The following is a 110,331-nucleotide window of genomic DNA, read 5'->3' as shown; positions in this document are numbered from 1 at the left end:
CCGACCTGGCCGAGATGGCCCGCGAGGTGGCCGCCGACTCGGCCGCCCTCGATCCCGCCTATCCCGTGACGGTGGAGGCCCCGATCTCCCTGGTCGCGACGGTGGACGAGGCCAGGGTCCGCCAGGTGCTCGTCAACCTGCTCGGCAACGTGCGGGCGCACACCCCCGAGGGCACGACGGCCACCGTACGGCTCGTGCGCGCCGGGGACTCGGTGACGATCGAGGTGCGCGACAGCGGCCCGGGGATGAGCCCGGAACAGGCGGAACGCGCCTTCGACCGGTTCCAGCGGGGGGAGGACCACCTGTCCGGCGGAGCGGGGCTCGGCCTGTCGATCGTGAAGGCCATCGTGGAGGCGCACGGCGGGCGGTGCCGGATCGACTCCTCTCCCGGCGGGGGAACCGCCGTACACATCGGGCTCCCTGCGGTGCAAGAGGCTACTGGCGGGTAGGTAACGGGTACAGCTCGCTTCACCGCCGAGGAGGTCGAGGATGACGACCGATTACGCCAAGGCCAGGGAGGTTGCCGAGCAGGCGCGCGAGACGGAATGGACCCGCCCGAGCTTCGGCAGGCAGCTCTTCCTCGGGAACTTCCGGTTGGACCTCGTGCATCCCGCACCCCGCCTGACCGAAGAAGAGATCAAGAAGGGGGACGACTTCCTGCGCGCCCTGCGGGGGTTCCTGCAGGAGAAGGTCGACCCCGCGCTCATCGAGCGCACCGCCGTGATCCCCGACGAAGTGATCAAGGGCCTTGCGGCGATCGGCGCGTTCGGCATGACCATCGAGGAGGAGTACGGCGGGCTGGGCCTGAGCCACCTGTACTACTGCCGCGCACTGGAACTCGTGACGTCGTGCTCCCCCGCGCTCAGCGCGCTGCTGTCGGCCCACCAGTCCATCGGGGTCCCGCAGCCGCTGCGGCTGTTCGGCACCCCCGAGCAGAAGCGCCGGTTCCTGCCCCGCTGCGCCCGTGGCGAGATCTCGGCGTTCCTGCTGACCGAGCCGGACGTCGGGTCCGACCCCGCCCGGCTGTCGACGATCGCCGTACGCGACGGCGACGCGTACGTCATCAACGGCGTCAAGCTGTGGACGACCAACGGCGTGGTGGCCGACCTGCTGGTCGTGATGGCCAGGACCGGTGCGAAAATCTCGGCCTTCGTGGTCGAGGCCGACTCTCCCGGCATCACCGTCGAGCACCGCAATCAGTTCATGGGCCTGCGCGGGATCGAGAACGGCGTCACCCGCTTCCACCAGGTGCGCGTGCCGGTGGAGAACCTGATCGGCCGCGAGGGCCAGGGCCTGAAGATCGCCTTGACCACGCTCAACACCGGGCGTCTCTCACTGCCCGCCACCTGCGTCGGCGCGGCGAAGTGGGCGACGAAGATCGCCCGTGAGTGGGGGCGCGAGCGGGTCCAGTGGGGCCGGCCGGTCGGCCAGCACGAGGCCGTGGCCCGCAAGGTCGCCTTCATCGCCGCCACCACGTACGCGCTGGAGTCGGTGGTGGACCTCGCCGGCCGGATGGCCGACGACGAGCGCAACGACATCCGCATCGAGGCCGCGCTGGCCAAGTTGTACGGCTCGGAGATGGCCTGGCGGCTGATGGACGAGCTCGTGCAGATGAGAGGCGGGCGCGGTTACGAGACCGCCGAGTCGCTGCACGCCCGCGGCGAGCGCGGCGTGCCGGTCGAGCAGATGCTGCGCGACATGCGGATCAACCGCATCTTCGAGGGCTCGACCGAGATCATGCACCTGCTCATCGCCCGCGAGGCGGTGGACGCGCATCTGTCGGTCGCGGGCGAGCTCGTCGATCCGCAGGCCGGCCTGCGGGCCAAGGGGCGGGCGGCCACCCGGGCCGGTGCCTTCTACGCCAGGTGGCTGCCGAGCCTGGTGACCGGGCCCGGCCAGGTGCCCACGTCGTACGCCGAGTTCGGCCCGCTGGCCCAGCATCTGCGGTACGTCGAGCGGACCAGCCGCAAGCTCGCCAGGTCGACGTTCTACGGCATGTCCCGCTGGCAGGCGCGGCTGGAGCACAAGCAGGGGTTCCTGTCACGGATCGTCGACATCGGCGCCGAACTGTTCGCCATCACCGCGGTCTGCGTGCGCGCCCAGGAGGAGTCGGCCGAGTTCGGGCGCAAGCCGTACGAGCTCGCGGACACCTTCTGTCACCAGGCCAGGCAGCGGGCCGAGGCGCTGTTCGACCGGCTGTGGGACAACACCGACGCCCGCGACGTGCGGCTGGCCCGCCGGGTGCTCGACGGGCGGTACACGTTCCTGGAGGAGGGCATCGTCGACCCGTCGATGGAGGGCCCGTGGATCGCCCCGCAGCGCACCGGGCCGTCGATGTTCGAGGACGTCCACCGGCACATCGGCTGACGGGAACGGCACGGCCCCGCCCCCGGCATGCGGGGGCGGGGCCGTGTCACTAGGCCGGTCAGGCTCACACGTCGAGGCAGTACATCCAGCCGTAGCCCGAGACGTAGCAGCGGTACCAGCCATCGGGCTTCTGGGCGTGCGCCGGGGCGGACAGGACGCCGAAGGTGGTGACGGCGACGGCGGTGGTGGCGAGAACGGCCGCGGCGCGCTTGAGCGACTTCACTGGTATCTCCTGTACAGGGGACGTTTGTTTGACGTGTTCGAGTACACACGAACCCACTTGGCGAGATCTGGTGGCCGACTTGGAGGCCACTTGCACGGTTTGGGGGCCCAAAAACCCTTTGTCCGGCGATGCGGGAGCTTGTTACTGTCACCCGCATGTGGATTTTCTACGGCGACCGCTGATCAGCCTCTGAGCCGCTGATCCGCTCAGCTTTCCGGCCCTGTCCAACCGACGCGGCAGCTGAGTGTCGGCACCTCGGTGCCGCGTTCCCGACGTACAAGGAGATCCCGTATGCGTACTCGCGCGTCCAGCAAGGGCGGCAAGCAGCAGAACCCGCGCACGCCGCAGCCCCAGCGTTCCTTCCCGCCGCCGCCGCGGCAGATCCCGGCCCCGCCCATGCGGCCGGTACGGCCACCGCGGCGGCTGCCGAGGGCCAAATAGTTCCGTCCGGACACGGAAAGGGCACCCGAGCGCTCGACCGGGGTGCCCTTCGCCGTGAGCGTCAGAGGCGCTCGATGATCGTGACGTTGGCCTGGCCGCCGCCCTCGCACATCGTCTGCAGGCCGTACCGCCCGCCGGTGCGCTCCAGCTCGTGCAGCAGCTTGGTCATGAGGATCGCGCCGGTGCCGCCCAGCGGGTGCCCCAGCGCGATCGCACCGCCGTTGGGGTTGGTCCGGGCCGGGTCGGCCCCGAGCTCCTTGAGCCAGGCCAGCGGAACCGGGGCGAACGCCTCGTTGATCTCGATGACGTCGATGTCCTCGATCGAGAGCCCGGCCTTGGCCAGTGCCTTCCGGGTGGCCGGGATCGGCGCCGTCAGCATGTAGACGGGATCGTCGCCGACCAGCGTCAGCGTGACGATCCGGGCGCGCGGGGTCAGGCCGTGGTCGCGCACCGCCTGCTCCGAGGCGATGAGCAGCGCGCCGGAGCCGTCGGAGATCTGCGAGGAGGTGGCCGCGGTGATCCGGCCGCCCTCACGCAGGGTCTTGAGCTCGGCCATCTTCTCGAGCGTGGTGTCGGGCCGCGGGCCCTCGTCGTCGCTCACGCCGTTGACGGGGGCGATCTGCTCCTTGAAGTGGCCGTTGGCGATCGCCTTCGCGGCCCGCTGGTGGCTCTCGTAGGCGAAGACCTCCAGGTCCTGCCGGCTGAAGCCCCACTTCTCACACATCAGCTCCGCACCGCGGAACTGGGAGATCTCCTGCTTGCCGTACCGCTCGACCCACTTGTCGCCGAACGGGAACGGCATGCCCTTCTCCAGCGCCGCCGTGATGCTCGATCCCATCGGGACGATGGACATCGACTCGACGCCGGCCGCCACGACGAGGTCCTGCGTGCCCGACAGCACTCCCTGCGCGGCGAAGTGGATCGCCTGCTGCGACGAGCCGCACTGCCGGTCGATGGTGACTCCGGCCACGGTCTCCGGGAGGCCCGCGCTGAGCCACGCGTTGCGCGCGATGTCCATGGACTGCGGGCCGAACTGCATCACGCAGCCCATGATCACGTCGTCCACGGCGGCGGGGTCGACGCCGGTGCGCTCCACGAGCGCGGAGAGAGTGTGGGCGGCCAGGTCGACCGGGTGGACCGTGGAGAGCCCGCCCTTCTTCTTGCCGACCGGCGAGCGGACCGCCCCGACGATGTACGCCTCTGCCACAGTGCCTCCATAAGAAACCGAGCAATGTTCGGTTAGTGAGAGGTTACATCAGAACTTTCGTCGGGGCAGGCGACGGTACGGGCACGGTGTGCGGGCAGGGCTCAGGCGTACCGCCCGGGGAGCACGTCGGCGGGCTCGGCCAGCTGGAATCCGCGGCTGTCGGCCGCGATCCCCCGGAGCCCGTTCGCGAGCGTCACCGCGACGGCCGCCCGCCGGACCAGATCCGCCCGTGCGTCGTCCTCACGCACCGCTTCCCCGTCCACGACGCCCTCGGCGTGAGCGTCCTCGATGGTGGCGTCCTCGATGGTGGCGTCCTCCGTGTCGGCGTCCTCGATGTCGGCGTCCGTCTTCCCCGTACGGCCGCCCGGTGAGACCCGCGCGACGGCGATCTCCGTGAGGTACGGCCAGCGCGTGCGGGCGGCGGGCGGGATGCGGTGCCCCTCCTCGACGGTGAGGACGAGCGCGTCACCCGCGTAGACGTCGGCCACCCTGCCGCGGCGGACGGGGACGTGGACGATGCCGTCGACGAGTTCGCCCTCGGGCCACCGCTCGGCGTCCACGGCCTCGACGAGGCCCAGCAGCCCGCCCAGAACCGGCAGGATCTCCTCGGGTTCCGGCACGTCCGGCAGGTAGACCAGCGGGTCTCCGCCGTCCTCCGCGGGATCGAGCGGCTCGCCCTGGCAGAGCGACCAGCCGCCCAGACGGTACGCGATGCCCTCGGCCAGGCTCTTGTCGAAGAAGTCGACGGGCAACGGCCCCTCGGCGGCGACCCGGCAGGCCCAGAGCCTGTCGGAGTCGGGCACGCCGAGCTTGGCGAGGATGTCTCCGGTCAGCTCGATGGGCGGCTGGATGCGCGATCCGCCCGCGATGATGTCGTCGCCGTCGGTCGTCGCCTCGGGGTCGGCGAGTTGCGCGACGGCCAGCAGTGTCTTCTGGTCCGGCCGAGCGGGCAGCAGCGCCGTGGGTCCCGTGCGCAGCCGGCCGGGGAGCAGGACTTTCGAGAACCAGCCCACAGGCCCTCCTCATGATCGGTCGAAGAGACCATAGCCCCGACGGCCGCCGATCACGAGTCCTTCCGGCGAGCTGCCCCGCTCAGGACTTCGACTTCGCCAGCCGCGTGCCGGTCATCGTGGCGTAGACGATGACGTTGTCGACATAGTGACCGGTCGACCGGTTGTAGCTGCCACCGCAGGTGATCAGCCTGAGCTCGGCGTTGTCGGCGTGGCCGTACACCCGGCTGGTGGGGAACGTCTGCTTGTTCGCCTGCTCGATGCCGCCCACGGTGAAGATGGCCACGGTTCCGTCGAGGCGGTACACCTCGATCTTGTCGCCGTACGCCAGCTCGTGCAGGCGGGTGAAGACGGCGCTGCGCGTGTTGGTGTCCTTGTGGCCGAGCATGACGGCCGGGCCCGCCTCACCCGCCGTCGGGCCGCCGCGATACCAGCCGACCAGGTTCGGGTTGCCGATCGGGGGCGTCTGGATCGCGCCGGCGCGGTCCAGACCGACCGACTTGATCGGCGCGTTCACGCCGAGCTTGGGGATGACCAGGCGCTTGGGCGTGGACGGCTGCATCGCCGGAACCGCCGGGATGTTCGGGACCGGCGGCGGCGCGTCGGCGACCGCCTGCGTCAGCGGTTGCCCGCCGCCCGGCCCCACAGAGGGCGCGAGCCCGTTCTGCGGGGCCGCGAGCTTCAGCGTCTGCCGGGACGGCGCGGCGTACTGGTCGGGGTTGTTCACCATGATCACGACACCCACGATCACGACGACCAGGCCCACGACGGCCGCCGTGATCAGCAACCGCCGGATGGCCTGCGCGCCGTCGCCGGGCGGCTTCTCCTCGGGCGGCGGGGGCGCCGGCTGCGCGGGCTGCATCTGGGGCAGCATGACCGGCTGGAAGACCGGCTGGCCGTAAACCGGCTGCGGGTAGCCCTGCCCGCCCGGCCCGGGAGGCATGCCGTACGGCTGGCCCGGCGGGTACTGTCCAGGAGGCGGGGTGGTCATGGACTCGTCCTAGTGCCGCACCGGTCGGCGCCGGGTCCGGAGCACGAGGCCGCCGCCCGCCGCCGCCAGCATCAGCGCGGTGCCGGTGAGGACGAAGAGACGGGCGTCGGGGCCCGCGTCGCCGCCACCGCCGGTGGCCGCGCCGCCCCCGGGCGTGTTCTCGATCTGGGCGGACTTCGTCGTCTTCCTCTTGGACGGCGTGGGCGACGCGAAGACGGTCTCGTACACCGTCCGGGTGTTGCGCGGCGACGGTGAGGCGCTCGCGGAAGGGCTGGCGCTGGGGCTCGCGCTCGGGCTCGCGCTGGGGGACGCCGAGGGGCTCGTCACCGCCATGGTCACCGCCGCGGGCATCGTATTGGCGCCCGTCGCCGCGATGACGCAGTTGTAGAGCGTGGTGGGCGTCGTGGTGGTCGAGCCCGTGCCGGCGGGCGCGATCATATTGATCTTGAAGTCCTTCGCCGTCAGAGTGACGGAGGTGGCCCCGGCCGACGGTGTGACGGTCAGCGTCGCCACCGGAAGCGGAGGCAACGAGCCCGAGGCCGTCACGGCCGGGTTCACGGCGACGGTCGGCGTGGGCGTGGACACGCCGGCGGTCGCACCCGCGGGCAGCGCCGAGGCCAGCACGCTCGGCTGCATCTGGAGGGCGCCGCCGGCGGCGATCGCCACCGGCGCGAGAAGCGGCTGATTGTTGGTGTTCAGCGGCTGGATGTTCAGGGTCGCGGTGTATTGGGTGCCGGTCCCCGTCGAGGTGAGCGCCACGGTGAAATCGTGCGTGACGGGCGTGCCCCCGCTGGTCGACGGGGTGCAGGTGTACGTCACGGTCTTCGTGTCGGCGTGCGCGCCGAGCGCGGTCAGGCCCAGGAGAAGGCCCGCGCTGACCACTCCGGCCGCGGCGACCCTCCCGGCGACACGGCCGCGCGCCTTTGACTTCAGCACTGACTTCTCTCCACTTCGATGCTCGCAGTCAACAGGCGTACCAGCATGCCAGCATACGGTCACGGTCAGGTAGAGATCTTACGGACAAAAACCCCAAGACCGCCTCCAATTGCCTAAACATTCTCTCGTTCGGACCATGTCCGCGTCAGGCGGACGCTAATGCCGGCCGTACGAGCCGGGGTTCGGGCCGAAGCGTCGCAGCAGCAGTCCTCCGGCCGCGGCGGCGGCCATCAGCGCCACACCGGTGAGCACCACGAGCCGGGCGTCCGGGCCCGCGTCGCCGCCGCCACCCGTCTGCGCGCCACCGAGCGGCGTCGTCCTGACCTGCTTGGTCGTCGTACGGGACACCGTCGCGGTGACGGTGGCCGACACGGTGGTGGTCGCCCTGACCGTCGCCGTGGTGGTGGCCGAGACGGTGGTGGTGGACGAGACCGTGGTGGTCGCCGTCGCGGCGGCCGGGGACGTCGTCGTCCCGTCGGGGGAGGGCGAGGCGTTCGTGCCGTCCTCGCCGTCGGAGGGCGTCGTGCCCGACGGATCGGATGACGAGGCGGAGACCACGAACGCGAGCGACGCGCGGGTCGCGGGGTCCGGCAGCGTGCACCTGTAGAGCGCCTCCCCCGCGCCGGTGGTGCTCCCGGCCGGCAGCAGGCTCAGTGTGAAGCCCCCGGCCGCGACTCCCACTGTGCCCTCCGCCGTCGGGGTCAGCGTGACGAGCAGGTCGGGGATCGGCGACAGCGTGGCCGACGGCGTGAGGGACGTCTGCACGGCCGTGGACGCGGACGGGCTCAGTGTGACGGCCGCAGCGTTCGGGGACGGCGTCGCGTTCGGGGACGGCGTCGCGCTCGGGGACGGCGTCGCACTCGGGGACGGCGTCGCACTCGGGGACGGCGTCGGGGACGCGGAAGGCGAGGGAGAAGGAGTGGGTGAGGCGGAGGGCGAGACGGCGGGCGAGACGGCGGGCGACGGCGTGGCCGAGGCGGACGGGCTGGGAGTCGGCGACTCGCCGGAAGCACCGGACTCGCTCACGACGGGAGCGCCGGTCGCCTCCATGACGCCCTCCGCGACCACGACGTCATTCGACGCGATGCCCGTCGCGGGCGCCACCAGCGCGCTCTGCCCGTCCGACGGGGAGGCGGGAGCGATCCGCCAGGTCACGACCGCCGCGCTGTTCACCACCGGATCGGCCGGCGCGACCAGAGCCACGCTCACGGGGTAGGTCGCGGGGGCGCCGCCCACCGTGGTGCAGGAATACAGCACGGTCGTGGGTTCGCTCGCCGCGAGCGCCGGCCAGGTCATCAGGGCCAGTGCGGCCGTCACTCCCGCCGCCGACCGGGCCGCGATGCGACGCCGGGCGCTCCTGCGCCGGGCACTGGGGTCGGGCACGACGTCTCTCCTGCCACCACAGTCGCGTACAACGTGGTCAACAGTTTCCCAGTAGTTGACCATCGGCATAACCGGGAGAGCGCGATGTCAGGAAACTCTCAGGAAATGTTCATCGCCCTCCCACACGGTGGGCGGGCCGTGAGCCCGGCGCGGACGGCCGTACGGCACCGGCCGCACGGTCCGCACGGACACGAGGCGCGGGAGGGCGAAGCGGAAGGGCGAAGAGGTGGCCGGCGTGAACCGGCCACCTCGCGGGTCACTTGCCCTTGGTCTGCGTCAGCGTCGCGTAGACGATGATGTTGTCGGTGTAGTGGTGCTGCTTGGCGTTGTAGACACCGCCGCAGGTGATCAGCCGCAGCGAGGACGTGATCGTGTTGCCGTAGACCCGCTTGGTCGGGAACGTCGACTTGCTGACCTGCTCGATCCCGTCCACTGTGAAGACCGCCATCTTGCCGTCCGCACGCATGACGGCGATCTTGTTGCCGCGCTTGAGTTCGCGCAGCCGGCTGAAGACGGCGGCGCCCTTGCGGGTGTTCACGTGCCCGAGGATGACCGCCGGGCCCTGGTCGCCGGGGGCCGGCCCGAGGCGGTACCAGCCGGTGAGGTTCGGCTTGCTGAGCGGAGGCGTCTGGATGACGCCGGCCTTGTCCACACCCACCGACCCGACGGTGGCCTTCACGCCGATCGCCGGAATGCTGATCTTGAGCGGCCTGCCGGCGGCCTTCTTGGTCGTCGTCGTCTTCGTGGCGGACGACGACGAGGACGACAGCGGCGTCGAGGACGACGAGGCGGCGCTCGTGAAGGTCAGCGGGGCGATCGGCTTGATCGCGGGAAGCGGCGGCGGCGCGGTGGGGTCCGCCGCCGTCAGCGGCACGCCCGGCCCGCCCGGGCCCACGGTCGGCGGCAGCAAGGCCACACTGCCCGCGTCCCGGACGTGCACCTGCCCCGGGATCGGTCCGGTCTCCTGCGGCTCAGAGGGGCTGAGCGCGACGAGCACGCCGGCCATCACGGCCGCGATGCCGCCGAACGACCCGGCCACGAGCAGAGTCGCGAGGACCGGCTGGGGCAGCGGCTTACGCGCTTTCCCGGCGTCGCCCGCCGTCCCGTCCGGGACGGGAGCGGAGCCGCCGTCGGGAGTTCCGTTCATCGTCATCCTCCTCAGCTCCGCTCGCCCGCGTGCGCCGCCCTGCGCCGCAGCATCGCCACGCCGCTCAGCATGCCGATCAGCAACAGCGCACCACCCGAGCCGATCAGCAGCACTCCCGAAGCGGCCATCCGCTCCGGAGCCTCACCGGTCTGCGCGCCGCCCTGCGGCGTGACCGCCACCTGGGCCACGGACGGCGTCGCGGTCAGTGTCACCGTCTTCGTCGCCGTCGGCGAGGGACTGCCCTGCGGGAGCACCGCCACGACGTAGTTCTGCGTCGCCGACAGGTTCGGGCTCCTGCTCGCGGAAGGCGACGGCGACGGAGACGGAGACTCGTTTCCGCCACCGGGCGACGGCGAGCCGGACGGGCTCGGCGAAGCGCTCGGCGAACCACTCGGCGAGACGCTCCCCGAAGGGCTGGCCGAGGTGTCCGGCGACGCGTCGGGAGACGCGTCGGGCGAGCTGTCCGGCGACGGGCTGGCCGGGTTCTCGCTACCGCCGCCGATCGTCACCTGCACCGCGACCGGGTTGCTGACGATCTCGCACTCGGCGCGGTACGGCTTCGGCGGGTTGACCAGATCCCGGGTGATCACGCGGAACGCGTCGAGCTGGCCCCACTTGCCGTCCTCGACGTTCTTGATCGTGATGGTGTGCTGGCCGTAGTTCAGGCCGCGGAACCGCCACAGGGTCTGCCCGCCCTTGTTGGCGTCGTTGACCAGCGTGCCGTCGGCGTTCCGCGAGGGGTCGACCCTCGGCGGCGTCGCCGGCTGACCGTCGATGGCGATGTCCATCGGTCCGGCACGCCGATCCCTCTGCGCGACGTACTCGATTCCGGTGCCGGTGAAGGTGTACGACGCCCAGGCGTCCTTGGCCGTGGTCCGGTGCAGGTCCAGGTGGTGGTCGTTGTCCTCGGTCGGCTGTCCTTCGAGGTTCTCCCAGCCGTCGCTGTAGGTGATCGCCGGGTCGTCGTCGTTGACCATGACCTCGGAGGCCGCCGGCCGGAAGTCGATCGACAGCTTGCCGGGCCGGATCGTGACGGTGCCCTCGCGGTCGGTGTGGCCGAAGTCCGAGATGCCCGCGGGCAGCTTGAGCGGAGTGCCCTTGTCGAACGGCCCCGCCTGGTCCACGGTTCCCTTCGGCAGGAGCTGGCCGATCCAGCCACCGCTGAGGTTGACCCGCCCGGTCACGTCGATCCGGCCGCCGTTGGGCATGTACGCGGGCGCTCCGAAGCGGGTCCCGTCCTGGTAGTTGAGGCTCCACGCGACGTTCAGCGGATCGCCGACGTTCAGCGTCGTGGGGACGGTGAGCTTCGTCCGCAGCTTGACGATCCCCGAGCCCGTGCCCGCGATGCCGCCGGTGCACTCGTAGTCCACGACAAGGTTGGCGGTATTGGCCTGTGCCGTTACCGACGGCACGACGATCGCCGCCGTACCTGCCAAGCCGAGGGCCAGAGCGGCCATGGTCCTAGGGAGACCAGCTCTCCACCGTTTCACCGCATACTCCGATCACAGGTCCGTCCGGGCGGGCCTATAGCAAACCGAAGGTAGATCTTAGGGGGTACGGAAGTGGTCAAAGGGGTCGTTATCTCAATGGTTTCGGAGTTGTGACACTCCGTACAAGTTGCAGCGGATCGACCCGGGGAGCACCAGAATCGTATTCTGGTGCCGCCAACAGACCCTGAGCCGGAAGGCGTACCCGATGCGGCGAGACCTCTTCGACGAGGAGCACGACCTCTTCCGCGAGACCGTCCGTGAGTTCATGGCCCGCGAGGTCGTCCCCCACCACGCGCAGTGGGAGAAGGACGGCATCGTCCCCCGCGAGGTGTGGAAGAAGGCGGGCGAGCTGGGCATGTTCGGCTTCTCCGTCCCCGAGGAGTACGGCGGCTCGGGGATCACCGACTTCCGCTACAACGTCGTGATCGTCGAGGAGATCATCCGCGTCGGCGCCAGCGGCCTCGGATTCGGCCTCCACAACGACATCATGGCGCCGTACCTGGTCGACCTGACCGACGACGAGCAGAAGCAGCGCTGGCTGCCCGGCTTCGCGTCCGGCGAGCTGATCACGGCCATCGGCATGACCGAGCCGGGAGCCGGCAGCGACCTGCAGGGCATCCGCACCACCGCCGTCCGCGAGGGCGACCACTACGTGGTGAACGGGCAGAAGACCTTCATCACCAACGGCATCAACTCCGACCTCGTCGTGGTCGTGACCAAGACCGATCCTTCGGCGGGCGCGCGCGGCACCTCGCTGCTGGTCGTGGAGCGCGGCATGGAGGGCTTCACCCGCGGCCGGAACCTGGAGAAGGTCGGCATGCACGCGCAGGACACCGCCGAGCTGTTCTTCGAGAACGTCCGGGTGCCGGTGGCCAACCTCCTGGGCGAGGAGGAGGGCCAGGGCTTCTTCCAGCTCATGAACAACCTGCCGCAGGAGCGGCTGTCGATCGCGGTGGCGGCCGTGGCCGCCGCGGAGACGGTGCTGGAGCAGACGATCGAGTACTGCCGCAACCGCACGGCCTTCGGCCGCAGCATCGGCAAGTTCCAGAACACCCGGTTCCTGCTGGCCGAACTCGCCACCGAGGTGGAGATCGCCCGCCACTACGTGGACAAGTGCGTGCGCGCGCTCAACGCCAAGGAGCTGACGGCGGTGGACGCGGCCAAGGCCAAGTGGTGGACGACGGAGCTGCAGAACAAGGTCGTCGACCGGTGCGTCCAGCTCCACGGCGGCTACGGCTACATGCTGGAGTATCCGGTCGCGAAGGCCTGGCTCGACAGTCGCGTGCAGACGATCTACGGCGGCACGACCGAGATCATGAAGGAGATCATCGGCCGGTCGTTCGGCTTCTGACCCCGCCTCAGCCGCGCTGCTGCCCCCAGATCAGCAGCATGGCCACCACGAACACGACCATCACTCCCCCGTAGGCCACCGGGCCCAGCCGGAAGAACCGGCGCACCTTGTTCAGCAGCCACGCGAACAGGAACGCCAGGAAGACCAGAAGGATGAGTCCGGTGTCCACACCGATCAGTATGCGTGGGTTTCCCCGCGGCCGCGTGCCCGTCGGCGCAAGCGGCATCGGAGTACGGCTCAGCGGGGATCGCCACAGCGTTCGAGGATCACCCGGGCGACCAGTTCCGGGTCGTCGCTCATCGGCAGGTGGCCGCAGCCCCGCAGCAGCAGCGCCCGCTGTCCCGCCCACCGGGCCGCCCGTACGGCCTGCCGGCGCGGCAGCAGCCGGTCGCGCTCGCCCCAGGCGATCGTGACCGGCACCTTGGGCGGCGCGGGTGGCGCGACCCACGCCAGCGAGTCCAGCGTCTCCTCGAACCCCGCGCAGTCGCGCAGCGCCTCGGCCGCCGCACGCACGGCCGCACCCGGCAACCGCCCGGGACGGGCCACGAGCAGGCCCATGGCCAGCGCCTTGCCCTCGTCCGTGCCGGCCGCGAGCGCGGGCAGCCCGTCCGCCCGCACCCCCAGCCGCAGCAGGCGCAGCACCGCCCGTGCGTACGCGTACTCGATCCGGGACCAGAACCCTGCGGGAGACAGCGCGACGGCCGTGCGGACGTCGGCGGAGGACGCCAGGTCGAGCGCGATGTAGCCGCCCAGCGAGTTGCCCGCGACGTGCGGCCGGCTCAGGCCGAGCCCGGTCCAGAACTCCCGCACCGCCCGTCCCAGCGTCTCCACGTTGTACGGCGTGCCGTACGGCAGCGGCGGGGAGTCGCCGTGACCGGGCAGGTCCACCGCGATGACGTCGTGCCGCTCGGCGAGCAGGTCGAGAACCGGCAGCCAGCCGTGCCTGTGGTGGCCGATGCCGTGGAGGAGGACCAGCGGCGGCCCGCTGCCGCGGCGGTCGTGGGCGAGCTCCATACCGACGAGTCAAGCACCACGCACGGCCGGAAAGAAGCGCAGGCGCCCGCGATGCGCATCCGGTGTCCCATCCGGGTGGACCCGGTGCGTGCTCGTCATTTTGGACTGCAATCATGTTGCGCCACAACGATCACAGGCGGGACGCACAGACACGATGACCATCACCGAGCCGGAGGAGCACACCGGCCACGCCGACCTGCCGGAGGCGGGCACGAGAGCCGGCGTCGATCCGCCGGAGCCGGACGCGAGAGCCGGCGTCGATCCGCCGGAGCCGGACACGAAAGCGGGCGTCGTCGATCTGCTGGAACGCGCCGGATCGGTCGTGGTGCCGATCGGCATCGCCCTCTACGCGCTGCTCTATCTCGGCATCCAGCAGGTCTACGGCATCTTCAACATCAGTCCCGAGCAGGCGGGCATCGACCAGGCCACGATGTTCGGTCGCCTGGTGGGGACGCTGATCCTGCTCATCATCGGCGGCGCGCTGCTCGCGGGCGTCGTCGTGGCGGCCGTATGGCTTCTCGACAAGGCCACCCTCGGTCACCTGTTCCGCCTGGCCCAGGCCGTACGCGTGCGCCCGTGGGCCGCGGCGATCGTCGGCGCGCTGTGGTGCGGGGCGAGCTACTGGGGCTTCCTCGGCTACCTCGGACTGGGCGAGGGCGCGTCGCTGGCCGGCGTCGTGATCACCTCGCTGCTGATCGGCGCCCTGGCCTTCCTCGTGCCGTTCCGGCTGCTGCGGCGACGGCCTACCGGCCGCGCGGGCATGAAGATCGTGGTGGCGGCGTTCACCGGCATCGGGCTGGGCTTCGCGCTGATGGGACAGATGGAGAGCGACGCACTCGCCGTCGCCGAGAAGGGCAGGCCCGCCAGCCTGCTCCTGTCCATGGTGGGCTTCCAGGACCAGTGGGTGGTGCTCAACGACCGCGAGAGCGGCAAGGTGCTGCGCGGCGGTGTCGAGGTGCTGCTGCTCGGCGAACGCGAGGGCACGTACGCGTTGTACGACTGCGCGCACCAGGAGACCTTCCGCATCTCCATGGAGGCGACCGTGCTGCGGCACGTGACGCTCGAACCCGAACGCCCGGACGGATACAGCTGCCTGGATCAGAAGAAGAACTGACCGTGCCGCGCCCCCCTGCGCGGGGGGTGCGGCACGACCTAACGACCGCCGATGGGGATCTCGAACCAGACGGCCTTGCCCTCGCGGGTCGGGCGGGAGCCCCAGCGTCGCGCCAGCTGGTCGACGAGGTAGAGACCGCGGCCGCCCTCGTCGTTCTCCCCCGCGCTGCGGATGCGGGGCAGGCGGAGATCCTGGTCGAAGACCTCGACCCAGACGGACTCCGCGCCCCTGCGCAGCCGCAGGGTGAACTCCTTGTCGCCCGCGATCTCCTCCTCGAAGCCCGGCACGTCCCACGACTCGTCGAACGGCAGCGGCGGCCCGTCGAGCACCAGCTCGCGGCGCGGCACGCTGGCGCTGGCGGCGTGCAGGACCACGTTGGTCACGACCTCGGAGACGAGCAGGCAGGCCAGCTCCGCGCGTTCCTCGGGCACCTGCCAACCGGCGAAGGCCTCGGACGCCATGCGCCGCGCCTCGCTCACCATGATCGGCTGAGCCGGGAACGTCCGCTCCTGGGACTGCAGCTCCGTGCCGGCCGCGCGGACGACGAGGATGGCCATGTCGTCGTCGATCTCGCCGGGGACGGCCACCGTGGCCAGGTCGGCGATGCGCTCGACGGACTCCCCCGACGCCTTGGCCAGCTTCTCGCGCAGGATGCCCAGCGCCTCGTCGTCGTCCGGGGCGCTCGATGCGGAGTCGCGCGGCGGCCTGCGGTCGACCAGGCCGTCGGTGTAGAGGAGCAGGGTCGCGCCGGGGGGCAGCTCCTTCGTCTCCTCCTTGTAGACCAGGTCGGCGTGCACGCCCTTGGCCCGCACCCCCAGGGGCTGGCCGACCTCGTTGATCTCCAGGTCCTTGACCTCGCCGTCCACCATGAGCAGCGGCGGCGCGTGCCCGGCGTTGGCGAACGACAGCTGCCTCGACCACGCGTCGTACACCATGTATTGGCAGGTGACGATCGGCGGGTTGGTGATGTCGGCGCCGAAGTCGTCGTGCTCGGGCGCGGCCACCACCCGGGTCCACTCGTCCAGGCGGGCGAGGATGTCGGCCGGCGGCTTGTCGTCCTGCGCGAAGGCCCGCAACGCGGCCCTGAGCTGGCCCATGACCGCCGCCGCCTTGGCCCCCCGGCCCTCGACGTCGCCGATCACGATGCCGACGCGACCGGCCGACAGCGGGATCACGTCGTACCAGTCGCCGCCCACCTGGGTCTGGATGCCCTGGCCGTGCGAGGCGAGCGGGGCGGCGGGGTAGTAGCGGACGGCGATCTCCAGGCCATCGAGCGTGGGCAACTGGCGCGGGAGCAGGTGTTTCTGGAACGACTCCGCGGTGTGCCGCTCCTCTTCGAACAGCAGCGCGTTGTCGACGGCGAGCGCGACGCGGGTGGCGATGGCGCCGACGAAGTCACGGTCGAAGGTGTCGTAGTGGGGCGAGCGCCGGTTCGTGAGGTTCGACATGCCGAGGTACATCAGGCCGAGCGTCTCGCCGCGCACGCACAGCGGGGCGACGATGGCCGAGGTCATCCCGATCTCGCCGCACAGCCGGGCCGCGCCCTCACTCGGAGCCGGGTAGCTCACCTGGGAGAAGTCCTCGACCAGGATCGTCTCCTGGCGGCGCAGCGCGCTCTCGGCGTAGTGCCCCAGCGGGTATCGGATCTCCGCGCCCACCGGCCGCCAGGTGTCCGGCGGCGGCGTCCAGCCGTTCACGTGGGTGGAGACCTTGCGCACCAGGCGGTCGCCCTCGACCAGCTCGATGAAGCAGTGGTCGGCGAACTGCGGGACGAGCATCTCGGCGACCCGGTCCAGCGTCTCCTCGACGTACAGGGAGCCGGCGAGCCGCTCGCCGATCCGCTCCAGCAGGCCGAAGCGGTCCTTCTCACGCTCGTTGCTGCGCATCGCCTCGCGCGCGGTTATCACGATGCCGCTCACCGAGCCGGAGGGGTGCCGCAGCGGCACGGCCTGCGCGCGCACGTAGATCATCGTGCCGTCGCCGCGGGTCACGTCGAACGTGCCCTCCCACACGTTGCCGCGCAGCACGTGCTTGGCCAGTTCGGCCGCGAGCGGATGGTCCTTCTCCGTGATCCCCAGGGTGAGCAGCGACTCCTTGCCCGGAGACGCGCCCACGCGGCCGAACAGCTGCTCGGCGAAGGGATTCCAGTACAGGACGTTGCTGAAGCGGTCGGTCACGACCACGGCCATCTCCGCGTGGTCGAGAACGGACCCGGCGGAAAGGTGGTCGTCGGCGTCCTGTGACAGATCTCCCCATCGCCTCATGCCACGACCGTCCCTTGACGAGGTGGGTTCGCTATGCCGGGCACGGGCGCTCCTGCGAAGGCTGGGTCGCGAGAAATGAAAGGACTCCCTAGGGGATTCAACCAGGCACAACTCATTCCGTCATCGTCTGGTGACAAAAACGTGTGAGGCGACGTCCCTCGGAAGATCCGCGGTCGTGGTCCCCACCTCACCATCAGCTGTCACCGTTACACCGTTGTCGCTCGCCGCGAGCGTCACCTCGCGTCCGGGTTGTATCCCAACTTGCTTGAGTTTAAGCATCAGGGCCGGGTCGCTTTGCACTTGTTCGCTGATTCGGCGCACTACAACGGGCACGGGGGCCTGTCCCGCGAGGGTCACCATGGGTGACACCATCTCATCTCCGGTCGAACCGGGCTGCGGCACCCCCAGCTCGTCGAGACCCGGAATCGGGTTGCCGTGCGGGCACACCCGGGGGTTCTGCAATAGGTGCACGAGCCGGGTCTCCACCGACTCCGACATGACGTGCTCCCACCGGCACGCCTCGATGTGGACCTCTTCCCACGGCATGCCGATCACCTGGGTCAGCAGACACTCGGCGAGGCGGTGCTTGCGCATGACCCGGATGGCCAGTGTGCGGCCCAGCTCGGTCATGCTGAGGTGCCTGTCCCCCTCAACCTTGACCAGGCCGTCGCGCTCCATGCGCGCCACCGTCTGGCTGACAGTCGGGCCGCTCTGCTGCAGGCGCTCGGCGATGCGCGCGCGGAGCGGCACGATGCCTTCCTCTTCGAGCTCGAAGATGGTCCGGAGATACATCTCCGTCGTGTCGATCAGGCCGTGTGCGGTCAAGGCTCCTCCAGTCCTTGTAAATCGATGCTACGACCTCCCCCGCGTTCGCAGCCGACCCTATTGGGGAAGCGACCCAGGATGGGAAACAGCGGAGCGCAGCGATTCCTTCCGGCGGAGATCAGCCTGCCCGCTCTCAGGGAGGCCGCGCGCCACTGCGAGGGCTGCGATCTCTACCGCGCCGCCACTCAGACGGTCTTCGGCGAGGGCGTTCCCGATGCGCGTCTCATGCTGGTCGGCGAGCAGCCGGGCGACCAGGAGGACCGTGAGGGCGCGCCGTTCGTCGGGCCCGCGGGGCGCCTGCTCGACAAGGCGCTCGAGGAGGCCGGCATCGAGCGCGAGGCGGTGTACGTGACCAACGCGGTCAAGCACTTCAAGTACGAGCCCCGCGGCAAACGCCGGATCCACCAGAAGCCCACCGTGGGAGAGATCAACGCCTGCCGGCCCTGGCTGGAGACCGAGATGCGCCTGGTGGACCCGGAGGTGACCGTGGTGCTGGGGGCCACCGCCGCCCGTGCCCTGCTGGGCCCGGACTTCCGCGTCACCAGGCACCGGGGGGAGCCGGTCCCCCGGCGCGAGGGGGCCTACTACGTGGCGACGATCCACCCCTCGGCGATCCTGCGCTCGCCCGACCGGGACGAGGCCTACTCCGGCTTCCTCACCGACCTCAAGGTCGCGACCGGGCTGCTCTGATCGGTCAAGGTGCGGCATCTCAGGGGGCGAGGCGCTCCAGCGTCCAGGACGCGCCGGTCCGCCGGTAGCGGAGCCGGTCGTGCATGCGGTCGGTCTGGCCCTGCCAGAACTCGACCTCCGCGGGCACCACCCGGAAGCCGCCCCAGAAGTCCGGCAGCGGCGGGTCCTGCGGCCAGCGGGCGGCCAGCTCCCGGAACCTGGCGTCGAGCTGCTCCCTCGACTCGACCACCGCCGACTGGCGGGAGGCCCACGCGCCGATGCGGGAGCCGTACGGGCGAGAGTGGAAGTAGGCGGCGCTGTCCTCGCGCGGGAGCCGTACGACGGAGCCCTCCACGCGGACCTGCCGCCTGATGGGATGCCACGGGAACAGCAGGCAGGCACGCGGGTTCTCACCGAGGTCGCGGCCCTTGCGAGACTCGTAGTTGGTGAAGAAGACGAAACCGCGCTCGTCGAATCCCTTGAGGAGGACGGTGCGGGCGGAGGGACGGCCACCGGCGGAACTGGTGGCGACGACCATGGCGTTCGGTTCCGGCAGGCCCGCGGCGACGGCGTCCGCGAACCACAGCGCGAACTGCGTCACCGGGTCGGCCGCCATGCCGGACTCGATCAGGGGCTCACCTTCGTAACTGTGCCGGAGCCCGGGGAGGTGCGATGCGCTGTCCACGGAAAGGTATTCTCGCGTGCTCGGCATACGTCTCGAGCGGTGGCCCCCACCAGGGACAACCCCGTTCGGTAGGGCCGGGGACGCGACAGCCGGGCGCTGCGGGTTAAATTGACCCGCCGGTATCTCGACATCAAGGCTCTGGACTTCACAAGAGAGGGAGGCGGCCGAGAATGTCCGACTTCAAACCCGGGCTCGAAGGCGTGGTGGCGTTCGAGACCGAGATCGCGGAACCGGACAAAGAAGGGGGCGCCCTGCGATACCGGGGCGTCGACATCGAAGAGCTCGTAGGCAACGTCTCCTATGGACACGTCTGGGGCCTGCTCGTCGACAACTCGTTCCAGCCGGGGCTGCCCCCGGCGGAGCCGTACCCCGTTCCCGTCCATTCCGGCGACATCCGAGTAGACGTACAGAGTGCGCTGGCAATGCTGGCGCCCACCTACGGCTTCAAGCCGCTGCTCGACATCGACGACGACCAGGCCCGCGACGATCTCGCACGCGCCTCGGTGACCGCTCTGTCGTTCGTCGCGCAGTCGGCCCGCGGCCTGGGACTGCCCATGGTCCCGCAGAAGCGCGTGGACGAGGCCGAGAGCATCGTCGAGCGGTTCATGGTCCGCTGGCGCGGTGAGCCCGATCCGAAGCACGTGAAGGCCATCGACGCGTACTGGACGTCGGCCGCGGAGCACGGCATGAACGCCTCGACGTTCACCGCCCGCGTCATCGCCTCCACGGGCGCCGACGTGGCGGCCGCCCTGTCGGGCGCGGTCGGCGCGATGTCGGGCCCGCTGCACGGCGGCGCCCCGGCGCGCGTGCTGCACATGATCGAGGGCGTCGAGAAGATGGGCGACGCCCGCAAGTACGTCCAGAGCGAGCTGGACAAGGGCCAGCGGCTCATGGGCTTCGGCCACCGGGTCTACCGGGCCGAGGACCCGCGCGCCCGCGTGCTGCGTCGCACGGCCAAGGAGCTGGGCGCGCCGCGCTACGAGGTCGCCGCCGCGCTGGAGACCGCCGCGCTGGAGGAGCTGCACGCCCGCAAGCCGGACCGGGTCCTCGCGACCAACGTGGAGTACTGGGCCGCGGTCGTGCTCGACTTCGCCGAGGTGCCGTCGAACATGTTCACCTCGATGTTCACCTGCGCCCGGACCGCCGGCTGGGCCGCCCACATCCTCGAGCAGAAGCGCACGGGCAGGCTGGTCCGCCCCAGCGCGAACTACGTGGGCCCGAAGCAGCGCTCGATCAACGAGGTGCCCGGCGCCGGCGAGGTCGTCGGCAAGGTCTGAGCCCTCGCGCGGGTCCGGCCCAGCGGCGTGCCTGAAAAGCTCCGAGAGGCCGCCGGGCCCGGCCCGCGCACCCGTCGACGGTCCGCCCCGCCCGGGGCGGGCCGTTTCCGTGCCGTCGTGCCGCCCTGTCGCCGTACCGCCCTGTCGCCGTACCGCCCTGTCGCCGTGTCGCTTTGTCGCCGGGGCGGTCGTCCGTCATCGGGGCGCCGCGTGATCCCAAAACGAGATCATGACGTCTCATCATCCGGACCATGGTCTAGAGCATCCGCGGGTCTCACTAGGCTGGAAGCCGTGGCTGACATCGTGATTCCCGCTGACATCAAGCCCGCCGACGGCCGCTTCGGCTGCGGGCCCTCGAAGGTACGCCCCGAGCAGCTCGCCGCTCTCGCCGACGCCGGGGCGAAGGTCATGGGCACCTCCCACCGGCAGAAGCCGGTGAAGAACCTCGTCGCCCGCGTCCGCGCCGGGCTCACCGACCTGTTCTCCCTCCCCGAGGGGTACGAGGTCGTGCTGGGCAACGGCGGCACCACGGCGTTCTGGGACATCGCGGCCTTCGGGCTGATCCGGGAGAAGTCGCAGCACCTGCACTTCGGGGAGTTCTCCTCGAAGTTCGCGACGGTCGCGAAGAAGGCCCCCTGGCTCGCCGATCCCTCGGTGATCAAGTCGGAGCCGGGCAGCCACCCGCTGCCGGTCGCCGAGGAGGGCGTGGACGTCTACGCGCTCACCCACAACGAGACCTCCACCGGCGTCGCCATGCCGATCAAGCGCGTCGCCGGCGACGAGTCGCTCGTCCTGGTGGACGCCACCAGCGGCGCGGGCGGCCTGCCGGTCTCCGCCGAGGAGTTCGACGTCTACTACTTCGCCCCGCAGAAGAGCTTCGCCTCCGACGGCGGCCTGTGGATCGCGCTGTTCTCGCCCAAGGCGCTGGCCCGGGTGACGGAGATCACCGAGAGCGGCCGGTTCGTCCCCGAGTTCTTCAGCCTGCCGACCGCCATCGACAACTCGGTGAAGGACCAGACGTACAACACCCCGGCTGTCGCCACGCTGTTCCTGCTGGCCGACCAGATCGACTGGATGAACGCCCAGGGCGGCCTGGCCTGGACCACCGCCCGTACGGCCGACTCCGCCTCGCGCCTGTACACCTGGGCCGACAAGACGTCGTACACCACGCCGTTCGTCGCCGACCCGGCGCAGCGCTCCAACGTCGTCGGCACCATCGACTTCGACGACGCGGTGGACGCGGCGGCGGTCGCGAAGGTGCTGCGCGCCAACGGCATCGTGGACACCGAGCCCTACCGCAAGCTCGGCCGCAACCAGCTGCGGATCGCGATGTTCCCGTCGATCGACCCCGCCGACGTCGAGGCGCTGACGGCCTGCGTCGACTACGTGGTCGAGCGTCTCTAGCGGATCTCACGGCGGCCGCCTCCCGGGCGGCCGCCGATCTCGCCGGCGGTCTCCGGACCGTCGGCTTTTTCGTTTCCTGTAACGGTGTGCGGCGCTCCGTCCAAGCAGGGATGTGTTTGTCACCGTCCGGACAGAGGCAGCGAGATCGCCCGGCTGTACGGCGTGGCCCGCGACACCATGCTGGTCACGATCCGCCCCGAATTCATCGATCCGGGGCAGATCGTCATGATCGAGATCGACGAGAACTCCGTCCGGCTCCTGAGCCGTTCGCGGGTCAGGCCGTCACGGGCTTGCGGCGGCGCAGCAGCCACGCGGCGATCACGCCGCCGATGAGCCCGAACAGGTGGCCCTGCCAGGAGACGCCCGGCTGGGTGGGCAGGGCCCCCCACAAGATCGAGTAGTACAGCACGGCGACCACGACGCCGAGCACGATGTCGAGGGCCCGGCGGTCGAAGAGCCCCCGGGCCACGACATACCCGAAGTAGCCGAAGACGAGGCCGCTCGCGCCGATCGTCAGCGTGTCCGGCGGGCTGGTGAACCACACGCCCACCCCGCTGACCAGGATGATGACCAGGCTCGCGGCGAGGAACCTGCCGATTCCCCGGATGGCGGCCAGGAACCCCAGGATCAGCAGGGGCAGCGAGTTCGCCATCAGATGGCTGAACCCGGCGTGCAGGAACGGCGCGAAGAGGATCCCGGGCAGACCGTCCGGCTCGTGGGCGACGATGCCGTACCTGTCGAGCCGTCCGTTCTGCATGTAGTCCACGATCTCGACGGCCCACATCACCGAGACGAGCACGATCATCAGGATCGCGCTGCCGAGGGCGCCGGTGAGCAGCGCGGACGTCCGCTCCCGCATCGACCGGCCCGCTCGGGGCAGGCCGGCCCCGGAATCACTCATGGCTTCACCGTACGCAGTCCCGCTCACGAACGAGCGGACTGCCCGGATCCGCGGGGTTCATGCCGACGGGTTGCCGGGAGGGGCGAACGGGCTGTATTAATAAATGAACGAGCATTTATAAAAGGGAGGGGCCGGTGGCGGGACGCCCCCGAGGAGTGGACGATTCGGTGATTCTGCGCGCGGCGGCCGAGGTGATCGGCCGGGTGGGTCCCGCGGGGCTGACCCTCGCCGCCGTCGCCGACGAGGTGGGGCTCGTCCCCGGCACTCTCGTGCAGCGGTTCGGGTCCAAGCGGGGTCTGCTGGTGGCGCTGGCGAGGCAGTCGGCGCATGAGGCCGAGGCGCACCACGAGCGGCGGCGGCAGGGGTGTCCCTCCCCTCTGGAGGCGCTGCTGGCGCTGGCCGAGGAGTCGATGGCCCTCATGAACACGCCGGAGCGCTTCGCCAACCACCTGGCGTTCCTCTGCATGGACCTCACCGATCCGCAACTGCACGAGCACGCCCTGGCCATGCACGAGGCACAGCGAAGGGCGATCCTGGCCCTGCTGGACGAGGCGGTGGCCGCGGGAGAGCTCCGCGCCGGCGCCGACACCGCCGCCTTGGCCGAGTCCGTCCAGTCGCTGATCGCCGGCACCGGTCTGACGTGGGCCCTCGACCGGCGGGGCACGCTGCCGGAGCGGCTCCGGCGTGCGGTGACCACCGTCCTTTCGCCTCACATTTCCTCGAAGGAGACGTCATGAACGACAGCCGGCCGCTCGCCGGGAAGGTCGCCCTCGTCGCGGGAGGCACGAGAGGCGGCGGGCGCGGCATCGCCGTCGAGCTTGGGGCCGCGGGCGCGACGGTCTACGTCACCGGCCGCAGCAGCGCGGCCGGCCGCTCCGACCTGGGCCGTCCCGAGACCATCGAGGAGACCGCCGCCCGCGTCACCGCCGCAGGCGGCACCGGCATCGCCGTGCGCACCGACCACGGCGACCCCGGGGAGGTCCGCGCCCTGGTCGACCGGATCGCCTCCGAACAGGACGGCCGGCTCGACGTCCTGGTCAACTCCGTGTGGGGCGGCGACGCGCTGACCGACTGGGCGCATCCGCTGTGGGAGCAGGACCTCGACACCGGCCTGCGGCTGCTTCGCCGTGCGGTGGAGACGCACATCGTCACCAGCCGGTTCGCGCTTCCGCTGATGGTCGCCCGCCGGAGCGGTCTGGTCGTCGAGGTCACCGACGGCAACACCGCCCGGTATCGCGGCTCGTTCTTCTACGACATCGCCAAGTCCACCGTGATCCGTCTGGCCGTGGCCCAGGCGGCGGAGCTCAAGCCGTACGGCGTGGCGGCCGTCGCCGTCACTCCGGGTTTCCTGCGCTCGGAGGCCATGCTGGAGCACTTCGGCGTGACCGAGGACAACTGGCGGGACGCGGTGGCGAAGGACCCGAACTTCGCCCACTCCGAGACCCCGGCCTACCTGGGACGGGCCGTCGCCGCCCTGGCCGCCGATCCCGGCGTGATGAGCAAGACCGGACGCGCCCTCGCCACCTGGGGGCTGTACGAGGAATACGGCTTCACCGACACGGACGGCACCCGGCCCGACTTCGCCGCGCACTGGGCGAACGCCCTGGAGGAGGAGTACGGCCCCCTCGGCGACCCGCTCTGACCGGGTGTCGCTCTCGTCCCACGGGCGAGAGCGCTGCTTCCGCTGAGCGCCTCCTCACCTGCGCTCAGCCGTCCTCCTGCTCCGTCAGCGCGACGGGTGGCCGGTCGGCGAGGCGGCCGGTGAGACGGCCGGTGAGACGACGACCTCGGGCACGCGGGTCACCATCAACGTGCCGTCGTAACCGACATACTCGACGTTCGCCGATCGGCAGCTGAGGATCATGGGGCCGGGAGCGCTCAGCTTCGCGGTGGCGAAGAACTCGATTCTGGGCCACCTTGCCTGGTCCTGCTCGCTGCGGACTGAGACGACTCCGGTGGGCGTGTTGAGGTCGCACAGGGCGTAGTAGCCGGACGTCCCCGGTCCACTACTCGACCAGGGATTGACGTCGACACGGGTTTGGATGATGTAGTCCCCCGCGGGCAGTTCGGCGACGCGCACTACCTCCATCCTCGCGTCGTCCTGACGATCAACGGCCTGACGGACGTAGCGGGTCCGCCCGTACGTCGCGCCGGGCTCGCCCTTCTCCCCCTTCTCGCCCTGCGGCCCCTGAGGACCGGTCTCTCCCTTGGGCCCCTGGGGTCCGGCCGGCCCGCTGAGGCCCTGGGGTCCGGCCGGTCCGGCCGGTCCGGCGGGGCCCTGAGGTCCGGCGACGTTCCAGGAGACGGTCCGGTACTCGACGGGACACGTGCCGGCGGGGACCGGCGCGGCGGCCTGCGCGCCCTCGGTACGGCCCTGGACCGACTCCTCCAGCGCCTGGGGCATCCGCATGACGCCGTCGGGGCCCACACAGGCCACGATCGACGAGGTCGCCGCCGTCGTGGCCACGGCGACTCCCCCGCCGCCCACGAGCAGCCCCGCCGCCGCACCGACCGCCATCCACGTTCCCCGTCCGGCACGTCCTGTCCGCATGGTCGTCACCTTTCTCGTGTGCTTCGTGATCAGCACGAGAAACTAGGCGCGAGGGAGCGAGCGGGGCGTCATCACCGCGGGGGATGTCCGGTCCGCCATACCGGGGAGTGCGCTGCCGCCGGTGTCCCCGCCCGGCGGAGCCGCCGGCGGCAGCGCTGTCGGGAGTCCGGGGAGATGCGCCCACCGCGGGGCGGACACGGCTCGGGGCGCCCCTGGAGGGGGCGCCCCGAGCGGGATCTGCGGCTGAGGGCTATTCGCCCTTCCAGACGGGAGCGCGCTTCTCGGCGAAGGCCGCGGCGCCCTCCATCGCGTCCTTCGACGTGAAGACCGGGCTCACGATCTCGCCCTGCTTGCGGAACATCTCGTCGAGCGACCAGTCGGCCGACTCGATGATGACCCGCTTGGTCGCGGCGAGCGCCAGCGGCGCGTTCGCGGCGATCGTGCGGGCCAGTTCGAGCGCGCCGTTGAGCGCCTCGCCGGGGTAGGTGATGCGGTTGACCAGCCCCAGCTCGTACAGCCGGGCCGCCGGGTAGTGGTCGCCGGTGAGGGCGATCTCCATGGCGATGTGGTACGGGATGCGGCGCGGCAGCCGCATGACCCCGCCCGCGCCGGCCACCAGGCCGCGCTTGGGCTCCGGCAGGCCGAACTTCGCCTCCTCGGACGCGACGATGATGTCGCAGGACAACGCCAGCTCGAAGCCGCCGGCCAGTGCGTACCCCTCGACCGCGGCGAGGATCGGCTTCTTCGGCGGCGCCTCGGTGATGCCGCCGAAGCCCCGGCCCTCGACCACCGGCATGTCGCCGGTGAGGAAGCCCTTCAGGTCCATGCCGGCCGAGAACGTGCCGCCGGCCCCGGTGAGGACGATCGCGGACACGTCGGGGCTGTCGTCCAGCTCGTCCAGGGCGGCCGCGATTCCGCGCGCCACGGCGCCGTTCACGGCGTTCCTGGCCCTGGGCCGGTTGATGGTGACGACGGCCACGCCGCCGTCGACGATCTCTACGAGTACCTCGTCCGGCTCAGCGGCCGGCCCGGAGTTGACCTCGGACACCTGACCTCACTCGGCTTACTTGGGCTGGAAGCGGATGCCACCGTCGAAACGGATGACCTCGCCGTTCATGTAGTCGTTCTCGATCAGCGCGCGGACCAGGTGGCCGAACTCGGAGGCCTTGCCGAGCCGCTTCGGGAACGCCACCGGCCCGATGAGCTTGGCCTTGAACTCCTCGGCGTTCTTGTCGCCGATCTTCCCGTAGATCGGGGTGTCGATGATGCCCGGCGCGATGGTCAGCACGCGGACGCCGATCGCCGCGAGGTCGCGGGCCGCGGGCAGGGTCATGCCGATGATGCCGCCCTTCGACGCCGAGTACGCCACCTGGCCCGTCTGGCCCTCGATGCCGGCGACCGACGCGGTGTTGATGACGACGCCGCGGGCGCCGTCCTCGTCGACCGGCTCGGTCTGGGCCATGGCCGCGGCGCCGATGCGCATGAGGTTGAAGGTGCCGATCAGGTTGACGTCGATCACCTTGCGGTAGGACGCCAGGTCGTGCGGGGAGCCGTCCCGGCCGACGGTGCGCTGCGCCCAGCCGATGCCGGCGCTGCTGATCACGGCGCGCAACGGCTTGCCGGTGGCGACCGCCGCCTCGACCGCGGCCTGCACCGACGCCTCGTCGGACACGTCGGTGTGGGCGAACACACCGCCGATCTCGTCGGCCAGCGCCTTGCCGCGCTCGGCGTTGAGGTCGGCCACGACCACCGTCGCGCCGACGCGGGCCAGCTCGCGGGCCGAGGCCTCGCCGAGGCCGCTGGCACCGCCCGAGATGATTGCTGCTGCTCCGTTCAGATCCATAGCCGGACCTTAACGCGCGAACCGAATGAAGTTCTACTCGGGGTGCTGCAAAATCGCGGTATCGACGTCGGGGTAGACCTTGATCCGCCGGTCCAGGCCGGTCGTGCGCAGGATGCGGGCCACCGGAGGCTGCGGCGAGGCGAGAGACACCGTGCCGCCCTCGCTGGTGGCCAGCCGCCATGCCTCGATGAGCACGCTCAGTCCGCTGGAGTCCATGAACGACAGCTCGCCGAGGTCGAGCACGAGGGTCGGGCCGTCGTCACGGATGGCGTCGCGGATCTCGTCGCGCAGGAACGGAGCCGTGAACAGGTCGAGCTCCCCCTCCACAGCCACCACGACGGCATTGGAGAGCGATTGGCGCGCGAGCCGCAGCTTCATCGTCGGGACCTCCTCAGCTCCGGCCCACTTTACTTATCCATCACCCCGGCTGAGCAGGGACGGCGAACCCGTAAGGGAGTTCGAGCCGGTGCGCCGTGAGCAACCGCTCGTCGGAGAGCAGGGCATTCGTCGGCCCGTCGGCCGCGATCACCCCCTCGGACATGACGAGCGAACGCTCGCACAGTTCCAGCGCGTACGGCAGGTCGTGGGTGACCATCAGCACGGTCACGTCCAGGCTCTTGAGGATCTCGGCCAGCTCATGGCGGGACGCGGGGTCGAGGTTGGACGACGGCTCGTCGAGGACGAGGATCTCCGGTTCCATCGCCAGCACGGTGGCCACGGCCACCCGGCGGCGCTGGCCGAAGGACAGGTGGTGGGGCGGCCGGTCGATCGCCTCCAGCATGCCGACCCGCTCCAGCGCGTCCCGCACACGGCGGTTGAGCTCCGCGCCGCGCAGCCCGAGGTTGGCCGGGCCGAACGCGACGTCCTCCCGCACGGTCGGCATGAACAGCTGGTCGTCCGGATCCTGGAACACCAGCCCGACCCGGCGGCGGATCTCCCGCAGGGTGTCCGCGCGGACGGGAAGCCCGGCCACCTCCACCGTCCCGTGCCCCGGCGTGAGGATGCCGTTGAGGTGCATGACGAGCGTCGTCTTGCCCGCGCCGTTCGGGCCGAGCAGGGCGACCCGCTCTCCCCGCTCGATCGTCAGGTCCACGCCGTACAACGCCTGTGTCCCGTCGGGATAGGCGTACGCGAGCCTGCTCACCGTGAGAGAAGGGCTGCCGGAGGTCACGTCGTGCTCCACGCCAGTAGGGCCGTCGCCGCGGCGAGACACGGAAGCATGCCCGCCATCGCCCAGTCTCGCCCAGTTGCCGATATATCCCTAATCGTTGGCATCTCGCCCATGTAGCCCCGGCTCAGCATGGCGAGATGGACCCGCTCCCCCCGCTCGTACGAGCGGATGAACAGGGCGCCCGCCGACTTCGCCAGCACGGGGGCCTGCCGGAGGTCCCGCGCGACGAATCCCCGTGACTCCCTGGCGATCCGCATGCGCCGCATCTGGTCGAGGATCACGTCGAGGTAGCGCAGCATGAACGTCGCGATCTGGACGAGCAGCCGGGGCAGCCGCAGCCGCTCGGCGCCGAGCAGCATCATCCGGGGCTCGGTCGTGGCCGCCAGCAGGATCGAGGCGACCACGCCCAGCGTGGCCTTGGCCAGGATGTTCCAGGCGGCCCACAGGCCCGGGGCGCTCAGCGACAGACCGAGCACCTGCACCCGCTCGCCCGTGCCGATCACCGGAATCGCCAGCGCGAACAGCACGAACGGCACCTCGATGACCATGCGCCGCGCGATCACGCCGGCCGGCACCCGGGCGGCTGCCGCGACGGCGGCCAGCAGCAGCGCGTCGACGGCGAAGGCCCAGAAACGCTCGCGCGGGGTGGCGACCACGGACACCGCAAACGCGACGACCGCCGCCAGCTTGCACTGGGGCGGCAGCCGGTGGACGGGCGTGTCGGCGGGCCGGTAGATCGGGTGATGGTGCCCGGCGCTCACTTCGCACTCACAGAGCCATCATCGCCGACCCGCGCCGCCCGCCCGCGCCCAGGGCGGGCACGGGCGCGCACGGGCGGCTCATCGGGCTCGTCGCAGTTGCCGGGCTCGGCGCTCACGCGGCGTCCTCACCCGGGCGGCGTGCGCTCACTGCGCGTTCGCGGGGGTCATCCCGTCGGTCAGGCGCCGGCGCCGGCGGATGACGTAGAACACGCCGCCCCCGGCCGCGACCGTCAGCCCGACGCCCGCCACCCCGGCCAGCCCGCCGGACAGCCGCTGGTCCTCCACGCCCTTGACGGCGTAGTCGGCCAGCGGGCCGTTCTCCACCGCGTGCGGCTTCTCCTGCGCGCTCAGGCCCTTGTCGGCCGCCACCTTCTCCAGCCCGTCGGGGTCGCCCGAGGCGTAGAACGAGAAGACACCGGCCAGCAGCACGGCCACGAGGCCACCGCCCACCAGGACGGGACGCAGGCCGACTCCGGCCGGGGGAGCCTCCGGGGCCGCCTGGCCCACCTGGACATCTCCCTCGGCGGTGCGCAGCGTCAGCGCCCTGGCCATCCCGCGCGCGCCGTACACGAGATCGGGGCGGACGGCCAGCACGCTGCTCACGGTGAGCGCGGTGATGAAGCCCTCGCCGAGCCCGATGAGCAGGTGCACGCCGCCCATCGCGGCGGCCACCGAGCCCAGCTCGATCGGCGCGGTGCCGCCGAGCCAGAACATGACCGTGAACACGAGCGCCGCCGCCGGGACGGAGACCAGCGCCGCCACGAACGACGCGGCCACCAGCGTCGCCCGCCCGCGCGGCCCGCCCCGGGTGATCAGCCGGAACACCGCCCACCCGACGACCGCGGTCACGATCGCCATCAGCGTGATGTTGACACCCAGCGCGGTCAGCCCGCCGTCGGCGAAGAAGAACGCCTGGACGAGCAGCACGACCGCGACGCACAACACGGCGGTGTACGGCCCGACGAGTATCGCCGCCAGCGCCCCGCCGAGCAGATGGCCGCTGGTGCCCGCCGCGACGGGGAAGTTGAGCATCTGCGCCGCGAAGACGAACGCGGCCACCAGACCCGCCATGGGGGCGGTGCGGTCGTCGAGCTCCCGTTTGGCGCCCCGCAGGCACACGGCCACCCCTGCGGCGGCGAAGACCCCGGCGCCGACCGACACGGGGACGTCAAAGAACCCATCGGGCACGTGCACGGCTATAACCCCTTCGAAACGGGCGAATTCCCTCCCACTTTAGAGCACCGAGTTGTAGTTGCAAATGATTCGCAATTAGCGGTGCCGCAGGGCCCTGACCATGCGTCCGGCCACGGTGAACGGCGTGGCCACGCGCACCGACACGCTGAGCCGCCGGTTGACCGCCGTGGCGTACGGCCGGACGGTCCATTGCGCGGGGATCCACCGCGACGGACTCCGCGGGTCCCGGGGCGCCGGGTCCCACGGCAGCGGGCCGCGCCACCACCGCAGCGGCCGGTCGAGCGCGTCCGCGTCGGCGACCTTGACCGGAAAGCGCACCGAAGGGCCGCCGAGGTCGAGTTCGAGATAGGCGTCCCAGGTGCCGGGCGGCAGGCCCGCCGTCTCGGCCGCGAACCGCTCCGGCCCGGACGCCTCGGCCCGCTCGCGGTGCTCCCGCCCCGTCGTCCGCTCGCGCCAGATCAGGTGCCGTACGGCCCCGGCGGCGGCCTCGTCGCCCACCCTCGACCGGCCCTCGACCCGCAGCCGCCTGCCCCGCCACCACGCCCGTGTCAGCCGTACGGCCGCGGGGACCCGCACGACGTGACCCCCGACGTCGAGGCCGAGGTGACCCTGGGACCGGGTCAGGAAGGGCACCGCGACGACCCCGCCCACCAGGTGGGCGACCGGAACCCCGGCTCCGTCGTCGCGGCGCGAGCCGAGCCGGACCAGCCTGCGCGCGCCCTCGCACTCGACGGCGACGTGGACGTCCCACACACCCGAAGGCAGTGCGGCCACGTCGACCACGGCGGTGAAGGATCCGGCGGCTCCGGTCGCGCCGCGCGTCACAAGGGGCACCTGCTCCGCACGGGTCAGGCGTTCGCGCAGCACCAGGCCGACGGTGGCGTCCTGCGAGGGGACGTCCAGGCCGGCGAGGCCGGCCCACCCGTCGATGACCAGGTCGTCGCCCCGCCACTCGACGCCGGTCAGCCGGTGCCGCAGCGGCGCGGCCTCGACGCGCGCGAGCCGTACGAGCCGGTCGGGATCGTCGAGCGCGGCGACGCGGGCGGCGTCCACGCCGTCGAGGCAGGCGCGCACACCCGGCGTCAGCCATTGCGCGCAGATGTCGGCGACCTCGACGGCGATCTTCTCCCGATGGGCCTCGCACGCGGCCAGGAACGGCGCCCCGAGCTGGGCGAGCACGTCACGGCGCAGGTGCCGCAGGAGCAGACGGTCGCGCAGCGCGCCGGGCGGCACGTGCCGCGCCATGACCTCGATGGGCGTGCGTACCACGCGCAGCCAGCCGAGCGGGTCCCGCGCGGACGCCTCACTCCCGCCCTCTGCGTGGTAGCAGTCCCGGTCCGCGACCACGGAGATCACCCGGGCATGGCAGTACGCGTGGACGGCGAAGGTCATGTCCTCGCCACGCCGGTGCGTCTCGTCGAAGCGGATGGCGTGCCGATCGAGGAAGTCCCGGCGGAAGAGCTTGAAACAGGACAGGTCCTCGTAGACGGCGGTTAAGGAGGCCTTGTCTGCGCTGTCCCGCAGCCCGTGACGCGCACCGGCGATCCTCCCCACGACGACGTCGGCGCCGGTCCGGTCGGCGGTGGCGACCAGGCGGGCCAGCGCGTCGGGGGCGAGGTGGTCCCCGGCGTCGCAGAAGAAGACGTACCGCCCGGCCGCCCGTTCGAGTCCGCGGTTGCGGGCGCGTCCGGGCGTGCCGGGCTGGGCGTCCCGCATCACGGTGATCAGCCGGGGGTGGTGCGCGGCGTAGAGGCCGAGGAGTGCCGGGGTCCCGTCCCGTGATCCGCCGTCGACCACGATGATCTCTTTGGCGATCCGCTGCACGAGCAGCGAGGTGAGGCAACGGTCGAGTGACGCCCGGCGGTTGTACGCCGGGACGACGACGCTGACGTCGATCCCCCGATCGGCGCGCTGGCCACTCCCCGTATCCATCGCGCTTCATTATGTGCCGACGACCCGCGCGAACCCCGCCTGCGCCGCGCCGGGCGCGTCACATCGCGTCCGGTCCGCCGCGGCGCGGGCGACACCCCGGAGGCCGCGGCCCGCCCGCTGGAGGGCTCGCGCCGCACCGGCCGGGGCCCGCGGCGGCCATCTGAGTGGCGATGCCGGCACGCGAGGCGGCAGACTGAGCGCTCACCGAGTCACCGGGGGTTTCGCGTAGATGCGCACCGCGTTGTTCCCAGAGGGTTTCGTCTGGGGAGTGTCCACGTCCGCGTTCCAGATCGAGGGCGGCACCGACCTCGACGGCCGGGGCCCCTCCATCTGGGACGCCTTCGCGGGCGGGGGATACGGCGACCCGGCCTGCGACCACTATCTGCGACACGCCGAGGACGTCCGGCTGATGCAGGACCTGGGCATCGCCGCCTACCGGTTCTCGGTCAGCTGGCCACGCGTGCTGCCCGAAGGGCACGGCCGCGTCAACGGCCCGGGGCTCGACTTCTACGACAGGCTCGTGGACGAGCTGCTGGAGGCGGGCATCGCGCCGTACGCCACGCTGTACCACTGGGACCTGCCGCAGGCGCTGCAGGACGCCGGGGGGTGGACCGCACGCGACACCGCCCACCACTTCGCCGAGTACGCCGGCGTCCTGTACGACAGGATCGGCGACCGGGTGGACACCTGGTTCACCCTCAACGAGCCGTGGGTGGCCGCCTTCCTCGGCCACGCCTCGGGGGTGCACGCCCCGGGCCTGCGCTCGGCGGCCGACGCCTTCGTCGGCGCCCACCACATGCTGCTCGCACACGGGCTGGGCCTGGAGGCGCTGCGCGCGCGGGGCGCCGCCAGAGCCGGCATCGTGCTGAACCTCTCCCCCGTCCTCACTCCCGCGCAGCTCGGGGACATGTCCACCGACGTCCCCGCGGAGGACGCCGAGGCGGCGGCGAGGATCGACACCCTGCACAACCGGCAGTTCCTGGAGCCGGTGCTGCGTGGCCGCTACCCCGCCGAGCTGCTGCCCCTGATCGAGAGGACCGCCGGGCTCGGCCACATCCACGACGGGGACCTCGATCTCATCGGGCGGCCCGTCGACCTGCTGGGCGTCAACTACTACACGCCCATCGCGGTGCAGGCCCAGCCCAGCGCCGCGGCCGATCCGGCCTTCCCGGGCAGCGAGGGCGTCCTGTTCAGCAGCGTGCCCACGGCCGTCACCGCGATGGGCTGGCCCATCATGCCGAACGGCCTGTCGCTGGTCCTGCGGCGCCTGACCGAGGACTACCCCGAGACCGAGCTGATGATCACCGAGAACGGCGCCGACTTCGAGGACGTCGTGACCGGCGACGGCATCCACGACGTCGACCGGATCAGCTTCGTCGAGGAGCATCTGCGGGCCCTGCGGACCTCGATCGACGAGGGCGCCCGGGTCCGCGGCTATCTGCTGTGGTCGCTGCTCGACTGCGTCGAATGGGCGGACGGCTACCGGCGCAAGTTCGGCATCGTCCACGTCGACTTCGCCACCCAGCGGCGGCTGCTCAAGGACAGCGCCCTGTGGTATCGCGACGTGATCAAGCGCAACGGGCTCGGGGCGGAGCGGCCGAAGCGGCCCACGCTGGAGACCGTCGCCGCCCGCGCGGGCGCCTCCCGGGCCACGGTCTCGCGGGTCGTGAACGGGGACGCGCGGGTCCGGCCCGACGTGCGCGCCGCGGTGCTGCGCGCCGTGCAGGAGCTGGGCTACGTGCCCAACGCCGCCGCCAGGAGCCTCGTCACCCGGCGGACCGACTCGGTCGCGCTCGTCCTGTCGGTCCCCCGGCACGGCGGCGAGGCGCTCACCTCCGCCGTCGTCCAGTACGTCACCAGCGTCCTCGAAGGAGCCGGCAAGCAGATCACCCTCATGCTCGCCGACACGGCGGAAAGCCATCGGCGCATCATCCGGCACGTCGAGGCGCGGCAGGTCGACGGGGTCGTGCTCGTCCCTCCGGACGGCCCGGACACGCTCACCGAGCGGCTCGCCCGCACCGGGGTGCCGGTCGTGCTGCTCGGCAAGCCCGTGATCGCCTCCCTCGTGCCGCACGTGGACGTGGACAACGCCGGCGGCGCGCGGACGGCCACCCGGCACCTCCTCGACCGGGGCCGCCGCCGCATCGGCATCGTCTGCGGCCCGACGGACCTCGTCGCCGTACAGGACCGCCTCAACGGGCACCTGGCCGCACTCCACGAGGACGGGCTGCGGCCGGCGATCGCGCTCGCCGGCCTGGACGGCGCGTCGGGCGCCGCCGCGGCCCGCGAGCTCCTGTCCGGCGGACAGGACCTCGACGCCGTGTTCGCCACCTCAGACGAGCTGGCGATCGGCGTCATGGAGGCGGCGCGCGAGAAGGGGCTGCGGGTGCCGGAGGATCTGGCGGTCGTCGGCTTCGGCGACATCCACGCCGCCTCCTGCACGACCCCGCCGCTGACCACGGTCCGGGTGCCCACCGCGGACCAGGCCCTGGCCCTGGCGCGGCTGCTCCTGTCCCGCCTCGACGGCCGTCACACCAGCCCCGTCGTCCTCCCCACGCGCCTGGTGGTCCGCGCCACCACCTGACCGCCGGTCACCCCGCCGCGGGCGGCCGGTCCCCGTCCGCGCGGTCACGTGCATCGGTCAGGGGGAACGCTCCGAAGGACCGAGCACACGAGGAGGGGTGTCATGGGCGAGACCATCGCCGGAGTCGACGTGCCCGATTCGAAACTCGCCACGGAGGCGACAGAACTGGTGCGGGAGGCGGCGACCGACCTGCTCTACCACCATTCACGCCGGGTGTTCCTGTTCGGCTCGTTGCGGGGCCGGCGGCTCGGCCTGCGGGCCGACCCCGAACTGCTCTATGTCGGGGCGATGTTCCACGACCTCGGGCTCACCGAGCGCTACCGGCGAACGGACCAGCGGTTCGAGATCGACGGCGCCGACGAGGCCCGCCGCTTTCTCACATCCCACGGCGTGCCCGAGGACGGCGTCCGCAAGGTGTGGGAGGGCATCGCCCTGCACACGACGCCGGAGGTCCCGTACCGGCTGGAGCCCGAGGTGGCCCTGGTGACCGCCGGTGTGGAGGCCGACGTTCTCGGCCTCGGGCACGCCGATCTGGCCCCCGAGGACATCGCGGCGGTCGTGGCCGCCCATCCTCGCCCCGACTTCAAGAGGCAGATCCTGGCGGCGTTCACGGAGGGGTTCAAGGACCGGCCCGACACCACGTTCGGCACCGTCAACGCCGACGTGCTGGAGCATTTCGTGCCCGGATTCCGGCGAATCGACTTCGTGGAGGTCATCCAGAGCTCCGCCTGGCCCGAGTGATCGGCCTGCTATCGATCTTTTCCCCGGTACGGCATAGGTTGTCCGTGTCGTCCCCGGTGTGAAGGCAGGTCGTTGTGACTCAGGAGCTCAGCCACGAGCGGTTCGAGGCCCTCAAGCGCGAATTCGACGCCATTGACGGCGACGGCGACGGCTTCATCACCGAGGCCGAGTTGTTGTCGCACTTTCCCGGCCTGCCGCCCGAGGCGATCGGCGCGCTCGGCAGGGACGCCGACGTGGACGCCGACGGCCGGTTCTCACTGGAGGAGTTCGTCCGCCTGGCCGGTGCCCGCGACTGACACGTCCGTCGCCTCACAAAAAGTGCGCCTCACGCAAATTTACGGTTCGCGCATCTTTGCGTGACACGCAAGTAGCTGTATGGTGGTCCATGTGAGCGGGGAAGACGAGCGTCCGGGGCTGCGCGAGCGCAAGAAGCAGGAGACGCGCACCGCGCTGAGCTGGGCGGCGATCCGGCTCACCGTGGAGCGCGGGCTGGAGAACGTACGCGTGGAGGACATCGCGGCGGCGGCGGGCGTCGCTCCGCGCACCTTCAACAACTACTTCTCCAGCAAGGGCGAGGCGATCGCCGCCAGGCACCTCGACCGTACGCGCCTGGTCGCACAGGAGCTGCGCCGCCGCCCGGCGTCGGAGCCCCTGTGGGAGTCCATCAAGGTCGCCGTGCTGACCCAGCTCGCCCTGGGCGAGAACTACGGCACGGGGCAGCCGGACCAGCAGTGGCAGACCGGCGTCCGGCTCATGATCAGTGAGCCCTCGCTGCAGGGCGAGATGCTCAAGGCCGACGCCATCGCCGAGGCCGAACTGGCCGCGGCGATCGCCGATCGGACCGGCACCGACGTCGCCCGCGACCTCTACCCGCGCCTGGTGGCGGGCGCCGCCGGGGCCGCGATCAGGGTGGCGATGGACCAGTGGCTGCGGGCCGATCCGCCCGTGCCGGTCGGGCCGCTCATCGAGGAGGCGCTCGGCCGGCTCGCCGCCGGACTGCCCGAGCCCTGACAGGCGGACGCCCGCTCCGAGGCGTCCGGAGACCCGTCGTGTGACGTGCCGCGCCGGCACGCCGCGCGGCCTCGCACGCCCTGACGCCGTCGCCGCGGCGGCCCGGGCGCCGGCCCTTTCCCCCGCCATGCCGAAATCCGGCCTGCCGCGAGTCCGCCATCTCAGGGATTCGGCGTGCCGTGAGTTCGCCCTGCCATCTCTCCATTCGCAAGAGCCCCCGCAGGAACCGTCAAGGAGGACCACCATGACCGAAGACGTCGTGATCGCCGGTGCCGGACCGAACGGGCTGATGCTCGCCTGCGAGCTGAGCCTGGCCGGAGTCCGGCCGACAGTGCTGGACCGCCTGCCCGGACGCACTCAGGAGAACCGGGCCAACGGACTGGTCGGCCAGGTCGTACGGGCCCTCGACCGCCGCGGCCTGTACGAACGCCTGAGCGGCAGCGCCGAGCCGCCCCGGCCGAGCCCGGCCTTCGTGTTCGGCGCCATGCCCCTCGACCTGAGCCGGCTCGGCGACAACTCGATGTACGGCCTGCCGGTGCCGCAGCGGCGGATCGAGCAGGTGCTTGAGGAGCGCGCGCTCGAACTCGGCGTGGAGATCCGCCGGGGCCACGAGCTGACCGGGCTCTCCCAGGACGAGGACGGGGTCACCGCGGAGATCGCCGGGCCCGGGGGCGGCTACCGGCTGCGGAGCCGCTACCTGGTGGGCGCGGACGGCGGGCACAGCGTCACCCGCAAGCTGTGCGGCATCGGGTTCCCGGGGGTGACCAGGGACGGCTCGACCTCGCGCGGCGGGCACGTCACCGTGCCGGCCGAGCTGATCGACCCGGTGACCGGCGGGCTGAACGTGCCCGGATACGGGCCGATCCCGCCGTTCATGCACCACCGCACCGACCACGGCCTGTTCGTCTACGCGCCGTTCCCCACCGGAACGCTCGTCCACACCACGGAGTGGAACGAGAACGGCGACGATCAGCCGATGAGCCTGGACGAGCTACGCCGGAGCATCCGCCGCGTGCTCGGCGCCGACCTGCCGATCGGCCCGCCCGAGGGCGAGGGCCCGCACCAGCTGCGCCGTCTGACCGGTGGCAACACCCGCCTGGCCGAGCGCTTCCGGGACCACAGGGTGCTGCTGCTGGGCGACGCCGCGCACGTGCACAGCGCGATCGGCGGCCCCGGCCTCAACCTGGGCCTCCAGGACGCGATCAACCTGGGCTGGAAGCTCGCCGCCGAGATTCACGGCTGGGCTCCGCCCGGCCTGCTCGACAGCTACGAGACCGAGCGGCGCCCGGCCGCGGAACGCGTCGTCATGCACACGCAGGCGCAGTCCGCGCTGATCGCTCCCGGGCCGGAGGTGACCGCGCTGCGCGCCCTGTTCGGCGAACTGCTGCGCGACGAGCGCACCGTCAAGCACATCGCGGACCTGATGTCCGGCGCCGACATCAGGTATGACCTCGAAGGCTCCCACCCTCTCACCGGGCGCCCCGCGCCCGACCTCGTGCTGGAGACCGAGACCGGCTCCGTACGGCTCGCCGAGCTGACCCGGACCGCCCGGCCGCTGCTCCTGGACCTGACACCCGGCGCCGCCCTGGCCGGGGCACTGCACGGCCGGCACGACCGCGTCGGCCTCGTCACCGCGAAGCCGGGCCGGGAGGGCCTCCCCACCGCGCTGCTGCTGCGGCCGGACTGCTACGTGGCCTGGGCGTCGGACTCCCCCAACCCGGATATGAAGGAGCTCGACACCCTGCGTGCGGCGCTGGCCTCCGCCTTCGGCACCGCTCGCTGACAGGTCAGGCCGCTGACAGGTCAGGCGAAAGCGGCGAGGATGGCCTCGGTCGTGTCGATCTGCGCGATCCGCGGCAAGATCACCCCGAGGGCGTTCTCGTGGGCCGAGGCGACCAGGTCGGTGACCGCGTCGGAGGCCACCGCGATCTCGTAGCCCCGCTCCCGGGCGCCGCGCGCGGTGGACTCCACACCGATGCTGGTGGAGATCCCCGCCAGCACGATCCCCGTGATCTTCCTGCGGCGCAGTTGCAGGTCGAGTTCGGTGCCGTGGAAGGCGTCCCAGCCCCGTTTGGTGATCAGGATGTCCGTCGGTCCGTCCGGGACGCGCTCGTCGTACTCGGCGAAGTCCGGCGCGGGTGCGATCGCGGGCCCGGGCGCGTCCGTCCGGGCCCGCACCACGTCACCGCCGTCGGCGGAGAACGCCACCCGCACGCGGACGACGGGAAGGCCCCGCTCACGGGCGGCTCCCGCCAGGCGTGCGGCGTTGGCGGCCACCCCGGCCGCCGGATGCACGGTGGGCAGGGCGGTGATCCCCTTCTGCAGGTCGATCAGGACGACGGCCGTACGGTCGTCGAGCGATGTCACGGGCATGTGAGCTCCTTCGAGATAGACAGCCAAACTGTACAGCCTTGCTGCAAGAAAATGTGCAGCGAGGCTGTACATCTCGGTTACGCTGAGCCCATGAGTGACGCCTCCGAGGTCGCCGCCGAGCTGAGACTCGTGGTCGGGCAGCTGGTCAGACGGGTGCGTGAGGACGACCCGATGCCACCGGGGGTCATCGCGGTGATCGGCCTGCTCGGCCGGCAGGGCCCGATGACCACCAGTGAGCTCGCCGCCGCCCGGCGGGTGCGCCCGCAGTCGATGGCCCGCACTGTCGGCCAGCTGATCGAACAGGGGCTCGCCGAGCGCGGCACGCACCCCGTCGACGGCCGCAAGGCCCCCGTCTCGCTGACCGCGGCAGGGTTCGCCACCCTGGAGGAGGTACGCGACCGGCGGGCCGACTGGCTGGCCGAGGCGATCGAGGACAGGCTGTCCCCCTCCGAGCGGGAGACGCTGGCGAGCGCGGTGGCCCTGGTCCACCGCCTGGTCGACTGGGAGCCGTCCGCGCCGCGCCGCGGGACCTGACGGGTCAGCCGGCGGCGCCGGACAGCTCGGGGTTCTGCTGGCGGATGGGAGTGAAGAACGCGGCGACCGCGATCAGCAGGCAGGCCACCCCCGCCAGCAGGCAGACCACCGCGACCCCGTGATGCTGCGCGCCCCAGGTCAGCACGGCCGCCCCCGCGGGGCCCAGCGAGAAGTGGATCGTCCAGAAGGCCGCGGTGACCCGGCCCAGCAGGTGGTCGGGCGTGACCTGCTGGCGCAGCGACATCGAGCAGATCCCGGCCACGCTGACGCAGGCGAGATAGACGGCGGCCGTCGCCGCGGCCGCCGGGACGTGGGCGGACAGGCCGAGTCCCGCGATGGCGAGCCCGGCGAGCGAGATCGCCCCGATCCACGACGCGCCGAACCCCAGCCTCCGGCGGACGAGACCGACGAGGAGCGAGCCGGCGACGGTGCCGAGCGCGCCGATCGCGAGCACCGCCCCCACCGCGCCGTCGGCCTGGCCGAGGTCGTGCTTGAGGTGGTAGATCAGCACGTCGGTCAGCCCGAGGGTCAGGAAGATGAAGAACGACAACAGCACGGTCAGGGCGCGCAGCACCGGTTGCCGCCACAGGAAGCGGGCCCCGGCGAGCAGTTCGCGCCAGGACCCGCGCTCCTCCTGCGGCGCGGGCGACGGCTGCCGCCCGAGCCTGATCGACAGCACGCCCAGCGCGGAGACCCCGAAGCTGGCCGCGTTGATCGCGATCGCGGCCGTGGGGCCGAACCAGCCCGCGACCACCCCGGCCAGCAGCGGCCCGCCGACCCCCGCCGCGGCGGCGGTGGCGCCCAGCCGCCCGTTGGCCTCGGTGATCCGGTCCGGGCCGACCAGACCCCGCACCGCCGTGACGTACGCGACCTGGAAGACCATGCCGATCGCCTCGCAGAGCGGCAGGACCACGTAGAGCAGCCAGATCTGCGGCCCGAAGGCCCAGGCGACCGGGACTATCCCGTACAGCGCCATCCTCGCCACGTCGCACCAGATCAGCAGGAGCCTGCGGTCGAGCCGGTCGACCAGGACCCCGGCGAAGACCCCCGCCACCACCGACGCGGCGCTCGCCACGCCGGTCAGCAGGCCCATCTGCGCGACCGACCCGGTCACGTGCAGCACGAGCAGCGGGACGGCGATCAGCGCGAACGAGTCCCCCGCGACCGACAGCGTCTGGGATCCCCAGAAGACGGTGAAGTTCCGGTCACGCCACAGCTGTGATCCTTTGCCCACCCCGCCATGCTGCCGCACCGGCATGCCCGGGACGCCCGGCTCGGGCCGTCAGCGGTCTTCCGGCGCACCTGTCGGGACCGTCAGGCGTTCGAGCACCACGACCGGGATGGCGCGGGCCGTACGGGCCCGGTAGTCGGCGTACCCGGGCGCGACGCGGACGACATGCTCGAACAGTCGCTCGCGCCGCTCGCCCTCGGCCGGCACGGCGACGGCGTCGAACACCTCCTCGCCCACTTCGACCCGTACGGCCGGGTGCGCCAGCAGGTTGTGATACCAGGCAGGGTTGCGGGGCGCTCCGCCCGCGGACGCGACGACGAGCAGTGCGTCGCCGTCGCGGACGTAGCCGAGGGGGACGGTGTGTTCCCGTCCCGACCTCGCGCCGACCGTGGTGAGCAGGAGCAGGTCGCCGCCCTCGAAGGGGCCGCCGACCTTGCCTCCGTTGGCGCGGAACTCGTCGATGACGGACTGGTTGAAAGACACGCGGAAAACTCCAGGAACGGTGAGGGCTGCGGGCCTGCGAGATGTTTCGCAAGCGGAGTGCGGTGCCGGCGCGACGCTTCCAGCCGTACGACCGGACCGGGAACGGCACCGCGACGGCACCGCGACGGCGCGATGCTCGGGGGCGCCTGGGCCGGGGTTACGATCACCCGGCGGCGCGGCGTCAGGCGGGAGGTGCGGAGTGGGTACTCACGGCGTCGGTCCCTTCTGGAAGGTGCGGCCCGGCCACCGATCGGACCATCGCCGCCTCCCTGGGACGGCGTTCACGTGATCGGCGCCACGCGGCACGCCGATCATTAGAGCCGCGCCCGTCCGCACCTGTCAATGCCGGTACACAGCCGAGGAGACGGCCACATGGCGGACCAGGACACCACGATCCGGCTCATCCGGGTGGACGACGCCGAGGTCCTCGCGGCGCATCGCGCCCGCGACAGGCGGGCGTACGCCGCCTGGGAACCGGCCCAGCCGGACGACTTCTACACGGCGGCCGGGCAGCGCCGGCGCATCGAGACCCTGCTCGGCGAGCACGACCGGGGCGAGCGCTGGCCTGCGGTCGTCCTCGCGGGCGACGAGGTCGCCGGCCAGGTGACCGTGAGCACGATCCTGCGCGGCCCCTTCCGCAAGGGCTTCCTGGGCTACTGGGTCGCCTCGGCCTTCACCGGCCGGGGGCACGCGACCCGGGCGGTGGGCCTGATACTCACCGTGATGGCCGAGGAGCTCGGGCTGCGCCGCGCCGAGGCGCACACGCGGATGGACAACCTGGCCTCCCAGCGGGTGCTGCGTGCCAACGGCTTCCACCCCTGGGGCATCGCCCATTCCCACATCTACCTGGACGGCGCATGGCATGACGAGGTGTTCTGGGAGCGCCTGCTGGACGAGGCACCCCCGTCTTGACCATCGCCTGGTACACCAGTTGAACATTCCCGGCGCGTCGCGTGCCGCTTCATGACCATGACATCGAAACTCACCCTCCGTAACCGTCTCGCGGAGGAGGAGTTCGTGGTCACAATCGACCGTCGGGGATTCGCCAAACTGGCCGGGCTGGGCGCGGTGGGATCGGTCATGAGTCCGGCCCTGGGCGCGGCCCCCGCCTCGGCGGCGCGCGCGCCGTACACGGGAGAGCGCTGGCAGGCCTGTCTTCGGGTGGCGCGCGACCACCTGCTCGTCGACAGGGACGGCAACGACCTCAAGCACCGCTACCTGAAGGTGCTCATCGACGAGGGCCTGCCCAGGACCCGTACGCCCAAGAGGGTGCTGATCGTGGGGGCGGGCATCTCCGGCCTCGTGGCCGCGACGCTGCTGAAGCGGGCCGGGCACCACGTCACCGTCATCGAGGCCAACGGCAACAGGATCGGCGGCCGGATCAAGACCTTCCGGACGGGGTTCTCGGACCGGCGGCAGTACGCCGAGGCGGGGGCGATGCGGATCCCCGACTTCCACCCGCTGACGCTGGCGCTCATCGACAAGCTCGGCATCACGCGCAGGCCCTTCTACAACGTCGACGTGACGCCCGGCGCGAAGCCCAGCGGACCGGTGCCGCCGGTCGTCTACACCTCCTACCAGGGGCGGGAGTGGCGCTCCGGCCCGCCGAAGGGGACCTTCACCGCCCCCGCGCGGATGAACCACACCCTCATCCACGTCAACGGCCTCACCCAGCCGCGGGACGAGTATGCCAAGGACCCTCGCCGGATCAACGCGTCGTTCGGCCTCAAGGACGGCCGCACCGCGGCCCAGATCCTCGACGAGGCACTCGACCCGGCGAGGGACTACTACTCGGTGCGGAGTGGCGACAAGCGCGTCGACAAGCCGCTGCCGGATCTGATCGACGGCTGGGCCCGGCTGCTGCACGACTTCGACGGCTACTCGATGTACGCCTACCTCAAGGAGCACGCGAAGCTGAGCGACGAGGCGATCGACGCCATCGGCACGCTGGAGAACCTCACCTCCCGGCTGCCGCTGTCGTTCATGCACACGTTCCTCACCCGCAGCCTCGTCAACCCGGCCGTGACCTACTGGGAGATGGCCGGCGGCAGCCGGGAGCTGCCGTACGCGCTGGAGCCGGGCCTGCGCGAGGAGATCCGGATGGACCGCAGGGCCGTGCGGATCGAGACGTCGCGGCGGGGCGTCCGCATCTCGACGGTCAGCGAGGCGGGCAGCACCGAGTCGGAGTTCACGCGGCAGTCTCCGCGGGAGACGTTCGAGGGCGACGTGGCGATCATCACGGTCCCGTTCTCCGCGCTGCGTCACGTCGAGATCGCGCCGGCCATGTCCTACTCCAAGCGCCGATCGATCATGGAGCTGCACTACGACTCCGCCACGAAGGTGCTACTGGAGTTCCGCAGGCGCTGGTGGGAGTTCACCGAGGAGGACTGGAAGCGCGAGCTCGGCTCCCGCTACCGGCCCGGGCGGGCGGCGCACGTGACGGGCGGCGGTTCGGTCTGCGACAACGCCAACAGGTTCATCTACTTCCCCTCCCACCCCGTGCCCGGCAGCGAGGGCGGCGTCGTGCTGGCCAGCTACTCGTGGGCCGACGACGCGACCCGGTGGGACTCCATGGACGACGAGGAGCGGTACGGCTACGCGCTGCGCGGGCTGCAGGAGGTGCACGGAGACCGCGTCGCGGAGTTCTACACCGGCCGGGGCCAGACCCAGAGCTGGATGCGCAACCGCTACGCCTTCGGCGAGGCGGCGGTCTTCACGCCCGGCCAGATGACCGAGATCCACCCCGCCATCGCCGTCCCCGAGGGCCCGCTGCACTTCGCCGGGGAGCACACCTCGCTCAAGCACTCCTGGATCGAGGGCGCCCTGGAATCGGCCGTACGCGTGGCCCTGGAGGTCAACGGCTGACTCGCGCTCCCGCGGGGTCCTCGTGCCCGGGGCCCCGCGGGTCTCACCGCGGCCGGTCGCCCGGCACGCAAAGCCCTACCGTTCCGGGCTCGCGGGATGCGGCTCGATCTCGGCCCTCATCGGCTGCCAGGGCGAGGCGTCGAACACCAGCGTGATCGAGACGATCTTGCCGTCGTCCAGGCGGAAGTGCTCGGCGGTGCGCTGGGTGCCGGCGGGCGTCGCGGTGTGCACGTCGTATATCAGCGTCGCCTCGGCGTCGCCGTACAACTCGCTGATGAGGTCGACCCCGGTCACGATCGACACGAACCCGGGCAACGTCGCCAGATGCCCCTCCCGATCGGTGGAGCTGAAGAAGGGACTCTGGAACCGGAAGGGCTCTCCCAGGTGTGCGGCGGCCGCGGGCACGTCCCCGCGGAAACGGGCCTCGTGATACCCGCGAACCGCGCGGTGTGTCTGTTCTCGGGTGGACATGGTCATGACGGAGATCCCATCTGACGGAGGTGGGCGGCGAGGCGCTGCTGGTTGGCGGCCAGACGCAGGCACAGATCGCGGAGCACGGCCAGCTCCTCGGGCGCGAACCCCTGGAACAGCGCCTTCATGGCCAGCTGCGACGGCTTGCGAAACGCCTCGACCCAGTCACGGCCGGCCGGGGTGATCTCGGCGAGGACCGAACGCCGGTCCCCCGGGTCGGGAACCCGGCGGGCCAGCCCGTCGCGTTCCAGCGTGTCGACCAGTCCGGTGACGTTGCGGGAGCTCACCCCGGCGGCCCGGGCGAGCTCGCCGATGCTGATCCCCCGGTCGCTCCCGGCGAGCCGGATCAGCAGGTCGAGAGCCCCCGCGCTGACCCCTCGGCCCTCTGATCCGTGGGCACGCAGGCGCTCGACGGCGTGACAGGCGGTCCGGACCGCCGCGCTCGCCTCGAAGGCGCGCAGATCTCCGTCGTCGCCGGCGAACCCCGCCATCGCCGCCCTGGCCCGAGGGTCGTAGAGGAAGCCGTCAGAATCGGGCTGATAATTATCTACGTCCTTCATAGTAAGAACGTAGATTAGTACGTACTTCCAGATTTGGCGATGTCGTGCCAGTCGCACCCTCGATGACCGAGCTGATTCCGCTCGCCGGCAAGAGCCTCCCGGCGGCGGAGCAGGCGATCGACGGCCTCTGGACGCACGCCGCCGTCGCATAAGGGGTCTCGGCGGAAGCGCGCATCCGCCCGGCGAAAGGCCCCTTCCCTGGCGCGGGAAGGGGCCTTTGCCGTCGAGAACACCCCGATGGCCGGGTCAGCCGCCGATGCCGGAGTTCTCCGCGGCGGTGACGATCGCGGTCGCGTCCTCCGGCAGGAGATATCCGGCGTTCACCGACGCCTGCGCGGCCGCCCGCACCCTGCTCACGTAGCCGGCGTGCGTCGGGTAGAGCCGGTCGAGCACCGGCTCGGCCGTACGCGGCAGGAACGGGTCGGACGGATCGCCCGCGTTGTGCCGGTCCCACGAGTCGGCGTCGCCGTTCCACGGATCGCGGGCGCCGTAGAGGCCGCAGAAGACGCCGCTGCCGCTGGTGTCGCGCTCTCCCGTGAGCGTGCGCGTCGGCACCGCCACGTCGGGGAGCCGGATGCCGCCCACGGCCAGGCCCGTGCTCGGGTCGCGCAGATCGGGGTGCAGTGCCGCCCCGCTCGGCGGCCGGGGCCCGCCCCGCGCCCAGGCGGCCAGGTGACGCAGCGCCGCGTTCATGGAGTAGTGACCGGGCCCGTCGTTGAACGGAGCCGACCCTGCGGCGCAGTCGGCCCGCGGGGCGGCGGAGCCCGCCGACTTCCGCACCGTCGGGTCGCCGAGGTCGTACGCCCACTGGTCGCCGTGCGCCGTACCGGCCAGTTCCCAGTGCACGATCCGGTCGGTGTCCGGTTGCCGGGCGGCGAACGCCGTCGGGACGTCGGTCTCGGTGAGCACGACGAACGTCGGCACCGGCAGGTCCGTACGGATCCTGCTCGGGTTCGGCATCGTCAACACGTCGAGCAGTTGGCCGCTGATCGGAGAGCCGACCGCACCGTTGCTGTGGATCAGGAAGCCGTCGTACACCTTCGACACCGGCTGGACGGCGTTGACGTACGTCGTCATGAAGCCGGCCGACTGCGACTCGCCGTCGGCGAGCAGCGTCGTGACGTGCAGGCCGCCGAGCGGGTCCGGCCCGTCCGGCGTACGCAGCGCCTGCCCGGCCTGGGAGAAGATGTCGTACGCGTAGGCGTCACCGGGGTGGACGAGGCTGCCGTACCGAGCCGGGTCCCAGCCCTTGAGACCGCGTATCTCGCCGAGGCCGCCGTTGACGCCGACCTCCTGCGCCGAGACGCCGACCCACGCGTAGCCCTTGCGCAGCAGTTCGTCGCGCTCGAACCAGTAGTCCGGGGACAGTTCGATCTGGCCGCTCACGTTGAGCCACTCGACCACGACCGTGCCGTTGAACCTCGCCGGGTCGGCAGGCCGGCGGACCAGGAGCCGGGTCTTGTACGCGGCGCGGCCGGAGGCCCGGACGTTCCACCGGCCGTCCGAGGTCCAGACGCCGGACTTGGCGTAGGAGGTGGCGGTGCCCTCGATGAAGTACTCGCTTTCGGTGAAACCGAACGAGCCGAGATCCTCCGCCGCGGCGAGGAACGGGAAGCCGTGGTCGCCGGCGGCCGGGACGCTGACGACAGGGTTCGCCGCCGCGGCCTGGGCGGCCGGTGGGGCGCCGAGGAGGACGGCGGCGAGCGCCGCCCCCAGCGCCGCGGCGGTGATCCGCCGCCGGGGGGACCGGACGGGTACGCGCACGGGTTACCTCCGTGGGACGAATGTCGGGGAGGCACAGTGTCACCCGCCCTGCCCGGCCCGGTAATCGGCGGAATCACCGGCGTTCACTACTGGACCTGAGTGGCGCCCGCCTGGGCCTGCCGACGACGGAACCCGTCAAACGGCGGGCGGCCGAAGGCGAACCGGTCGTTGACGCTCCCGTTTCCGAGAGGGACGCTCCCTGTCGGGTCGAATGAGAACTATCGTGACCAACATGGAAAACGCCCCTCAGCGCCGCGACTCCCCGACGTCTCACCTGCGCGCTTCCGACAGCAACAGGGAGCAGGTCGCCGCCTTACTCGGTGAAGCCCTGAGCACCGGTCAGCTGAGCCACGAGGAGTACTCCGAGCGCCTCGACACCCTCTACCAGGCCAAGACGGTCGGGGAGCTCGACGTCCTCACCCAGGACCTGCAGGTCGAGCGGCAGCGTCCGGCCGCGAGCCCGGTGTCCTACGCACCGGGCGCGAACACCGATCCGGACAACGTCATCGCCATCTTCGGCGGCGCCGACCGCAGGGGCCGCTGGCGGGTGCGGCGCCAGACCAAGGCGCTGGCCGTCTTCGGCGGCGTACGGTTCGACCTGACGGAAGCCGAGTTCGAGGCGAAGGAGGTCGAGATCACGATCAACGCGGTCTTCGGCGGGGCCGAGCTCATCCTGCCCGAGGGGGCCGAGGTGCGCTGCAAGGGCGTCGGCATCTTCGGCGGCTTCGACGTGGCCAACAGCCCGACCGTCGACCCGTCCGCACCGGTCATCGTGATCAAGGGCCTGGCGTTGTTCGGCGGAGTGGCCGGCAAGGTCCGGCGCCGGCGCGACCACTGAGCGCCCCGCCCCGGCGGCTTTCCGATTCGCCGGGGTTCCGCGCAGCGCGGTCTCACGCGCCCCGCGCCTGGTCTGCCGCCACCCGACGCCGGGACCGGCGGTGGCATCGGTTGAGGTCGTCGGCGCCGGTCCACCACCCGGAGCGCGGCGGCTACCTGGCAGCGAGTGGATGAGGTGACCTGTCGTGACCGAGCCGGGCTTCCTGCTCTCCACGCGAGCGTCGTACGACGCCGTGGCCGCGGCCTACGCGGGACGCTTCCACGACGAGCTGGCGGCCAAGCCCGTCGAACGAGCGATGCTCGGGGCGTTCGCGGAGCTGGTGCCGTCCGCCGAGCCGGTCGCCGACATCGGCTGCGGCACCGGGCACGTGACGGCGCGTCTGCGTGACCTGGGGCTGTCCGCGTTCGGGATCGATCTGTCGTCCCAGATGGTCGCGCTGGCGCGGCGGCAGCATCCCGGGCTGCGGTTCGACGAGGGATCCATGACGGCGCTGGACCTGCCGGACCGGACCCTCGGCGGCATCCTGGCCATGTATTCGATCATCCACATCCCGCGAGAGCACCTGCCGCAGGTGTTCGCCGAGTTTCACCGGGTCCTGGTGCCGGGCGGCCGTGCGCTGCTCGTGTTCCAGGTCGGCGACGCCCACGAACGTCGCACGGAGGCGTTCGGTCAGTCGATCTCGCTCGACTGCTACTGGCGGTCCCTGGAGCACGTCGCCGAGTCGCTGGGCCGGGCCGGCTTCGCCGAGGACGCCCGCCTGCTGCGCGAGCCCGACGAGCACGAGAAGCTCCAGCGCGGCTTTCTCCTCGTCCGGAGACCGGCGGACGTCGTCTGACCGGGATCGGCCCCTTGTGACGTCGCCGTCACCGCTCACCGTGCGGCTTGCGCCAGATCATGATCTCGGTCGCGGGAAGGCGCTCGGCGAAGCGGTCGCCGGGTGACGCCTGCCGCAGCATCGCGCGCAGGTCTTGCTCGAAGTCCCTCACCCTGTCGCCGAACAGGTGCGGGGCGGAGTCGGATCGGGAGAACACCCACGCGACGACGTCGTCCGCGGTGCGGTCGACCACGTGCCCGGCCGGCACGACGTGTCGTTCGACGTTCTCGAACCCCGCCCGCGCCAGGACGAGGTCCTCCCGGTCCGGCGTGCCGTCGGCGAGCGTTCCCTGCCCCGCTCGGCGTACCGGGCCGAGGTATGCGCGCACCAGGTCGCCGATCCGCGCGTACGGAGGAGCGGGCAGCGGCAGTGGCGCCGGTTCGGCGGGCGGCTTCTTCAGATCGCTCATGTGGACGAACGCGCCTCCCGGCTCCAGCATGTCCAGCACTGTCGCGGCGACGCGATCCCGATCCGTCCAGTGGAAGGACTGAGCGAACAGAACGGCCCGGAACGTCCCCAGACCGGCCGGCAGGTCCTCGGCGCGGGCAGCCACCCAGCGCGCGTTGGTCACCCCGCGACGCTCGGCCTGCCGCCCCGCCTCGGCCAGCATGTCCTCGTCCGGGTCGATGCCGACCACCTCGGTGAAGAACCCCGCGAGGGCGAGGATCACGGTGCCCGGTCCGCACCCGACGTCGAGGAGCCGTCCCCTGCCGTCCAAGCCGAGGACCGCGGCCAGTTTTTCCGCGAAGCCCGGAGCGTACGGAAGCCTGCCGCGCTCGTAGAAGGCCGCGCATCCCTGGAACAGGGTCCTGTCCCACTGCCACCCGTCGGGCATGTCGATCCCCCTTAAGCCGCCGGACGTCGGCGCTCGCCCTGCACGAACCGGAGTCCACCCGTCAAGGTACCCCTTACCTCTGCAGGAAGGAAAAAGAAGTCGACACCGCTTGTGGCTCTGCCGAACGGAAAGCACGCACAAGAAGAATGGCCCGCATGGCGTTCCCGGGAAACGCCGGAATGCTGGACAACTATACGTTCAATGGGGAGAAGATGGCCAAGTGTCGTAATGTTGTCGGGTTCGTTGCGATGTTCTCCGCCCTCACCGGCGCAGCCGTACCCTTGGGCACTCCCGCCATCGCCGAATCCGCCACCGGTGCCGCGCCGACCAGCCCGGACGGCGACCACCCGGCAGCCCATAAGCGTCACCGAGACAAGCAGCGGCAGTCGGAGCGCGAGCGGCAGCGCCAGAACCTGCTCCGCGACGTCACGCTCGCCGTCACGCCGGTACAGAAAGGCGACACGGATTCGCGGGCTCTGCCGTACAACTGGCAGAAGACGGACGCGGTCGCGAATTCCTACAATAATCAGGACAACCTGTCGGACATCACAAGCCGGCCCGCGCAGAACGCGGATTCGTCCTCGGCGACGCCGGATGACTCCCCCGGCGCGAAGATGCAGGAGTACCTGCGGGATCTGGCCGCGGACGACAAGTTCACCGGCTCGGTGCTGGTGATGCGGCGCGGAGAGGTGCTGGCGCGCTTCGCCGCCGGCGAGGCCGACGAGGACAAGCACATCCCCAACCGGCCGGACACGGTCTACCGGGTCATGTCGATCACCAAGCAGTTCACCTCGATGATCATGCTCAAACTGCGCGACCAGGGGAAACTCAGACGGCGCGGCCTGGACAGCCGGGTCTGCCCGTATCTCGTCCCGGCATACATCAAGGCCTGCCCGGCAGCGTGGCGGCCCATCACGATCCGCGAGTCGCTCACACACACCTCGGGCATTCCCAACGTCGAGAAACTGCCCAGCTACCTCGCCGATGTCACGCGGCCGACCACGACCCGGCAACTCATCCAGAAGTTCGTGAATCTGCCACTGGACTTCGAGCCCGGCACCAGCTGGAAGTACACCAACTCCGGCTACGTCGTGGCCGGCGCGATCATCCAGGCGGTGACGCACAAGCCGTACGGCGCCGTGCTGCAGGAGCTGATCACCGGCCCGCTGAACCTCCGGAACACCGGTTACAGCAGGGGATATCCGCCCGAGGGATACGCGAAGGGTTACTTCACGCTCGGTTCACCGGCCCCGGTGCTCAACGGCTCCGAGCTGTTCGCCGCGACCGGCATCTACTCCACCGTCGACGACATCGCCCGCTGGGACCGGGCGTTCGGCTCCTACCGGGTCGCACCACCCGCCACCGTCAAGCAGGCGTTCACGCCACAGGCGCCGTGCCCCTCCACCGGCTGCCTCGACCTGCCGTCGACCGCGTACGCCTTCGGCTGGCTCGTCGACCGGCTCCAGGGGCACCGGCTCAGGTACCACCCGGGTCTTTTCATGGGCTACACGGCGAGCAACATGTACCTGCCCGATGACGACATCCAGGTCGTCGTGCTCAGCAACGTGCAGGACACCGACACCGCCGGTATCGCCCGCCACCTCGCCACGCTGGCCCTCGACAGTTGAGCGCGGGCTGCCGTCACGCCGGCAGCCGCCGCATGGTCACGCCGTACCGGCGAGTGCGGGTGCCGCCGGGCCGAGCAGGGCCGACATACGGGCCAGAACGGCGGGCTCGACCCAGTAGTACACCCACGTGCCCCGGCGTTCGGAATCGATGAGCCCGGCCTGCTTGAGCACCTTGAGATGGTGGCTGATGGTCGGCGGGGTCAGGTCGAAAGCCGTCGTCAGGTCGCACACGCAGGTCTCACCGCCCTCATGACAGGCGATCAGGGACAGCAGACGCAGTCGTACCGGGTCGGCGATCGCCTTGAACAGCGGCGCCAGTTCGGCGGCATCGCTCTCCGACAGGGGCTCGCACGCCAGCGGTGCACAGCACGCCGCGTCGACGATCGGCAGCACTTGCTTCGACATGCTTCTAATTTGACACAGATCTAGACACGGACACAAACTACGGCTACACGTTGATTAGAAGTTCATCGAAGCAGTGGGTACGGCCACGGCCACCCCGCCGCTTCCGGCCCAAGGAGTGCCCATGTCCCGTGTCCAGCTCGCCCTGCGCGTCGCCGACCTGGAAGGTTCGATCGCCTTCTACTCCAAGCTGTTCGGTGTCGAGCCGGCCAAGCGGCGGCCCGGCTACGCCAACTTCGCCATCGCCGAGCCCCCGCTCAAGCTCGTCCTCCTCGAGGGCGAGGAGGGCGAGCCGACCCGGATGGATCACCTCGGCGTCGAGGTCGACGACAGCGCCCAGGTCACCGCCGCGACCGAACGCCTGAAGGAGGCCGGCCTCGCGACCTTCGAGGAGAACGACACCACCTGCTGCTACGCGCTGCAGGACAAGGTGTGGGTGCACGGCCCCGGCGGCGAGCCCTGGGAGGTGTACGTGGTGAAGGCGGACGCCGACACCCTCACCAAGCAGAACGACTCCGTCTGCTGCACCACGGACGACGAGGCGGAAGAGACGGCGAGCGCGAGCAAGTCCTGCTGCTAGACGGGAAGGCGCCCGGCGGCCGTCCCCCGCGTGATCGCCGGGCGCCTCCCGTGTGAGCAGTCAAAAGGCCGCAACCGACGGCGCTCGGCATCGCCGAAAGGCCGCCGCTGTCGCGGGCCCTTCCGCGAGAGCCCTCCCGACAGTTGAGGGGCTCTGACCTCAGCGCCTTCTCCTCCTCGACGGTCCATCCTCGGTCGAGGCCGCGGAGCAGCTCGCGAATCAGCCCACGCGCCTGCGTGTCGTGCGCCGCGATGACGCGCATAGGGTCGGCTGCCTGTCCTACCTGCCGCATGATCGCGGGGATGACCTCGACCCGATGCCCGTTCTGATCCGTGTACGTCTCGAAGCCCGGTTCGGGTGGGAAGCACCCCCACCAATCCAACAGGAAGGGCGGTTTCCCCAATGAGCAGCTCGTACAGCTCGCAGGGAAGGTCGGCATTCCGGTCGCGGAGTTCACCGCGTGTCTCGCGAGTGATTGCAGCGAGACCTTAGTGATCTCTGCGCACGTGCACCCACCGGTTCGCGAGAGGCTTCGACCGACCTCAATCGAGTACGCGCGTCATCCAGATCGTGTTGCCGTGTTCGGCGTCCTCGGTGATGCGATCGCTTCGGTGGAAATCGAGCTTCTCGAGGACGCGGAACGAGGGTGCGTTCCACTCCCGTACGGTCGCCCAGAGACGTCGGCGTCCTGTTCGCCTGGCGGCTTCGAGGACCGTACGGGCGGCTTCTGTCGCGTAACCATGGCCGTGGAACCGTTGCGCCAGCTCGTACGCGATCTCGGGTTCGTCGAAAGACGCCTGGCCGACAGTCAGTCCGCAGTACCCGATGAACTCACCGGTGTCTCGCAGCTCGATCGGCAGCAACCCGAGCCCCTGATGCGCCATCAACGGATTGTCGAGGAGCCGGCGGCGCAGGTCTTCGGTCGTCGGGCGTCCCTCGGCGTCGATGCGCCGTGCCGGCGGCACTCGTGGATCCCGCTCCAGCCATAACCCGCGGTACTCCCCGGCATCCGACGGTGCCCACCGCCGCAACCGCAGCCGCTCGGTCACCAACTCCGCCGGTAGATCCTCATAGGTCGCCACCCGACCAACCTAACCCGGTGGCGCCCAAGACCCGCTGGGCGTTCGCCCTTGGGTCACGATGCGCATCCTGCGGTTTCCGAGACTCGGGAACAGCCCACCGGGCCGTTGCCAAGCCGGTTCGACCGGTCGCTCATCGTGTAGCGAGATCTTCCAAACCCAGCTTCAGCCAGCTCTGCCCCACGACGACATGAAGCTCACTGCCTCGGCCCAGCACAGTCGCCGTCCTGGGCACCGGACGCCCGTTGGGCATCACCAGCCGTGCGGGACGATCCACCGAAAAGGCCTCTCCTTGAATGCTCCCGGCGACCAGCCGACGCCGGTCCTCGCCATAGCCGCCGACGAGAACGACTCGGTCATCGGCGACTACAAGCGCATGAGCGCCGCGCACCTCCGTGGACCAGCCGGTGACCGCGGCCGCTCGGATCCGCACGATGGGGAAGTCGGTGTAGTAGTAGGCCCAGGCATCCTCCCCCGCCACATTCAAGGCGTAGCAGTCCGAGATCGCGCCGAAGTCGCCGTCATACGGATAACGCCACGCGATCTCCAGGTCAGATCGAAAGCGGATCAGTCCGGGGGAGCCGATAGGTTCAGGGCTGTCCGCCTCTCCCCATCCGAAGTTGCCGTACACGCCTTCGTCGAAGTAGCTCACCCATATCTCGCCGGAAGGCGTCGTCTGCACGTCGGCGATTCCGTCTCCCAGCACACCCTCTCGCTGGAGCTCCCCGTCGGCATCGTAGACGGCGGCGTTGGACTCGGCAGCCCCGTTACGCCAACGGCACCGCGCGCCCACCAGGAGCACACCCCCGTCCGGCAGCGGCTGGACATGGCTGTGCGCGAGTGACCGCCCGACGATGGGCACCATCGTCACCAGGTGGGGACTGTACGTTGCGACATGCACCGAGACGGACGCGGCCGTACGTGAATCGGGAAAAGAGACCCCATCCGATTCGACAGTACGTGCGGTCAGCGCATCGGCGTTCTCCCGCGACGCCCACACGACGACTAGCTCTCCCTCGGGACCCGTCGCCGCACTCACCAGTTCCGCACCCTGGAATGGTGCGACCAAGTCCGCATGGTGGCGCAGCCTCGCAACGCCCGCCTTGCGACTTCTCCCGATTCGGCCTCGCATGGGACACATTATTGATCTCTGGTTCGATCGTGACTGAAATACCTGGTAGTGCTTCTGTGAGCCGTCACCTTTGAGCCGGCAACAAGAGCACCCGTCCCTGATCACCTCGTACGCCGTCGCCCCACCGCAAAGCGTCAGCGGGCCGGGCGGAGGGGCAAGGCCTGATGCTCGGCGGATGTGTCGTGTGGGAGGACGCCACCGAAGAGGGCTGGCAATGTCTCGGCTGCGGCCATTACTTCCAGGCAACAGACCGCGCCCTCTGGCTGAGCACCATCGAGAGCATCGTCTCCAGCACAGCAGTTCGTGATCGTCCATCCGGGTGGCTCCCAAGTGGCTCCCCAGACAGCTCCGGAATTCCCTGCTTGCGAATCGGTCTGATCACCGAGGGCTACGGCTTCCACGTGGGCGACAGGCAGTCCGCCAGTGATCGTGACTGACCCTGGTCAACCGCGCCTGATGGCACGCTGATGGCACAGCCGCGTTGGAGCCATGCCCGCTTGACTCTCGGGTAGCCCGAGACTGGATGCTGTCTGGGTGAGCAGCGACGATCTCTTGAGCATCGGTGTTTTCGCCTTGGTCAGCGGCCTGTCGATCCATGCTTTACGGCACTACGACGAACTCGGCTTGCTGCGGCCGGCGGTTGTCGATCCGGTCACTGGTTATCGTCGCTACCGCCCTGAGCAGGTCCGGCAAGCCAGGCTGATCTGTGCGCTGCGGCGCGTCGATGTGCCAATCGACGCCGTACGCGTCGTGATGGACGACCAAGACGGTGAGGCACTGCGCACCGTGCTGCATTCACATCGAGAGCGACTGGTGGATCGTGTCCAGGTTCTTTCCCGCATGGTCCACATTGTGAATCACTACATCGAACATGGAGTGGCTATGCCTGATCTGAAGACCCCCCGCATCGTCCAGGTGACCATCAACGTCGCAGACCTCGCCGGGTCGATCTCGTTCTATCGGGCTGCGTTTGACGCCGTGTTCAATGAGGAAATCTCATCGTTTCAGTTCGGTGCCTGGCCGAGTGAGGACTTCTTCCTGCTGACTGTCGCACACGAACTCAACGAGCATGGCAAGCACGATGGTCCAACCGGAGTGTCCCAATTCGGTCTGCTCGTGGATGACGTGGACGCCGCGCACCGCCGAGCTGTTGATGCCGGGGCCATCGAGGTCTGCCCACCAGCGGATAAGCCGTGGAAGCCGCGTTCCTCATGCGTGGCAGATCCAAGCGGGAACCGCATCAATCTTTATCAAGCCTGACGGAAGACCCGTCGATGCATGGCCCTCGATGGCTCCGGCTCTGTCACCAGCCACGCTCCCCCGTGAGCCAGGGTGAGGAACGAACCCTGGATCGTCGATGCCGTGAAGCGGCTCAAGAACCGGGACGCGAACGCCGAGACCAGGACGAAGATCGTGATCAGCGAGGTCACGACTCCGAAGTCACGCCGGACGCTGGCGCTGACCTCCGAACTGGTCGACGCGCTCAAGGCGCACCGGGCCAAGCACAACGCCGCACGGTTGAAGGCCGGCGACGCATGGCTGGAACACGGCCTGATCTTCCCTACCTCGTCGGGGCGTCCGTCCGATCCGGACAACTTCTCTCACGTCTTCTCGCGCCTGACCAAGAGCGCAGGCCCGGGTCACTGGCACCCGCACGAGCTCCGCCACTCCGGGGCCTCGATCATGCTCGCCCAGGGGACCCCGTTGCACGTGGTCTCCGAAGTCCTCGGGCACGCCAGCGTCGCGATCACCAAAGACTTCTACGGCCACCTTATGGAAGGCGACCGGCGGGCGGCGACGGAATCCATTTCCGGCGCTCTGCTGGGGCAACGGAAGCGGGTGGCTCCCAGGGTGGCTCCCAACGACGCGGAAGAGACCGGATGAGCCGCGAAAGCACAAGGCCCCTGACCGCGAGAGCGCTGATCAGGGGCCTGTCGTACAAGAGCCGCCTTGGGGAATCGAACCCCAGACCTTCTGTTTACAAGACAGATGCTCTGCCGATTGAGCTAAGGCGGCCTGCTACCCAGACAAGTTTAATGGGCCGAGGGCCCTACCGTCACGGTGAAATCACCGGCGGCGATGGCGGGCGACCTCGTAGAGGGCGATCCCCGCGGCCACACCGGCGTTCAGCGACTCGGCGGCGGCGTTCATGGGGATGCGCGCGATCTGGTCACACGCCTCCCTGACCAGGCGGGACAGGCCCTTGCCCTCCGAACCGACGACCACGACGAGCGGCTCGGTCGCGAGCTCGACGTCCGCGATGTCGACCGTGGCGGAGCCGTCGAGGCCGACTACGAACAGGCCCTCCTCCCGGTACGCCTGAAGGGTCTGCGTGAGGTTCGACGCGCGGGCGACGGGGAGGGTCGCGAGGGTGCCGGCCGAGGTCTTCCAGGCGCCGGCGGTGACGCCCGCCGAGCGGCGGGACGGCACGAGCAGCCCGTGCGCGCCGAAGGCGGTCGCCGAGCGCGCGATGGCGCCGAGGTTGCGCGGGTCGGTCACGCCGTCCAGGGCGACGATCAGCGGCACCTCGGCCGCGTCCCTGGCCCGCTCGACGAGCTGCTCCGGGTGCGCGTAGTCGTACGCCGGGATCTGCAGGCCGATGCCCTGGTGGACCGTGCTCTCGGTCAGCCGGTCGAGCTTGTCCCGGCTGACCTCGAGCAGCGCGATGCCACGGTCAGCCGCGATCTTGATGGCCTCGCGGACCCGGTCGTCGTTGTCGACCCGCTGCGCCACGTACAGGGCGCTGGCGGGGACGCCGGCACGCAGCGCCTCGACCACGGGGTTGCGGCCGCCGATGACCTCGGGGGCGTCCTCCCGGCGCGTACGGCTCGGCGCGCGGGAGGCCGAACTCCCACCGCCCCGCGACTCGCGCTCGATCCGCTCGGCGCGCGCCTTGTCCTTGTACCAGTGCCGCATGTGCGCGGGCGGCGTCGCTCCCTTGCCTTCCAGGGAGCGCCTGACCTTGCCGCCCGTGCCCTTGGTCGGCCCCTGCTTCTTCGACGGCTTCCCTGAAGCCCTTCCCGCCATGGTCTCTAGCGTAGAGCCACGCCTACTGTGCCAGCTCCCACCGCGGGCCCTGCGGGGTGTCCTCGACCACGATTCCGGCCGCCGCGAGCTGGTCGCGGATCGCGTCGGCCGCCGCGTAGTCCTTGCGGGCACGCGCGGCCTGCCGCTGCTCCAGCGCCACGGCCACCAGCGCGTCCACGACCTCCCGCAGCCCCGAGTCGCCGGTCGACCGCCACTGCTCCGACCGGGGATCGAGTCCGAGCACGTCGAGCATGTTCTGCGTCTCGGCGAGCAGCCGGGCGACCTGCTCCTTGTTGCCCTGGGCCAGCGCGACGTTGCCCTCGCGGACGACCTCGTGGATCACGGCGAGCGCCTGCGAGACGTTCAGGTCGTCGTCCATGGCGTCCACGAACGCCTGGGGCAGCGGCGCGGCCGCGTCCACGTCGTGGATCACCTCGGCGGCCCGTGTGACGAACCCCTCGATCCGGCGGTATCCGGCCGCCGCCTCCTGGAGCGCCTCGTCGGAGTAGTCGATCGCCGAACGGTAGTGCGCCGCGACCAGGTAGTAGCGGAGCTCGACCGCGCGCACCTTGCGGAGCATGTCGGGGATCAGCAGCGAGTTGCCGAGCGACTTGCTCATCTTCTCGCCGCCGAGCTTGAGCATGCCGTTGTGCAGCCAGTAGCGCGCGAAGCCGTCGCCCGCCGCCTGCGACTGGGCGATCTCGTTCTCATGGTGCGGGAAGATCAGGTCGACGCCGCCGCCGTGGATGTCGAAGGTGCCGCCGAGGTACTTGGTCGCCATGGCCGAGCACTCCAGGTGCCAGCCCGGACGGCCCTTGCCCCACGGCGTCGGCCACGTGGGCTCGCCGGGCTTGGCGCCCTTCCACAGCGCGAAGTCGCGCGGGTCGCGCTTGAGCGAGTCGGTGTCGGTGTCCGCGGCCGCCCGCATGTTCTCCAGCTTCTGGTTGGAGAGCTTGCCGTACCGGTCGGCGTAGGAGACCACGTCGAAGTAGACGTCGCCGCCCGACGCGTACGCGTGCCCCTTGTCGATCAGCCGCCGCATCAGCTCGACCATCTCGGGCACATGTCCCATGGCACGGGGCTCGACGGTCGGCGGCAGGCAGCCGAGCTGGTCGTACGCCCAGGTGAAGGCGCGCTGGTTGCGCTCGGACACGACGAACCAGGGCACGCCTTCCTCGGCGGCCACCCTGATGATCTTGTCGTCGAGGTCCGTGACGTTGCGGCAGAAGGTCACGTCGTAGCCCTGCCGCAGCAGCCATCGGCGGAGAACGTCGAAGTTGACTCCGGACCTGATGTGCCCGATGTGCGGCGGAGCCTGAACGGTCGCACCACACAGATACATCGAGACCCGGCCGGGCTCGACCGGTACGAATTCACGGACCGTACGCGTGCTGGTGTCGTAGAGGTGCAGGCTCACGAAGGCAAGGCTAACGCCTGACGGCATGGCACAGGGCTACTTGGGCGCCTGTGAACGGCATGGTGTGGGCGATCATGGAAACTTCTTGCACATAAGTCCCGATATAACCGGAAACAAAATCCGTAACGATCCCGTACGGCCGTCGGTGTGACCGTCGCACGTCCGGCACGGGTCCTGGCCGACACGCACCGTCACCGGACCGCACGCCGCAGCCCCGGGGCGCCCGGCGGGAGACGCCGAGTGTGTCACACGGATGCCACGGCGCGTTCCGGGCGGGGCCCCCGCGAGGCCCGCACGCCCGGCGATGCCGGGCCGGAGGAGTCCACCCCAGTCCCCCGATCCCGACACGAAACGGGTGATCACGCAGGTGCGATCAATCGTCACTCCGATTCTGTAGGCTCGAAACGCCATGGACGTGACTCCCCCCGGCGCGGCAGGCACGGCCTCCCGCCCGTCCCGAACCACCCCCTCCGGAATCCCGCTGATGCTGCGGCGTCTGGCCATCGGCCTCGCGGGCGCCGCTCTCGCGGTGCTCGCCGGGGTGGCCTGCGCGCTGTCCTTCGACGACCTGCGGGCTCTGGCCGTCTCCGGGCGGGCCGAGCCCCGGCTCGCCTACCTATATCCCGCGGCGTTCGACGTCCTGCTGGTCGTCGCCCTGGTCAGCGTGCCGTTGCTGCGGGCCGCGCGGTTCCTGGTCCGGCTGCAGGCGGGATTCGTCCTGATCCTGCTCCTGGTGTCGGCCGCCGCCGCGAACGCCGCGACCGCAGTCGGCGCCTCCTTCGATCCCGACGTCACCGCTCTCGTCGTCGCGCTGCTGCCCTGGGTGATGCTCGCCGTCGGGTTGTGGCTGCTGCTGCTCCTGCTGAAGCACGTGCGCACCAACCGGATCGACCTGGACGGCGACACCGACGACGACACCGACGACGACCTGGTGCCCTTCGACGGCGAGCGGGAGCCCCGTGCCGCCGCCACCGCCCCCTATCCGGTGGCCGTGCGGGAGCGGCCGGCCCCCGAGCACGCCGTCGCCCAGGGGCACGCCGTCGTCCAGGAGCACGCCGTCGCCCAGGAGCACACCCTCACGCAGGAGCACGCGGCGGCGCCCCTGCAGCCGGTCCCCGAGGCCGTGGCGCCTCCCGACTACGTCCCCCCGCTGCCGGTCAGCCCGGTTTCGGAGACCGTCGCGCCTCCCGAGTACGCCCCGCCGTTGCCCGTCACCCCTCCGCAGGCCGAGGACGAGACCACGGCCCCCGGCCCCGACGAGGACGGCGTACGGCCGCCGCACGAGGTGACCGGCGAGACCGCCCCCGCGGCCGAACGGGAGACGACGGACCAGGCGCCGGACGAGGCCGAGGCCCTGCCGGTCGTACCTCCGACGGCGGCGCCCGGCACCCCGCCCGTGACCGAGCAGGCCCCGCGGCCCGAGCCGGAGGCAGACGCCGAGACCGTGGCCGAACCGACGGCCGAGACGGCGGCAGACGAGACGGCGGCAGACGAGCGCGCTCGCGACGCGGAGCCCGCCGAGACGCCCGCCGCACCCATGCCGGACACCGGAACGGTCGCCGGAACGGATGACCGCCCGGCGCCGCAGCCCCGCCGCAACCGCCCGGTGCGCTGGGGCGACCTCGTACGGCCGCACACCGGCGACGTCCTCGTGCACCCCCGGCCGCAGCCGGAAAAGCCCGCCGGCAGCGAGCCGGATCGGCCCGAGGACGAGTCGGGCGTCGACACCCAGCCGCTCCGCCAGATCCGGGACGTGCCCGATCCCGCCCATGCCCAGGACAGCGCCGACCCGGACGAGGTGAGCGGGAAACGCGAGCCGCAGACCGCGGAGTGCGGCGAACCGGACGCCGCGGAGGAAGCCGCTGACGGCGGCGTTCCGCTCGCGCCTCCCTCCGGCCGGATGCGCAGCACGCCACGCCCGCCCGGCTGAACGGCCCCGCACACACCGACTGACAGACACCCGAAGTTCCGTCCGCTGGACGTGCGGTCCTTCGGGGTATCCCCCACGCGATCGCAGGCGGCGTCCGCGAGTGCGCCCTCGCCGCTCGCGCCATGGGCAGGAGCCGGGGGCCGCAAGCAGGGAGCCGCGGTGGATACATGGTCGTCCGAGGGGACGGGTCCGCCGGAGCCGGGCCCCGTACAGCGCGAAGGCCCGCCCGGCTGGGGAGCCGGACGGGCCTGCGCGCGCTACGGGGTGAGGGCGGGGGCCGCCCTACCGAGCGGGTGCCTTACACTCGCGTCCCTCGCTTGAGGCCGGCGACGATGCCGACACCCACGACGGCCAGTACGACCTGCATGACCAGTTCGATCCAGTCGATGCCATCCGTCGTGGCCACACCCATGACCTGGGCGATCGCCGTACCGATGAGCGCCGCGACGATACCGACGACGATCGTGAGCAGCCAGCCGATCGGCTGCCGGCCCGGCAGGAACAGGCGGCCCAGAGCGCCGATGACCGCACCGATGACGATGGCGCCGAGAATGGACTCGATTGTCATATCGACCTCCCGATGAGGGTGACCCTTTCATCCTCGGACTGTGGGATACCCCATGGAAGGGAAATATGCGTCCCAAGAAAGAAAAAAGAGGGCGGCGGCTCGATTCCGCGCCTTGGTTCGAGCCGCCGCCCACGTGTTAGTGAGACGCTCCTGGTCTCATTCAGGTTGGCATGTCCGCTTGGAACGGGACATTCACGCCGGGAGTATCAGAGCGGTCGCGATGGCCGCCACGCCCTCGCCGCGCCCCGTGAGCCCGAGGCCGTCGGTCGTGGTCGCGCTGACGCTCACCGGCGCCCCTGCGGCGGCTCCGAGGGCCTTCTCCGCCTCCGCACGGCGGGGCGCGACCTTCGGGCGGTTCCCGATGATCTGGACGGCCAGGTTGCCGATCTCGAATCCGGCCGCCCGCACCTGGCGGGCAGCCTCCTCCAGGAGGGTCACGCCCGCGGCGCCCGCCCAGCGCGGGTCGGAGGTGCCGAAGAGCGCCCCCACGTCTCCGAGGCCGGCGGCCGACAGCAGCGCGTCGCAGCAGGCGTGCGCCGCCGCGTCACCGTCGGAATGCCCGGCCAGCCCGGTCTCGCCCGGCCAGAACAGTCCGGCGAGGTGGAGCTCCCTACCGGACGCGAAAGGGTGGACATCGACCCCGATGCCCACCCTTGGCGATGTGATGTTCAGGAGTTCAGCACCTCGTCGAGCAGGGCCTCCGCCTTGTCCTCGTTGGTCTTCTCCGCGAGCGCGAGCTCGCTGACGAGGATCTGGCGGGCCTTGGCGAGCATGCGCTTCTCACCGGCGGACAGGCCGCGCTCCTTGTCGCGCCGCCACAGGTCGCGCACCACCTCGGCCACCTTGTTGACGTCCCCCGACGCCAGCTTCTCAAGGTTGGCCTTGTAGCGGCGGGACCAGTTGGTGGGCTCCTCCGTGTGCGGCATGCGCAGGACGTCGAACACCCGCTCGAGTCCTTCCTGGCCGACGACGTCGCGCACACCGACGAGCTCGGCATTTTCCGCTGGTACCTGTACGGTCAGGTCGCCCTTGTCGACCTTCAGCACCAGGTAGGTCTTTTCCTCACCCTTGATGGTTCGGGTCGTGATGGCCTCGATCCGAGCAGCCCCATGGTGGGGGTAGACGACAGTGTCGCCGACCTGGAAAGTCATGTGACGAGTACCCCTTCCGCTGTACTCCAGGGTACCACGCGGTTACCGCCTCCCGGAACAGTGAAAGAAACATAACTGCAGGTCAAAGCCTCGTTTTGGGGCTTGACAAGCCATCCACTCTGTGAATCGGCATATAGGACATACCGGATGACCTGCACTGCTGCGACGTATGGACCGGGAGCCGACGCCGGACCGGTGACCGGCGCGGATAAGGTGATTGCTGCCCATACACGTGCGTACCAAGGAGACCTCGAACCGTGACCAGCAGCAGCCGTCGCAGGGCGATCGCCATTGCCGCGCTCCTCGCCGCCGCCATCCCTGCACTGGCCGCGTGTGGCGCCGGTTTCGACGCCAACACCAACGTGCCGTACGCCCCGAACGAGGCAGGCGTCCTCTATGACGGCGACGGCGCCGGCAAGGCCTACGGCAAGAACGGCGTCATGATCCCGCAGGCGTTCATCCTGGGGCCGGACTCCGGCCAGCAGCTCGCCGCCGGGGGGTCGGCGCCGCTCTACCTGACTCTCCTGAACAGCACGGGGACCGCCGACCAGCTCACCAGCATCGTCCCCGAGGAGCAGAAGGCGACCTCGGTCAAGGTGCAGAGCCCGATCGACCTCCAGCCGGGCACGCTCGCCAAGACCCCCGGGGTCACGGTCGAGGGTCTGAAGACGGCGCTGCGCGGCGGGGAGAGCATCAAGCTCACGCTCCAGTTCAAGAACGCAGGCGACGTCGCGCTCGACGTGCCGGTCGTCGCCCGCAGCCGCGAGTTCGCGACGCTGCCGCCCGCGCCGACGGCCGCGCCCACGGCGGCACCCACCGCCTCGCCCCTCGCCACGGGCAGCCCGGCGCCGTCGGACACCGCGCTCCCGGAGTCCACCGAGTCGCCCGCCCCGGGCGCCGAGTAGCGGTCCCTCAAGACGCACAGGAGCCCCTGTCCCGGACGGACAGGGGCTCCTGAGACGTGAAGAGGGCCCGTACGGGACTCACTCGTCGGCGGGGTCGAACTTGTAGCCCAGGCCGCGCACGGTGAGGATGCAGCGGGGGTTGGACGGGTCGGCCTCGACCTTGGCCCGCAGCCGCTTCACGTGCACGTCCAGCGTCTTGGTGTCGCCCACGTAGTCGGCGCCCCAGACCCGGTCGATGAGCTGCCCTCGGGTCAGCACCCGGCCGGCGTTGCGCAGCAGCACCTCGAGCAGCTCGAACTCCTTCAGCGGGAGCTGCACCTGCCGGCCGCGCACGGCCACGATGTGCCGGTCGACGTCCATGCGCACCGGTCCCCCGGTCAGGACGGCCGACTCCACCTCTTCCACGTCGCCCTGCCTGCGCAGCACCGCGCGGATGCGCGCCACCAGCTCGCGGGACGAGAACGGCTTGGTCACGTAGTCGTCCGCGCCCAGCTCAAGGCCGACGACCTTGTCGATCTCGCTGTCCTTCGCGGTCAGCATGATCACGGGCACCTTGGAACGCTGCCGCAGCGAGCGGCACACCTCCGTTCCGGGCAGGCCCGGGAGCATCAGGTCGAGCAGGACGAGGTCGGCGCCGTTGCGGTCGAACGCGTCCAGGGCCTCGGGGCCGCTGGTCGCGACCGCGACCTCGTACCCCTCTTTCCTGAGCATGTACGACAAGGCGTCCGAGAACGACTCCTCGTCCTCGACGACGAGTACCCGAGTCACTTAGCGGCCTCCTGGGGGATGGTCGTGCTTGGTACGGGGACCGCCTGACCGCCGAACGCGGGAAGGCGAAGAGTGAAGGTCGAGCCGGAGCCTTCCTTGCTCCACACCGTGACCTCGCCGCCGTGCGCGACCGCCACGTGCTTGACTATCGCGAGGCCGAGGCCGGTGCCGCCGGTGGCCCGCGACCGGGCGGCGTCCACACGGAAGAACCGCTCGAAGATGCGCTCCTGCGCGCTCTCCGGGATGCCGATGCCCTGGTCGCTCACGCTCACCTCGACGGCGTTCCCGGCCGGCCTGGCGCTGATGACGACGCGGGTGTGCTCGGGGCTGTAGGCGACGGCGTTGTCGATGAGGTTGCGCAGCGCGGTGACGAGCAGTTCCTCGTCGCCCCAGACCTTGAGGCCCTCGGTGCCGCCCGCGACGAGCGTGATGTCCTTGGCCGAGGCCTTCGTGTTGCACCGGTCGATGGCCTCGTGGACGGTCTCGTCCACGGGCACCTGTTCGGGCGCGGGTATGGGCTCGCCGCCCTGGATCCGCGACAGCGTGATCAGGTCCTGCACCAGGTAGGTCAGGCGGGCCGCCTCGTGCTGCATGCGGCCGGCGAACCGCTTCACGGCCTCGGGGTCGTCGGCCGCGTCCTGCACGGTCTCGGCGAGCAGGCTCAGCGCGCCGACCGGCGTCTTGAGCTCGTGGCTGACGTTCGCGACGAAGTCCCTGCGCACCGCTTCGACACGCTGCCGCTCGGTCTGGTCCTCGGCGAGCACGAGCACCTGCCCGTGCGAGCCCAGCGGGGCCACCCGCACCGCGAACGACGTGGACTCCTGCCCGAACTTGCGGCCAGCCGTCTCTATCTCGCTCTCGCGGATCTCGCCGTCCCTGCGGACCTTCCTGGCCAGCGCGAGCAGTTCGGCGGCCATGAGGGACTCCCCGCGTACGAGGCCGAAGGCGCGGGCGGCCGAACTGGCGCGCAGGACCCGGTCCTCGCGGTCGAGCACGACCGCCGAGGAGGGCAGCACGGCGAGCACCGACGCCACCCCCGGAGGCAGGCCGTCGTCCACCGGCTCCTGGACGCGCGGCTTGTCCGTCTGCCGCCGGATCGCGAGCATGACGAAAGAGCCGGCGACGAATCCGCCCATCGCCGCCAAGCTCGCCAGCAACTCGTTCACATTCAGCAGCCTAGGCGGCATTTCCGGTTGGTCCACCTGCCCGACCTGGCCGGACTCCCTGTTTCCGGAAAAGTTCATCCGGCGGTCGGAATTCGTTCATCGGCCCGCGCGTAGCGTGGCGGCCATGCGCGACGCCTATCACGAAGATCTTGCGGCCCTGACCGACCGCCTGGTGGAGATGACCCGCCTGGTGCGCTCGGCCATGTCGAGGGGGACGACCGCCCTGCTCGACGCCGACCTGCAGCTGGCGGAGAGCGTCATCTCCCAGGACAACGAGGTCGACCGGCTGCACCAGGAGCTCGAGGCCTCGATCTTCGAGCTGATGGCCACGCAGCAGCCGGTGGCGGTCGACCTGCGTACCGTCATCACCGCGCTGCGGATGGCCGCCGACCTGGAGCGCATGGGCGACCTCGCCGAGCACATCGCCAAGCTCGCCCGGATGCGTCACCCCGAGTCCGCCATCCCCGCCGAGCTGCGCGACACGTTCGTCGAGATGGGCGCCATCGCCGAGAACCTGATCACCAAGGCGGGCAGCTGCATCGCCTCCCGCGACATCGACCTCGCCAAGGAGCTGGAGGAGGACGACGACGCGATGGACCGCCGCCACCGGCGGCTGTTCCGCGTCCTGCTCTCCAAGGACTGGGAGCACGGCATCGAGGCCGCCATCGACATCACGCTGGCGGGCCGCTACTACGAGCGGTACGCCGACCACGCCGTACGCGTCGCGCGCGACGTCGTGTACCTCGTCACCGGTACGCGCGACGCGGACGCCCTCGCCGGCTGACGCGGCGGCGACGGGGGGCGCGAAAGCCCCGGTCCTCGGGGGGCCGGGGCTTTCGCGTGCCCGCCCATCGCCGGACTGCGGGTCGTCTGTCGCACGTGCCGCGTAGGCTTCGCTCTCGTGCCGAAACGATCACGGGTGCTCTGGGCGGCGGCGGCGCTGACCGCGGTGGCTCCCGCCCTCTATTCCCGGGTCGTGTCGCTCCTGTCCGGCGACGACGGCAGCCGGAGCTACGTGACGATGTCCTCGGGCTCCTGCCTCGGGTGGGACATCTACGACCAGATTTCCCCCTGGGCATATCTCATCAAGGCCCTTCCCCTCTTCTCGTACGGCGGTGCACCGCTGATCGTCCTCGGTTTCGCGGGCTGGTGTCTGAGCCTGCGAAGCGGGCGAGCCGGACTGGGCGGAATCATCGGCCGTTGGGTGGCCCTCGTCCTGCTCGTCCTCAACCTCCCCGACTTCCTGCTCCCCGCGCTGGATGCGGCGCTCGGCCCCGCGTGCACGGAGATCTGGGGGCCGCCCGAGCTGCTGTCCCGGCAGTTCGCGTGGAGGCTCTACGACTTCCTTCCGCCGATCCTCGTCCTGCTCGCCGTACGCGCTCCCCGGCGCCCGTACGTGCGGCGCGGCCCGCTCGCCCGTACGACCGCCGCCGTTCTGGTGGTGACCGCGGTCGTCCTCGTCCCCGCGGCGTCGGCCTCGCCCGGCAGGGTGAGCACCAAGCGGGAGCTCGACTGCGCCGGATTCGGCGACGGCACGGTCAAAGGGTTGAGCGAGACGGACAAACGCTTCCTCTGCGCGGTCCGCGGCTACGACCGCCCGTACGAATCCGGTGTGGAGGGGTGGGACGAGGTCTCCGACCAGGACGTCCTGGCCCAGGGGCGCCACCTGTGCGCGCTGGCGACCCGGCACGGAGGAGACATCCACGCTCGGGCGGTCCAGGAGGCGCCCCAGGCGTCCCTGGCGAACATGCTCGCGGGCCTGTGCCCGGCCGTGACCCGCGCGCAGCAGGCGGAGGCCGGCCGTCAGCAGGCGGAAGAGGACGCGTACGTCGCGCAGAAGGAGCGGGCCTGCGCGGCGCATCCCCGGCACCGGCCGAAGATCCGGCCGGTACGACAGCGCCGGGCCACGCTGTGGACGGAGTTCTGGACCATCGACGGCTGGGAGGAGGGCTACGAGGGCGACCCCCCGGACCTGGTCGAGGAGCTGGTGGGAAGCGGCCGGGGCACGCTGGCCATCTGGGCGGCCGACGAGGCCGGCCACGCGTGTGTGACCGTCGAGTCCTACACGCGGCGCCCGCCGCTGGAGACCAGGGGCTGGGAGGAGGTGGTCGAGGTGGGCTACGAGAGCCCGACCGGTTCCCTGGAGCTGGTGGACGGCGACGGAACGAGGCTGAAGGGGCTCACCACGCGCGGCCCGGGGTCGTACCGGGTCCGGGTCCACCTGCGCGGCCGCGAGCTCGTGACCCAGGTGATCGACGCCCCGGACGGCGCGGTGGAGCTCCTGGTCCAGGTGTTCCCCGGCACGGCGAAGAAGCCGGTCGTCCACAAGTAAGGCCGCGCTCCCCCGTGCACGTCCGCCGCGCCTGCGGCGCGGCGCTCGGGGCGCTCACAGCCCGTGGGGTCGTGCCGGAGGCGCGCGATGGGCGCTTCCCTCGTCGCGCTTGGTCGCTTCGCTCCCGCGCGCTCCTCAGTCAAGACGCGGCCGCGCCCCTCGCGAGGAGCGCGGCCTTCGTGACAGACGTGAGGGTTACTTCTTGCCCTGGTTGGCGACGGCCTCGATGGCGGCCTTGGCGGCCTCCGGGTCGAGGTACTCGCCCTTGCCGACCGGGCGGAAGTCGGCGTCCAGCTCGTAGCGCAGCGGGATGCCGGTGGGGATGTTCAGGCCCGCGATGTCCTCGTCGCTGATGCCCTCCAGGTGCTTGACCAGCGCGCGCAGCGAGTTGCCGTGCGCCACCACCAGCACCGTGCGGCCCGCGGCCAGGTCCGGGACGATCTCGTCGTACCAGTACGGCAGCATGCGCCCGACGACGTCCTTGAGGCACTCGGTGCGCGGCACCAGCTCGGAGGGCAGCAGGGAGTAGCGGCCGTCGCCGACCTGGGAGTACTCGTCGTCGTCGGCGATCGGCGGCGGCGGCACGTCGTACGACCGGCGCCACAGCATGAACTGCTCGTCGCCGAACTCGGCGCGGGTCTGCGCCTTGTCCTTGCCCTGGAGCGCGCCGTAGTGGCGCTCGTTCAGCCGCCAGGAGCGCTTGACCGGGAGCCACAGCAGGTCGGCCGCCTCAAGCGCGATGTTCGCGGTCCTGATGGCCCGGGTGAGCACCGAGGTGTGCACCACGTCGGGCCGGATCCCGGCCTCCAGGAGCAGCTCCCCGCCGCGCCGCGCCTCCTCCTCGCCGGTCGGCGAGAGGGTGACGTCCACCCAGCCGGTGAACAGGCCTTTGACATTCCATTCGCTCTCGCCGTGCCGCAGCAGCACCAAAGTCGCCATACCGCCAATCCTATCGGCGTACGGCGGACGTCCCGTTGGTCAGGACTCGACCACCCGTGCGAACGCCCGGAGGTTGGCCAGCGACTCGCCGCGCTTGACCCGCCACTTCCACTCGCGCCTGATGGACGTCGCGAAGCCCAGTTCGAGTGCGCGGTCGAACGACTCGTCCGAGTAGGTGAGCACGCAGCCGAGGACCCGGTCGATCTCCTCCTCGGTGACGGCGTCCAGCGGCAGCCGGCCCACCAGGTGCACGTCGCCCGTCGCGTCGACGGCGAAGTGGACGCCGTACATCGAGCCGTTCTTGTGCAGCAGCCAGCGGTAGAACTCGGCGTGGTTCTCGTCGGGCTGCCGGCAGAAGAACGCCTCGATGTTGAGCGCCTGGTCGCCGACGACGAGCCAGGTCAGGGTGGCGAGCTTGTGCTGGCCCGGCAGCTTGACCAGGAACGCGCCCGGCTTCGGCCGCTCGTAGGACAGCTCCGCGGACTCCAGCGCCGACGCGATGACGGCTTCCAGATCCGGTCTCATACCGACCACCCTACGAGTTGACCGCGATGGGGGTCTGGTGGAGCTGGGCCATGGCGCCCGCGTACACCTCGGCCAGCCGGGCGGCGGTCGCCGACCAGCCGAAGGCCGTCGCGTGCCCCACGGCGCCCGCGGCGAGCCCGGCGAGCCGCTCGGGCCGCCCGGCGAGCAGGGCGAGCTCGCGGGCCCAGTCGTGCGGGTCGTGCCCCTCCACCAGCACGCCGGACACGCCGTCCTTGACGGCCGTGCGCAGGCCGCCGACCGCGGCCGCGACGACCGGCGTGCCGCACGCCTGCGACTCCAGCGCGACCAGGCCGAACGACTCGTTGTACGACGGCACCACGGTCACGTCGGCGGCCCGGTACCAGTCGGCCAGCTCCCGCTGCGGCGCGGGCGGCGCGAGCCGTACGACGTCGGCGATGCCCAACTCGGCGGCGAGGTCGTTGAGCAGGGAGGGACGCGCGAGGCCGTTGCCGCTGGGCCCGCCCACGCAGGCCACGACGAGCCGCGACCGCAGCGAGGGATTCTCCACGAGCATCCGGGCGGCGGCCTTGAGCAGCACGTCGGGGGCCTTGAGCGGCTGGATGCGGCCGACGAACAGCAGCACGTGGGCGTCCTGCGGCAGTCCGAGGCGACGGCGGGCGGCGCCCTTGGACGCCGGCTGGAAGACGGCGAGGTTCACACCGGGGTTGACGACCGCCACCCGTTCGCGCGGCGCCCCGTAGAGGCTGATCAGCTCCTCGGCCTCGGCCTCGGTGTTGGCGACGAGGCGGTCGGCGACCTCCACGACCTGCTCCTCGCCGAGCACGCGCATCGCCGGCTCGGGCTTGTCGCCCTCGGCGAGCAGGAGGTTCTTCACCTTGGCCATGGTGTGCATGGTGTGCACGAGCGGCACTCCCCAGCGTTCCTTGGCCAGCCAGCCCACCTGGCCCGACAGCCAGTAGTGCGAGTGGATCACGTCGTACCGGCCGGGGTCGTACATCGCCTCGGTGCGCAGCACGCCGGACAGGAAGCCGCACAGCTGCCCCGGCAGGTCGGCGCGGTCGAGCTCCTCGTACGGCCCGGCCGTGACGTGGCGCACGAGCACCCCCGGGCTCAGCTCGGCGACCGGAGGCAGGTCACGGGCGGTGCGCCGGGTGAAGATCTCCACCTCGATGCCCAGCGCCGCGAGACGTTTGGCGACCTCGAGGATGTAGACGTTCATGCCGCCCGCGTCCCCGGTACCCGGCTGGTCCAACGGGGACGTGTGCACGCTGATGGTCGCGACGCGGTTGACCCGACGCCGTAACACCGACACCCGAACCACCTCCGAAAGGGTTATAACCATCAAAATCATCACTGGATTCCCCGACATAGGTGAGCACCGGGGGTCCTGAGAGGATGTCGGCTGCCCATCGGAGCAGCGTGGAAGGACGGAAGCGTGACGATGACCAATCCCGCGGCGACCAATCCCGCGGCGGCCGAACCCGCGGTCAGGACCGCGGTCGTGACCGGGGCCAGCAGCGGCATCGGCGAGGCGACGGCCCGCCGGCTCGCCGCGGAGGGATACCGGGTCGTGGCGGCGGCGCGGCGGCGGGACCGGCTCGACAAGCTGGCGGCCGACGTGCCCGGTGTGCGCCCGGTGACGCTGGACGTGACCGACCAGGCGTCGGTGGACGCGCTGGCCGCCTCGCTGGAGCGCTGTGACGTCCTGGTGAACAACGCGGGCGGCGCGTTCGGCCTCGAACCGGTGGCCGGCGGCCGGGTGGACGACTGGCAGCGGATGTACGAGGTGAACGTGCTCGGCTCCCTGCGGATGACCAGGGCCCTGCTGCCGAAGCTCGTCGAGTCGGGGGACGGCGTGCTGGTGATGCTCACCTCGACGGCCGGGCTGGTGTCGTACGAGGGGGGCGGGGGCTACTGCGCGGCCAAGCACGCGCAGACCTCGATGACCGAGACCCTCCGCCTGGAGCTGTGCGGCGACCCGGTGCGGGTCGTCGAGATCGCGCCGGGCATGGTGATGACCGAGGAGTTCGCCCTGACCCGCTTCCGGGGCGACGCCGAGCGTGCCGCCAAGGTCTACGAGGGCGTCCCCGATCCCCTGAGCGCGGACGACGTCGCCGACGTGATCGCCTTCGCGGTGACCCGCCCGTCGCACGTGAACATCGACAGGCTGGTCGTCCGGCCGCGCGCGCAGGCCGCCCAGCACAAGGTCCACAGGGTCGCTTCGGGGACATGAGCGCGGGGACATGAGACCGGTCCGGCCCGTCGGGACGGTCACGCGGGGCACCACCGGGCACAACCGGCTGCGCCGCTGCGACCGCTGGATCGCCGCCGTGTACGGCCCGCTGCTGCGCTCGGCCCGCGCGGGGACGGCGCCGCTGGTGGTGGACCTCGGCTACGGCGCGTCCCACACCACGACGACCGAGCTGTTCACACGGCTGCGCCGGGTCTGCCCCACCGTCGAGGTGGTGGGCGTGGAGATCGCCGCCGAGCGGGTCGCGGCGGCCAAGCCGTACGAGCGGGAGGGGCTGACGTTCGTCAGGGGCGGGTTCGAGCTGCCGGTGCCCCGCCCGCCGATGATCGTGCGCGCCTTCAACGTGCTGCGACAGTACGGCGAGGCCGAGGCGTGGGAGCACTGGGATCTGCTGCGGGCCGGTCTGCATCCCTCGGGCGTGCTCGTCGAGGGCACCTGCTCGGAGGTCGGCCACCGGGCGACCTGGGTGGCGCTCGGCGCCGAGGGACCGCGCACGCTCACCTTCGCGGCCCGCTTCACCGGCTTCGAACGCCCCTCCGACCTGGCCGAGCGCCTGCCCAAGACGCTGATCCACCGCAACGTGCCCGGCGAGCGGATCCACGCGTTCCTGACGGACTGGGACCGCGCCTGGGCCACCTGCGCCTCCTTCGGCGCGTACGGCACCCGGCAGCGCTGGATGAGGACGGCCGAGCTGCTGGCGCGGGACTGGCCGGTGGAGGCGACGCCGCCGACCGGCGGCCCCGGCCGCTGGAGGCTCGGTGAGCTCACCCTGCCCTGGAGCAGCCTCTCCCCCCGCGGCTGACGACGGGCGGGTTGATAACGTCCCGGCCATGCGCTTCGTCCTCGACCCGGAGATGACCCCCGAGCTCTTCGAGGAGCTCCTGAGCTGCTGGGCGGAGGTGACCAACGCGGACGGCGCGGTGGGCTTCGTGCCTCCCGTGACGCCGGACGACATCAGGCCGACCGCGGAGAAGGCGTTCGCCCGCACCCGCTCCGCCGGCGGGCCGCAGGCCCCCGACAGCCTCCTCGCCGGATTCGACGACGACGGCGTGGGCGCCTGGCTCATCCTGGGCGACAACGGCTCGGGCCTGCGGGCGCACTGGCGCTGGCTGCTGCGGGTCATGGTCCACCCCAAGCACCAGGGCAGGGGGTACGGCAGGGCGCTGCTGCTCGCCGCCGACGACGCCGCCAGGTCGCTCGGCCTGGAGGCGTTGCAGCTCACCTGCCGCGGCGGCACCGGGGTCGACCGCTTCTACGCGAGCGTGGGTTACCGGGAGGTCGGCCGGGTGCCCCGCTCGATCCGGGTGGCCCCCGGCGACGACCGCGACGAGATCTACATGCTCAAGTGGCTGTGAAAGTTTTGGCCCAATGCTTATCCGATGTCCTGTAGGGCCGTCTCGAACACCGCATAGGCTGCGGTACTGAACAGCACGAAGCGCACCTCTTCCACCACGGCGGGGGCTGCCTGCCGCACCGCGGTGATCGCGATGCGGGCGGCGTCCTCGACCGGCCACCGGTAGATCCCCGTGGAGATCGCGGGGAACGCCACCGTGCCGGCGCCCAGCGTGTCGGCGACGACGAGCGACTCCCGATAGCAGGAGGCGAGCAGATGGGATCGGTCCTCGCTCCGCGAGTGGACGGGCCCGACCGTGTGGATCACCCACCGCGCGGGCAGGCGGCCGGCGGTGGTCGCGACGGCCTGACCGGTCGGCAGTCCCCTGCCGTACCGGGACGCGCGCAGCGCCCGGCACTCCTCCAGAATCTCGGGGCCGCCGCGCCGGTGGATGGCGCCGTCCACCCCTCCGCCGCCCATCAGGGACGAGTTGGCGGCGTTGACGATCGCGTCCACCCGCTGCTCGGTGATGTCTCCCTCGACCAGAACGATTTTCATGCCTCTCCCCTCTCTACGGGACGTAGTACTACCCCGAGTAGGCTTAAAGACGTGAAGGGACTGGGAGAGCTCGAACGCAGCATCATGGACATCCTCTGGGCGGAGAACGCCCCGCTCACCGCACGCGAGGTGGGACGCCTCATCGAGGACCGCGACCTCGCGCCGACGACCGTGATGACCGTGCTCGACCGGCTGGCCCGCAAGGGCTTCCTCACCCGCACCCGCGACGGCCGCGCGTGGCGCTACCAGCCCGCCGCGAGCCGTGACGCGTACGTCGCCGAGCTGATGCTCGAAGCCCTCGACATGACCGGCGACCGTGACGCGGCGCTGACCCGCTTCGCCCGCGCCGTCTCCGGATCGGAAGCCGAGATCCTGCTGAAAGCCCTCACGGAGCTGGAGGAAGAGTGATCGCGGCGGCGGTCTTAGCGGCGCTCGCCATGATCTGCGCGGTCGCCGCGTGGCGGCTGACCTTCGCGCGCTGGACCTGGCGCGCCCCGCGCACGGCGATCCTGTTGTGGCAGTCACTGGGGCTGACCTGGGGGCTCGCCTCCACCGGCGCCCTGCTCGCCTTCGCGCTCGACCCCTACCGCAAGGGCGTCGTCCACGGGCTCGGGGAGTTCCTGCTGAGCGTGGAGTTCGGCGTGCGGACGCCGCACGACTACCTCCGGCTGGCCGCGCTGGTCGCCGGCCTGTCGCTGCTCGCCGTGCTGATCGCCCTGCCGCTCGCGGCCGGGGCGCAGACGCTGCGGGCCCGCCGCCGCCACCGGTTGCTGCTCGCGCTGGTCGCCCGGGACGAGCCGGCCGTGCCCGGGGTGCGGGTGGTCGACTTCCCCGGCGCCGCCGCCTACTGCCTGCCCGGGCTGAAGTCGCAGGTCGTCATCAGCGACGGCACGCTGCACCTGCTGTCGTCCGCGGAGCTGGAGGCCGTGCTGGCGCACGAGGCCGCCCACGTGCGTGAACGCCACGACCTGGTGCTGCTGCCGTTCGCCGCGCTGCGCCGCGCGCTGCCCTGGTCGAAGCTGGTCGGCGACGCGCAGGAGTCGGTCGAGCTGCTGGTCGAGATGGCCGCCGACGACCGCGCCCGGCAGCGGTGCTGCCCGCGCAGGCTGGCCACCGCCCTGCTGCGCTTCGGCACCTCGGCCGCGCTGCCCACGCCGCAGGGCGCGCTCGGCGCGTCCGCGCCGTCGAGCGTGATGGCCCGGGTCGACCGGCTCGTACGGCCCGAGGTGGCACTCCCGATCACCCACCGCTTCCTGATCCTGGCGGGATCGGTGGTGCTCGCCACCAGCGCCCCGCTGCTCTGGCTGCTTCCCGGCTGAAGCGTTTCCTTGCCGAACCATGGGCGCTAGCTGGCGTTAGCCGCTCAGTTTGCAATTGCAAGCAGTGCGAGGCAGACTGGGGGCATGGAACTGCCCAAGGTCACCTCGCTCGGTGAGTACATCCGCCAGCAGCGGCAGCAGGCGAAGATCTCGCTTCGCCAGCTCGCCGCGCAGGCCGGTGTGTCCAACCCTTACCTGAGCCAGGTGGAACGGGGCCTGCGCAAGCCGAGCGCGGAGATTCTCAACCAGATCGCGAAGGGTCTGCAGATCTCCGCCCAGGCGCTCTACGTACAGGCCGGCCTCATCGAGGACCGCGAGCCGCACAGTGACGTGCTGGCCGCGATCCGGGCCGACGTCACACTCACCGGGCGGCAACGCCAGGTGCTGATCGATATCTATGAATCGTTCCGCAAGGAGAACCGGGCCGACACCGCCCAGCCGCCGCAATCGGCTGAGCATCTCGGGGACGACCCGGTTCCCCCGCGCGACGGCATTGCACCGGATTCGAGGGAAGGATAGCCCATGACCATCACGACCCAGGCCAAGAAGATCACGGAGTCCAAGCCGTTCTACGCGCTCACCGGCGCCGGGGACTTCGCCGTGGAGAAGGCCCGCGCCTACGCCAGCACCGTGCAGGACAGGGCCGAGGCCGTCGCCAAGGACCTCCCGGAGAAGGCCAAGGGGTACGCCGACGCCGCCGCCGCCCGCGTCACCCGGCTGTACGACGACCTGGCCACCCGTGGCCGCAAGGTCGTCAGCCGCGTGAGCGGCGAGGCCGCGCTGGAGCTGACGGAGGTCTCGGAGACCGCCGAGCCGGCGATCGCCGCCGAGACCACCGCCAAGCGGCCCTCGACCGGCCGCACCCGCACCACCACCGCGGCCCAGAGCTGATCCGCGGCCCGCGCGTGTGACACCGCGGCGGCCCGCCTTCCCGCACGGGGAGGCGGGCCGCCGTCGTCTGTTCCGCCCGCGGGTGGGACGTTCCCGGCAACCGGCCTCCGGCGCCCGCGCCATGTGTCGGCACCGCCCATTAGTCTGGGGGCGTCAGCGACCGTGACCGTGTGGGAGAGTCCATTGTTCGGGCTGTACGGCATCCTCGACATCATCTTCTGGCTGCTTTCCGTCGGGGCCTTCGTTTTGTCCGGCTGGGCGCTGGTGCACGCCCTGCGGATCCCCTCACGCGCCTTCCCCGCGGCCGGCAAGCAGACCAAGCCGCTCTGGCTGATCATCCTCGGTCTCGCGACGCTGTTCACCTTCGCCGGCGCGATCAACTACATGGGCATGGGGATGGGGCTGCCCAACATCTTCACGATCGCCGCCGTCATCGCGGCGGGCATCTACCTCGCCGACGTGAAGCCCGCGGTCAACGGCTACCGCGGCGGCGGCAATCAGGGGCCGTACGGTCCCTGGTGACCCGGGCTCAGAGCCAGTCGCGGGCCCGGAACACCCGGTAGAGCGCGGCCGAGGCGGCGACGATCAGCGCGCTGGACGCCCAGAAGCCCCACGGGTGCCCAAAGCCGGGAAACGGGATGTTCTGGCCGTAGAAGCCGGTGATCAGCGTGGGCACCGCGATGATCGCGGCCCAGCTCGTCACCCGCTTCATGATGAGGTTCATCCGGTTGCTCTGCATGGTCAGATGCGTCTCGCGGATGTTGCTGACCAGGTCGCGCAGCGAGTCCGTCCACTCCGTGGCCCGCAGCACCTGGTCGTACACGTCCTGGAAGTACGGCGCCATCTCACCGTCGCCGATCAGGCCGTTGCGCCGCACCAGGGAGTTCACGGCCTCCCGCATGGGCATCACGATGCGCCGCAGCGTCACCAGGCTCTTGCGCAGCTCGAACGTGCGCCGCTGGTCCTCCGGGCCGACCGGCCGGTCGCCGAACACCGTCTCCTCCAGGTCCTCCACCTGCTCGTCCATGGCCTCGACGGTCTCGAAGTGGCTGTCCACCACGTAGTCGAGCAGGCCGTGCAGGAGGAACGCCACGCCGTGCCGGGCCAGGTCCGCCCCCTCGTCCCAGCGCCGGATCACCTGCTCGGCGGAGAAGTCGTCCGTCTGGCGTACGGTGACCAGCGCGTTCTTCGTGACGAAGGCGGCCGCGGGCGCGACCCGCACCCGGCCCGACTCGGCGTCGAAGGCCGCGGCGTAGACGCTCAGGAACATGTGGCTGTCGTAGACGTCGAGCTTGGGCCGTTGCCGGTGCTGCAGCGCGTCCTCCACCGCGAGGGCGTGCAGCCCCAGCTCCTCGCTGATGGACTGCAGCTCCTCCTCGGTGGGGGCGCACATGTCGAACCACACCACGGCCGACGGGTCCTTGACATGCTCGGAGACGTCGGCGACCGGAAAGCCCTCGGCCTCCAGATTCCCGTTCCGGTAAAGCCGGGTGTGTCCCATGGACGGCTACCCTACCGATCCGGCCGACGCCCCCGAAGGGGCGCGTCGCGTCAGCCCTTGCCGAGCTGCTGGAAGCGGATCATGTTGCCCGCCGGGTCGCGGAAGGCGCAGTCGCGGACGCCGTACGGCTGGTCGACCGGCTCCTGCAGGACCTCGGCGCCGGACGCGCTGATCTTCTCGAAGGTGGCGTCGCAGTCGGGGGTGGCGAAGACGACGGCGCGCAGCATGCCCTTCGCGAGCAGCCGGCTCAGCGCCTCGAGGTCCTCCGGGGAGGCGCCCGGGTCGGCGTTGACGGTCTCCAGGACGATGTTGACGTCGGGCTGCGACGGCGGGCCCATGGTCAGCCAGCGCGCGCCCGCGTACCCGACGTCGCCCCGCAGCTCGAGGCCGAGCACGTCCCGGTAGAAGGCGAGCGCGGCGTCGCCGTCGTCGACGGTGATGTAGCAGTAGTGAAGGGTGAGTTCCATGCCCACGACGCTACGGGCGGCGGTGTCCGCCGCGCTTCTCGATTCCTGACCGGTCCGGTGACCCATATCGGATCACTGTTGGAGTAACGGGACCGATAGGGTTGCGGCTCATGGTGGATCTCGCGCGCCGGCTCGGGCTGGCGGCACTGCTCGCCGTCCTCGCCGCATCCCCCGCGCACGCCGTGGCCTCGGCCGCCTCCGCACCCGTCGCCAAGGACGAGGTGACGTTGGAGCTCCGCTCGAACGGCGTGCTCCATGTGAAGGAGACGATCACCCCCGCCGGCGAGACGGTGCGGCGCACGCCGCTCACCCGGACCCGGTACGACGACGGCCACGACCGCGTCTACCGCATCACGAACGTCAAGGGCGGCTCGTACGACGGGAAGACCCTGACGTTCAAGGGCACGGTGGAGTACGACGTGGCCGGCGCCGTGACGCCCACGGCGTCGGGCGAGGAACTGCGCTGGTTCGCGGTGTCCGGCCCCGTGCAGGAGGCCGTCGTCACCGTGACCGGACCCGGCCGGGTGCAGAACCTGTCGTGCTTCGCCGGTGAGCTCAGCGCGGCCATCGCCTGCACCGGCGCCTCGGTCGAGGAGACCGGCGCCACCTCCACCTTCGAGCAGCAGGGCCTCGGGGAGGGCCAGACGCTGACGGTCGTCGTCGGCTACCCCAAGGGCGCGACGGGGGCCCGGCCGATCCTCGAGCGCAGGTTCGAACTGTCCACCGCGTTCACGCTGAACGCGGTGACCGGCGGCAGTCTGGCGGCGCTGCTGGTGCTGCTGCTGGGCGGCGTGGGGCTGCTGTACTGGACGCGGGGCCGCGACGCCCGCGTGGTCGGCAGCGAGTCCGCCCCGGTCAGCGGCCACCGCAACGGGCACTTCAGCCCGCCGGACGGCGTGCGCCCCGGGCAGATCGGCACGCTGTTCGACGAACAGGCCGACGTGGTCGACGTGACCGCGACGATCGTGGACCTCGCCGTGCGCAACTACCTGCGGATCGACGAACAGCCGCGGCAGACCTACGACACCCCGGACTGGTGCCTGGTCAAGCTGCCCGGCGCCAGGATCGGCGACCTGCTGCCGTACGAGCGTGCCCTCTACGACGCGATCTTCGACGGCCGCGACCGGGTGCTGCTGTCCGAACTGCACGGGTCGTTCGCCACCCGTCTGGCGACGGTGCGCGACGCGTTGTACCAGGACGTCGTGGCGCAGGGCTGGTTCGCACGGCGGCCCGACTCCACCCGGTCCCGCTGGACGACCCTCGGCCTGGCCGTCGTCGCGCTCGGAGTGGCCGCCACCGTCCTGCTCGCCTGGCTCACGGCGTACGGCCTGCTGGGGCTCGCCCTGATCATCGCGGGGGCCGCGCTGGCCTTCGGCGCCCAGTACATGCCGGCCAAGACGGCGCAGGGCGCCGCGGCCCTGGCGCACACGCTCGGGTTCCGGGAGTACCTCGCCGGGGCGAACGTCGACGACGTGCCCGCCGGCCAGCGCGTGGAACTGTTCTCCCGCTACCTGCCGTACGCGGTGATCTTCGACAGCGTGGACCGGTGGGCGCGGGTGGTCGGCTCGTTCAACGGCAACGGACGGCAGACCGACCACCTGTACTGGTACCAGGGCCCGGCCGAGTGGGACCTGTCCAGGTTCGCCGACTCGATGCGGACGTTCGTCATGACCACCTCCGGGGCGATCTCGACCTCCCGCCAGTTCCGTTCCCTGTAGATCCCGGGCAGCCGTCAGGCGGGACGGACCCGCACCTCGCCGACCGGGACCCCGCCGCCGAACAGCGGGGCGGTCGCGAGGCCGGCCAGCTCCGGGGCGTCGATTCCGGCGGCGCGCAGCGCGGCGACCGTCACCGGCACGCGGGCGCGGCCGCCGCCGTCCACGATCTTCACGGCGCCGGCGCGGCCCTCGGCGTCGGCGAAGGCGTCGAACGCCTCCGCGCCCGATTTCACCAGCAGCCCGGGGACGGCCCGCATCAGCAGGTTCTCCGCCCGGGTCGTGCCGCTCGTCCACTCGGGATGCGCGCGCATGGCGTCGGCGACGCGCCGCTCCGGAGTACCGGCGGGGGCGAGCGTGAGGCCGCGGAACGCGCGCGCCACCCCCGCCATCGAGACGAAGAACAGCGGCGCGCCGCAGCCGTCCACGCCGGTCGCCGCGACCCGCTCCCCGGTGAACTCCTCGACCGTGGCGCGGATGGCCCGCTGCAGCGGGTGGCCGGGGTGGCGGTAGTCGTCGACCGGCCAGCCGTTGACCACACAGGTGGCGAGCATCGCCGCGTGCTTGCCCGAGCAGTTCATGAGGATCCGGCGGGCGTCGCCGTGCTCCCGCAGCACCTGACGGCGCGCCTGCTCGTCCAGGGGCAGGTCCTCGGGGCAGCGCAGGAACGTCTCGTCCAGACCCGCGCCCGCCAGGATCTTCCGTACGCCGTCGATGTGGAAGGGCTCGCCGCTGTGGCTCGCGGCGGCGAGCGCGAGCAGCTCGTTCTCGAGCGGCAGGCCGGCCCGGACCATCGCGAGCGCCTGCAGGGGCTTCATGGCCGAGCGCGGCGACGCGAGGCTCGACGTGTCGCCGCACACCAGGGCCGGCGCGCCGTCCGCCCCGATCACGTGTACGCGGGCCCGGTGCACCGACTCGACGAACCCCGACCGGACCACCTCGACGAGCATCTCCGCCATGACGGGCAGTCTACGAAGCCCCCGGACATGGCAGAATTCGGGGCCATGCGTGCGGTCGTTCAGCGGGTCAGCTCCGCGTCCGTTGTGGTGGAGGGACGGGTCGTCGGCGCGATCGACGAGCCCGGCCTGCTCGTGCTCGTGGGCGTCACCCACACCGACGGCCGGGCCGAGGCGGCCAGGCTCGCCGCGAAGCTGTGGGGGCTGCGGATCCTGCACGGCGAGAAGTCCTGCTCCGACATCGGCGCGCCGCTGCTGGTGATCAGCCAGTTCACGTTGTACGGCGACGCCCGCAGGGGCCGCAGGCCCACCTGGCAGGCCGCCGCGCCCGGTCCGGTGGCCGAGCCTCTGGTCGAGGCCGTGGTGGCCGAGCTGCGGGAACTCGGCGCGCGGGTGGAGACGGGCGTCTTCGGCGCCGACATGAAGGTGACCCTCACCAACGACGGCCCGATCACCCTCGTCGTGGACGTCTGACGCCGGGCACGCGGCCCTCGGCCCTGGCATCATGATCGGATGCAACAGGCGTGGGGCACGTGGGGACACGTCGTCGTCGCGGCCGTCTGCGCCGTTCCCGTGGCCGTCGTCGCCGTCCTGCTCCTCACCCGTCACCGCGTCCGCCGGAGTCATCCCGCTCCCCGCCGTACGGCCGCAGCGGACGTGGTCATGGTGGCCGGAACCACCCCCTGGATCTGGATGATCCTCACGCCGGGGACCGAATCGGGGGTGCACGTCGTCCCCCTGGTGGACCTGGCGGGTCAGCTCGCGGTGCTGTCACCCGGAGCGGCCGTCGTGCAGATCGGCGGCAACCTCCTGGTCTTCTCCGCGCTCGGCGGCATGCTTCCGGTCCGCTCCGCGCGCTTCGCCTCGCTCGCGGCGGTGGCCGCCGTCGCGGCCACCGCGTCGCTCGCCGTCGAACTCCTGCAGTTCGGCCTGCGGCTCGGCCGGGTGAGCTCCGTGGACGACGTGATCCTGAACGCGGCGGGCGCCGTGCTCGCCGCGCTCTGCACCCGGCCGTGGTGGGCCCGCCGTTAGGTGAGGGCTATCGGATGCGCCGGCGCAGGGCGGGGTCGATCTTCACGTTCCGCCCGGCGTCCGGCGGCACCACGACCTCCTGGCTCGCGGCGACGCCGCCGGCCAGCAGGTCGATGTCCACCGGGACCGTCCGCTTCACGACCGCGAGGGCGATCGGGCCCAGCTCGAAGTGGCGGGCCGACGAGCCCACGAAGCCGATCTGGCCGGGCTCGGCGGAGCCCTCAACGGCGGCCTCCGGCTCGGCCTCGATCGGCGTGCCGACGCCGAGGGTCACCGGGGCGCCGTGCGGAGGCAGCTCGTCCACGCTGCCGTCGAGATGCAGGAAGACCAGGCGGCGGGGCGGATGGCCGAGGTTGTGGACCCGGGCGACCGTCTCCTGCCCCCGGTAGCAGCCCTTGCTCAGATGGACGGCCGCCTCGATCCACCCGACCTCGTGGGGGATCGTCTTGTGGTCGGTCTCGAACCCGAGCCGGGGAACGTACGCGGCGATGCGCAGCGCCTCGTAGGCCCACAGGCCGGCGGGCCGCAGGCCCAGCTCGTCCGGGAGGCCGCCCAGCCGCTCACGCGGCACGAGCGCGTCGCCGCCCATCGCGACGGCGCCCTCCACGGTCACGCCGGTCGCGGCGGTGCTCCCGGCCGGCCCGGGCGGGGCGACCGAGACCACCGCGTAGTCCGCGGTGACGTCGGCGATCTCGACCCGCAGCATGAACCGCATCTTCTCCAGGAAGGCCACCAGCTCGGCCGAGGTGCCGGGCTCCACGTGGGCCCACACGGCCTCGCCGTCGTCCACGAGCGTGAGATGGTGCTCGACGCGGCCCTGCGGGTCGAGCAGCAGCGTCTGGGTGGGCGTGTCCGGCGGGAGCGTGTCGAGCCTCTGCGAGCTGAGGTCGTTGAGCCAGCTCAGCCGGTCGGGTCCGCTGATCCGCACGACCTCGCGGTTGCTCCGGTCGACCAGCGCGCGCCCGCCGGCCAGCGCCCGCTGCTCGGCGAAGGGGTCACCGTAGTGGGCCGCGACGGTCTCGTCCGGCGCCTGCGCGGCCACCGCGCCGTGTGTGTCAAGCAATGGGCTCCGCATGCGTCCAAGGCTATTCGGTCCACCGCCGCCGTCGTGGCGACGCCCGGCCTCCCTGTGGACGACCGTCAGAACGGCACGCGACGGAGGGCGACCAGCGCCACGTCGTCCTCCCGGGCGCCGAAGGTGGCGATCAGCCGGTCGCAGAAGGCCTCCAGGTCGTCGCCCACGCCCTCGGCCTGCTGACGGGCGACCTCCAGGCTCTCGTCCAGCAGTTTGTCGCGATCCTCGATCAGCCCGTCGGTGAACAGCAGAACGGTGGCGTCCTCGGGCAGCCGGACCCGGTCCACCCGATACTGCTCGTCGGCCACGCCGAGCAGCAGGTTGCCGAACCTGTGATAGACCGCCCCCTTACCGGCCAGCAGCGGCGGGATGTGCCCGGCGTTGACGATCTCGGTCTCCCCCGTCGCGGGGTCGATCAGCATCAGGCAGACGGTCGCCGTCATACCGGGGTGATAACGCCGCAGGACCGCGTTGAGCAGGGCCATCGACCGGGCCGGGTCGACGGCGTCGATCACCGACGCCCGCAGCGCGTTGCGGAGCTCCGCCATCACGGTGGCGGCCTGCAGCGAGTGGCCCTGCACGTCGCCGAGCGCGACCAGCACCCGATCGCCGAGGGACAGCACCTCGTAGAAGTCGCCGCCCACTTCCACGTTGTCCACCGCGGGCCGGTAACGCACGCTGACCAGCAGGCCGGGGGTCCGGGGGATCTCGGCCGGCAGCAGGCTGCGCTGCAACGTGAGCGAGATCGTGTGCTCCTCCGCGTACGCGCGGGCGGCGTCGACCGCCAGCGCCAGCGCCTGGCCGAGCTGCCGCAGCAGGCTCAGCTCCTCGCCGCCGAGCGGCGAGCCCGTCTCCACGCCCAGGAAGACCGGCGACCGGCCCGTCTTCGTACGGCATAGCACGCCCGACACCCGCGCGACCACGTCGCTGTCGGGGACGACGCGGGCCCAGGTCTCGTTGTCGATCTCGAAGATCCGCACGCCCGCGGACTCGCCGATCGAGATCGTGCTCAGCCGCTCCAGGGTGTCGGGGTGGACCGGCCTGGGGGCCGCGGGCTCGCCCGGCCGGGCCGCGAACCTGCGCAGCCGCCCGCCGGGCGGGACCGCCAGCACCCGCGAGTATCGCTCCAGCAGCCGGGAGCAGCCCTCGGCGGCCACCGCCAGCAGCCGTTCGAAGTCCTCCGCCTCGTTCATCGCCAGCGTGATCTCGGCCAGCTCGCTCAGCCGCTCCGCCATCCGCTCGGCCCGCTGCCGCGCCCGGTAGTACCGCAGGGTCGCCCGGACCGTCGCGGTGAACTCGTCGGGCTGGATGGGCTCCGACAGGTACGCGTCGGCGCCGCGCTCCAGCCCTTCGGCACGGTCGGCCGGGGTGATGGCGTTACCGGAGACCTGGATCACCGGGATCGAGGCGGTCCGCGGGTTCGCCTTGATCTTCTCGCACACCTCGATGCCGCTCAGGTCGGGCATCCGTACGTCGAGGACGACGAGATCGGGCCTGAGCGCGTCGACGACGGCCAGCGCCTCCTCGCCGCCGCCCGCCTCGACGACCCGGTGCCCGGCGCGGCGCAGCCAGCTCGCCAGGATGTACCGCTTGGTGGGGACGTCGTCGACGACCAGCACCGTCGCCGCGGCGTCAATCATGGGCCACGCTCCCCCGCGTGTGCACCTGTTTGTCGCGCACGGCCTCCCGGATCGCCTCCAGCAGCTGGTCCCTGCGCAGTCCGTGCTTCGGCAGCACCGGACGGTCGGCCACCGAATGCTCCGACGCCACGGACACGACGACCGCGGGGATGTCCCGCAGGGTCTCGTCCTCGGTCATCTCGTGCAGCAGCGCCGTACCGTCCAGGCGCGGCATGAGCAGGTCGATCAAGGCCACGTCCGGCGGACTCTCGCGCATCATGCCGAGTGCCTCTACCCCGTCGGCGGCCTCGTCCACCGCGGCCGCGAACCCGAAGAGCATGCGCCGAGCCAGGGCGCGGAACCCCTCGTCGTCGTCGGCCACGAGCGCCCGGCCCACCTCCGGAGTGGTCATCCGGTGCGGCACCCGCAACGTGGCCGTGGTGCCCTCGCCCACCCTGCTGTCCAGCTCCAGCGTGCCGCCGATCGCCTCCGCGAGCCTGCGGGCGTACGGCAGGCCGAGACCGGTGCCCTTCGCTCTGAGCTGCAGCGACCCGGGCACCTGGAAGAACTCCTCGAAGACGCGTTCCAGGTGCTCGGGGGGGATGCCGACGCCGGTGTCGGTGACGGTGAAGACCGCCTCCGCGGTCGCGCAGTCCACGACGACCGTCAGCCGGACCTCTCCATACTCGGTGAACTTCAGCGCGTTCGACAGCAGGTTGCGCAGGATCGTGGTCAGCATGGTCTCGTCGACGAACAACTCGCCGACCTCGTCCGACACGTCGACCGACAGCTCGACCCCCTCGGCCCGCCCGGCGGGGTGGAGCGTCATGCGCAGCCGCTCGGCCAGGGCGACCACGTCCACCATCGACGGCTGCGGGTCCAGCCGTCCGGACTCGGCCTTGGCCAGGTCGAGCAGCTCACCCACCAGCGCCAGCAGCGTCTCCGCCGAACTGCCGATGAGGGTGATCTGGTGCTCCTGCTCCCCGGTGAGCGGTTCCGCGCCCGAGCCGAGCAGCAGCCTCACCAGGCCGATGATCGAGGTCAGCGGCAGCCGCAGCTCGTGGCTCACGCTGGCCCAGAACCGCTGCCTGGCCTCGGCCGCCTGGCGGAGCTGGGACGACTTCTCGTCGAGCTCGGCGTACAACGCCACGACGCCGCGGTTGGTCTCCTCCAGCTCGGCCGACAGCTGGTTGTACAGCGCCAGCACGCCCTGGTTGGTCTCGGTCAGCTCCGCGTTGAGCCGCAGCACCTCCTCCAGGGTGCCGGCCAGCTCCCTGTTCTGCTCGCGCAGCACGTCCATCGCCGTGCTGGGCGGCGACCGGCGGGCCAGCTCCTCGCGGATGCCGTCGAGCGACCGGGCCCGCTGTCCGGCCACCCCCTGCCCGGCGTGCTCGGGCACCCGCTTCACCAGCGTGACGCACCTGTCCTCGGTGGAGAGCGCGACCTGGTCGACCAAGCGGCCGGCCAGCTTCAGGCCCTCGCCCGGCCGCACGTCGACGTCGTCGTGGTAGTTCACCCTGATGACCAGGCGATCATCGCGCAGGTCGAAGACGACGTCGCTCTGCGCGCCGTACGCCAGCGCCTCGCGGCCGATCTCGCTGAGCGCGGTCGCCACCCGGATCTGGTCCTGTGATTCCAGTCCCACCAGCTCGGCGATCTGGCGGCCCAGCTGCCGTACGGCGAAGACGTCCTGCTCCCTGCAGATCTCCGCCCGAGTGAGCACCTCGCCCATCACTGCCCCTGTTTCACGGTGACGACGCAGGCGTCGTCCCTGCGGCTGCCCGCGTCGCGCAGCAGGGTCGCGCCCACCACGGCCGGGGAATGGGCGAACAAACCCGGGAAGGAGGCCGGATCCCAGCGGTCGGTGAGGCCGTCGGTGTGCAGCACCACCGTGGCGTGCGGCGGCAGCGCGTACTCGTACTGCCGGGGGTGCCTGCCCTTGTGCCCGGCGATCCCGGGCAGCGAGAGCATCCCCTGCCGCCCTTCGGCGTGGGCGATCCAGCCCGAGACGTTGCCCAGCCCGGCGAACGTGACGTTCTCACGGCCGACCCGCACCACCGCGACCGCACCGCCCCGGGTGTGGCCCAGCCCCCGGTGCAGGCGTTCGAGCGCGGCGGCCGGAGGGGCGTGCGGATCCTCCATGAAGATCCGTACGGCCTCGCGGGAGGCGTGCGCGGCGGCGCCGCCGTGGCCGAGCCCGTCGCAGACGAGCACGCTGATCGCGTCGCCCGCGTCGGCGAAGGCGAAGGAGTCGCCGCAGACGCTCTCCTCGCCGATCGCGCGGCGCAGCCCGCTCACCCGCAGCGGCGGACCGTGCAGGCCGTCCCGGGTGAAGTGCAGGACCAGCACGGTCCCCCTGCCGGGCATGGAGTGGACGTCCCAGCCCGTGGCCATGCGGGCGATCGCGCCGAGGCCGATGCCGAGCGTGCCCGAGGTGGAGTAGCCGTCGCGCAGGGCGCGGGCGAGGTCGGCGATCCCCGGGCCCTTGTCGACGGCCACGAGCTCGACCGCGCCCGGCCGCTCCGGATGAGGGCGGACCAGAACGGCGCCCTCCACCGCGTGCTTGACCAGGTTCGAGACCGCCTCGGTCACCGCCACGGCGACCTGGCCGGTGCGGTTCTGGTCGAACCCCGCGGCCGTGGCCAGCGCGACGGCCGCCCTGCGCACCGCGCCGATCACACTCGGATCGTCGGTGCGGATCCAGATGTCTTCGTGCCGGTGTGTCATCGCCGCGTCACCGGGCCCATTTGGTCACCGTCACGCGGGTGCCCTCGCCGGGGGCGGAGACGAGGTCGAACTCGTCGACGAGCCGCCGTGATCCGCTGAGCCCGAGCCCCAGACCCCCGGCGGTGCTCCAGCCCTCGGTCAGCGCCTGGTCGACGTCCGGGATGCCCGGTCCCTCGTCGCTGAAGACGAGCCGTAGCCCGGCCCGCCGCCCGCCTCGCAGGACCTCGATGAGCACCCGGCCGCCTCCGGCGTGGACGAGGGCGTTCCTGGCCAGCTCGCTGGCGGCGGTCACGACCTTCGTCTGATCGACCAGGGAGAGCCCGATCTCGGCCGCGAGGCTTCTGACCTGCTGACGTATGAGCACTACGTCGCCGTTGGTGGTGATGGGCAGTTCCCGTGGCCCGTTCACCCGGCGGCGCCCCTGACGTGTTCCAGCATGGCGACGCCCTTTTCCAGGTTGAGCGCCGTGCGCACCCCGCCCAGCGACAGGCCGAGCTCGACGAGTGTGATCGCCACCGCGGGACGCATGCCGACCACGACGGTCTCGGCGTCGAGCATGCGGGTCATCGCGGCGATCGTGGACAGCATCCGGCCGATGAACGAGTCGACGATCTCCACGGCCGTGATGTCGATGATGACCCCTCTCGCTCCCGAGGCGACCACCATGTCCGCCAGGTCCTCCTGCAGGGCCAGCACGCTCTGGTCGTCCAGGTCGATCTGGATCGAGACGATCAGGATGTCGCCGAGCTTGAGAATCGGCACACGTTCCATCAGGCGCGCTCCGCCCTGACCGCGACCCGCGTCCGCGCGGCACCCGTGATCTCCACGCCACTCCGCTTCAGCGCGTACGACAACGCGTCGGCCAGCGAGGCCTTGGTGACGATGTCGCCGAACTCGATGCCCAGCGTGACGATCGTGTGCGCGATCTGCGGGCGGATGCCGGAGATCACGCACTCCGCGCCCATCAGGCGGGCCGCGACGACGGTCTTGAGCAGGTGCTGGGCGACCTGTGTGTCGACGGCCGGCACGCCGGTGATGTCGATTACCGCGTGCTCCGAACCCGTGTCGACCAGGGTCTGCAGCAGCTTCTCCATCACGACCTGGGTGCGGGCCGAGTCGAGCGTGCCGACGAGCGGCACGGCGACGATGCCCTCCCACAGCTTCACCACCGGCGTCGACAGTTCGAGCAGCTGCTCGGCCTGGTCCAGCATGATCTTGTCGCGGGCGGCCGAGTAGGTCTCGAAGGTGTACAGACCGAGATCGTCGACGAGCCGGGAGAACCACACGAAGCCGCGCAGCGCCTCCGGGCCTCCGTCGTCCTCGACCGCCTCGTACAACGCCTCCTTGAGCGAGAACACCAGCCGCGCGGTGTCGGAGGGCGTGTGCCCCTGGCGGACACGGGCGCGGGAGAGCTCGGCGAGCAGCCCGCGGACGTCGGCGAAGTCTCCTTCCTCGCCGGCGAGCGCGATGCGCAACGCCTGGTAGAGGTCACGGAGTTCGTCCGGGGACGCTCCGGACAGTTGGGTCCACCGCCGGAGCAGCCGCTCCTCGCTGGACATGAAAAGATCCACTATGCGCCGCTTGGCGGCCTCCGCGGGAACGGTCACCCTCATCTCCTGACGGATCGGCGTGCTGCTCCACTCGTCACGCTACCGGTATCAGGACAACGCTCCGAAAGCGGGCCATAACCGTCAAAGACGGCATTTGCGACAATTACCGAAGATGGTGAGATGACGGACGTCGGTGGCGAAACCGAGTTCGGTGTCGAGGGCGGAGACGAGGCCGTCCACCATGCCGGGAGCGACCTCGGTCACCTCGCCGCAGCCCCGGCAGACGAGGTGGACGTGGTCGGCCTCGGAGGCGAGGTGATAGGTGGGGGCGCCGTGCCCGAGATGCGTGTGCGTGACCAGCCCGAGCTCCTCCAGCAGCTCCAGGGTCCGGTAGACGGTCGAGATGTTGACGCCCCTCGCCGTCCGCTGCACGCGCGAACAGATGTCCTCGGGTGTGGCGTGCCCGAGTTCGGTGACCGCTTCCAGCACGAGCTGACGCTGGGGGGTGATCCGGTAGCCGCGCGCCCGCAGCTCCTCGTGCCAAGTCTCGGCCATGCCCCAGAGTTTAGGTCGTAGCCGGCGAAACGCGCCCTACATCGGAGCGCTCCCCCGCCGCGCCCGATGCGTCTGCCCAGCCGTCACAGGAGGACAGGCAAGTTCGCCGGATTAATCGTTTGCCCGCGCCCGCGCCGCTCGCATAGCGTGAAGGCACGCAGAAGGGAGGTGGTCCAAACAATGGTTGATCATTCTTGGGCTAGCGAGGTGGCTGTCCGCTAGGACTCGTCCATCTGGACCTTCCGTCTGGATGTCGTACGACGTCCCGGCGAATCCTCGACAGTCACCGGAACCCCGGGCAGCCGGCGGCCGCGGACTTCCGTCCCCGGCCATGGTCCAGCCGGCCCGCCTCGTCAGGAGGCGGAGCGCGCCCGGGGTTCTTTCTTTTTCCCTTGCTCGTCGGAGTCCTACTCTTCGAAGTCGCCGACCCGCTTGAGCTCCGCCGAGGCGTGCGACTGCAGCGGGTGCCCCATCGCCGACATGTCGTAGGCGTACATGAGGTTGCCGTTGACCAGGCCGTAGAGCCGGTGGCCCGCGTTGTACTCCTTGGCCGTCGTGGTCCGCGCCACCACGTCCGTACGCAGCTCGATCTTGTGGAAGACGACCTCTCCCACGTAGATCTCGACGATGCCGGTCGGGTGCGCGAGGCACACCTCGATCTGACGCTCGGGCTGGATCCGCCAGAACCCCGTCTCGGTGGACAGGGGCCGGACCTTGGCGCCCTCCGCGTCGAGCAGCCACGTGCGGCTCTGGTAGGTCAGGAACGGCTTCCCGTTGTGCCCGAAGACGATCTCCTGGCCGAAGTTGGCGCTCTCCATGGTGGGATAGCCGATCACCCCGGCCCCCTCCCAGCGGCCCAGGAGGAAGGCGATCGGCTCGAGGTCGGGATGTACGTCCATGGAGACGAGCTTAGAGCCGTGCGAACGGGCCCTCGCACCATGCGCGGCATGTACGGATTGCCCAACCTGCACGGCAGGCGGCAGCGCGGCGCCGGCCCCGGCGGACTAGGCTCTCAGTGCCGCGACCGCCGGGACCTGCCCGACGGAGCGGTGTCCAAAGTGGTTCATCGCAAAGATCGGCGGGAGGGGCACGAAAATGGCGCGATCACTGGTGATCAAGGTGACGGCCGGGGCGGACGCCCCGGAGCGCTGCAACCAGGCGTTCACGGTCGCGGCGGCCGCGCTGGCGAGCGGAGTCCCGGTCTCGCTGTGGCTGACCGGCGAGTCCTCGTGGTTCGCGCTGCCGGGACGGGCCAAGGAGTTCACCCTGGCCGAGGCCGCCCCGCTGGAGGACATGCTCGACGCCGTGCTCGCGGCCGGCAGGGTCACGCTGTGCACCCAGTGCGCCGCCCGCAGGGGCATCACCGTGGACGACGTGATCGACGGCGTACGCATCGCCGGGGCCTCCACGTTCGTCGAGGAGGCCCTGGGCGAGGGCGTGCAGGCGCTGATCTACTGACCGGCCGCAGTCACCGGCCGGTCAGCTCGGCAGCACCGCGCGCAGGCGTTCGTCGCGCAGCGCCTGATACCAGCTGTCGTCGATCGGCGGCAGCGGTCCGGTGACCCAGCTCAGCAGCAGGTCGGCCAGCGCGGGGTTGCGGGCGAGCGCCGGGCCGTGCAGGTAGGTGCCGATGACGCGGCCCGCGTAGCAGCCCTCCGTGCCGTCGCCGTTTCCGGTGCCGACGATCGTCCGCGACAGCGGGCGCACGCCGGGGCCGATCCTCGTCACACCCATGTGGTTCTCGAACCCCGTCAGCGTGGGCAGCCCCAGCGCGGGGTCGACCTCCGCGGCCAGCTCGCCGACGGCGCGCCGTTCGCCGCGCCCCGAGCTGATGTCCAGCAGCCCGAGGCCGGGCACCGGCTGGCCCTCCTCGCCGCCGAACACCGTGCCCATGATCTGGTAGCCGGCGCAGACCGCCAGCAGGGCCGCACCGCGCTGGATCGCGGCGTGCAGGCCGCCGTCCCGGCGCAGCCGTTCGGCCCCGAGGATCTGCGGCCGGTCCTCGCCGCCGCCGATCAGATAGACGTCGCCCTGCTGTGGCACGGGGTCGGACGAGCGCACGTGGATGGTCCTGGTTTGGAAGCCCCGGGCCCGGGCCCGCTGCTCCAGCACCAGGACGTTGCCCTGGTCCCCGTACGTGCTGAGCAGGTCGGGATAGATCCAGACGATGGACAATTCAGACTGCACGGCCGAACTCCGCTCGGATCTGCTGGAACGCGGTGTAGTTGGCGATCACGTCGATCTTGCCGGGCGCCAGCGCCGCCACCGCCCGCTCGAACGAGTCGCAGAGCTGGAAGGGGACCCCGGCCACGGCCAGCCGCAGCGCGAGGTCGAGGCGGCGCTCGCCGGTGACGAGGACGGGCCTGCCGCGCAGGATGCGGTAGTCGACGTCCCACAGCCAGGAGGTGTCGCGGCCGTCCGGCCCCTGGGCGTTGACCGACAGGATGATCGGCAGCGCCGGATCGGCGACGTCGAACGCCTCCAGCCAGCCGGCCGGGTTCTTGGCCAGCAGCAGCCGCAGCGACCGGCCGTCCCGCTCGACGGTGGTGTAACGCCCGGCCACCGAGGCGACCGTACGCAGCCGGGGCAGCGCCCGGGCGGGATCGAGGCCGAGCGTCTCGGCGACCGCCAGCGCGACGGCGGCGTTCGCCCGGTTGGCCTGGCCGGGGAGCTGAAGGTCCAGGCGCCAGTGCTGGCCGCGCGGGTCGGTCACGTACTCCCCGTCGAGCACCCAGTTCGGCTGAGGCCGCCGGAAGGTGCACTCACGGCACGCCCAGTTCGTGTCGGCCATCTGGGCCGGGGTGAGGCCCTGACCGCCGTTGCCGAACCCGGCGCGGTCGAGCGGGCCGCCGCACTCGGGGCAGCACCAGGAGTCCTCCCGCCAGCGCTGCCCCGCGGCCACCCACGTGACCTGAGCGGCCGTGGAGGCGCCCCAGGTCACCAGCGGGTCGTCGCAGTTGGCGATCACGTGGGTGGGCCTGCCGGCGAGCGCGCGGCGCCACTTCTGAGCCAGCAGCCAGATCTCCGCGGCCCGGTCCATCTGGTCGCGGCTGAGGTTCATGAGGCAGACGATGCCGGCCTCTGTCGTGTCGAGGACCTCGGGGAGGTACTTCTCGTCGACCTCCAGCACGCCGTACGGCGCGTCCTTGTTGGAGGCGAGGGCCGACACGTGCCCGGCGGGCATGTTGGCCCCGAAGGCGTTCGTCGCCACATCGCCGAGCTCCTGCAGCGCCGAGGTGATCAGACGCGTCGTCGTGGTCTTGCCGTTCGTGGCGCTGACCAGGACGAGCTTGCGGTCGGCCGCGAGCTTGCGCAGCAGGTCGGGCTCCAGCATGAGGCCGACCCTGCCGCCGATCACCGAGCCGTCGCCACGCCCGGTGGCCCTGGACAGCGTCGCGGCCGTGCGGCCCAGGGCGCTGGCGAGCTGCGCCCGCAACGGAAGCTGACTCATGCCGCGATCCTAATGCCCCTCCCGAGGCGGGCGATTCCGCGGATCTGCAAGATCACGTACGGCTTTCGCCCAGGCAGGGCGGGTGCGGCCGGAGTTTGTGCATGATCCCGAAGTGCTCGGGCCCAGGTCAGGGACCGTAGGTGCGACAAACTACAAGATCACGCCCCGAAGGTGAGCTCGGCGGGGGTGTCGCCGTCGAATGGCAGGACGAAGCGGCGCGGCCAGGACAGCACGGTTTCCAGCCAGCCCGCGCTCATCGTCTGGGCCACGTACTTGACCCGCTCGCGCGGCTCGACCCCGATGGCGACCGTCGTCACGTCACGCTGGATGCCCTCGTGCTCGTCGTCGCCCAGGATCACCCGCCAGGCCAGCGCGCGGTTGCGGTCCACCTCCATCGACAGCGGATGGTGGCGCAGCGCCTTCGCGCGGTGGCCGAGCAGCTCGGTGCGCACGCCGACCGCGACCCCGCCCTCGGCCGGCTCGGCGCCGTTGACCCCCTGGTGCGGGTACGGCCGGCCGGCGGGATCGGTGCCGAACAGCGGATACTCCATCGCCGGGGCGGGACTGCGCAGGTTGGGCGCGGGATGGCCGAACGGGAACAACCGGTCCACCTCGTGCAGCCAGCGGACCTGCGGGATGACCCAGGCCGCGCCCGGCCGGTCGCCCGCCCGCATCGGCGGGTCGCCCTCCGCGCCGTCCGCCTGGCCGGCCGCCAGCAGTCCGGCGGCGACCTCGGCGGCCTTCTCGGTGAGCAGCGCGGGGTCGAACCACGTGCGCAGCGACCAGGCGCGGCGCGAGACCGACCGCTCGACCAGCGTGGCCAGCAGGCACTCGCGCCGCTTGGCCGGCAGCTCGGCCCAGATGTCGGCGAGCACGCGCGGCACGCCGGGCAGCGACCGGTTCGTCACGAACGCCAGGACGACCGTGTCGGTCCAGATCCGCAGCCACGCCCACTCCGGAGCCACCGCGAGCAGGTCGGCCTCGCGCAGCTCGACCAGCGTGCAGGCCTTCCCCGTACGGCATTCGCGCCCGCAGGCGGCCGAACGGCGCCCGCAGATCGGCGGCACCGGGCCGAGCGTCTCGCGCTCGCGGTCCTCGCCCAGCGGCACCCGGACGCGCAGCGGGCGGTCCATGCCGTCGGCGAACACCGCGGCGAAGCCCGGCTGGAGCGACACCACCTGGCGCGACTGGTCCTCGCTGAGGTTCATCGCCGCGCCGACGAGCGCACGGTCGTCCTCGGCCGGGAGCCGGTGCACCACCTTCAGCGCCGTGTTCTTCACCACGTCGGAGACGAGCTTCGTCGGGATCTGCTCGGCCACGATGATGCCCTCGCCATACGCCCTGATCTCGGCGAGCATCCCCGCCAGCAGCTCGACCGCGTGGGTGGAGGCCCGCTGGGAGCCCCGGTCGCGCAGCAGCCGGTGGGCCTCCTCGATGACGATGACGTGCCGCAGGCCGCCCGCGCCGTCCTCGCCCCGCGGTTCGGAGCGGGCGCGCATCCGCAGGTGCTCGACGATGCGGATGATCAGCGTGCCCATGAGGAACGCCTTGTCCTCGTCGTTGGCCACGTCCTCGATGGCGAGCACGACGTTGCGCTGGAGCAGGCCGCCGATGTCCGCGGGGTGGCCGCCCTCGAAGAACCGGCCCGCGCTGCCCACCCGCAGGCTTCGCAGGCGCAGGCTGATGAATCCCTCGACGTCGGCCTGGACCTCGTTGCCGTACCCGATCTCCTGGATGACCTCCAGCGCGTGCTGCTGGAGCTGCTCCAGGGTCGGCACGGCCGGCTGCACGGCCGCCCCCGGGATGCCGCCGCCGGTGACCACGTCCCAGCCGTTGGCCTCATAGACGCGCTGCAGCGCCAGCGACATGATCTGCGGGAACGGCTCCTCGGCGTCGAAGGCCGCCATGAACAGCGCCCTGACCATGTCGATGTGGGCCTGCACCGGGTAGCCGGGCTCGGGCGCGAGCGGATTGACGCTGATCGGCACGTTGTCGGGCGCCGAGGGGTTGATGACGGTCAGCGGCGCGAGGTGCTCGACCCGGCCGGCCATCGCGGCGTACTCCGACTTGGCCGGCTCGATGGCCAGCCACGGGATGCCCGCCTTGGTGAGCTGCTCCAGCAGGTGACGTACGGTCTGCGACTTGCCCGAGCCGGTGGCGCCGGTGACGAAGGCGTGGCGGTTCAGCGTGGCGAGCGGCACCCGGAACGTTCCGACGGCGCGGTCCTGCCCGTCGACGATCGCGCCGAGGTCGACGGTCTCCGCCGAGCCCTCGACCTCGGCCTCGCTGGTCACGTCGAAGAAGCCCGCGTCGAGCACCCGGACGCCCGGCACCTCGCGGCGCGGCAGCCCGGCGAGCGCGGCGAGGGCCCCCGCCGTCGCCGCGAACGGCGCCGCCGCGCCGTCGGCCGAATCCTGGAGGTCGACGGTCAGCGCCTCGCCGAAGCCGTAGACCGACTCACAGGTGCCGTCGCCGCTCAGGGCGGGCAGCGACATCGCGCTGCGCAGCCGGTAGGGGTGGTGGCTCATCTCCACGGAACCGACCAGCACCGGCGCGATCTGGCGCAGTTCGTCGGGGCCGGCCGCACCGGCGAGCACCCGGACGTTCCACAGCCCGGCCTCGCGGAAGGCGTCCAGCTCCTGCATCCTGCGCTCGGCCCGCTCGGCGTCAAACCGCGACCGCTCCGAGGCGTCGCCGTACTGGCGCAGCACGTTGAGCTGGGTGCGCAGATGCGCCACCTCGGCGTCGAGCAGGTCGGTCGGCTCGGCGACCACCACCCACGCGAACGGCCGGGACATGAGCGTGACCAGCGTCGACTCGAACAACGTGGGCCGCTTGGTCTCGTCGGGCTCCGGCTCGCGCCTGCCGTAGAGCGGCGGCGCCTGCCGGCCCGGGCACGGCGTCCAGACGAGGTCGGCGAGGTCGGCCAGCCACTCGTCGCCGATCTCCACGCCACGCGCGCCGCCGGGGAACAGCAGCGGCTGCGGACCGGTGACGGGCGGTTCGGGCGCCGTCGCCGCGCGCCGCGGCGGCTTGGGCGGTGTGAGCGGCCCCGCGTTGGTGATGAGCTCCAGCGGCGCACCCGAACCCCGCGACAGCCAGCCGATGACGAACGGCCGGTTGCGCTGCGCGGCGGACAGGACCGCGGGGAGCACCGTGACGAAGTCCCACTCCGCGGACGAACTACGCGACGGCGCCGTGATGGCCTGGATCCGGTACCACGGCCCGCTCAGGGGGAACGCGTGCATGAGACCCCTCGATTGACGACGAACAGGGGAGAGACTCCATCAACGATCACCTGCGCACAGCCGTGTTGACGATGCTCTTACCGGCAACGGACGGTGTCATGGCCGCATGTGGCGTTTGGGCGGCGGTCATTGCCGCTTGCGCCGGGCGAGGCGGGGCGGCGGGGGACCGACCGGTGGGAAGACACAGCGGGGTACGTCGGGCAGCGCACCTGAGCACGCTCATGACCGCTTGCGCCAGTCGAGGCGGGGCGGCGGCGGGGGACCGACCGGTGGGAAGACACAGCGGGGTACGTCGGGCAGCGCACCTGAGCACGCTCATGACCGCTTGCGCCAGTCGAGGCGGGGCGGCGGCGGGCCCAGGTTGGGGGGTACGTCGGGCAGCGTGGGCTCCTCCGGCTCCGGCTCGGGCTCCGGCTCGGGCTCCGCGGGTGCCAGGGCCGCCCGCCGCATCTCCTCGAACTCCCCCAGCGTCGTCTTGGGAAAGGTGAGTATCGCCGGATTCGCGTCCGCGAGGCGCACCTGGCGTCCTTCGGCCGTCGAGTAGGTGATGATCACGGAGGTCGTGGGGAGCTGCTGGAGCTGGTGCGGCTCGACCAGGAACTCCCGCGACCGCTGCAGGACCCCGTCCGCGACCGTGGGCGCGCGCCGCCCCCACTCGGTCGACTCGGTGATGTCCTCCCGCAGGTCGCCCTCGCCCTTCTCCTCCCCCTCCGTACGGCTCTCGCCGACGGTGGAGGTGTAGAAGCCGCTCGGGCCGTTGACCGCGGAGCTGAACGTCTCGGTGAGCTGGGCGAGCTCCAGGCGGTGCTCGGTGCCGACGTGCTCGCTCGCCACGCGGGCGTCCTCGGCGTTGCCCAGGCGCATGAACGCGACCGCCGCGTGCCCCCGGCCGAGCCGCTCCCGTACGGTCGGGGTGAGGCTGCGGTAGGTCAGCACGAGTCCGGTGCGCGAGGTCTCACAGGCGTCCATGAGCCGGTCGAGCACGTCGCCGCGCAGCTTGTCCGCGCCCGCCACGATGATCGTGTGATACCAGGGCCGCTCGCTGGCCGGCGACTGGCGCAGGATGTGGGTGAGCGCGGTCGCGACGTACGTCCCGAGCACCCGGTTGCCGAAGACCCCCGCCTGCCGGTCCATGCTGACGACCCGCAGCCGCGCGGGCGGCAGCCGTACGGCCTCCGAGCCCAGCGTCTCCAGCTTGCGCAGCTGGGACTCCAGCGCCCAGGCCCGCTCGATGACCACCCGGTCGGCCACGCCCCGGCCGAACAACGTGCCGATGCGTTCGAGCTGCGACGCCGTGAGCAGGCCGCACTTCATGTCGTCGCGCGGGTCGCCCACCTGCGCGAGGGCCCGCAGGGCGGCGGTGACCTGGCTGATCGTGGCGTTCTCGCCCAGGACCTCCAGCACGCGCTCCAGGATCGCGTTGTCGAAGCCGATGTCCCTGCTGGTCTCCTCGCTGACGCTCACCACGTGGGCGAGCACGTCGGCGAACGCCTCGGGCTTGAGCGTCGAGCCCAGGTCGAGCCGGGGCAGGTCCACCGGGAGCACCCAGACGAGCGGGTCGTCCCCGCCCCGGCGCGCCAGCTCGATGAGGTCCTTGGCGATCGCGCCCTCCGACAGGTCGAGCACGGTCAGGTGCCCGCCGCTGTAGAGGCGCGTCGCGCCGATCAGCGTCACCAGCGCCGACCAGCCGGTCAGCGTGCCCCCGGCCACGTCCACGCGGTCGATCTCGTCGGGCACCGCCACGGCGTACCAGTTGATCTGCCGGTCGAAGCGGCTCTTCTTCTCGGCCCAGTCGCGGTATTTCGCGGCGTGCTCCTCCTGCGCCGTGACGATCTCCCGCTGGCGGCGCTCCTGCTCGCGCAGCGCCTTGCGGCGGCGCTCGTCGAGCCGCTCGTTGACCGTACGGTCGCCCTGCCGGATGGCGTAGGTGCAGATGGCGGCCACGCCTCCCGCGGCGACCAGGCCGAGCATCACGAACGACCAGGTGAGCAGCCCGGTCACGCCGAGGATCAGGATCCCCGCGGCCACCACGGCCATGAACGTACGGAAAATCTTGACCGGACGGTTGAGCAGGTCCTTCTGCAGCCGCTCCCGGTGGACCCACTCGGTGTCCACCGGAGGCTCGGTGACGTCCTCCCTGGCCGGTCGCTTCGGGGGCGGCCCGGGATCCGGGTACAGCAGTGCGTACTGCCAGCCCAGGTAGATCCGGTCCGCCTGCAACTGGGCATGCTCGGGGTGCGGGTCGCCCACGGGCCCTCCATGTCCGCCTCGGTCACAGCGTAGGAGCTGGAAGCCCTGTCAGCGCGGGCTTCTCGCCATTCGGACGCATTTCCGCCCAGGGGACGGAACCAATGCGACCAATGGGGCAAGTGTGGTCGTACTACGATCGACTGCCATGACGTCATCCCCCAATGGCGCCCGCCGACGACGCCCGGTCCTCGTCCCGGTCGCCTCCGCGCTGGCCGTGGTGGGCATCGGCGTCACCGCCGCGTTCGGCGGCTTCACCGAGGCCCCGAAGAAGCCCCCGCCCGCGGTCTCGCCCGGAGACACGATCGACCAGGGGCAGTTCCACACGGAGTTCATCAAAGCGATCGACACCACCGAGAAGGGCGACTTCGGCACCGCGAAGCGCTACCTGGAGCTCGTCATCAAGGTCACCAACATGGGCAAGGAGACCGCGTCGGTCGGCATCATCCGCCAACCCGGTGACAAGATCCTGCCGGTGACCGGCTTCGCCGGTTCTCTCCTGCGGACCCGCCCGGAGATCAAGACCAAGTACGGCCCCCTGGTCTCCGTGCTGAGCCGCGGCATCGAAAGCAAGCAGCTCCAGCCCGGGATCACCACCACCGTCGTGGTGAAGTACGAACTCGAGCCCACCGCGACCGCGCCCCCGGAGATCAGCCTCGACCTGGGGTCGTTCGCGTACGAGAAGATCGGCTCGCGCGACCAGACCCATTACTGGCAGCTCGTCGGCGACTGGGAGGACGACGGCCCGTTCGTGCCGAAGGTCACCTCGCAGATCACCCTTCCCGTACGGAAGGAGACCGGCTGATGACACTCACCCGGGCGGACAGCCGTGCCGCCCGTCATTCCGTGGCCGCCCGGCCCCCCCGGCGTGGCGCCGGGCGCCGGATCGCGGCCGCGGTGGCGGGGATCGCGCTCGCGGCGGCGGCCGTCTACGTGCAGCAGAACCACTCGATGTCCTTCGAGGATCGCTTGTCGTTCATCACCTACAAGGGCCGGATCGGCGAGGTCGTGGAGGCCAAGCGCTTCACCGTGAAGGTCCAGTCGGTGACGGCCGCCCGCGCCGTGGACACCACGGACTACAGCAACAAGGTGACCAAGGTGGAGACGAGCAACCTCTTCCTCCTGGTGGACGTCTCCGCCACCACCACCCGCGAGCCGATGCGGCTGAGCACGCTGGGCCCGCCGTTCCTGCTGACCGAGGACGGCCGCCGCTACCGTCCCACCGACAAGGTGGCCGACTCTCTCACGCTCTTCAACAGATGGATCCAGCCGGGTTTCTGGGTCAGCGGTCTCCTGGTCTTCGAGGTGCCCAAGGACGCGCTGCCCGGCGCCGCCCTGGTCTTCGTCCCGCCCAACTCCGCGATCGTGGTCGACACCTTCGCCCCCGAGGCCCAGGTGGATCTCGGGCTGTCCGATGACTCGGCCGCCCGCCTGATCTCACAGGCGGAGGAGTACCACTCACTGGTGAGCAAGAGCCGATGACCGAGACGCCCATGGGGGGAACCCCGCCGAGAAACGGCCGGGACGGCCGGGACTGGTTCGCTCCCCCGGCCGAGCAGCCCGCCGACATCACCTACGCCGGGGCGCTGCCGCGTCCCGTGCCCACGGCGCCTCCGTCCGTGCCCATTCCGGGCACGCTGGCGTCGCCGGGGGACGTGCGGGTCTGGCCGCCGCCGGAGCCCGAGGGCGAGGCAGAAGGGGAGGACCGCTCGACGCAGCCTTTCCCCGCGCTGCGCACGAACCGCCAGCCACCGCCCGCGGCTCTCGCGACCGAGCCGGTGGTGCCTCCTCCCGCCGTCGCCGAGACGCCTCCGGCACGCCCGAAGCGGACGGGCCTCCTGATCGCAGGGACGGCGTTGTCCGTCGTGCTGGCCGTCGGGATGCCGACCTGGTTCGGCTACGGCGTGTACGAGTACGGCAGACCCAGCGACGTCGTGCACGTCGTCGGGCCGGGCCAGGCGGGTGTCTGGCAGCACGTGTCGTGGCGGGTGACCGTCGAGAAGATCAAGGATCCCACGGGCCAGCCGGAGCGGTCCGACCGTCAGTGGTTGAAGATCGTGGCGACGCGCACCGCCCTCGACGACGAGGGCGCGATCCGTCACGGCGCCCCGAAGATCACGTTCACCGACCGGGCCGGCCGCACCTGGCAGGCGGAACCGGTGAACGACGAGACGCCCCCCGACGTGAAGGAGAACAAGGTCGGCACGCCGTACCGGTTGGAGCTGATGGGCGTGGTCCCGCGGTCCGTGGCGGACGAGGCCGAGGTCCTCCTGCGGCCGAGCAGCTACCGGGACGTCCCCGACCAGTCGGCCAAGGACTTCGTCGATGCCGCCTTCAGCTCGACGGAGCGGGAGGACCAGGTTCTGCGGTTCCGCCGGTGAGCCGGTGGCGGGTCGCCGCGATGTCGAACGTGGCGGCGATCAGGCACATGGTCACCAGGGTCACGAGCAGGTCCGTCACGTAGCCGATCGGCTCACCGGTCACGAACCACAGGTACGGCTCCTCGCTCACGGTGAGATAGCGGCCCGCCCTGGTGAGATAGTCGCCGCCGATGTGCAGTCCGACGTAGCACAGGGCGAACAGCCCGAACAGCGGGGCGCCCCCGCGCACCGTCAGGCGCAGGGAGTTGAGCAGCGGGATCCAGCGAGCGGTCCAGCCGGCGCTCAGCTTCGCGAGGGCGAGACGCGTCCAGTTGTGGGTGCGCTCCAGGTGGGCCGCCGCCTGCTCCAGGTGCGTCCCCCTGATCGTGGTCCGCGTGTCCTCCGCATAGGCGCCGTAGACCAGAATGCCGACCGTCAGCCACGTGAGCGGGATGGCGAGGGCGTCGATGACGTACGGCCAGACGCCGCCCAGCCACTCCGAGACCGGCTTCCACCCAGGGACGCTCTCCTCGGCGTTGGCCGTGAAGTCATGCCAGGCGGCGATGGCGGACCGGTTGCCGATCCAGTCGGAGCGCGCCCCCACGGCGGCGGCGACCGCGTTGAGCCCGTAGAACGCGAACGCGAGCTCCCCGAACGTGGCGAGCATGCCGGAGAAGCGGCCCTCCCCCGCCTCGTGGCGGCGGCCGAAGTACCACTTGACCACGTAGGCGACGATCATCGTCCCCAGGGAGACCTTCGGGTCCAGGCTGACGAGGCCGGCCATCACCCCGCTGTCCTGACCGGTGCCCGCTTCGATGAAGATGCGGTCCGGCTGTCTCATCAGGTCGATGTTGGCGAACTCGCGAGCGTCGTCGGCGACGAACCCCCAGGTCGTGTAGATGCCGGCGAAGACGAGCGCGGTCCGGTTGAGCGCGTTGAGCAGGCTCTCCTTGGCCTCGCCGCCCGCGCGCCGGGCCTGCGTCTCCAGCAGCGCCTCGCGGATGACGTACAGCATGCCCACGGTCGTGGCGAGCGACGTCATCACGACGAGCGTGAAGAGGAACATCACCAGGACCAGCCGGGCCTGATACCACGAGCCGTGCGAGATGGTGGCGGCCAGCAGGAGCAGCGCCCAGCGCACGAGCCGTCCGGCCGAGAACCAGAGGATCAGCGGGAGGGCGCACTTCGCGAGGATCCGCAGTGCGTTCAGCGGCAGCGCGTACGGCGACAGCGTCCAGGAGGCCCGGCGCGGCGCGGCATCCTGGCGAGGGGCGGCAAGTGCGGACGTTCCGGACACCTGCCGCATGCTATCGGGTCACACCTCCAACTACCTCGCGTTGCGCCCGATGGCCCCATCGCCACCCGAGAGCGCATTTCCGCGATCCACCCGCTCCTCCTGGCGGCCTTGACGCGTCAGGCCACGTGAAGCCATGCGCGCAGTGCTCGGCGGATGACCTCGCTGGCGCTGGTTTGATCGCGCTTGGCCCTTGTGATCAAGGCGGAGCGCAACTCGGGATCGAGCCTCACCGGAACCACATCGGCAGGCGCGGACGCAGAGGGCCGGTGCGTTCGCGGGAACGCATCGGCCCTCTTTCGAAGCGGTGGATCAGACGGTGACCGAGAGCTGGGCGACCTCGCCGAGCTTGGCCTCGACGGGGACGTCCTTGGTGACGCCGCCGCCGGCGATGATGCGGACGGTCCACTGGCCGGGAGCCGCGAAGAAACGGAAGATGCCCTCGTCGGAGACGACGACCTCGCCGGTGAACTCGCCGCTGTGGTCCAGCAGGCGGGCGTACGCCGAGCCGGCGCCGGAGACGACGCCCTGGATCACGGCCTGGTTGGACAGGTCGATGCCGGCCGGCAGCGCGACGGTCTGCTCAGGAGCAGCGCAACCCTGGATGGTCATCAGCGGGCCTCCCCCAGCTCGATCGGCACGCCCACGAGCGAGCCGTACTCGGTCCACGAACCGTCGTAGTTCTTGACGTTGGGCTGGTCGAGCAGCTCGTGCAGCACGAACCACGTGTGCGCGGAGCGCTCGCCGATGCGGCAGTAGGCGATGGTGTCCTTGGAGAGGTCCACGCCGGCGCCGGAGTAGAGCTCGCGGAGCTCGTCGTCGGAGCGGAAGGTGCCGTCGTCGTTGGCCGCCTTGGACCACGGGATGTTGCGGGCGGTGGGCACGTGGCCGCCGCGCTGCGCCGCCTCCTGCGGAACGTGGGCCGGGGCGAGCAGCTTGCCGGTGAACTCGTCGGGCGAGCGCACGTCGACCAGGTTCAGCTTGCCGATCGCGGCGACGACGTCGTCACGGAAGGCGCGGATGTCGTTGTTCGGCTCCTTGGCCGCGTACTGCGTGGCCGGCCGCGCGACGACGTCCTCGACCAGCTCGCGGGACTCCAGCTCCCACTTCTTGCGTCCGCCGTCGAGCAGCTTGACGTTGTCGTGGCCGTAGACCTTGAAGTACCAGTAGGCGTAAGCGGCGAACCAGTTGTTGTTGCCGCCGTAGAGGACGACCGTGTCGTCGTTGGCGATGCCCTTGGCCGACAGCAGGGCCTCGAAACCGGCCTTGTCGACGAAGTCGCGGCGGACCGGGTCCTGCAGGTCGGTCTTCCAGTCGATCTTCACGGCACCGCGGATGTGACCCTTGTCGTAGGCGCTGGTGTCCTCGTCGACCTCGACGAGCACGACACCCGGCGTGTCGAGGTTGGCCTCGACCCAGTCGGCGTCCACCAGAACGGCGGAGCGGCTCATTGGATTCTCCCAGGTTGTAGACGGCGAATGAGCAGGTACGTTTCGCAGCCCAGGCAGAAGCCGAACGCTGCGTTGAGGAAGGCGGCCAGCAGTGCCGCTGCTGTCGCACCCAAGGCCAGGGGGGTGATCCCCGCCGCGAATCCGATCAGTCCCACCACCGCGAACCCCAGTCCGACGGCCTGCGCGAACCGCGGCGGCGCCGCGTCCTCCGTCTCGGCCGGGGGCCCCAGCCTCGGACGTACGAACCGGCGGAAGACCAGCCCGTACGGCGACGCGTCAGTCGCGCCGAGCGCGAAGACGATCGCCTGCGCGGCGAGGAGCCAGGGATTCTGCGTGACCAGTACGGCCGCGAGGACCAGGGTGGTCACGGCCGCGCCGAAACGCGGGCCACGAGGGTCGATCTGCATCGTGGGGATGCTCCTGAAGGATTCTTGGAACGCGGCACGAAGCCGCAGGAATCACCCTCAGGCCATGCGACAGAGCGAGGTCGCGACGCGGCAGAAGTCCACCGCGCGCCGCTTCGTGAGCAGCTCTGTCGTGGGAGTCATGGTCATGACAGTACCTTCCGTCTCGGCATCTGTCACACCTTGTCCGATGGATGAGACGGCCCATGAGACGCGCCGTCCACGGCCGCACCGAGGGCGACGATCACGTCGGCCTTGCGCGGCTGGCCGGACGCCCTCTTCACGACGTTTCCCGCGTCGTCGAGGACGAGCACGGTGGGGGTGCGCAGCACCTCGAAGCGCCTGACCAGGTCGAGGCGCGACTCCGCGTCGATCTCCACGTGCCGGACGCCGGGCACCATGGCGGCCACCTCGCCCAGAATCCGGCGGGTCGCCCGGCACGGCTGGCAGAACGCGGTCGAGAACTGCACCAGCGTGGCGCGCTCGCCGAGGTCGGCACCGAGATCCGCGCTCGTCACCGGGGCGTGTTCCACGGCCCGCATCCTCCCGTCACGCCGTCTCAGGACCAGTCCGATGACCACGCCCAGGACGAGCGTGGCCACGAGGGTCGAGACACCTGCCATCACGGTGTGCAACCGTACGCCCGGTAAGGCTGATTCCCGTACCGGATCACGGGAAGGTCACAGCGTCGCGGTCACCAGGACGCGGCCGCCCGAGTCGGCGAGCTCCACGCGGTCGATCTGGCCCGGCCGCAACGCCGTCGAGCCTTCGAGGACCATCTTCTGCCCGCGGTACTCGCCCGCTCCCACGGTCCAGCTGCCGAGGGCCGAGACCGTGCCGTCCTTCGCGACCACGCGCAAGGTGCAGACCGTGCCCGCGGGGACTCCCGCGACCCTGGCGACGACCTGCGTCCCGCCGTCGTGCGGGACGAGCCGTACGGCGATGCGCGCGTCGCCTATGCGCCCGCGCGCCTCGGGTTGCGCCGTGACGGTGGCCTCCGCGGGCGGGTCCTCCACCTTCTTCGCCACGGCGTTCGGCGACCGCCCGGGGCCCGGCGACGACGCGGCCGGCTCCTGCAGGTCGAAGAGACGCTGCTCCTGCGGCACGTCCTGCTCCGTCGCGGGCGCCTGGCCGGTGGCCGCCGAGTCGGCGGCCCCGTCCACGGCGCTCTGCGTGGCCGGCGCCGCGGCGACCGACGCCGCCCCGTCCGACGCGTCCTGCGCCGCCGACAACCACGCCGTGCCGCCCACCGCCGCGACGACGACGGACGCGGCGAGCGCCAGCAGCACGCGGAACGGGCGCTTGCGGCGGGCGGGCGAAGCCGCCGCCGCGACCGCACCCCCGGACACACCCTTGGAAACACCCGCGACAACGCCGTCGAGCACGGCGCGCGGCGGCGCGGCGGCGCGCTCGATGTCCTCGGCCGACACGCGGGCCAGCAGCGGCGGCAGACCGGACAGCTCGGCCAGCTCCGCCCGGCACGCCGCGCAGGTCTCCAGGTGGGCCTCGACCTCGGCGGTCTCCTCGGCGTCGAGCGCCCCCAGCACGTACACGCCGAGCGAGATCCGCACCTCCTCGCAGGTCATGGCGCCAGCCCCCGTTCCTCCAGGGCGAGTTTCAGCGCCCGGAGGGCGTAGTAGGTCCGCGACTTCACCGTGCCCGGCGGAATGCCGAGGATCTCCGACGCCTCCTTCACCGATCTCCCCCGGTAGTACGTCTCCAGGAGCACCTCGCGGTGCTCCGCCCTGAGCGAGGCCAGCGCCTCGGCCACCCCCCACGACTCGACGGCCCGTTCGAGCTCGTCGTCGGCGGGCAGCACGGCGAGCGCCTCGTCCCCCGTCTCCTGCGGCCTGGACTTGCGGGCCCGGTGCTGGTCGACGACGAGGTTGCGGGCGACGGTGAACAGCCACGCGCGAACCGGGCGCCCCTCGAGCCCGGAGGGATGCCGCCAGGCCCGAAGCAACGTCTCCTGCACCACGTCCTCCGCCCTGCCCGGATCACCGGTCAACCGCAGCACGTAGCCGTACAGCGGCCCTCCGTGATCCTCCCAAAGTGCGCGTATGAGCTCCTCGTCGGCGGTTCCGGCTGGACTCACATCCTCATCACGTACGCCGGGACCCGGCGGTTCAGCGGTGTGACGATCGTCACGCGGGCCCTCAGCGGAGGGGGACATCGGACGCGGTGCCCTGCACCGCGAGCCCTTCGCTCGTGGACTTCACGCGGGTGATCCTGAGATTGAGCGGCAGGTTCTTCACCGGCACCGTGAAAGAGATGAGCCGCTCGGGGTTCGGCACGGGGATGCCGCCGGCGATCTTCACGTTGGTGGGCGTGAGCCGTATCGCGCCCTGCACCACCTGGATCTTCAGGTCGGCGGTGACCGGCACCTGGTTGCCGAGCACGGTCACGTTGCCCGAGACGCGGAGCGCGTCGTCGCCGGCGCCCTCGACCTTGATGCCGCGGGGCGCGCGCGCCGACAGGGTCTCCCGGGAGATGACCACGGTCCCCGTCACGCGCTCGGCCCGGATCTCGGTGGCGGCGGCGTTCTGGATCAGATCGGAGAGCGGGGCGGTGACGCCGTACAACGTGGCGTCGATGCGCTCGAGCCGGATGCCCTCCCGCTCCACCTCGCCGATGCCGATGGCGATCTCCTCGTATCGGCCCGAGACGGCCTGCGTGAGGAACGGTATGCCCTTCACCTGCACCGACGGCGTCTGCGCCAGGTCGTACTTCGCCTCGATCTGCCGGGCGATCTCACGCTGCACCCCGACCACGGCGACCCTGTCGAGCACGACGAGCAGGATGGCCAGCAGGGCCACGGCCACGACCAACTTGCGCATCCGACTCCTCCGAAGGCGCCTTTGTGATCAGAGTAGTGCCTTGACCGGCAAGATTTGCCCGAAACGAGCGGTGTCCAGAGTGGTGCATCGCAAGGCGAAGGAGGAGTCCGTGGCGGAGCTACGGACGACGACGACAACGCAGCGAGGTGCCGCTCTGGGCGACGCGAGGGGCAAAGATTGACGGGAGAGGCACCTGCTGCTCATCCCCCGGCGAAGGGGGGTAAAACCTCGACCACGGCACCCTCGGGCAGGTCGATCGCCGCCGGATCGCGCGTACCAGCCGGAGCGCCGTCGACGAGGAAGGAGCACCGGCGCAGCACGCGCTCGAGGGCCGGGTCGCGTGAGACCTGCGCGAGCAGGTCTCCCAGTGTCTCGGCGTCGAACACCTCCTCCGGCACACCGGCGGCGTCCTTCGCCGCCGCCCAGTAGCGGATCGTTCCCCTGGCCATGACGCGCCGCTCCCCTCGATTTCCCGCCACCCGCCGGAAGCTCTCCGTGACCGTCACGTTACGGCGGTAAACCACGTGACGTGTTGTTCACACGGGTGACGCTCATTGGACGCAAACTTCGTGTGGGCTACCCTACGAATTATGGACTCGGGCGATGTGGCCCCCGGGTCCTTACGTGTTTGGACGGCTGTCGCGGTTTCCAGTGCTGCAAACGGCGCCGAGCCGACATGGTGCGAGGAGGCTCATGTGAGCAATCTGCTCCTGCTGACCAACGCTCTGGAGCCGTCGGCGGAGGTGCTCCCGGCCCTTGGACTGCTGCTTCACTCGGTGCGGGTCGCGCCCGCCGAGGCCTCCGCGCTGATCGACACGCCCCCGGCCGACGCCATCCTGGTGGACGCGCGCCGCGAGCTCGTGCAGGCCAAGAGCCTGTGCCGGCTGCTGCGGACGACCGGCGTCACGTCCCCGCTGATGGCGATCGTGACCGAGGGCGGTCTGGCGGCGATGTCGGCGGAGTGGGGTGTCGACGACGTGCTCCTCGACACCGCGGGACCGGCGGAGGTCGAGGCCCGGCTGCGGATGGCGGTCGGACGGCTGGCGCTGGCCGCCGCCGAGGAGGTCCCCGACGAGATCCGCAGCGGCGACCTGACGATCGACGAGGCGACCTACACGGCCCGGCTGCGCGGGCGCGCGCTGGACCTCACGTTCAAGGAGTTCGAGCTGCTGAAGTACCTCGCCCAGCACCCGGGCCGGGTCTTCACCCGGGCCCAGCTGCTGCAGGAGGTCTGGGGCTACGACTACTTCGGCGGCACCCGGACCGTGGACGTGCACGTACGGCGCCTGCGGGCCAAGCTGGGCGCCGAGTACGAGGCGCTCATCGGAACGGTCCGCAACGTCGGCTACCGCTTCGTCCCCGACCGCGGCGGCGAGCAGCAGAACGAGGCCGAACCCGCTCGACGCTGATGGCCCGCCCCGGCGGGGCGGGCCACCGCGTTTCGCGTGGTTGCCTGATTTCGCGCGGCTACCTGACGAGGTTGATACGGCCGGTCGCCGGCGGGGCGATCGGCGAGTGCGCGCCCATGTAGGCGACGAACGCGTCGATGTCCAGCGGGCCGCTCCACAGGTCCGTGCCCTGGGTGAAGACGGTGAAGCCGTCGCCGCCGCCGACGAGGAAGTTGTTGGCGGCCACCCGGATCTGCTGGGCGTCGGTCACCGCGGTGCCGTTGATCTTGATGTCGGAGACCCGCGAGCCCACCGGCTTCGTCGTGTCGAAGGTGTAGGTCAGCGACGCGGACGGCTGGAGGATCCGCTGCGTGATGCCGCCGGTCGCCGGGTCGACCGTCCAGATCTGCTGCTCCAGCAGCGCCTTCAGCTGGGCCCCGGTGAGCGTGACGACCTGCATGAGGTTGTTGAAGGGCTGCACCTGGAAGGCCTCGCCGTACGTCACGACGCCGTCGCCCTCGGAGCCGCTCTGCGCGTAGGTCAGGTCGGTGCGCACACCGCCCGGGTTCATCAGCGCGATCTCCGCGTTGCCGCCGTTCTTCGTCGCCTCAAGCTGCGCGTCGGCGATGAGGTCGCCGAGCGGCGTCTCACCCACGTTGCCGCCGCGCCCGATGTTGGCCGTGATCTGGCCGATCGGCTTGTTGGCCACGGTCGAGACCCGCTCCTGCCAGGTCTTGATGTACGCCTCGGTCTCGGCGTCCGGCGTGACCGTGCGCGTCACCACGTTGTTCTTCGCGACGACGCTGGAGCGGATGACGTCCTTCGTCCTACGGTCGACCCGGAAGTCGATCTGGGTGATCGCGCGGCCGAACGACGAGCCCTGGGTGTAGACGCGGTCCTGGCCCGCCGGGTCCTTCACCGTGCAGACGTACGCCTGGTGGCTGTGGCCGCTGATCACCAGGTCGATCTGCGGGTCGAGGCCCTTGGCGATCCGCGAGCCGTTGCCGGGGACGACCGGGCACGAGCTGGGGTCCTGGTTCGGGGTGATGTTGTCGCCCTCGTGGACCAGCACGACCTGCGCCTTGACGCCGTGCTTGGCGAGGTCCTTCGACACCTTGTTGGCCGCCGCGACCTCCTCGGCGAACTGCAGGCCCTTGATGCCGGCGGCGGTGACGATGTTCGGGGTGGTCTGCGTCACCAGGCCGATGAAACCGATCTTCACCCCGTTGATCTTCTTGACGAAGAAGGGCGGCAGGGCGTAGTCGCCCTTGCCCTCCTTGATCACGTTCGCCCCGAGGTAGTCGAACTTCGTGCCCTTCCACTGGCCGGCCGGGGAGCAGCCGTCGACCGGGTGGCAGCCGCCGTTCATGATGCGGTTGAGCTCGTCGATGCCCTCGTCGAACTCGTGGTTGCCGGCGGAGGAGGTGGTCAGGCCGAGCTTGTCGAGCAGGGCGGCGGTCGGCTCGTCGTGGTAGGCGGCGGACAGCAGCGGCGAGGCGCCGATGAGGTCGCCCGCGCCGACCAGGAGGGTGTTGGGGTCGCGCAGCTGCTTGAGGTGGGCGGCCAGGTAGGAGGCGCCGCCCGCGATCGAGTACTTGGCGCCGGCGATGCCGGTCAGTGAGCCGTCGGTGTCGGTGTTCGCGCCGTTCGGGTCCAGGATCCGGGAGCTGGACCCGGTCGGGGGCTCGAGGTTGCCGTGCAGGTCGTTGATGGTCAGCAACCGGATAGGGACGGAGGGGCCGGGCTTCTTGTCGTGCTTGCCGGCTTGGGGAGCGGGAGATGCGGCGGCCGTGCCCATCGTGAGGGCCGCGACGCCCACCACGGCGGCGCCGGCGACGGCCAGTCGCGTCAGGGATGCTCGGGTCATGACCTCCGACAGTAGAGCGGGGACCTGAGCGGGAAATTGCGCAGAGATAACGATTCAGGGAGGGAACGCATGGCGTCTATTGCCGAAGCCCGGTGCAGGAATCGCCTGACCTTCACCTATCGTGCCAGACATGGACGTACGCGTGGAGATCACGGAACGGCTCGATGACGAGCAGGTGGCGGCGGTGCTCGCCCTGGTGGAGGCGGCCGCCGAGGCCGATGGTGTCGGTCCGCTGAACGAGCACGTGATGCTCCAGGTGCGCCACGGCGCCGAGCCGGGCGCGAGAGCCGTACTGCTGTACGAGGACGGGAACGTCGCGGGCTTCGCCCACCTGGATCCGGCGGACCCCGAGGAGGGGCCGAGCGGCGAACTCGTGGTGCACCCCGCCTTCCGCCGGCGCGGCCTGGGCCGCCGGCTGCTCGGCGCCGCGCTGGAGGCGAGCGGGGGCCGGCTGCGCCTGTGGGCGCACGGCGACCTGCCCGGCGCCGCCCGTCTCGCCGCGAGCGCGGGCCTGGCCCGGGTGCGGTCGCTGTGGCAGATGCGCCGCCCGCTGTCCGAGCCCCTGCCCGCCGCGGTCCTCCCGGAGGGCGTACGGCTGCGCGCGTTCGAACCCGGGCGCGACGAGAAGGCGTGGCTCACGCTCAACGCGCTGGCCTTCGCCACCCACCCCGAGCAGGGCTCCTGGACGCTCGACGACCTCGAAGTGCGGGAACGGGAGGCGTGGTTCGACCCGGCCGGCTTCTTCCTCGCCGTACGGGGAGACGCGCTGGCGGGCTTCCACTGGACCAAGGTGCACGACGGCGACGAGCCGATCGGGGAGGTCTACGTGGTGGGGGTCGCGCCCGGAGAGCGCGGCACGGGCCTCGGCCGGGCGCTGACCCTCGCCGGGCTCGCGCACCTGCGCGCGCTCGGCCTCGCTCACGTCATGCTCTACGTGGACGAGGAGAACGCCGCGGCGGTCCGGCTGTACGAGTCGCTCGGGTTCACCCGGTGGAAGACCGACGTGATGTACCGGCGGTGAACGCCGACGGGCCGGTCCCCTTCCGGGGGCCGGCCCGTCCACGTGGAGGAGTGTCCTCTATCCCAGGATGAGATTGAGGATGAAGTAGCCGATCGCGGCGACGACCGCCGCGGCCGGGATCGTCAGGACCCACGCGGTCACGATGTTGCCGGCGATGCCCCACCGCACGGCCGACAGCCGCTTGGTGGCGCCGACGCCCATGATGGCGGAGGTGATCGTGTGCGTGGTCGAGATCGGCGCGCCGAACCCGATGGCCGCCGTGTAGAGGACGCCGGCCGCCGCCGCCTCGGCCGCGAAGCCCTGCGGCGGGTCGAGGTGGATGATCCTGCGGCCCAGAGTGCGCATGATGCGCCAGCCGCCGGCGTAGG

General features: G+C 71.1%; 116 protein-coding genes and 1 tRNA gene (2 of these 117 only partly in view). 45 read left to right on the top strand and 72 right to left on the bottom strand.

The features are described from left to right. Positions 1-449, top strand: the 3' end of a protein-coding gene (locus tag AAH991_RS20765) for a sensor histidine kinase (RefSeq protein ID WP_346227519.1). 937 nt of this gene lie to the left of the window's left edge; only the last 449 of its 1,386 coding nucleotides appear in the window; its start codon lies off the left edge, out of view; its stop codon occupies positions 447-449. A 40-nt stretch (positions 450-489) separates the two neighbouring features. Then, positions 490-2,367: an acyl-CoA dehydrogenase family protein gene (locus AAH991_RS20760; protein WP_346227518.1), complete on the top strand. Its 1,878-nt coding sequence runs from the start codon at positions 490-492 to the stop codon at positions 2,365-2,367. A 64-nt stretch (positions 2,368-2,431) separates the two neighbouring features. Here AAH991_RS20760 and AAH991_RS20755 read toward each other — a convergent pair whose 3' ends face one another. Further along, positions 2,432-2,590, bottom strand: coding sequence for a hypothetical protein (locus AAH991_RS20755; protein ID WP_346227517.1), 159 nt, complete (start codon positions 2,588-2,590; stop codon positions 2,432-2,434). Positions 2,591-2,881: 291 nt separating this feature from the next. Between AAH991_RS20755 and AAH991_RS20750 the strand changes: the two genes are divergently transcribed. After that, positions 2,882-3,031 carry a hypothetical protein gene (locus AAH991_RS20750; RefSeq protein ID WP_346227516.1) on the top strand — a complete coding sequence of 50 codons (150 nt, stop codon included), beginning with the start codon at positions 2,882-2,884 and terminating at the stop codon, positions 3,029-3,031. A 61-nt stretch (positions 3,032-3,092) separates the two neighbouring features. Here AAH991_RS20750 and AAH991_RS20745 read toward each other — a convergent pair whose 3' ends face one another. From AAH991_RS20745 to AAH991_RS20715, 7 genes are all read right to left on the bottom strand, one after another. Next, on the bottom strand, positions 3,093-4,238 hold the full coding sequence (locus tag AAH991_RS20745; protein ID WP_346227515.1) for an acetyl-CoA C-acetyltransferase: 1,146 nt from the start codon (positions 4,236-4,238) through the stop codon (positions 3,093-3,095). A 101-nt stretch (positions 4,239-4,339) separates the two neighbouring features. Beyond that, positions 4,340-5,251 carry a hypothetical protein gene (locus AAH991_RS20740; protein ID WP_346227514.1) on the bottom strand — a complete coding sequence of 304 codons (912 nt, stop codon included), beginning with the start codon at positions 5,249-5,251 and terminating at the stop codon, positions 4,340-4,342. A gap of 79 nt (positions 5,252-5,330) precedes the next feature. Next, complete coding sequence (locus tag AAH991_RS20735) at positions 5,331-6,239, bottom strand: class F sortase (RefSeq protein ID WP_346227513.1); 909 nt, start codon at positions 6,237-6,239, stop codon at positions 5,331-5,333. Between the two features lie 9 nt (positions 6,240-6,248). Further along, a complete protein-coding gene (locus tag AAH991_RS20730) occupies positions 6,249-7,175 on the bottom strand; it encodes a hypothetical protein (protein WP_346227512.1) in 927 nt (308 codons plus the stop codon). 156 nt (positions 7,176-7,331) lie between these two features. Then, on the bottom strand, positions 7,332-8,558 hold the full coding sequence (locus AAH991_RS20725; RefSeq protein WP_346227511.1) for a hypothetical protein: 1,227 nt from the start codon (positions 8,556-8,558) through the stop codon (positions 7,332-7,334). A gap of 256 nt (positions 8,559-8,814) precedes the next feature. Continuing rightward, entirely contained in the window at positions 8,815-9,705 is an 891-nt protein-coding gene (locus AAH991_RS20720) for a class F sortase (RefSeq protein WP_346227510.1), read from the bottom strand. Between the two features lie 11 nt (positions 9,706-9,716). Next, on the bottom strand, positions 9,717-11,162 hold the full coding sequence (locus AAH991_RS20715; RefSeq protein WP_346227509.1) for a hypothetical protein: 1,446 nt from the start codon (positions 11,160-11,162) through the stop codon (positions 9,717-9,719). Between the two features lie 238 nt (positions 11,163-11,400). Here AAH991_RS20715 and AAH991_RS20710 point away from each other — a divergent pair, with 238 nt between their 5' ends. Further along, a complete protein-coding gene (locus AAH991_RS20710; protein WP_346227508.1) occupies positions 11,401-12,546 on the top strand; it encodes an acyl-CoA dehydrogenase family protein in 1,146 nt (381 codons plus the stop codon). A gap of 7 nt (positions 12,547-12,553) precedes the next feature. On the opposite strand, the gene AAH991_RS20705 is transcribed toward AAH991_RS20710, so the two are convergent. Both AAH991_RS20705 and AAH991_RS20700 read right to left on the bottom strand, forming a co-directional pair. After that, positions 12,554-12,715, bottom strand: a complete 162-nt coding sequence (locus tag AAH991_RS20705; protein ID WP_346227507.1) for a hypothetical protein — start codon at positions 12,713-12,715, stop codon at positions 12,554-12,556. A 68-nt stretch (positions 12,716-12,783) separates the two neighbouring features. Next, positions 12,784-13,560, bottom strand: coding sequence for an alpha/beta fold hydrolase (locus AAH991_RS20700; protein ID WP_346227506.1), 777 nt, complete (start codon positions 13,558-13,560; stop codon positions 12,784-12,786). 154 nt (positions 13,561-13,714) lie between these two features. Between AAH991_RS20700 and AAH991_RS20695 the strand changes: the two genes are divergently transcribed. Beyond that, a complete protein-coding gene (locus tag AAH991_RS20695) occupies positions 13,715-14,674 on the top strand; it encodes an MFS transporter (RefSeq protein ID WP_346227505.1) in 960 nt (319 codons plus the stop codon). 38 nt (positions 14,675-14,712) lie between these two features. Here the strand turns inward: AAH991_RS20695 and AAH991_RS20690 are convergent, their stop codons facing one another. Both AAH991_RS20690 and AAH991_RS20685 read right to left on the bottom strand, forming a co-directional pair. Further along, on the bottom strand, positions 14,713-16,938 hold the full coding sequence (locus AAH991_RS20690; RefSeq protein WP_346227504.1) for an ATP-binding SpoIIE family protein phosphatase: 2,226 nt from the start codon (positions 16,936-16,938) through the stop codon (positions 14,713-14,715). A 120-nt stretch (positions 16,939-17,058) separates the two neighbouring features. Then, the gene (locus AAH991_RS20685; protein ID WP_346227503.1) at positions 17,059-17,763 is read right to left on the bottom strand and encodes an iron-dependent transcriptional repressor DtxR; all 705 of its coding nucleotides are present in this window, start codon (positions 17,761-17,763) and stop codon (positions 17,059-17,061) included. A 78-nt stretch (positions 17,764-17,841) separates the two neighbouring features. Between AAH991_RS20685 and AAH991_RS20680 the strand changes: the two genes are divergently transcribed. Next, positions 17,842-18,453, top strand: a complete 612-nt coding sequence (locus tag AAH991_RS20680; RefSeq protein WP_346227502.1) for a UdgX family uracil-DNA binding protein — start codon at positions 17,842-17,844, stop codon at positions 18,451-18,453. A gap of 19 nt (positions 18,454-18,472) precedes the next feature. On the opposite strand, the gene pdxH is transcribed toward AAH991_RS20680, so the two are convergent. Further along, positions 18,473-19,144, bottom strand: a complete 672-nt coding sequence (gene pdxH / locus AAH991_RS20675) for a pyridoxamine 5'-phosphate oxidase (RefSeq protein WP_428834000.1) — start codon at positions 19,142-19,144, stop codon at positions 18,473-18,475. A 143-nt stretch (positions 19,145-19,287) separates the two neighbouring features. On the opposite strand from pdxH, the gene AAH991_RS20670 reads away from it, so the two are divergent. Next, positions 19,288-20,394, top strand: coding sequence for a citrate synthase 2 (locus AAH991_RS20670; protein ID WP_346227500.1), 1,107 nt, complete (start codon positions 19,288-19,290; stop codon positions 20,392-20,394). 291 nt (positions 20,395-20,685) lie between these two features. Beyond that, a complete protein-coding gene (gene serC, locus AAH991_RS20665) occupies positions 20,686-21,798 on the top strand; it encodes a phosphoserine transaminase (RefSeq protein ID WP_346227499.1) in 1,113 nt (370 codons plus the stop codon). A gap of 274 nt (positions 21,799-22,072) precedes the next feature. On the opposite strand, the gene AAH991_RS20660 is transcribed toward serC, so the two are convergent. Then, positions 22,073-22,699, bottom strand: a complete 627-nt coding sequence (locus tag AAH991_RS20660) for a rhomboid family intramembrane serine protease (protein WP_346227498.1) — start codon at positions 22,697-22,699, stop codon at positions 22,073-22,075. Positions 22,700-22,866: 167 nt separating this feature from the next. Between AAH991_RS20660 and AAH991_RS20655 the strand changes: the two genes are divergently transcribed. Together AAH991_RS20655 and AAH991_RS20650 are read left to right on the top strand one after the other, a co-directional pair. After that, entirely contained in the window at positions 22,867-23,436 is a 570-nt protein-coding gene (locus AAH991_RS20655; RefSeq protein ID WP_346227497.1) for a TetR/AcrR family transcriptional regulator, read from the top strand. Then, positions 23,433-24,341: an SDR family oxidoreductase gene (locus tag AAH991_RS20650; RefSeq protein ID WP_346227496.1), complete on the top strand. Its 909-nt coding sequence runs from the start codon at positions 23,433-23,435 to the stop codon at positions 24,339-24,341. Before AAH991_RS20655 ends, AAH991_RS20650 begins: the two co-directional genes overlap by 4 nt. A gap of 84 nt (positions 24,342-24,425) precedes the next feature. On the opposite strand, the gene AAH991_RS20645 is transcribed toward AAH991_RS20650, so the two are convergent. The 8 genes from AAH991_RS20645 to AAH991_RS20610 form a co-directional block, all read right to left on the bottom strand. Next, complete coding sequence (locus tag AAH991_RS20645) at positions 24,426-25,250, bottom strand: hypothetical protein (RefSeq protein ID WP_346227495.1); 825 nt, start codon at positions 25,248-25,250, stop codon at positions 24,426-24,428. A 250-nt stretch (positions 25,251-25,500) separates the two neighbouring features. Then, positions 25,501-26,298, bottom strand: a complete 798-nt coding sequence (locus tag AAH991_RS20640; protein ID WP_346227494.1) for a crotonase/enoyl-CoA hydratase family protein — start codon at positions 26,296-26,298, stop codon at positions 25,501-25,503. 15 nt (positions 26,299-26,313) lie between these two features. Beyond that, positions 26,314-27,093 carry an SDR family NAD(P)-dependent oxidoreductase gene (locus AAH991_RS20635; protein WP_346227493.1) on the bottom strand — a complete coding sequence of 260 codons (780 nt, stop codon included), beginning with the start codon at positions 27,091-27,093 and terminating at the stop codon, positions 26,314-26,316. 33 nt (positions 27,094-27,126) lie between these two features. Further along, complete coding sequence (locus tag AAH991_RS20630) at positions 27,127-27,471, bottom strand: STAS domain-containing protein (RefSeq protein WP_169988834.1); 345 nt, start codon at positions 27,469-27,471, stop codon at positions 27,127-27,129. Positions 27,472-27,511: 40 nt separating this feature from the next. Then, positions 27,512-28,276: an energy-coupling factor ABC transporter ATP-binding protein gene (locus AAH991_RS20625; RefSeq protein ID WP_346227492.1), complete on the bottom strand. Its 765-nt coding sequence runs from the start codon at positions 28,274-28,276 to the stop codon at positions 27,512-27,514. After that, complete coding sequence (gene cbiQ, locus AAH991_RS20620; protein ID WP_346227491.1) at positions 28,261-29,025, bottom strand: cobalt ECF transporter T component CbiQ; 765 nt, start codon at positions 29,023-29,025, stop codon at positions 28,261-28,263. Before cbiQ ends, AAH991_RS20625 begins: the two co-directional genes overlap by 16 nt. A gap of 144 nt (positions 29,026-29,169) precedes the next feature. Further along, positions 29,170-30,219: an energy-coupling factor ABC transporter permease gene (locus tag AAH991_RS20615; RefSeq protein WP_346227490.1), complete on the bottom strand. Its 1,050-nt coding sequence runs from the start codon at positions 30,217-30,219 to the stop codon at positions 29,170-29,172. A gap of 75 nt (positions 30,220-30,294) precedes the next feature. Beyond that, a complete protein-coding gene (locus tag AAH991_RS20610) occupies positions 30,295-32,151 on the bottom strand; it encodes a glycosyltransferase family 2 protein (RefSeq protein WP_346227489.1) in 1,857 nt (618 codons plus the stop codon). A 229-nt stretch (positions 32,152-32,380) separates the two neighbouring features. Between AAH991_RS20610 and AAH991_RS20605 the strand changes: the two genes are divergently transcribed. The 5 genes from AAH991_RS20605 to AAH991_RS20585 all read left to right on the top strand — a co-directional run bounded on the left by AAH991_RS20605 (position 32,381) and on the right by AAH991_RS20585 (position 38,270). Further along, positions 32,381-34,735: a GH1 family beta-glucosidase gene (locus AAH991_RS20605; RefSeq protein WP_346227488.1), complete on the top strand. Its 2,355-nt coding sequence runs from the start codon at positions 32,381-32,383 to the stop codon at positions 34,733-34,735. Positions 34,736-34,837: 102 nt separating this feature from the next. Continuing rightward, on the top strand, positions 34,838-35,476 hold the full coding sequence (locus AAH991_RS20600) for an HD domain-containing protein (protein WP_346227487.1): 639 nt from the start codon (positions 34,838-34,840) through the stop codon (positions 35,474-35,476). Positions 35,477-35,550: 74 nt separating this feature from the next. Then, positions 35,551-35,772 carry an EF-hand domain-containing protein gene (locus AAH991_RS20595; protein WP_346227486.1) on the top strand — a complete coding sequence of 74 codons (222 nt, stop codon included), beginning with the start codon at positions 35,551-35,553 and terminating at the stop codon, positions 35,770-35,772. A 91-nt stretch (positions 35,773-35,863) separates the two neighbouring features. Then, positions 35,864-36,487, top strand: coding sequence for a TetR/AcrR family transcriptional regulator (locus tag AAH991_RS20590; protein WP_346227485.1), 624 nt, complete (start codon positions 35,864-35,866; stop codon positions 36,485-36,487). Positions 36,488-36,731: 244 nt separating this feature from the next. Beyond that, positions 36,732-38,270, top strand: coding sequence for an FAD-dependent monooxygenase (locus AAH991_RS20585; protein ID WP_346227484.1), 1,539 nt, complete (start codon positions 36,732-36,734; stop codon positions 38,268-38,270). Between the two features lie 20 nt (positions 38,271-38,290). Here the strand turns inward: AAH991_RS20585 and AAH991_RS20580 are convergent, their stop codons facing one another. Then, on the bottom strand, positions 38,291-38,860 hold the full coding sequence (locus AAH991_RS20580; protein WP_346227483.1) for an isochorismatase family protein: 570 nt from the start codon (positions 38,858-38,860) through the stop codon (positions 38,291-38,293). Between the two features lie 90 nt (positions 38,861-38,950). On the opposite strand from AAH991_RS20580, the gene AAH991_RS20575 reads away from it, so the two are divergent. After that, entirely contained in the window at positions 38,951-39,394 is a 444-nt protein-coding gene (locus AAH991_RS20575) for a MarR family winged helix-turn-helix transcriptional regulator (protein ID WP_346227482.1), read from the top strand. Between the two features lie 4 nt (positions 39,395-39,398). Here the strand turns inward: AAH991_RS20575 and AAH991_RS20570 are convergent, their stop codons facing one another. Together AAH991_RS20570 and AAH991_RS20565 are read right to left on the bottom strand one after the other, a co-directional pair. After that, the gene (locus tag AAH991_RS20570) at positions 39,399-40,628 is read right to left on the bottom strand and encodes an MFS transporter (RefSeq protein WP_346227481.1); all 1,230 of its coding nucleotides are present in this window, start codon (positions 40,626-40,628) and stop codon (positions 39,399-39,401) included. A gap of 48 nt (positions 40,629-40,676) precedes the next feature. After that, positions 40,677-41,108 (bottom strand): nitroreductase family deazaflavin-dependent oxidoreductase, encoded by a 432-nt coding sequence (locus tag AAH991_RS20565; RefSeq protein ID WP_346227480.1) that lies wholly within the window; start codon positions 41,106-41,108, stop codon positions 40,677-40,679. A gap of 372 nt (positions 41,109-41,480) precedes the next feature. Here AAH991_RS20565 and AAH991_RS20560 point away from each other — a divergent pair, with 372 nt between their 5' ends. Then, complete coding sequence (locus AAH991_RS20560) at positions 41,481-42,020, top strand: GNAT family N-acetyltransferase (protein ID WP_346227479.1); 540 nt, start codon at positions 41,481-41,483, stop codon at positions 42,018-42,020. A gap of 105 nt (positions 42,021-42,125) precedes the next feature. Further along, a complete protein-coding gene (locus AAH991_RS20555) occupies positions 42,126-43,973 on the top strand; it encodes a flavin monoamine oxidase family protein (protein ID WP_346227478.1) in 1,848 nt (615 codons plus the stop codon). A 75-nt stretch (positions 43,974-44,048) separates the two neighbouring features. Here the strand turns inward: AAH991_RS20555 and AAH991_RS20550 are convergent, their stop codons facing one another. From AAH991_RS20550 to AAH991_RS20540, 3 genes are all read right to left on the bottom strand, one after another. After that, on the bottom strand, positions 44,049-44,450 hold the full coding sequence (locus AAH991_RS20550; RefSeq protein WP_346227477.1) for a nuclear transport factor 2-like protein: 402 nt from the start codon (positions 44,448-44,450) through the stop codon (positions 44,049-44,051). After that, on the bottom strand, positions 44,447-45,004 hold the full coding sequence (locus tag AAH991_RS20545; RefSeq protein ID WP_346227476.1) for a MarR family winged helix-turn-helix transcriptional regulator: 558 nt from the start codon (positions 45,002-45,004) through the stop codon (positions 44,447-44,449). The genes AAH991_RS20550 and AAH991_RS20545 overlap by 4 nt, the downstream gene beginning before the upstream one ends. A 246-nt stretch (positions 45,005-45,250) precedes the next feature. Then, a complete protein-coding gene (locus AAH991_RS20540; RefSeq protein WP_346227475.1) occupies positions 45,251-46,768 on the bottom strand; it encodes an alpha/beta hydrolase domain-containing protein in 1,518 nt (505 codons plus the stop codon). Positions 46,769-47,000: 232 nt separating this feature from the next. On the opposite strand from AAH991_RS20540, the gene AAH991_RS20535 reads away from it, so the two are divergent. Next, the gene (locus AAH991_RS20535) at positions 47,001-47,606 is read left to right on the top strand and encodes a DUF1707 SHOCT-like domain-containing protein (protein ID WP_346227474.1); all 606 of its coding nucleotides are present in this window, start codon (positions 47,001-47,003) and stop codon (positions 47,604-47,606) included. 184 nt (positions 47,607-47,790) lie between these two features. Beyond that, the gene (locus AAH991_RS20530) at positions 47,791-48,441 is read left to right on the top strand and encodes a class I SAM-dependent DNA methyltransferase (protein ID WP_346227473.1); all 651 of its coding nucleotides are present in this window, start codon (positions 47,791-47,793) and stop codon (positions 48,439-48,441) included. A gap of 28 nt (positions 48,442-48,469) precedes the next feature. Here the strand turns inward: AAH991_RS20530 and AAH991_RS20525 are convergent, their stop codons facing one another. Then, positions 48,470-49,315 (bottom strand): class I SAM-dependent methyltransferase, encoded by an 846-nt coding sequence (locus AAH991_RS20525; protein WP_346227472.1) that lies wholly within the window; start codon positions 49,313-49,315, stop codon positions 48,470-48,472. Positions 49,316-49,461: 146 nt separating this feature from the next. Between AAH991_RS20525 and AAH991_RS20520 the strand changes: the two genes are divergently transcribed. Then, on the top strand, positions 49,462-50,943 hold the full coding sequence (locus AAH991_RS20520) for a serine hydrolase domain-containing protein (RefSeq protein ID WP_346227471.1): 1,482 nt from the start codon (positions 49,462-49,464) through the stop codon (positions 50,941-50,943). A 36-nt stretch (positions 50,944-50,979) separates the two neighbouring features. On the opposite strand, the gene AAH991_RS20515 is transcribed toward AAH991_RS20520, so the two are convergent. Next, complete coding sequence (locus tag AAH991_RS20515) at positions 50,980-51,348, bottom strand: metalloregulator ArsR/SmtB family transcription factor (protein ID WP_346227470.1); 369 nt, start codon at positions 51,346-51,348, stop codon at positions 50,980-50,982. Between the two features lie 121 nt (positions 51,349-51,469). On the opposite strand from AAH991_RS20515, the gene AAH991_RS20510 reads away from it, so the two are divergent. Next, a complete protein-coding gene (locus AAH991_RS20510) occupies positions 51,470-51,925 on the top strand; it encodes an ArsI/CadI family heavy metal resistance metalloenzyme (RefSeq protein ID WP_346227469.1) in 456 nt (151 codons plus the stop codon). A gap of 542 nt (positions 51,926-52,467) precedes the next feature. On the opposite strand, the gene AAH991_RS20505 is transcribed toward AAH991_RS20510, so the two are convergent. After that, entirely contained in the window at positions 52,468-53,007 is a 540-nt protein-coding gene (locus tag AAH991_RS20505; protein WP_346227468.1) for a GNAT family N-acetyltransferase, read from the bottom strand. A 130-nt stretch (positions 53,008-53,137) separates the two neighbouring features. Then, positions 53,138-54,073 carry a YxiH-YxzG fusion protein gene (locus AAH991_RS20500; protein WP_346227467.1) on the bottom strand — a complete coding sequence of 312 codons (936 nt, stop codon included), beginning with the start codon at positions 54,071-54,073 and terminating at the stop codon, positions 53,138-53,140. Positions 54,074-54,670: 597 nt separating this feature from the next. On the opposite strand from AAH991_RS20500, the gene AAH991_RS20495 reads away from it, so the two are divergent. Further along, positions 54,671-55,396: a VOC family protein gene (locus AAH991_RS20495; RefSeq protein WP_346227466.1), complete on the top strand. Its 726-nt coding sequence runs from the start codon at positions 54,671-54,673 to the stop codon at positions 55,394-55,396. Positions 55,397-55,498: 102 nt separating this feature from the next. Further along, on the top strand, positions 55,499-56,020 hold the full coding sequence (locus AAH991_RS20490) for a tyrosine-type recombinase/integrase (protein ID WP_346227465.1): 522 nt from the start codon (positions 55,499-55,501) through the stop codon (positions 56,018-56,020). A gap of 59 nt (positions 56,021-56,079) precedes the next feature. Here the strand turns inward: AAH991_RS20490 and AAH991_RS20485 are convergent. The 3 genes from AAH991_RS20485 to cysS form a co-directional block, all read right to left on the bottom strand. After that, positions 56,080-56,152: transfer RNA gene (locus tag AAH991_RS20485), tRNA-Thr, on the bottom strand. Between the two features lie 51 nt (positions 56,153-56,203). After that, positions 56,204-57,163, bottom strand: a complete 960-nt coding sequence (gene rlmB, locus AAH991_RS20480) for a 23S rRNA (guanosine(2251)-2'-O)-methyltransferase RlmB (protein ID WP_346227464.1) — start codon at positions 57,161-57,163, stop codon at positions 56,204-56,206. 22 nt (positions 57,164-57,185) lie between these two features. After that, positions 57,186-58,580, bottom strand: a complete 1,395-nt coding sequence (gene cysS, locus AAH991_RS20475; protein WP_346227463.1) for a cysteine--tRNA ligase — start codon at positions 58,578-58,580, stop codon at positions 57,186-57,188. 409 nt (positions 58,581-58,989) lie between these two features. On the opposite strand from cysS, the gene AAH991_RS20470 reads away from it, so the two are divergent. Further along, positions 58,990-60,510: a DUF2637 domain-containing protein gene (locus AAH991_RS20470; RefSeq protein WP_346227462.1), complete on the top strand. Its 1,521-nt coding sequence runs from the start codon at positions 58,990-58,992 to the stop codon at positions 60,508-60,510. 298 nt (positions 60,511-60,808) lie between these two features. On the opposite strand, the gene AAH991_RS20465 is transcribed toward AAH991_RS20470, so the two are convergent. The 3 genes from AAH991_RS20465 to AAH991_RS20455 form a co-directional block, all read right to left on the bottom strand. Continuing rightward, positions 60,809-61,078 carry a GlsB/YeaQ/YmgE family stress response membrane protein gene (locus AAH991_RS20465; RefSeq protein ID WP_346227461.1) on the bottom strand — a complete coding sequence of 90 codons (270 nt, stop codon included), beginning with the start codon at positions 61,076-61,078 and terminating at the stop codon, positions 60,809-60,811. A gap of 192 nt (positions 61,079-61,270) precedes the next feature. After that, positions 61,271-61,729, bottom strand: a complete 459-nt coding sequence (gene ispF / locus AAH991_RS20460) for a 2-C-methyl-D-erythritol 2,4-cyclodiphosphate synthase (RefSeq protein WP_169987292.1) — start codon at positions 61,727-61,729, stop codon at positions 61,271-61,273. Positions 61,730-61,746: 17 nt separating this feature from the next. Next, on the bottom strand, positions 61,747-62,229 hold the full coding sequence (locus tag AAH991_RS20455) for a CarD family transcriptional regulator (protein ID WP_030510364.1): 483 nt from the start codon (positions 62,227-62,229) through the stop codon (positions 61,747-61,749). A 257-nt stretch (positions 62,230-62,486) separates the two neighbouring features. On the opposite strand from AAH991_RS20455, the gene AAH991_RS20450 reads away from it, so the two are divergent. After that, entirely contained in the window at positions 62,487-63,134 is a 648-nt protein-coding gene (locus AAH991_RS20450; RefSeq protein WP_346227460.1) for a copper chaperone PCu(A)C domain-containing protein, read from the top strand. 78 nt (positions 63,135-63,212) lie between these two features. Here the strand turns inward: AAH991_RS20450 and AAH991_RS20445 are convergent, their stop codons facing one another. Both AAH991_RS20445 and AAH991_RS20440 read right to left on the bottom strand, forming a co-directional pair. Further along, positions 63,213-63,902 (bottom strand): response regulator, encoded by a 690-nt coding sequence (locus tag AAH991_RS20445; protein ID WP_346227459.1) that lies wholly within the window; start codon positions 63,900-63,902, stop codon positions 63,213-63,215. Beyond that, entirely contained in the window at positions 63,899-65,089 is a 1,191-nt protein-coding gene (locus AAH991_RS20440) for a sensor histidine kinase (protein WP_428834002.1), read from the bottom strand. Before AAH991_RS20440 ends, AAH991_RS20445 begins: the two co-directional genes overlap by 4 nt. A 103-nt stretch (positions 65,090-65,192) precedes the next feature. Between AAH991_RS20440 and phoU the strand changes: the two genes are divergently transcribed. Together phoU and AAH991_RS20430 are read left to right on the top strand one after the other, a co-directional pair. Continuing rightward, on the top strand, positions 65,193-65,852 hold the full coding sequence (gene phoU, locus AAH991_RS20435; protein ID WP_346227458.1) for a phosphate signaling complex protein PhoU: 660 nt from the start codon (positions 65,193-65,195) through the stop codon (positions 65,850-65,852). A gap of 117 nt (positions 65,853-65,969) precedes the next feature. Beyond that, positions 65,970-67,400 (top strand): hypothetical protein, encoded by a 1,431-nt coding sequence (locus AAH991_RS20430; protein WP_346227457.1) that lies wholly within the window; start codon positions 65,970-65,972, stop codon positions 67,398-67,400. A 195-nt stretch (positions 67,401-67,595) separates the two neighbouring features. On the opposite strand, the gene AAH991_RS20425 is transcribed toward AAH991_RS20430, so the two are convergent. The 3 genes from AAH991_RS20425 to mshA are packed head-to-tail and all read right to left on the bottom strand — an operon-like array spanning position 67,596 to position 70,188. Beyond that, complete coding sequence (locus AAH991_RS20425) at positions 67,596-68,339, bottom strand: phosphoglyceromutase (RefSeq protein ID WP_346227456.1); 744 nt, start codon at positions 68,337-68,339, stop codon at positions 67,596-67,598. Positions 68,340-68,378: 39 nt separating this feature from the next. Further along, positions 68,379-68,864 carry a type III secretion system chaperone family protein gene (locus AAH991_RS20420; protein ID WP_346227455.1) on the bottom strand — a complete coding sequence of 162 codons (486 nt, stop codon included), beginning with the start codon at positions 68,862-68,864 and terminating at the stop codon, positions 68,379-68,381. Positions 68,865-68,874: 10 nt separating this feature from the next. Beyond that, positions 68,875-70,188, bottom strand: a complete 1,314-nt coding sequence (gene mshA / locus AAH991_RS20415; protein WP_346227454.1) for a D-inositol-3-phosphate glycosyltransferase — start codon at positions 70,186-70,188, stop codon at positions 68,875-68,877. A gap of 99 nt (positions 70,189-70,287) precedes the next feature. On the opposite strand from mshA, the gene AAH991_RS20410 reads away from it, so the two are divergent. The 3 genes from AAH991_RS20410 to AAH991_RS20400 are packed head-to-tail and all read left to right on the top strand — an operon-like array spanning position 70,288 to position 72,452. Beyond that, positions 70,288-71,079: an SDR family oxidoreductase gene (locus tag AAH991_RS20410; protein ID WP_346227540.1), complete on the top strand. Its 792-nt coding sequence runs from the start codon at positions 70,288-70,290 to the stop codon at positions 71,077-71,079. A 10-nt stretch (positions 71,080-71,089) separates the two neighbouring features. Beyond that, positions 71,090-71,899 carry a class I SAM-dependent methyltransferase gene (locus tag AAH991_RS20405; protein WP_346227453.1) on the top strand — a complete coding sequence of 270 codons (810 nt, stop codon included), beginning with the start codon at positions 71,090-71,092 and terminating at the stop codon, positions 71,897-71,899. A 28-nt stretch (positions 71,900-71,927) separates the two neighbouring features. Next, positions 71,928-72,452 carry a GNAT family N-acetyltransferase gene (locus AAH991_RS20400; protein ID WP_346227452.1) on the top strand — a complete coding sequence of 175 codons (525 nt, stop codon included), beginning with the start codon at positions 71,928-71,930 and terminating at the stop codon, positions 72,450-72,452. A 17-nt stretch (positions 72,453-72,469) separates the two neighbouring features. Here AAH991_RS20400 and AAH991_RS20395 read toward each other — a convergent pair whose 3' ends face one another. Beyond that, positions 72,470-72,988: an O-acetyl-ADP-ribose deacetylase gene (locus AAH991_RS20395; RefSeq protein WP_346227451.1), complete on the bottom strand. Its 519-nt coding sequence runs from the start codon at positions 72,986-72,988 to the stop codon at positions 72,470-72,472. Positions 72,989-73,039: 51 nt separating this feature from the next. Between AAH991_RS20395 and AAH991_RS20390 the strand changes: the two genes are divergently transcribed. From AAH991_RS20390 to AAH991_RS20370, 5 genes are all read left to right on the top strand, one after another. After that, positions 73,040-73,396, top strand: a complete 357-nt coding sequence (locus tag AAH991_RS20390) for a BlaI/MecI/CopY family transcriptional regulator (protein WP_346227450.1) — start codon at positions 73,040-73,042, stop codon at positions 73,394-73,396. Further along, positions 73,393-74,307, top strand: a complete 915-nt coding sequence (locus AAH991_RS20385) for a M56 family metallopeptidase (protein ID WP_346227449.1) — start codon at positions 73,393-73,395, stop codon at positions 74,305-74,307. The genes AAH991_RS20390 and AAH991_RS20385 overlap by 4 nt, the downstream gene beginning before the upstream one ends. Positions 74,308-74,391: 84 nt before the next feature. Next, the gene (locus tag AAH991_RS20380) at positions 74,392-74,826 is read left to right on the top strand and encodes a helix-turn-helix domain-containing protein (RefSeq protein WP_346227448.1); all 435 of its coding nucleotides are present in this window, start codon (positions 74,392-74,394) and stop codon (positions 74,824-74,826) included. A 3-nt stretch (positions 74,827-74,829) separates the two neighbouring features. Continuing rightward, the gene (locus tag AAH991_RS20375; protein WP_346227447.1) at positions 74,830-75,198 is read left to right on the top strand and encodes a hypothetical protein; all 369 of its coding nucleotides are present in this window, start codon (positions 74,830-74,832) and stop codon (positions 75,196-75,198) included. 162 nt (positions 75,199-75,360) lie between these two features. Next, entirely contained in the window at positions 75,361-75,720 is a 360-nt protein-coding gene (locus AAH991_RS20370; protein ID WP_310742274.1) for a DUF2516 family protein, read from the top strand. Between the two features lie 7 nt (positions 75,721-75,727). On the opposite strand, the gene AAH991_RS20365 is transcribed toward AAH991_RS20370, so the two are convergent. Both AAH991_RS20365 and AAH991_RS20360 read right to left on the bottom strand, forming a co-directional pair. Further along, positions 75,728-76,699: a magnesium transporter CorA family protein gene (locus AAH991_RS20365; protein WP_346227446.1), complete on the bottom strand. Its 972-nt coding sequence runs from the start codon at positions 76,697-76,699 to the stop codon at positions 75,728-75,730. Between the two features lie 50 nt (positions 76,700-76,749). Next, positions 76,750-77,166, bottom strand: coding sequence for a VOC family protein (locus AAH991_RS20360; protein ID WP_346227445.1), 417 nt, complete (start codon positions 77,164-77,166; stop codon positions 76,750-76,752). Between the two features lie 110 nt (positions 77,167-77,276). Between AAH991_RS20360 and AAH991_RS20355 the strand changes: the two genes are divergently transcribed. Further along, on the top strand, positions 77,277-78,884 hold the full coding sequence (locus tag AAH991_RS20355) for a DUF2207 domain-containing protein (RefSeq protein ID WP_346227444.1): 1,608 nt from the start codon (positions 77,277-77,279) through the stop codon (positions 78,882-78,884). A gap of 14 nt (positions 78,885-78,898) precedes the next feature. On the opposite strand, the gene AAH991_RS20350 is transcribed toward AAH991_RS20355, so the two are convergent. Then, positions 78,899-79,840: an asparaginase gene (locus AAH991_RS20350; RefSeq protein ID WP_346227443.1), complete on the bottom strand. Its 942-nt coding sequence runs from the start codon at positions 79,838-79,840 to the stop codon at positions 78,899-78,901. Between the two features lie 45 nt (positions 79,841-79,885). Here AAH991_RS20350 and dtd point away from each other — a divergent pair, with 45 nt between their 5' ends. Beyond that, positions 79,886-80,311: a D-aminoacyl-tRNA deacylase gene (dtd, locus tag AAH991_RS20345; protein WP_346227442.1), complete on the top strand. Its 426-nt coding sequence runs from the start codon at positions 79,886-79,888 to the stop codon at positions 80,309-80,311. Positions 80,312-80,350: 39 nt separating this feature from the next. Then, positions 80,351-80,869: a VanZ family protein gene (locus AAH991_RS20340; protein WP_346227441.1), complete on the top strand. Its 519-nt coding sequence runs from the start codon at positions 80,351-80,353 to the stop codon at positions 80,867-80,869. Between the two features lie 7 nt (positions 80,870-80,876). Here the strand turns inward: AAH991_RS20340 and ygfZ are convergent, their stop codons facing one another. The 9 genes from ygfZ to AAH991_RS20295 all read right to left on the bottom strand — a co-directional run bounded on the left by ygfZ (position 80,877) and on the right by AAH991_RS20295 (position 89,294). Then, positions 80,877-81,944 (bottom strand): CAF17-like 4Fe-4S cluster assembly/insertion protein YgfZ, encoded by a 1,068-nt coding sequence (gene ygfZ, locus AAH991_RS20335; protein WP_346227440.1) that lies wholly within the window; start codon positions 81,942-81,944, stop codon positions 80,877-80,879. A 65-nt stretch (positions 81,945-82,009) separates the two neighbouring features. Continuing rightward, on the bottom strand, positions 82,010-83,584 hold the full coding sequence (locus tag AAH991_RS20330) for a SpoIIE family protein phosphatase (protein WP_346227439.1): 1,575 nt from the start codon (positions 83,582-83,584) through the stop codon (positions 82,010-82,012). After that, the gene (locus AAH991_RS20325; RefSeq protein WP_346227438.1) at positions 83,577-85,295 is read right to left on the bottom strand and encodes an ATP-binding protein; all 1,719 of its coding nucleotides are present in this window, start codon (positions 85,293-85,295) and stop codon (positions 83,577-83,579) included. Before AAH991_RS20325 ends, AAH991_RS20330 begins: the two co-directional genes overlap by 8 nt. Beyond that, positions 85,295-86,290 (bottom strand): ATP-binding protein, encoded by a 996-nt coding sequence (locus AAH991_RS20320; RefSeq protein WP_346227437.1) that lies wholly within the window; start codon positions 86,288-86,290, stop codon positions 85,295-85,297. The genes AAH991_RS20325 and AAH991_RS20320 overlap by 1 nt, the downstream gene beginning before the upstream one ends. Before the next feature lie 7 nt (positions 86,291-86,297). Beyond that, a complete protein-coding gene (locus tag AAH991_RS20315; RefSeq protein ID WP_346227436.1) occupies positions 86,298-86,699 on the bottom strand; it encodes an anti-sigma regulatory factor in 402 nt (133 codons plus the stop codon). Further along, positions 86,696-87,061, bottom strand: a complete 366-nt coding sequence (locus tag AAH991_RS20310; protein WP_346227435.1) for an STAS domain-containing protein — start codon at positions 87,059-87,061, stop codon at positions 86,696-86,698. Before AAH991_RS20310 ends, AAH991_RS20315 begins: the two co-directional genes overlap by 4 nt. After that, positions 87,061-87,897, bottom strand: a complete 837-nt coding sequence (locus AAH991_RS20305; protein WP_346227434.1) for an STAS domain-containing protein — start codon at positions 87,895-87,897, stop codon at positions 87,061-87,063. The genes AAH991_RS20310 and AAH991_RS20305 overlap by 1 nt, the downstream gene beginning before the upstream one ends. An 84-nt stretch (positions 87,898-87,981) precedes the next feature. Next, a complete protein-coding gene (locus AAH991_RS20300) occupies positions 87,982-88,395 on the bottom strand; it encodes a Fur family transcriptional regulator (protein ID WP_169987343.1) in 414 nt (137 codons plus the stop codon). Between the two features lie 407 nt (positions 88,396-88,802). Then, a complete protein-coding gene (locus AAH991_RS20295; RefSeq protein WP_346227433.1) occupies positions 88,803-89,294 on the bottom strand; it encodes a heme-binding beta-barrel domain-containing protein in 492 nt (163 codons plus the stop codon). A gap of 196 nt (positions 89,295-89,490) precedes the next feature. Between AAH991_RS20295 and AAH991_RS20290 the strand changes: the two genes are divergently transcribed. Further along, the gene (locus AAH991_RS20290) at positions 89,491-89,853 is read left to right on the top strand and encodes a DsrE family protein (protein ID WP_169987347.1); all 363 of its coding nucleotides are present in this window, start codon (positions 89,491-89,493) and stop codon (positions 89,851-89,853) included. Positions 89,854-89,874: 21 nt separating this feature from the next. Here the strand turns inward: AAH991_RS20290 and AAH991_RS20285 are convergent, their stop codons facing one another. From AAH991_RS20285 to AAH991_RS20270, 4 genes are all read right to left on the bottom strand, one after another. Continuing rightward, complete coding sequence (locus tag AAH991_RS20285; RefSeq protein WP_346227432.1) at positions 89,875-90,582, bottom strand: type 1 glutamine amidotransferase; 708 nt, start codon at positions 90,580-90,582, stop codon at positions 89,875-89,877. Then, complete coding sequence (locus AAH991_RS20280; RefSeq protein ID WP_346227431.1) at positions 90,572-91,846, bottom strand: MurT ligase domain-containing protein; 1,275 nt, start codon at positions 91,844-91,846, stop codon at positions 90,572-90,574. Before AAH991_RS20280 ends, AAH991_RS20285 begins: the two co-directional genes overlap by 11 nt. Positions 91,847-92,004: 158 nt before the next feature. Continuing rightward, positions 92,005-95,094: an ATP-binding protein gene (locus tag AAH991_RS20275; RefSeq protein ID WP_346227430.1), complete on the bottom strand. Its 3,090-nt coding sequence runs from the start codon at positions 95,092-95,094 to the stop codon at positions 92,005-92,007. Between the two features lie 315 nt (positions 95,095-95,409). Further along, positions 95,410-97,344 (bottom strand): hypothetical protein, encoded by a 1,935-nt coding sequence (locus AAH991_RS20270; protein WP_346227429.1) that lies wholly within the window; start codon positions 97,342-97,344, stop codon positions 95,410-95,412. 145 nt (positions 97,345-97,489) lie between these two features. Between AAH991_RS20270 and AAH991_RS20265 the strand changes: the two genes are divergently transcribed. Genes AAH991_RS20265 through AAH991_RS20255 form a run of 3 tightly spaced genes read left to right on the top strand, consistent with a single transcriptional unit; the run spans position 97,490 to position 99,722 of the window. Then, entirely contained in the window at positions 97,490-98,146 is a 657-nt protein-coding gene (locus AAH991_RS20265) for a hypothetical protein (RefSeq protein ID WP_346227428.1), read from the top strand. Then, positions 98,146-98,823, top strand: a complete 678-nt coding sequence (locus AAH991_RS20260) for a DUF4352 domain-containing protein (protein WP_346227427.1) — start codon at positions 98,146-98,148, stop codon at positions 98,821-98,823. The genes AAH991_RS20265 and AAH991_RS20260 overlap by 1 nt, the downstream gene beginning before the upstream one ends. After that, positions 98,820-99,722, top strand: coding sequence for a hypothetical protein (locus AAH991_RS20255; RefSeq protein WP_346227426.1), 903 nt, complete (start codon positions 98,820-98,822; stop codon positions 99,720-99,722). Before AAH991_RS20260 ends, AAH991_RS20255 begins: the two co-directional genes overlap by 4 nt. Here AAH991_RS20255 and AAH991_RS20250 read toward each other — a convergent pair. The 10 genes from AAH991_RS20250 to AAH991_RS20205 form a co-directional block, all read right to left on the bottom strand. Next, complete coding sequence (locus tag AAH991_RS20250) at positions 99,676-100,998, bottom strand: hypothetical protein (RefSeq protein WP_346227425.1); 1,323 nt, start codon at positions 100,996-100,998, stop codon at positions 99,676-99,678. The genes AAH991_RS20255 and AAH991_RS20250 overlap by 47 nt on opposite strands. A 309-nt stretch (positions 100,999-101,307) precedes the next feature. Further along, a complete protein-coding gene (locus tag AAH991_RS20245) occupies positions 101,308-101,607 on the bottom strand; it encodes a DUF1416 domain-containing protein (protein ID WP_346227424.1) in 300 nt (99 codons plus the stop codon). Further along, positions 101,607-102,446: a sulfurtransferase gene (locus AAH991_RS20240; protein ID WP_346227423.1), complete on the bottom strand. Its 840-nt coding sequence runs from the start codon at positions 102,444-102,446 to the stop codon at positions 101,607-101,609. Before AAH991_RS20240 ends, AAH991_RS20245 begins: the two co-directional genes overlap by 1 nt. Beyond that, on the bottom strand, positions 102,443-102,853 hold the full coding sequence (locus AAH991_RS20235) for a DUF4395 domain-containing protein (protein WP_346227422.1): 411 nt from the start codon (positions 102,851-102,853) through the stop codon (positions 102,443-102,445). The genes AAH991_RS20240 and AAH991_RS20235 overlap by 4 nt, the downstream gene beginning before the upstream one ends. Positions 102,854-102,910: 57 nt before the next feature. Continuing rightward, complete coding sequence (locus AAH991_RS20230) at positions 102,911-103,000, bottom strand: putative leader peptide (protein WP_310742276.1); 90 nt, start codon at positions 102,998-103,000, stop codon at positions 102,911-102,913. A gap of 26 nt (positions 103,001-103,026) precedes the next feature. Next, positions 103,027-103,392 (bottom strand): thioredoxin family protein, encoded by a 366-nt coding sequence (locus AAH991_RS20225; RefSeq protein WP_346227539.1) that lies wholly within the window; start codon positions 103,390-103,392, stop codon positions 103,027-103,029. Positions 103,393-103,530: 138 nt separating this feature from the next. After that, positions 103,531-104,436, bottom strand: a complete 906-nt coding sequence (locus tag AAH991_RS20220) for an anti-sigma factor family protein (protein WP_346227421.1) — start codon at positions 104,434-104,436, stop codon at positions 103,531-103,533. Then, complete coding sequence (locus AAH991_RS20215) at positions 104,433-104,945, bottom strand: sigma-70 family RNA polymerase sigma factor (protein WP_346227420.1); 513 nt, start codon at positions 104,943-104,945, stop codon at positions 104,433-104,435. Before AAH991_RS20215 ends, AAH991_RS20220 begins: the two co-directional genes overlap by 4 nt. Positions 104,946-105,006: 61 nt before the next feature. After that, positions 105,007-105,687, bottom strand: a complete 681-nt coding sequence (locus AAH991_RS20210; RefSeq protein ID WP_346227419.1) for an LmeA family phospholipid-binding protein — start codon at positions 105,685-105,687, stop codon at positions 105,007-105,009. A 200-nt stretch (positions 105,688-105,887) separates the two neighbouring features. After that, complete coding sequence (locus tag AAH991_RS20205; RefSeq protein WP_346227538.1) at positions 105,888-106,136, bottom strand: MoaD/ThiS family protein; 249 nt, start codon at positions 106,134-106,136, stop codon at positions 105,888-105,890. Positions 106,137-106,382: 246 nt separating this feature from the next. Here AAH991_RS20205 and AAH991_RS20200 point away from each other — a divergent pair, with 246 nt between their 5' ends. Continuing rightward, complete coding sequence (locus AAH991_RS20200) at positions 106,383-107,096, top strand: winged helix-turn-helix transcriptional regulator (protein ID WP_346227418.1); 714 nt, start codon at positions 106,383-106,385, stop codon at positions 107,094-107,096. A gap of 58 nt (positions 107,097-107,154) precedes the next feature. On the opposite strand, the gene AAH991_RS20195 is transcribed toward AAH991_RS20200, so the two are convergent. Then, the gene (locus tag AAH991_RS20195) at positions 107,155-108,942 is read right to left on the bottom strand and encodes a bifunctional metallophosphatase/5'-nucleotidase (protein ID WP_346227417.1); all 1,788 of its coding nucleotides are present in this window, start codon (positions 108,940-108,942) and stop codon (positions 107,155-107,157) included. A gap of 130 nt (positions 108,943-109,072) precedes the next feature. On the opposite strand from AAH991_RS20195, the gene mshD reads away from it, so the two are divergent. Next, complete coding sequence (gene mshD, locus AAH991_RS20190; protein ID WP_346227416.1) at positions 109,073-109,963, top strand: mycothiol synthase; 891 nt, start codon at positions 109,073-109,075, stop codon at positions 109,961-109,963. Positions 109,964-110,020: 57 nt separating this feature from the next. Here mshD and AAH991_RS20185 read toward each other — a convergent pair whose 3' ends face one another. After that, on the bottom strand, positions 110,021-110,331 hold the end of the coding sequence (locus AAH991_RS20185; protein ID WP_346227415.1) for an inorganic phosphate transporter. It continues 688 nt past the right edge of the window; 311 of the gene's 999 nt are visible here — the last part of the coding sequence; the start codon falls outside the window, past its right edge; it ends in the stop codon at positions 110,021-110,023.

The organism is Microbispora sp. ZYX-F-249, assembly GCF_039649665.1.
In the GTDB taxonomy this organism is placed as follows: Bacteria; Actinomycetota; Actinomycetes; order Streptosporangiales; family Streptosporangiaceae; genus Microbispora; species Microbispora maris.
This window is presented reverse-complemented; position numbering and strand designations above follow the sequence as displayed.

Excerpts from the sequence above, each read along its gene's own strand:
- AAH991_RS20455 (WP_030510364.1), bottom strand. The coding sequence starts at position 62,229 with ATGACTTTCCAGGTCGGCGACACTGTCGTCTACCCCCACCATGGGGCT.
- AAH991_RS20760 (WP_346227518.1), top strand. The coding sequence starts at position 490 with ATGACGACCGATTACGCCAAGGCCAGGGAGGTTGCCGAGCAGGCGCGC.
- mshA (WP_346227454.1), bottom strand. The coding sequence starts at position 70,188 with ATGGTTATAACCCTTTCGGAGGTGGTTCGGGTGTCGGTGTTACGGCGT.
- AAH991_RS20690 (WP_346227504.1), bottom strand. The coding sequence starts at position 16,938 with ATGAGGCGATGGGGAGATCTGTCACAGGACGCCGACGACCACCTTTCC.
- AAH991_RS20715 (WP_346227509.1), bottom strand. The coding sequence starts at position 11,162 with ATGGCCGCTCTGGCCCTCGGCTTGGCAGGTACGGCGGCGATCGTCGTG.
- AAH991_RS20210 (WP_346227419.1), bottom strand. The coding sequence starts at position 105,687 with ATGCGCAAGTTGGTCGTGGCCGTGGCCCTGCTGGCCATCCTGCTCGTC.
- AAH991_RS20720 (WP_346227510.1), bottom strand. The coding sequence starts at position 9,705 with ATGAACGGAACTCCCGACGGCGGCTCCGCTCCCGTCCCGGACGGGACG.
- AAH991_RS20585 (WP_346227484.1), top strand. The coding sequence starts at position 36,732 with ATGACCGAAGACGTCGTGATCGCCGGTGCCGGACCGAACGGGCTGATG.
- AAH991_RS20645 (WP_346227495.1), bottom strand. The coding sequence starts at position 25,250 with ATGCGGACAGGACGTGCCGGACGGGGAACGTGGATGGCGGTCGGTGCG.
- AAH991_RS20440 (WP_428834002.1), bottom strand. The coding sequence starts at position 65,089 with ATGCCGCCTAGGCTGCTGAATGTGAACGAGTTGCTGGCGAGCTTGGCG.
- ygfZ (WP_346227440.1), bottom strand. The coding sequence starts at position 81,944 with ATGCGGAGCCCATTGCTTGACACACACGGCGCGGTGGCCGCGCAGGCG.
- AAH991_RS20195 (WP_346227417.1), bottom strand. The coding sequence starts at position 108,942 with ATGACCCGAGCATCCCTGACGCGACTGGCCGTCGCCGGCGCCGCCGTG.
- AAH991_RS20290 (WP_169987347.1), top strand. The coding sequence starts at position 89,491 with ATGGCGCGATCACTGGTGATCAAGGTGACGGCCGGGGCGGACGCCCCG.
- AAH991_RS20420 (WP_346227455.1), bottom strand. The coding sequence starts at position 68,864 with ATGAGACCGGATCTGGAAGCCGTCATCGCGTCGGCGCTGGAGTCCGCG.
- AAH991_RS20660 (WP_346227498.1), bottom strand. The coding sequence starts at position 22,699 with ATGAGTGATTCCGGGGCCGGCCTGCCCCGAGCGGGCCGGTCGATGCGG.
- AAH991_RS20550 (WP_346227477.1), bottom strand. The coding sequence starts at position 44,450 with ATGACCATGTCCACCCGAGAACAGACACACCGCGCGGTTCGCGGGTAT.
- mshD (WP_346227416.1), top strand. The coding sequence starts at position 109,073 with ATGGACGTACGCGTGGAGATCACGGAACGGCTCGATGACGAGCAGGTG.
- AAH991_RS20470 (WP_346227462.1), top strand. The coding sequence starts at position 58,990 with ATGGACGTGACTCCCCCCGGCGCGGCAGGCACGGCCTCCCGCCCGTCC.
- AAH991_RS20630 (WP_169988834.1), bottom strand. The coding sequence starts at position 27,471 with ATGAAGCTGCGGCTCGCGCGCCAATCGCTCTCCAATGCCGTCGTGGTG.
- rlmB (WP_346227464.1), bottom strand. The coding sequence starts at position 57,163 with ATGGCGGGAAGGGCTTCAGGGAAGCCGTCGAAGAAGCAGGGGCCGACC.
- AAH991_RS20295 (WP_346227433.1), bottom strand. The coding sequence starts at position 89,294 with ATGGACGTACATCCCGACCTCGAGCCGATCGCCTTCCTCCTGGGCCGC.
- AAH991_RS20260 (WP_346227427.1), top strand. The coding sequence starts at position 98,146 with ATGACACTCACCCGGGCGGACAGCCGTGCCGCCCGTCATTCCGTGGCC.
- AAH991_RS20575 (WP_346227482.1), top strand. The coding sequence starts at position 38,951 with ATGAGTGACGCCTCCGAGGTCGCCGCCGAGCTGAGACTCGTGGTCGGG.
- AAH991_RS20310 (WP_346227435.1), bottom strand. The coding sequence starts at position 87,061 with ATGGAACGTGTGCCGATTCTCAAGCTCGGCGACATCCTGATCGTCTCG.
- AAH991_RS20695 (WP_346227505.1), top strand. The coding sequence starts at position 13,715 with ATGACCATCACCGAGCCGGAGGAGCACACCGGCCACGCCGACCTGCCG.
- AAH991_RS20410 (WP_346227540.1), top strand. The coding sequence starts at position 70,288 with ATGACCAATCCCGCGGCGACCAATCCCGCGGCGGCCGAACCCGCGGTC.
- AAH991_RS20580 (WP_346227483.1), bottom strand. The coding sequence starts at position 38,860 with ATGCCCGTGACATCGCTCGACGACCGTACGGCCGTCGTCCTGATCGAC.
- AAH991_RS20670 (WP_346227500.1), top strand. The coding sequence starts at position 19,288 with ATGTCCGACTTCAAACCCGGGCTCGAAGGCGTGGTGGCGTTCGAGACC.
- AAH991_RS20525 (WP_346227472.1), bottom strand. The coding sequence starts at position 49,315 with ATGCCCGACGGGTGGCAGTGGGACAGGACCCTGTTCCAGGGATGCGCG.
- AAH991_RS20245 (WP_346227424.1), bottom strand. The coding sequence starts at position 101,607 with ATGACCATCCAGGGTTGCGCTGCTCCTGAGCAGACCGTCGCGCTGCCG.
- AAH991_RS20400 (WP_346227452.1), top strand. The coding sequence starts at position 71,928 with ATGCGCTTCGTCCTCGACCCGGAGATGACCCCCGAGCTCTTCGAGGAG.
- AAH991_RS20750 (WP_346227516.1), top strand. The coding sequence starts at position 2,882 with ATGCGTACTCGCGCGTCCAGCAAGGGCGGCAAGCAGCAGAACCCGCGC.
- AAH991_RS20535 (WP_346227474.1), top strand. The coding sequence starts at position 47,001 with ATGGAAAACGCCCCTCAGCGCCGCGACTCCCCGACGTCTCACCTGCGC.
- AAH991_RS20280 (WP_346227431.1), bottom strand. The coding sequence starts at position 91,846 with ATGAGTCAGCTTCCGTTGCGGGCGCAGCTCGCCAGCGCCCTGGGCCGC.
- AAH991_RS20700 (WP_346227506.1), bottom strand. The coding sequence starts at position 13,560 with ATGGAGCTCGCCCACGACCGCCGCGGCAGCGGGCCGCCGCTGGTCCTC.
- AAH991_RS20320 (WP_346227437.1), bottom strand. The coding sequence starts at position 86,290 with ATGACACACCGGCACGAAGACATCTGGATCCGCACCGACGATCCGAGT.
- AAH991_RS20240 (WP_346227423.1), bottom strand. The coding sequence starts at position 102,446 with ATGAGCCGCTCCGCCGTTCTGGTGGACGCCGACTGGGTCGAGGCCAAC.
- AAH991_RS20325 (WP_346227438.1), bottom strand. The coding sequence starts at position 85,295 with ATGGGCGAGGTGCTCACTCGGGCGGAGATCTGCAGGGAGCAGGACGTC.
- AAH991_RS20235 (WP_346227422.1), bottom strand. The coding sequence starts at position 102,853 with ATGCAGATCGACCCTCGTGGCCCGCGTTTCGGCGCGGCCGTGACCACC.
- AAH991_RS20275 (WP_346227430.1), bottom strand. The coding sequence starts at position 95,094 with ATGCACGCGTTCCCCCTGAGCGGGCCGTGGTACCGGATCCAGGCCATC.
- AAH991_RS20375 (WP_346227447.1), top strand. The coding sequence starts at position 74,830 with ATGACCATCACGACCCAGGCCAAGAAGATCACGGAGTCCAAGCCGTTC.
- AAH991_RS20710 (WP_346227508.1), top strand. The coding sequence starts at position 11,401 with ATGCGGCGAGACCTCTTCGACGAGGAGCACGACCTCTTCCGCGAGACC.
- AAH991_RS20515 (WP_346227470.1), bottom strand. The coding sequence starts at position 51,348 with ATGTCGAAGCAAGTGCTGCCGATCGTCGACGCGGCGTGCTGTGCACCG.
- AAH991_RS20610 (WP_346227489.1), bottom strand. The coding sequence starts at position 32,151 with ATGGATACGGGGAGTGGCCAGCGCGCCGATCGGGGGATCGACGTCAGC.
- AAH991_RS20350 (WP_346227443.1), bottom strand. The coding sequence starts at position 79,840 with ATGGCGGAGATGCTCGTCGAGGTGGTCCGGTCGGGGTTCGTCGAGTCG.
- AAH991_RS20300 (WP_169987343.1), bottom strand. The coding sequence starts at position 88,395 with ATGGCCGAGACTTGGCACGAGGAGCTGCGGGCGCGCGGCTACCGGATC.
- AAH991_RS20545 (WP_346227476.1), bottom strand. The coding sequence starts at position 45,004 with ATGAAGGACGTAGATAATTATCAGCCCGATTCTGACGGCTTCCTCTAC.
- AAH991_RS20560 (WP_346227479.1), top strand. The coding sequence starts at position 41,481 with ATGGCGGACCAGGACACCACGATCCGGCTCATCCGGGTGGACGACGCC.
- AAH991_RS20355 (WP_346227444.1), top strand. The coding sequence starts at position 77,277 with ATGGTGGATCTCGCGCGCCGGCTCGGGCTGGCGGCACTGCTCGCCGTC.
- AAH991_RS20680 (WP_346227502.1), top strand. The coding sequence starts at position 17,842 with ATGGGAAACAGCGGAGCGCAGCGATTCCTTCCGGCGGAGATCAGCCTG.
- AAH991_RS20605 (WP_346227488.1), top strand. The coding sequence starts at position 32,381 with ATGCGCACCGCGTTGTTCCCAGAGGGTTTCGTCTGGGGAGTGTCCACG.
- AAH991_RS20360 (WP_346227445.1), bottom strand. The coding sequence starts at position 77,166 with ATGGAACTCACCCTTCACTACTGCTACATCACCGTCGACGACGGCGAC.
- AAH991_RS20425 (WP_346227456.1), bottom strand. The coding sequence starts at position 68,339 with ATGGCGACTTTGGTGCTGCTGCGGCACGGCGAGAGCGAATGGAATGTC.
- AAH991_RS20225 (WP_346227539.1), bottom strand. The coding sequence starts at position 103,392 with ATGCGGGCCGTGGAACACGCCCCGGTGACGAGCGCGGATCTCGGTGCC.
- AAH991_RS20340 (WP_346227441.1), top strand. The coding sequence starts at position 80,351 with ATGCAACAGGCGTGGGGCACGTGGGGACACGTCGTCGTCGCGGCCGTC.
- AAH991_RS20405 (WP_346227453.1), top strand. The coding sequence starts at position 71,090 with ATGAGACCGGTCCGGCCCGTCGGGACGGTCACGCGGGGCACCACCGGG.
- AAH991_RS20330 (WP_346227439.1), bottom strand. The coding sequence starts at position 83,584 with ATGATTGACGCCGCGGCGACGGTGCTGGTCGTCGACGACGTCCCCACC.
- AAH991_RS20600 (WP_346227487.1), top strand. The coding sequence starts at position 34,838 with ATGGGCGAGACCATCGCCGGAGTCGACGTGCCCGATTCGAAACTCGCC.
- AAH991_RS20520 (WP_346227471.1), top strand. The coding sequence starts at position 49,462 with ATGGCCCGCATGGCGTTCCCGGGAAACGCCGGAATGCTGGACAACTAT.
- AAH991_RS20255 (WP_346227426.1), top strand. The coding sequence starts at position 98,820 with ATGACCGAGACGCCCATGGGGGGAACCCCGCCGAGAAACGGCCGGGAC.
- AAH991_RS20635 (WP_346227493.1), bottom strand. The coding sequence starts at position 27,093 with ATGGATCTGAACGGAGCAGCAGCAATCATCTCGGGCGGTGCCAGCGGC.
- AAH991_RS20510 (WP_346227469.1), top strand. The coding sequence starts at position 51,470 with ATGTCCCGTGTCCAGCTCGCCCTGCGCGTCGCCGACCTGGAAGGTTCG.
- phoU (WP_346227458.1), top strand. The coding sequence starts at position 65,193 with ATGCGCGACGCCTATCACGAAGATCTTGCGGCCCTGACCGACCGCCTG.
- AAH991_RS20465 (WP_346227461.1), bottom strand. The coding sequence starts at position 61,078 with ATGACAATCGAGTCCATTCTCGGCGCCATCGTCATCGGTGCGGTCATC.
- AAH991_RS20650 (WP_346227496.1), top strand. The coding sequence starts at position 23,433 with ATGAACGACAGCCGGCCGCTCGCCGGGAAGGTCGCCCTCGTCGCGGGA.
- AAH991_RS20265 (WP_346227428.1), top strand. The coding sequence starts at position 97,490 with ATGACGTCATCCCCCAATGGCGCCCGCCGACGACGCCCGGTCCTCGTC.
- AAH991_RS20205 (WP_346227538.1), bottom strand. The coding sequence starts at position 106,136 with ATGGCCAGGGGAACGATCCGCTACTGGGCGGCGGCGAAGGACGCCGCC.
- AAH991_RS20230 (WP_310742276.1), bottom strand. The coding sequence starts at position 103,000 with ATGACCATGACTCCCACGACAGAGCTGCTCACGAAGCGGCGCGCGGTG.
- AAH991_RS20220 (WP_346227421.1), bottom strand. The coding sequence starts at position 104,436 with ATGACCTGCGAGGAGGTGCGGATCTCGCTCGGCGTGTACGTGCTGGGG.
- AAH991_RS20395 (WP_346227451.1), bottom strand. The coding sequence starts at position 72,988 with ATGAAAATCGTTCTGGTCGAGGGAGACATCACCGAGCAGCGGGTGGAC.
- AAH991_RS20365 (WP_346227446.1), bottom strand. The coding sequence starts at position 76,699 with ATGGGACACACCCGGCTTTACCGGAACGGGAATCTGGAGGCCGAGGGC.
- pdxH (WP_428834000.1), bottom strand. The coding sequence starts at position 19,144 with ATGCCGAGCACGCGAGAATACCTTTCCGTGGACAGCGCATCGCACCTC.
- dtd (WP_346227442.1), top strand. The coding sequence starts at position 79,886 with ATGCGTGCGGTCGTTCAGCGGGTCAGCTCCGCGTCCGTTGTGGTGGAG.
- AAH991_RS20380 (WP_346227448.1), top strand. The coding sequence starts at position 74,392 with ATGGAACTGCCCAAGGTCACCTCGCTCGGTGAGTACATCCGCCAGCAG.
- AAH991_RS20735 (WP_346227513.1), bottom strand. The coding sequence starts at position 6,239 with ATGACCACCCCGCCTCCTGGACAGTACCCGCCGGGCCAGCCGTACGGC.